Source organism: Caldimonas tepidiphila (genome assembly GCF_003569765.1).
GTDB classification, from domain to species: Bacteria; Pseudomonadota; Gammaproteobacteria; order Burkholderiales; family Burkholderiaceae_C; genus Caldimonas; species Caldimonas tepidiphila.
In genome coordinates this window covers 1-93,026 of record NZ_QXMG01000018.1, presented here as the reverse complement: position 1 = coordinate 93,026, position 93,026 = coordinate 1, and the positions used below count along the sequence as shown (strand labels likewise).

The window sequence follows — 93,026 nt, the reverse complement described above, 5'->3', positions numbered from 1 at the left end:
GCCGCTGGCCGCCGCCGCGGCGGCCGGCGCGCCGCTCGCCGCGCTGCTGAACGCGCGGGCCGCCCAGGCCGGCGCCGCCTGGCCGCGGCTCGCCGCCGGCCCGCTGCGCTTCGTCGCGCAGGCCGCGCTGCCCGAAGGCGAGGCCTACGAGGCCTTCGTCGCGCGCACCGCGCAGGTGCCGACGCGCGACAACCTGCACGACTTCTTCAATGCGCTGGTGTGGCTGCAGCAGCCCGGGCTGAAGCGGCGGCTGCACGAGCTGCAGGCGAGGGAGATCGCGCGCGACGGCGTCGGTGCGCGGCGCGGCCCGCTGCGCGACGCGGTGACGCTGTTCGACGAGAACGGCGCGCTGCTGCAGGCGCCCCTGCCGCTGCTCGACGCGCTGCGCGGGCGGCGCTGGCGCGAGCTGTTCGTGACGCACCGCGCGCTGTGGCGCGAGGCGCGGCTCGCGCTCGTCGGCCACGCGCTGATGGAGAAGCTGGTGCAGCCCTACAAGGCGATCACTGCCCATGTGCTGGTCGTGGATGAGGGCGGGGATGTGCTGGCGCCGCTCGACGCGGTGGCGCCGGGGCCGCACCGGAAGCCCTTCCTGCCGCTGCCGCTGCTCGGCGTGCCGGGCTGGTGGGCGGAGAACGAGGCGAGCGGCTTCTACGACGACGCGGAGGTGTTCCGGCCGCCGCGCGCGCCGGCGCCGGCCTCGCCGAGCGCATGCATCAGCGCCGGCACCTCGGCGGCGAGCTCGCGCGGCAGGTAGCCGATCGGGCCCATCCGATCGGCGAGCCGCTCGCCGGCCCTCGCGTGCAGCGCGACGCCCCAGGCCAGCGCCTGCACCGGGTCCGCGCCGCGCGCGAGCAGCCCGGCGACCAGCCCGGCGAGCGTGTCGCCGGAACCGGAGATCGCGAGGCCCACGTTGCCGCGCTCGTGACGCCACAGCGTGCCGTCGGGCGTTGCGATGTGCGTCACCGCGCCCTTGAGCGCCACCACCGCCTGCCATTGCCGGGCCGCCTCGAGGACGGTGTCGACGGGCGAGGCGGCCACCGCCTCCTTGTCGCGGCCGAGCAGCCGCGCCATCTCGCCGGCATGCGGCGTCAGCAGCGCGCCGGCCGCGCGCAGCACCCCGGGCGCGGTGCGCGCAATGCCCATCGCCGCCGCGTCGAGCAGCACCGGCGTGCCGCGGCCGAGCCGCGGCAGCAGCGCCGCGACGAAGGCGCAGACCGAGGGCTCGTCCTGCATGCCGGGGCCGACCAGCAGCGCGTCGGCGCGCTGCGCCATCTCGGCGATCGCGTCGAGCTCCGACGGCCACAGGCCGTTCTCGTCGGTCTCGGGCAGGCCGATCACGCGCGCCTCCGGGAGCACGGTGGCGACCAGCGGCGCGATGCTGGCGCCGGTCGCCACCGTCACCTTGCCGGCGCCGGCGCGGAACGCCGCGGTGGCGGCTAGGCTCGCCGCGCCGGGCATCTCGCGCGAGCCGCCGATCACCAGCACGCGTCCGCGCGCCTCCTTGTCGCCGCCGTGCTCGGGTGAGGGCAGCGGCCAGCCGCGCAGCGCCTCGTCGTCAAGCAGCCGGGCGTCGCCCGCGGCCCCGTTCACGGCTCGGCCCCGGCCTGCATGTGCGGCTCGCGCGTCACCGGCGTGCCGGCCTCGCGCAGCGGCGCCACGTGGTTGACGTGGCGCAGCACCAGCTTGCCGTGGCGGCCCAGCGAGGGGTCGAAGGCGTAGGAAGTGATGCTGCAGTTGGGCACGTCGGCGCGGCGGTCGATCTCGAGGATCTGCTGCTCGTCGAGGCGCTCGAGCAGGTAGCGGAAGCAGTTGACGATCACCTGGTGGCCCACCACCAGCACGCGCTCGCGGCGGTACTCGCGCGAGATCGTCTCCAGCAGCAGCCGCAGCCGCAGGATCACGTCGCACCAGCTCTCGCCGCCGGGCGGGCGGAAGTAGAACTTGCCGACATGCGCGCGGTACTCGCTCAGCTCGGGGTATTTCTCGCGGATGCCGGCCTTGGTCAGCCGGTCGAGGACGCCGAACTCCTTCTCGCGCAGCCGCTCGTCGGTCGCGAAGGTGATCTCGTCGGGGTCAAGGCCCGCCGCCTCGCACACCAGCCGCGCGGTCTCGCGCGTGCGCACGTAGGGCGAGCACAGCACCACGTTGGGCCGCTCCTCGGGCGGCTGCTCGGCGAACCAGTGGCCGAGCGACTGCGCCTGCCGCTCGCCCAGCGGCGACAGCGGCACGTCCATGTCGCGCACGTCGATGTCGATCAGCGGCAGCCCGGCCGCCTCGGCGGCCTCGCGGGCGACGTTGCCGGCGCTCTGTCCGTGCCGGACCAGCCACAGGCGCTGCGGCCATTTCTGTTCCACTTGTCGGGTCCTCCTGCGGGGGTGGATCCCGCAGGTCGGCAAGCGGTGTACCCAGGGGAAGGCTTCTCCCCCGGGCGGGGGACGAGGGCTCAGCCCTCGGCGGGCAGGAAGCCCTCGATCGACAGGTAGCGCTCGCCGGTGTCGTAGTTGAAGCCGAGCACGCGGCTGCCCGCGGGCAGCTCGGGCAGCTTCTGCGCGATCGCCGCGAGCGTCGCGCCCGAGGAGATGCCCACCAGCAGCCCCTCCTCGCGCGCGCTGCGCCGCGCCATCTCCTTGGCCGCCTCGGCCTCGACCTGGATCACGCCGTCGAGCAGCCGGGTGTGCAGGTTCTTCGGCACGAAGCCCGCGCCGATGCCCTGGATCGGGTGGGGCGAGGGCTTGCCGCCGCTGATGACGGGCGAGGCCGACGGCTCGACCGCGAACACCTTGAGCTGCGGCCACTTCTCCTTAAGCACCTGCGCGCAGGCGGTGATGTGCCCGCCGGTGCCCACGCCCGTGATCAGCACGTCCAGGCCCTCGGGGAAGTCAGCGGCGATCTCCTGCGCGGTGGTGCGCGCGTGCACCTCGATGTTGGCCGGGTTCTCGAACTGCTGCGGCATCCAGGCGCCGGGCGTGGCCGCGACGATCTCCTGCGCGCGCTCGATCGCGCCCTTCATCCCCTTCTCGCGCGGCGTCAGGTCGAAGCTCGCGCCGTAGGCGAGCATCAGCCGGCGGCGCTCGATCGACATGCTCTCGGGCATCACGAGCACGAGCTTGTAGCCCTTGACCGCCGCGACCATCGCCAGCCCGATGCCGGTGTTGCCCGAGGTCGGCTCGACGATCGTGCCGCCGGGTGCGAGCGCGCCGCTCTTCTCCGCGTCCTCGATCATCGACAGCGCGATGCGGTCCTTGATCGAGCCGCCGGGGTTGGCGCGCTCGCACTTGATCCACACCTCGTGGCCGCTGCCGAACAGGCGCTGCACGCGCACGTGCGGCGTGTTGCCGATCGTCTCGAGAACTGATTGGGCCTTCATGTCGTTCCTCCTGGGGTCGATGGGGATGGCGGGTGGGCGGTCATTTTGGCGCGCGGGACTGCGCAGCGCGCTTCGCCGCGATAATGGCGGGGTGAAGCGGGCCAGACCGCCGCTGGCGCGAGACCCGAAAGGGTGCGCTGGAGGAAGGTCCGGACTGCACAGGGCAGCGTAGCAGGTAACACCTGTCCGCCGTGAGGCGAGGATCAGAGCAACAGAGACGAGTCCCCGGGGGCCGCGAGGCCGCCGGGGGGTGAAACGGGCAATCTCTACGCGCAGCAACACCAAGTAGGCCGGCGATGACGTGGCTCCGCGGAGCCGGCGGGTAGGTGGCACCGAGCCGCACCAGCGATGGGCGGCCCAGAGGAATGGCGGTCACGGCGGGGAAACCCGCCGCACAGAATCCGGCCTATCGGCCCGCTTCACGCAACCGATGCTCCCGGCAGGCGCGACTTCGCGCCTGCCGTTTTTTCTTTCAGGCCGCATGAACTCCGAACAAGCGCATTCCGTCTGGCGCGCGCCGCGCTGGGCCCTGGCGGTGCTGCTGGCCGCGCTCAGCATGCTCGGGCCGTTCTCGATCGACACCTACCTGCCGGCCTTCGGCGGCATCGCCGCCGCGCTCGGCGCGACGCCGGTGCAGATGCAGCAGACGCTGTCGGCCTACCTGTTCGGCTTCGCGTTCATGAACCTGTTCCACGGCGCGCTGGCCGACAGCTTCGGGCGCCGGCCGGTGCTGCTCGCGGGCAGCGCGGTGTTCACGCTCGCGAGCATCGGCTGCGCGCTGTCGGACAGCATCGGCGCGCTGGTGGCCTTCCGCGCGCTGCAGGGCCTGTCGGCCGGCGCCGGCATGGTCGTCTCGCGCGCGGTGGTGCGCGACCTGTTCGCGCCCGCCGATGCGCAGCGGATGCTGTCGCAGGTGACGATCTTCTTCGGCGTCGCGCCGGCGATCGCGCCGGTGATCGGCGCGCAGCTGCTCACGCATGCCGGCTGGGAGGCGATCTTCTGGTGCCTGGCGCTGATCGGCGCGGCGTTGTGGCTGGCCGGCTGGCGGCTGCTGCCCGAGACGCTGCCGCCCGCTCGCCGCCAGTCCTTCCGCGCCCGCCACCTGCTGCGCGGCTACCGCCAGCTCGGCTCCGACCCGCGCTTCCTGCTGCTCGCGCTCGCCTCGGGCGTGCCCTTCAACGGCATGTTCCTCTACGTGCTGGCGGCGCCCGTCTTCCTCGGCGAGCACCTCGGGCTCGCGCCGACGCAGTTCTTCTGGTTCTTCGTCAGCACGATCGCCGGCGTGATGGGCGGCGCATGGGTCAGCGGCCGCTCGGCCGGGCGGCTGTCGCCGCAGGCGCAGATCCGCCGCGGCTTCCTGATCATGGCGGCCGTCTCGCTCGCCAACCTCGCCGGCAACCTGCTGTGGGCGCCTGCGCTGCCCTGGGCGCTGCTGCCGATCGCGCTCTACGCCTTCGGCTGGGCGCAGATGGTGCCGGTGGTGACGCTGATGGTGCTCGACCTCTTTCCCGAGCGGCGCGGCATGGCCTCGTCGCTGCAGGCGGGCATCGGCAGCGCGGCCAACGGCCTCGTCGCCGGCGTGCTCGTGCCGCTGGTGATGCATTCGAGCGTCGCGCTCGCCGGGGCCTCGCTGGCGCTGATGGGGGTGGGGCTGGGCGCCTGGCTGTACGTGCGCCCGCGGCTCGGGTCGCCGCACTGAGCCTTCCCTTACCTTTCGTCACCCTCGATCCGGGGGGTGGCGGGGACCGGCTTTGAAAAGGTTACACGGCACTTTCATTGCCGGATGTAAGTCCTTTTCGCAACAGCGAAAAATCCCGCTGCGTCACATTTCGAAGCTTGTATAAGTGCTTGATTTTATTGGCGTTTCCGCTTTTTTCTTCCTTGACGCGATGCGGGGTGGAGGCTACAGTGGGAGAAGGTGCAATTTAGTGGGTGCGTGTGTGCGCTTTTGTCTTTCAGGGGGCCTCGGCCCTGGCGTTGGATGCGAAGGGACGTCTGACCGTCCCGGCGCGGCATCGCGACGTGCTGAAGGAGATGTGCGCCGGGCAGCTCACCCTGACCAAGCACCCCGAGGGCTGCCTGATCGTCTTCCCGCGCCCGGTGTGGGAGGGTTTTCGCGACAAGGTCGCCGCGCTGCCGATGTCGGCCGCCGGCTGGAAACGCATCTTTCTCGGCAATGCGATGGACGTCGAGATTGACGGCGCCTCGCGCGTGCTGGTGTCTCCGGAGCTGCGTGCGGCGGCCGGGCTGAGCCGCGACGTGATGCTGCTCGGCATGGGCAGCCATCTCGAGCTCTGGGACGCCGCGCGCTATGCCGCCCACGAGGCCGAGGTGATGCAGCAGCAGATGCCCGAGGCGCTGAAGGATTTCTCGTTCTGATGTCGACTCCCGGCACCCCCCCCGTCTTCATGCACCGCACCGTCCTGCTCGACGAGGCGGTCGATGCGCTCGTCGGCGATCCGGCCGGCACCTACATCGACGGCACCTTCGGCCGCGGCGGCCACAGCCGCCTGCTGCTGTCGCGCCTGGCGCCCGGAGGTCGCCTGCTCGCCTTCGACAAGGACCCCGAGGCGGTGGCCGAAGGGGCGCGGGTCGAGGACCCGCGTTTTTCCTTGGTGCACGACAGCTTCGCGACGATGGCCGAGGCCTGCCGCGAGCGCGGCGTCGGCGCGCTCGCCGGCGTGCTGCTCGACCTCGGCGTCTCGTCGCCCCAGATCGACAACCCCGAGCGCGGCTTCAGCTTCCGCTTCGACGGACCGCTGGACATGCGCATGGACCCGACCCGCGGCTTCAGCGCCGCCGAATTTCTCGCCGAAGCCGACGAGAAACGCATCGCGGAGGTGATTCGCAACTATGGCGAAGAACGGTTTTCTGGCCCGATTGCAAAGGCGCTTGTGGCTCGCCGCGCAAGCGGAAGTCCCGTGCGAACCACCGCCGAGCTTTCCCAGGTCGTGGCTCGTGCGGTCAAGACCCGCGAGCCGGGGCAGGACCCCGCAACCCGCACCTTTCAGGCTCTTCGGATTCTCGTCAATGCCGAGCTCGAGGAGCTTGAGCAGGGGCTGAGCGCGGCGCTGCGGCTGCTCGCCCCGGGCGGGCGGCTGGTCGTCATCAGCTTCCACTCGCTCGAGGACCGCATCGTCAAGCAGTTCATCGTGCGCCACAGCCGCGCCGAGGTGGACCGCCGCGCGCCGTTCGCCCAGCCGCCCGAGCCGCTGCTGTCGGCCGTCGCCCGCCGCCGCCCCGGCGAGGCCGAGGTGGCGGGCAACCCGCGCGCGCGTTCGGCGATCATGCGCATCGCCGAGCGCACCGCCGCGCCGCTGCCCGGGAGGGGCGCATGAGCCGCTTCAACCTGCTGCTGTTCGCGATCCTCGTGCTCAGCGGGCTGGGGCTGGTGCAGGTGTCCTACGAGGCCCGGCGCCTGTTCGTCGCCGTCGAGCGCGCGCAGAACGAGGAGCGCCGGCTCGAGACCGAGTACGGGCGGCTGCAGGTGGAGATGCGCGCCGAGGCCACGCCACTGCGCGTCGAGCGCCTGGCGCGCGAGAAGCTCGAGATGCGGGTGACGACGCCCGGCGTGACGCACTACGTCACGCTTCCCGGCGCGGCCGGCATCGCCGCGATGGCCGAGCTGCCGCAGGCGCCCGGCGAGGAGGCGGCCACGGCGTCGGCGCCCGGGGCGGTCCCGCAGGAGGGCGCGCGATGAAGCTGCTGTCCCGCTTCCCCCGCGGCCCCTTCGGCTCGCGCGACGCGGCCAAGGGCGGGGTGCGCAGCGTCAGCTACGCCAGCAGCCCGCTGCTGGCCTCGCGCACGCCGCCGGGCCGCTCCAAGTTCATGGTCGCCTGCATCGGCGCGATGTTCTGCGTGCTGCTCGGCCGCGCGTTCTACGTGCAGGTCTTCGGCAACGATTTCTTCCAGCGCCAGGGCGAGAACCGCTACGCGCGCACGCTCGAGCTGCAGGCCAACCGCGGCCGCATCGTCGACCGCAACGGCCTGCTGCTCGCCTCCAGCGTGCCGGCGACCTCGATCTGGGCGATCCCGAAGGAGATGGGCGAGGTCGAGGCCGCGGATCTCGCGCGGCTCGCCGCCGCGCTCGGCATGACGCCCGACGAGCTGCGGCGCCGTCTCGGCGACAACGCGAACTTCGTCTGGCTGCGCCGCCAGGTCGAGGACGAGCTCTGGCAGCAGGTCAAGGCGCTGGGCATCCAGGGCGTGCACCGCTCCACCGAGTACAAGCGCGTCTATCCCGAGGGCGAGGCGGCCGCGCACATCGTGGGCTTCACCAACGTCGAGAACCAGGGGCAGGAGGGGGTGGAGCTCGCCTTCCAGGCCGAGCTCTCCGGCCGCAACGGCAGCCGCCGCGTCATCAAGGACCGGCTCGGCCGCGTCGTGGACGACCTCGGCGAGAGCATCAACCCGCACGACGGCCACGACATCGAGCTGACGATCGACTCGAAGGTCCAGTACTTCGCCTACCAGCGCATCCGCGACGCGGTGCTGGCGCAGAAGGCCAAGGCCGGCTCGGTGGTGGTGCTCGACGTGCAGAGCGGCGAGGTGCTCGCGCTCGCCAACTACCCGAGCTACGTGCCGGGCGAGCGCCAGCGTCTCACCGGCGAGCAGCTGCGCAACCGCGCGCTCACCGACACCTTCGAGCCCGGCTCGACCATCAAGCCGCTGATCGCCGCCTGGGCGCTCGAGACCGGGCGGGTCAAGCCCGACACCCCGTTCCAGACCGCCCCCGGGCGCCTGACGATCGGCCGCTCGACCATCACCGACGCGCACCCGCACGGCGTGCTGACGGTGGCCGAGATCATCCAGAAGTCGAGCAACGTCGGCACCGTGAAGATGGCGATGGCGATGGAGCCGCGCGAGATGCACGAGCTCTTCACCTCGGTCGGCCTGGGCCAGAAGCCGCAGATCGACTTCCCCGGCGCGGTCTCCGGACGGCTGCGCCCCTACAAGACCTGGAAGCCGATCGAGCAGGCGACGATGAGCTACGGCTACGGCCTGTCGGCGAGCCTGTTCCAGCTCGCGCGCGCCTACACCGTGTTCGCCACCGACGGCCAGGTGCTGCCGGTGTCGCTCGCGCGCCGCGCCGCGCCCGGCCCGGGCCTGCCGGTGCTGTCGCCGCAGACGGCGCGCGAGGTGCGCGAGATGCTGCGCATGGCGGCCGCCCCCGGCGGCACCGCGCCGAAGGCGCAGACGATGGGCTACTCGGTCGGCGGCAAGAGCGGCACCGCGCACAAGCAGGAAGGCCGCGGCTACACCAACAAGTACCGCTCCTGGTTCGTCGGGCTCGCGCCCCTGGACAAGCCGCGCATCGTCGTCGCGGTGATGGTCGACGAGCCGAGCAACGGCATCTACTACGGCGGTGCGGTCGCGGCGCCGGTGTTCAGCGAGGTGGTGCAGCAGACGCTGCGCATGCTCGGCGTGCCGCCCGACCTGGAGGTCAAGCCGCAGATCTTCGCGAAGCGCCAGCAGGCGCCGGCCGTGGAAGAGAGCTTCTGATGGCGGCGACCCGACTGCTGCTCGCCGCCGATGCGGTGGACTGGCTGCGCCGCCAGGGCGCGCGCGGCCTCGCGACCGACAGCCGCCGCGTCGCGCCCGGCGACGCCTTCATCGCCTGGCCCGGCCACGCGAGCGACGGCCGCCGCCACGTCGCGGCCGCGCTGGAGGCCGGTGCCGTCGCCTGCCTCGTGGAGGCCGAGGGCGTCGAGGCCTACGGCTTCGACGACGCGCGCATCGCCGCGGTCGCGGGCCTCAAGGCCGCCACCGGCGCAATCGCCGACCGTTTCTACGGCGAGCCGAGCCGCGCGCTCGAGCTCGTCGCGACCACCGGCACCAACGGCAAGACCTCCACCGCCTGGTGGATGGCGCAGGCGCTGAGCCGGCTCGGGCGGCGCTGCGGCCTGGTCGGCACGCTCGGCATCGGCGAGCCGCCGCCCGCGGCCGGCTCGCGGGAGGATTCCACGCACGAGCCGATCCGCGCCACCGGCCTGACGACGCCCGACCCCGTCACGCTGCACGCCGCCTTCCGCCGCTTCGCCGACGCCGGCTTCGCCGCCTGCGCCATCGAGGCCTCGTCGATCGGCATCGTCGAGCACCGGCTCGACGCCGCCCGCATCGGGGTGGCGCTGTTCACGAACTTCACCCGCGACCACCTGGACTTCCACGGCACAATGGCCGCCTACTGGGAAGCCAAGCGGGCGCTGTTCCGCTGGCCCGGGCTGCGCGCCGCGGTGCTCAACCTCGACGACGAGAAGGGGGCCGAGCTCGCCTCAGAGCTCGCCGCCTCGCCGCTGCGGCTCATCGGCTACTCGCTGCACCAGCCGGCCTTCCTGCGGGGGGGCGCGCTGCGCTACGAGGACGGCGGCCTGGCGTTCACGGTGCACGAGGGCGAGGAGCGCGCCGAGCTGCGCACCCGCCTGATCGGCGACTACAACGCCTCCAACCTGCTGGCGGTGATCGGGGGGCTGCGCGCGCTCGGCGTGCCGCTGGCCGACGCGGCCGCGGTGTGCGGCGAGCTGTCGCCGGTGCCGGGGCGCATGCAGCAGGTCGGGTCCGGCGAGGCCGGGCCGGTCGCGGTGGTCGACTACGCCCACACGCCCGATGCGCTCGAGAAGGCGCTGCTCGCGCTGCGGCCGCTCGCGCAGCAGCGCGGCGGGCGGCTGTGGTGCGTGTTCGGCTGCGGTGGCAACCGCGATGCGAGCAAGCGGCCGATGATGGGCGCGCTCGCCGCGCGCTTCGCCGACCGCGTGGTGCTGACCAGCGACAACCCGCGCCACGAGGCGCCGGGCTTCATCCTGTCGCAGATCCTGGCCGGCGTGATCGGTCACGACGAGGTGGACGTGATGGAGGACCGGCGCGAGGCGATCCGCCATGCCCTCGCGAGCAGCGATGCCCGCGACGTGGTGCTGATCGCCGGCAAGGGCCATGAGGACTACCAGGAGATCGCGGGCGTGAAGCTGCCCTTCTCTGACGTGCTGGAAGCCGAAGCCGCGCTGCGGCAGCGGGAGCCGCGCGCATGACGACGAAGACGATGATGATGACGCTCGCCGAGGCGCAGGCGCTGCTGCCCGGCTCGACCCTCGTCGGCGACGGCGCGCTGCCGCTGGCGCGCGTGCACACCGACACGCGCAGCCTGCAGCCGGGCGACCTGTTCGTCGCGCTGCGCGGCGAGCGCTTCGACGCGCACGATTTTCTTTCGCAGGCGCGCGCGGCCGGCGCGGTCGCGGCTCTCGCCGAGCGGGGCCTGGCCGAGGCGGGGTTGCCCGGACTGCTGGTGCCCGACACCCGTGCCGCGCTCGGCGCGCTGGCCGCCGGCTGGCGCGCGCGCTGCACGCTGCCGCTGGTCGCGGTGACCGGCAGCAACGGCAAGACCACCGTGACGCAGATGATCGCGTCCATCCTGCGCGCGCAGTTCGGCGACGCCGCCTTCGCGACGCAGGGCAACCTGAACAACGACATCGGCGTGCCGCTGACGCTGCTGCGGCTGCGCCAGCAGTCGCACGGCACCTGGCACCGCGCCGGCGTGGTCGAGCTCGGCATGAACCACCCGGGCGAGATCGCCGGCTTGGCCCGCATGGCGGCGCCGACGGTCGCGCTCGTCAACAACGCGCAGCGCGAGCACCAGGAGTTCATGGCGAGCGTCGAGGCGGTCGCGCGCGAGAACGGCGCGGTGATCGAGGCGCTGCCCGCCGACGGCATCGCGGTCTTCCCCGCCGACGACGACTACGCGCCGCTGTGGCGCGAACTCGCGGGCCGCCGCGCGGTGCTGCGCTTCGCGCTCGACGGCGCGGCCGACGTGACGGGCGAGGGCCGCTGGACGGTGGACGCCGCGGGCGGCCACTGGGCCGTCACGCTGCGCACGCCGCAGGGCGTCGCCGAGACCGTGCTGCGCATCGCCGGCCGCCACAACGTGAAGAACGCGCTCGCGGCCACCGCCTGCGCGCTCGCCGCCGGCGTGCCGCTCGACGCCGTCGCGCGCGGCCTCGCCGCCTTCGAGCCGGTCAAGGGCCGCTCGCAGGTGCGCGCCTGGCGGCGCGGCGGCGAGGCGCTGACGCTGGTCGACGACAGCTACAACGCCAACCCCGACTCGGTGCGTGCGGCGATCGACGTGCTCGCCGCGCTCGACGCGCCGCGCTGGCTGGTGCTCGGCGACATGGGCGAGGTCGGCGACCAGGGCCCGGCCTTCCACGCCGAGGTCGGCGCCTACGCGCGCGAGCGCGGCGTGCAGCAACTGTGGACCGCGGGCGCGCTGTGCGCCCACGCGGCGCAGGCCTTCGGCCCCGCGGCACGCCATTTCGCCGGCACCGACGCGCTGATCGCGGCGCTGCCCGAGGCGCCGGCCGCACGCTGCGCGCTGGTCAAGGGCTCGCGCTTCATGAAGATGGACCGGGTGGTCGAGGCGCTGGTCGCGCCGGCCGCCGGGAACGAAGACGACAAGGTAGTACCCCGATGCTGATCAGCCTGGCCCAATGGCTGCAAACCCTCTCGCCCGAAGCCTGGAGTTTCCTGCGCGTCTTCCAGTACCTGACCTTCCGGGCGGTGATGGCGGCGATGACGGCGCTGCTGATCGGCATGATCGCGGGCCCCTACGTGATCCGCCGGCTCACCGAGCTCAAGATCGGCCAGCCGATCCGCGAGTACGGCGTGCAGGAGCACCTCGCCAAGCGCGGCACGCCGACGATGGGCGGCGCGCTGATCCTGCTGTCGATCGCGCTGTCCACGCTGCTGTGGTTCGACTGGAACAACCGCTTCGTCTGGGTGGTGCTGATCGTCACGCTCGGCTTCGGCGCGATCGGCTGGGTCGACGACTGGCGCAAGGTCGTCGACAAGAACCCCGAGGGCATGCCCTCGCGCGAGAAGTACTTCTGGCAGTCGCTGATCGGCCTGCTCGCCGCGATCTACCTCGCCTTCAACGTCTCGGGCACCAGCTCGCTCGGCGCCTTCGGCCTGTTCTACGACTGGGTGGCCTCCGGCTTCACGCAGGCCCTGCCGCCGCAGGCCGACCTGATCGTGCCCTTCTTCAAGAGCGTGAGCTACCCGCTCGGCGTGCTCGGCTTCATCTTCTTCACCTACGTCGTGATCGTCGGCGCGAGCAACGCGGTCAACCTCACCGACGGCCTCGACGGCCTGGCGATCATGCCGGTGGTGATGGTGGCCTCGGCGCTCGGCGTGTTCGCCTACGTGACCGGCAACGCGGTGTTCTCGCGCTACCTGCTGCTGCCCTACATCCCGGGCGCGGGCGAGCTGCTGATCTTCTGCGCCGCGATGGCCGGCGCGGGCCTCGCCTTCCTGTGGTTCAACGCCTACCCGGCGCAGGTCTTCATGGGCGACGTCGGCGCGCTCGCGCTCGGCGGCGCGCTCGGCACCATCGCCGTCATCACGCGCCAGGAGATCGTGCTCGCGATCATGGGCGGCGTGTTCGTGCTGGAGGCCCTGTCGGTGATGGCGCAGGTGAGCTGGTTCAAGTACACCAAGCACCGCTACGGCCAGGGCCGGCGCATCCTGCTGATGGCGCCGCTGCACCACCACTTCGAGAAGTCGGGCTGGAAGGAGACGCAGGTCGTGGTGCGCTTCTGGATCATCACGATGCTGCTGTGCCTGGCGGGGCTGTCCTCGCTGAAGCTGCGTTGAGGCGGAGATGAAGGACCTGAACCACACCACCGTCCTCGTGCTCGGGCTCGGCGACTCCGGCCTCGCAATGGCGCGCTGGAGCGCGCGTTGCGGCGCCACGGTGCGCGTCTGGGACTCGCGCGAGGCGCCGCCGCAGGCCGCCACGCTGCGCGGCGAGCTGCCGGACGTCGCGATCGCGAGCGGCGCGCTCGACGCCGGTGCGCTCGACGGCGTGCAGCGCGTGCTCAAGAGCCCGGGGCTGTCGCCGGCCGATGCGCGCCTCGCGCCGCTGCTGGCCGCGGCCGCCGCGCGCGGCATCCCGGTGCAGGGCGAGCTCGACCTGTTCGCCCGCGCGCTCGCCGACCTGAAGGCCGAGCGCGGCTACGCACCCAAGGTGCTCGCGATCACCGGCACCAACGGCAAGACCACCACCACGTCGCTGACTGCGCTGCTGGTCGAGCGCGCCGGGCGCCGCGTCGCGGTCGCCGGCAACATCGGCCCGACGCTGCTTGACACGCTCGCCGCCGCGCTCGACCTGGAGCCGTTCTCGGACGCGCAGGCGCCGCAGGACGGCGCGGACGAGGAGGACGCGCCCCCGCTGAGCGAGGAGCGCGGCGTCGCCGAGCAGGCCCTGGCCGCGGGCGCCGAGCCGCTCAACGCCGACGAGGCGCCGGCGCGGGACGCCGGAGTCGAGGAGGCCGCGGAGGGGAACGGCGTGACGGCAGGCGACGAGCAGGCCGCCCCGGCCGAGCATCCCGCACCGGCCGAGCCGGACGCCGCGCTCGAGATCGGTGGCGGCGGCCCGCCCCCGCACCTGATCCCGCCGCCGCCGCCCGGCCCGGTGTTCGCGCACCTGCCCGAGGTCTGGGTGCTCGAGCTCTCGAGCTTCCAGCTCGACGGCGTGCAGGGCTTCGAGCCGACCGCCGCGGCGGTGCTCAACCTGTCGCAGGACCACCTCGACTGGCACGGCTCGATGCCGGCCTACGCTGCGGCGAAGGCGCGCATCTTCGGCCGCGACGCGGTGATGGTGCTCAACCGCGACGATGCGGCGGTGATGGCGATGGCGCCCGAGCCGGCGGCGACCCAGCCGGCGCGGGGCCGCGCGCCGAAGCCGCAGCCGCAGCCGCGCCGCGTCGTGCGCTTCGGCCTGGACGCGCCGCGCCAGCCGGGCGACTTTGGCCTGCTGGTCGAGCACGGCATGGCCTGGCTCGTGCGCGCGCGCGAGTCCGAGGACGGGCCGCGCCGCCGCAAGGACGAGGGCGAGGAGCTCGTCGTGCAGCGGCTGATGCCGGCCGACGCGCTGCGCATCCGCGGCCGCCACAACGCAGCCAACGCGATGGCGGCGCTCGCCCTCGCGGGCGCCGCGGGCTGCCCGATGGCGCCGATGCTGCACGGCCTGCGCGAGTACCGCGGCGAGCCGCACCGCGTCGAGTACCTCGCGACGCTCGGCGGCGTGGACTTCTTCGACGACAGCAAGGGCACCAACGTCGGTGCGACGGTGGCGGCGCTGCTCGGCCTCGGCGCCGACCGCGCGCCGGCGCGCCTCGCGCTGATCCTCGGCGGCGACGGCAAGGGCCAGGACTTCGCGCCGCTGGCCGAGCCGCTGGCGCGCCACGGCCGCTTCGCGGCGCTGATCGGCCGCGACGCGCCGGCGCTCGAGGCGGCACTGGCCGCCACCGGCGTGCCGCTGGCGCGCTTCGACACGCTCGAGGCCGCCACGCGCGCGTGCGCCGAGGCCGCGCGGCCCGGCGACGCGGTGCTGCTGAGCCCGGCCTGCGCGAGCCTCGACATGTTCCGCAACTACGCGCACCGCGCCGAGGTCTTCGCCGCGACCGTGCAGGCGCTGCAGCAGGAGCACGGGGAGATCGCGCCGTGAGCCTGCTGGGGCGCTTCAACCCGTTCGCGCGGCTGGCCGCCGCCCGCGGTGCCCGCGACATGCCGGTGCGCGACTGGGTCAGCGTCTCCGGCTCGCAGCCGGTGCGGCTGCAGGGCTTCGATCAGCCGCTGCTGTGGGTGGTGGTGGCGCTGCTCGCGCTGAGCATGGTGATGGTCTATTCGGCCTCGATCGCGCTGCCCGACAGCCCCAAGTTCGCGCGCTACGCGCCGACCCACTTCCTGGTGCGCCACGTCGTGTCGATCGGGCTGGCCTTCTTCGCCGCGCTGCTGGCGGTGCAGGTGCCGATGCGGGTCTGGGAGAAGTGGGCCCCGCTGCTCTTCGTGGCGGCGCTCGTGCTGCTCGTGCTGGTGCTCGTGCCCTTCATCGGCAAGGGCGTCAACGGGGCGCGCCGCTGGATCCCGGTGCCCTTCTTCAACTTCCAGCCCTCGGAGTTCGCCAAGCTCGCGATGGCGCTCTACGCCGCCAACTACATGGTGCGCAAGATGGAGGTCAAGGAGCACTTCCTGAAGGCCGTGCTGCCGATGGTGATGGCGGTGGCCGTCGTCGGCGCGCTGCTGCTGGCCGAGCCCGACATGGGCGCCTTCATCGTGATCGCGCTGATCGCGATGGGCGTGCTGTTCATCGGCGGCGTCAACGGCCGCATGTTCCTGCTCATCACGCTGGTGCTGGTCGCGGCCTTCGCGCTGATGATCACGCTCAGCGAGTGGCGCCGCGAGCGCATCTTCGCCTACCTCGATCCCTGGGACGAGCGCTACGCGCTCGGCAAGGGCTACCAGCTCTCGCACTCGCTGATCGCCTTCGGCCGCGGCGAGCTGTTCGGCCAGGGCCTCGGCCAGAGCCTCGAGAAGCTGCACTACCTGCCCGAGGCGCACACCGACTTCCTGCTCGCGGTGATCGGCGAGGAGTTCGGCTTCCTCGGCGTCGCCGCGGTGATCGTTGCCTTCTTCTGGCTCACGCGCCGCATCGTGCACATCGGCCGCCAGGCGATCGCGCTCGACCGCGTGTTCTCGGGCCTGTTCGCGCAGGGCATCGGGCTGTGGATGGGCGGGCAGGCCTTCATCAACATGGGCGTGAATCTCGGCGTGCTGCCGACCAAGGGCCTGACGCTGCCGCTGATGAGCTACGGCGGCTCGGGCATCCTGATGAACTGCATCGCGCTCGCGATCGTGCTGAGAGTGGACATGGAAAACAGACAGCTCATGCGCGGAGGCCGCGCATGAGGGCCGCGTGGAGGCAAGGCCGCCGCGCGGCGGGAGCGCGCGAAGCGCGATCCCTGGGGCTGCTTGGGCGCAGCCAGAACAGACAGCTCATGCGCGGAGGCCGAGCATGAGCCGCCACCTCGTCGTCATGGCCGCCGGTACCGGCGGCCACATCATGCCGGGGCTGGCGGTGGCGCGCGAGATGCAGCGCCGCGGCTGGAGCGTGAGCTGGCTCGGCACCACGCAGGGCATGGAGAACCGGCTCGTGCCGCCGTCGGGCATCCCGCTCGACACCATCTCCTTCAGCGGCCTGCGCGGCAAGGGCCTCGTGCACACGCTCACCGGCGGCATGCGCATGCTCGGCGCCTTCGCCTCGTGCCTGTCGATCCTGCGCCGCCGCCGCGCCGACGCGGTGCTCGGCATGGGCGGCTACGTGTGCTTCCCCGGCGGCGTGATGGCCGCGGCGCTCGGCCGCCCGCTGGTGCTGGTCAACGCCGACGCGTCGCTGCTGATGAGCAACCGTGCGCTGCTGCCGGTGGCCGACCGCGTCGCCTTCGGCTTCGCCGGCGACGCGGCGCGCGCGACGCGCCAGGGCGTCGTCACGGGCAACCCGGTGCGCGCCGAGATCGAGGCGCTGCCCGTGCCCGACGAGCGCTTCGCCGGCCGCGAGGGCCCGCTGCGCGTGCTGGTGGTCGGCGGCAGCCTCGGCGCGAAGGTGCTCAACGAGACGCTGCCGCAGGCGCTGACGCTGCTGGCGCCGCACGAGCGCCCGCGCCTGGTGCACCAGACCGGCGAGGCGCATCTCGCCGCGGTGCGCGAGGCCTATCGCGCCTGCGGGCTCGACGCGGCGCGCGACGTCGAGCTGCTGCCCTTCATCGACGACATGCCGCGGCGGCTCGCCGACTGCGACCTGGTCGTCTGCCGCGCCGGCGCGATCACGGTGAGCGAGCTGTGCGCGGCGGGAATCCCGAGCGTGCTGGTGCCGCTGGTCGTGTCCACGACCTCGCATCAGCGCGACAATGCCGAGTTCATGGCGCGCGAGGGCGCGGCCGTCCATCTGCCGCAGCCGGAGCTGAGCCCGCAGCGGCTGGCCGGGCTGCTGCGCTCGCTTGCGCGGCCGCAGTTGCTGCAGATGGCGAACAAGGCCCGCGCGCTGGCGCGGGCGCATTCCGCGGCGCGCGTTGCCGACGAGATCGAGCACCTGGTCCACAAGAACAGCGAGAAGAGAAGAGGGAGGGCGGCCGCATCATGAAGCACGCCGTCAAGCACATCCATTTCGTCGGCATCGGTGGTGCCGGCATGAGCGGCATCGCCGAGATCCTGCACAACCTGGGCTACACCGTCTCCGGCTCCGACCAGAGCGACAGCGCGGTCACGCGCCGCCTCGCCACGCTCGGCATCCGCGTCGCGCTCGGCCACGATGCCGCGCACGTGGCGGGGGCCGACGCGATCGTCACGTCCACCGCGGTGCGGCACGACAACCCCGAGGTGATCGCCGCGCGCGCGCGCCGCGTGCCTGTGGTGCCGCGCGCGGTGATGCTCGCCGAGCTGATGCGGCTCAAGCAGGGCATCGCGATCGCCGGCACGCACGGCAAGACCACGACCACGAGCCTGGTGGCGAGCGCGCTCGGCGAGGCCGGGGTCGACCCCACCTTCGTGATCGGCGGCAAGCTCAACAGCGCCGGCGCGAACTCCTGGCTCGGCTCGGGCGACTACATCGTCGTCGAGGCCGACGAGTCGGACGCGTCCTTCCTGAACCTGATGCCGGTCATGGCGGTGGTCACGAACATCGACGCCGACCACATGGAGACCTACGGCCACGACTACGCGCGGCTCAAGCACGCCTTCATCGAGTTCCTGCACCGCATGCCCTTCTACGGCGCGGCGATCCTGTGCACCGACGACCCCGGCGTGCGCTCGATCCTGCCGATGATCTCGCGCCCGATCATCACCTACGGCTTCGACGAGGAGGCGCAGGTGAGGGCGGTGAACATGCGCGCGGAAGGGCCGCAGATGCAGTTCACCTGCGAGCGGCGCAACGGCGTGCGCATGCCCGACATCGACGTGGTGCTGAACCTGCCCGGGCGCCACAACGTGCTCAACGCGCTGGCCGCCATCGCGGTCGCCACCGAGCTCGAGCTGCCCGACGCGCCGGTGCTCAAGGCGCTGGCGAGCTTCGGCGGCGTCGGCCGGCGCTTCCAGCGCTACGGCGACCTCGCGGTGCCGGCGGCCAACGGCGGCGGGCGCTTCGCGCTGATCGACGACTACGGCCACCACCCGGTCGAGATGGCCGCGACGCTCGCCGCCGCGCGCGGTGCCTTCCCCGGCCGCCGCCTCGTGCTCGCCTTCCAGCCGCACCGCTACACCCGCACGCGCGACTGCTTCGAGGACTTCGTCAAGGTGCTCGGCAGCGCCGACTCGGTGCTACTGGCCGAGGTCTACTCGGCGGGCGAGGCGCCGATCGTCGCCGCCGACGGCCGCGCGATGGCGCGCGCGCTGCGCGTGGCCGGCAAGGTCGACCCGATCTTCGTCGACGCGATCGACGCGCTGCCGCAGGCGATCGCCGAGCACGTGCGCGACGGCGACGTCGTCATCACGATGGGCGCGGGCTCGATCGGCCAGGTGCCGGCGCGCGTGGCCGAACAGATGAAGGGGGGACTGGCATGAAACCGATCGATCCGAACGCGCTCGGCAAGGTGGCGGTGCTGATGGGCGGCAGCTCCGCCGAGCGCGAGGTCTCGCTGATGTCGGGCTCGGGCGTGCTCGCCGCGCTGCGCGCGCAAGGCGTCGACGCACACGCCTTCGACCCGGCCGAGCGGCCGCTCGACGCGCTCAAGCGCGAGGGCTTCGACCGCGCCTTCGTCGCGCTGCACGGGCGCTTCGGCGAGGACGGCACGGTGCAGGGCGCGCTCGAGCTGCTGCGCATCCCCTACACCGGCTCGGGCGTGATGGCCTGCTCGATCGCGCTCGACAAGATCATGACCAAGCGCATCTGGCGCTTCGAGGGCCTGCCGACCGCGGACTGGCGCACCGTGCACGGCGCGGGCGAGCTGCGCCAGGCGCTGGCCGAGCTCGGCGCGCCGGTGATGGTCAAGCCCGCGCACGAGGGCTCCTCGATCGGCATCACCAAGCTCAGCGACCCGGAGCAGTGCGAGGCCGCCTACGCGCTCGCGGCGAAGTACGACCCGAGCGTGCTGGTCGAGCAGTTCATCGACGGCGACGAGGTCACCTGCACGGTGCTCGGCAGCGGCGCGGACGCGCACGCGCTGCCGCTGGTGCGCATCGTCGCGCCCGGCGGCAACTACGACTACGAGCACAAGTACTTCAGCGACGACACGCAGTACTTCTGCCCGAGCGGGCTGCCCGCCGACGAGGAGGCGCTGATCCAGCGCCTCGTGGTGCAGGCCTACCGGGTGCTGAACTGCCAGGGCTGGGGCCGCGCCGAGGTGATGATCCGCCGCAGCGACCGCATGCCCTTCCTGCTCGAGATGAACACCAGCCCCGGCATGACCTCGCACTCGCTGGTGCCGATGTCCGCGCGCGCCGCCGGCATCAGCTACGAGCAGCTGTGCCTGCGGCTGCTCGCCGACGCGGCGCTGCACTCCTGACGACGGGACCATGGAAACCGCCACGCCGCTCGACGTCCGCCTGATGAACGCGACCTCCGCGCTGCTGTACGCGGTCGCCGCGCTCGCCTGCGCGGCGCTGCTGCTGGCGTGGCTGGTGCGCCTGCCGATGTTCTCGCTGCGCAGCATCACGGTCGAGGGCGAGGTGTCGCGCAACAGCGTCACCACCATCCGCGCCAACGCGCTGCCGCGCCTGGTGGGCAACTTCTTCACGCTCGACCTGCAGGACGCGCGCGTCGCCTTCGAGGCGGTGCCGTGGGTGCGCCGCGCGACGGTGCAGCGCGTGTGGCCCGACGGGCTGGAGGTGCGCCTGGAGGAGCACGAGCCGGTCGCGCAGTGGGGCGAGGACCGGCTCGTCAACGCGCAGGGCGAGGTCTTCACCGTCAACCTCGGCGACGTCGAGGACGAGGACCTGCCGATGCTGTCGGGCCCGACGGGCAGCGCGCCGCGCGTGCTCGAGGCGGCGCGTCGCATCAACGCCGCGCTCGATCCGATCGGGCGCGAGGTGAAGATGCTCGGGCTCACCGACCGAGGCTCCTGGCATCTCGAGCTCGACGACGGCGCGGTGATCGAGCTCGGCCGCGGCAGCTCCGACGCGGTGGTGGCCCGCATCGAGCGCTTCGCGAAGACGATCCAGGGCGTTACCTCCCGTTACCAGTCGCCCCTGATCTACGCCGACCTGCGGCACAACAGCGGCTACGCTGTACGGCTGAAGGGTGTGACGACCACCATCGCCCCAGTGGCCAAAGCGAAGAAGAACTGAGGAAACCATGGCCAAGGAATACAAGGACATCGTCGTCGGCCTCGACATCGGCACCGCCAAGGTGATGGCGGTGGTGGCCGAGGTGCTGCCGGGCGGCGACTTGCGCATCGCCGGCCTCGGCTTCGCGCCGTCGAGCGGCCTCAAGCGCGGCGTGGTGGTCAACATCGACGCCACCGTGCAGTCGATCCAGCAGGCCTTGAAGGAGGCCGAGATGATGGCCGACTGCAAGATCACGCGCGTCTACACCGGCATCACCGGCAGCCACATCCGCGGCCACAACTCCACCGGCATGGTGATCGTGCGCGACAAGGAGGTCACGCCGCTGGACGTCTCGCGCGTGGTCGACACCGCCAAGGCGATCAACATCCCCAACGACCAGAAGCTGCTGCTCGTCGAGCCGCAGGAGTTCGTCATCGACGGCCACGAGGTGCGCGAGCCGATCGGCATGAGCGGCGGGCGGCTGGAGGTCAAGGTGCACATCGTCACCGGCGCGCAGAGCGCCGCGGAGAACATCGTCAAGTGCGTGCGCCGCTGCGGGCTGGAGGTCGAGCAGCTGCTGCTGAACCCGTCGGCGTCGAGCCTCGCGGTGCTGACCGAGGACGAGAAGGACCTCGGGGTGGCGCTGGTGGACATCGGCGCGGGCACCACCGACGTCGCGATCTTCACCGACGGCGCGATCCGCCACACCGCGGTGATCCCGATCGCCGGCGACCTGATCACGAGCGACATCGCGATGGCGCTGCGCACCCCGACCAAGGACGCCGAGGAGATCAAGGTCGAGCACGGCGTGGCCAAGCAGCTGCTGGCCGCCCCCGACGAGCAGGTCGAGGTGCCGGGCCTCGGCGACCGGCCGCCGCGCATGCTCAGCCGCCAGGCGCTCGCCGGCGTGATCGAGCCGCGCGTCGAGGAGATCTTCTCGCTGGTGCACCAGGTGATCCGGGAGTCGGGCTACGAGGAGCTGCTGTCCTCGGGCATCGTGCTCACCGGCGGCGCGGCGGTGATGCCGGGCATGGTCGAGCTCGGCGAGGACATCTTCCTGAAACCCGTTCGCAAGGGCCTGCCGACGTACTCGGGCGCCTTGCACGACATGGTGGCGAATCCACGATCGGCCACCGTGATGGGACTGCTCGAGGAGGCGCGCCTGTCGCGCCTGCGCGGGCACAAGGCGTCGCAGCAGGCGGGGTCCGTGCAGGGCCTGTTCGGGCGCGTGAAGGACTGGTTCGTGGGTAACTTCTAAGTGCTAGGCGGGCGGTCCGGAGGGAGGGCCGTTGGCTGACTTTTCAACTGGCGAATGCTGACGACGAAGGAGAGCAACATGCCTATCGAAATGATCGAGGAATTCAATCAGGGCACGCAGATCAAGGTGATCGGCGTTGGCGGCGGCGGCAACAACGCCGTGCAGCACATGATGAGCAACGGGGTGCAGGGCGTCGAGTTCATCTCCGCGAACACCGACGCGCAGGCGCTGAACCGCTCCGCGGCTCACAAGCTGATCCAGCTCGGCAACACCGGCCTGGGCGCCGGCGCCAAGCCCGAGGCGGGCCGCGCCGCCGCCGAGGAGGCGGTCGACCGCATCCGCGCCGCGATCGACGGCGCGCACATGCTCTTCATCACCGCCGGCATGGGCGGCGGCACCGGCACCGGCGCCGCACCGGTGATCGCGCGTGTCGCCAAGGAGATGGGCATCCTGACGGTGGGCGTCGTCACCAAGCCCTTCGAGTTCGAGGGCAACCGCCGCATGAAGATCGCCGACGCGGGCTTGGCCGAGCTCGAGACCAACGTCGACTCGCTGATCGTCGTGCTCAACGAGAAGCTGCTGGAGGTGCTGGGCGAGGACGTGACGCAGGACGAGGCCTTCGCGCAGGCCAACGACGTGCTGCGCAACGCCGTCGGCGGCATCTCCGACATCATCCACGTGCCCGGCCTCGTCAACGTCGACTTCGAGGACGTCCGCACGGTGATGAGCGAGCCCGGCAAGGCGATGATGGGCACCGCGATCGCCTCCGGCCCGGACCGCGCCAACAAGGCCGCCGACGCGGCCGTGGCCTCGCCGCTGCTCGAGGGCGTGGACCTGTCGGGCGCCAAGGGCGTGCTGGTGCTGATCGCCGCGGCGCGCAGCACCTTCAAGCTCGCCGAGAGCAAGAACGCGATGAACACCATCCGCCGCTACGCCGCCGACGACGCGCACGTGATCTTCGGCACCGCCTACGACGAGAGCCTGGGCGACCAGCTGCGCGTGACGGTGATCGCCACCGGCCTGTCGGCGCAGAACAAGCAGCGCCAGCAGGCCTCGATCAGCATGGTGCACAACGCGGCGCAGCATGGCGCGGGCCTGCGCACCGGCACCGACAACATCCCGGTGCTCGGCACCCCGGTGTCCGGAGGGGGCGGCCACGACTACAACAACCTGAACACGCCGAGCGTCTGGCGCTCCGGCCGCATGCAGGCCGCGGCCAAGGTCGACGCGCTGGCGAGCAACGGGATGGACGAGATCGAGATCCCGGCCTTCCTGCGCAAGCAGGCCGACTGAGCCGTCGCCGGCTTGCCGCGCCCCCCGATCCGCGCGCCGCGGTCCTCCCCGTGCCCCGGTACGGCCGGGGACCTCGCGCGCGGCCCGGGCACCCGCGGCATCCATCGACCGGGCCGAGGTGATGGCCTCGCTCTATCGAGGCGATAGCCGGCGGCGTACCGCGCCGGCGAGGACTCCTTCCTACAATCCGGCCATGCTTCAACAACGCACCCTGAAATCGCTGACGCGAGCCGTCGGTGTCGGCCTGCACAGCGGGCAGCGCGTGGAACTCACGCTGCGCCCGGCCGCGCCCGACACCGGCATCGTGTTCCGGCGGGTCGACCTGGCGGTGCCGGTGGACATCCCGGTCAACAGCACCGCGGTCACCGACACGCGGCTGGCGACCACGATCTCCCCCGGCGGCGATCCGGGCGCGGCGCGGGTGCACACGATCGAGCACCTGATGTCGGCCTGCGCCGGCCTCGGCGTGGACAACCTGTACGTCGACATCAACGCCGAGGAGGTCCCGATCCTCGACGGCTCCGCAGCCTCCTTCGTCTTCCTGCTGCAGAGCGCCGGGATCGAGCTCCAGCGGGCTCCGAAGCGCTTCGTGCGCATCCTCAAGCCGGTCGAGGTGCGCGAAGGGGAGGGCCGCGGCCTGAAGTGGGCGCGGCTCGAGCCCTATCACGGCTACAAGCTCGGCTTCGAGATCGACTTCGGCCACCCGGCCGTGGACCAGACCGGCCAGCGCGTCGAGTTCGACTTCTCCACCGGCCGCTACAGCCGCGACATCGCGCGCGCGCGCACCTTCGGCTTCACGAAGGACGTCGAGATGATGCGCTCGCGCGGCCTCGGCCTCGGCGCGAGCATGGAGAACGCGATCGTCGTCGACGACTACCGCGTGCTCAATGCCGAGGGCCTGCGCTACGACGACGAGTTCGTCAAGCACAAGATCCTCGACGCGATCGGCGACCTGTACGTGATCGGCCACCCGCTGCTCGCCGCCTACAGCGCCTACAAGTCCGGCCACGGCCTCAACAACAAGCTGCTGCGCGCGGTGCTCGCCGACGAGAGCGCCTACGAGATCGTCAGCTTCGAGGATGCCGAGCGCGCGCCGCGCGGCTTCGCGCAACTCGTGCCGGCCTGGTAGGCCCGCGCGCATCCGGCCCCCCGCTTTCGCCATGTTCTCCGTCGTCCGCGTGCTCGTGATGCTGCTGCTGGTGGCCTCGGCCGCCTGCTTCGGGCTCTACCTCTTCACGCGCGAGCCGCGCTGGCTGCGCCTCGGCCTCGTCATCACGAAGTGGACCGTCATCGCCGGCCTGGTCTTCTTCGGCGTGCTGATCGTCGAGCAGTCGTTCTCCGGCGCCTGAGCGCCCCGGCCGGCCCCCCGCTCCCGGGGCCCGTCCCCCTTCTCCCTGCGCTCCCGTCTCCCTCGTATCGGCGAGGGGCAGGCGATATGGAGGCACGTCCCGTGCTACTTGGTTCACATTGGTGGCCAATTGCAATGCGGGGGTGTGCGCATGAAGAAGGTGGCGCTCTACAGCAGTTCCGGAAGGGCTGCGGCAGCCGGCGGGAAGGCCGGGCAGGCAAGGGGAAGCGGCGCCGCTGCGCCGCCGGGCTCCCCGGACCCGGCGGCCGGCGGCCGCGCGACGGCCGCCGCGACCGGCCGCGGTGACGGCGGGGGCGGCGGCGGTGGCGGTCCCGGTCGCCGGCCGCCGTCCTCCCCGCCCCCGGCCGGCGCGTCCGGGCGGCGCGAGCGGCTGTCGCTGGTGCTCGGCGGCGCGCTGCTGGGGCTGGTGCTGGGCGGCGGCTGGTTCCTCTCGCGGCCCGCGCCGGGCCTGACGCAGCAGGACATCGACGCCGCGGTGCTGCACACGCTGAGCACGCAGTCGCTGCCGTCCCCGGCCATCAAGGCCTACGAACGCATCCGTCCCTCGCTCGTGCGCGTGCGCGGCTTCGCGTCGCCCGACGCCCGCGGCCAGCAGGAGCAGCTCGGCGAGGGCAGCGGCGTGGTGATCGTCGAGGGCGGCCTGATCCTGACCAACCTGCACGTCGCGGCCGGCGCGCCGCGGCTGAAGGTGGTGTTCGCCGACGGCACCGAATCCGACGCCGACCTGGTGAGCTCGCAGCCCGAGAACGACCTTGCGGTGCTGAAGGCGCGCGTGGTGCCGGACGACCTGAAGCCCGCGACGATGGCCTCGACCGCCAAGCTCGCCGTAGGCACCGAGGTGGTGGCGGTGGGCTTTCCCTTCGGCATCGGCCCGACCGCGACCTCGGGCATCGTCTCCGGCCTCAAGCGCGAGTTCCGCTCGCCCGACGACCAGCAGGTGCTGAGCAACCTGATCCAGTTCGACGCGGCGGCGAACCCCGGCAGCTCGGGCGGCCCGCTCGTGACCAAGGAGGGCGAGGTGGTGGGCATCGTTACCGCGATCCTTAGCCCGGGCAACCACGGGGGGTTCGTGGGCATCGGGTTTGCCGTCCCGATCGAGAACGCGGCGTCCGGCGTCGGCATGTCGCCGTTCTAGCCCCCTCCCGATCACTGCCAACGCAAAGGACTGCCGGCATGATGGATTCCTCCCCCTTCTCCCATCCGACGGCGGTCGCCGAGCGGATGCAGCGCGTGCTCTACGAGGTCAAGCGCGTGGTGGTCGGCCAGGACCACTTCCTCGAGCGCGTGCTGGTGGCGATGCTCGCCCAGGGTCACCTGCTCGTCGAGGGCGTGCCGGGGCTCGCCAAGACGCTCACCGTGAAGACGCTCGCGCGCGTGATGCGCGGCAGCTTCAAGCGCGTGCAGTTCACGCCCGACCTGGTGCCGGCCGACCTCGTCGGCACCCGCATCTACAACCAGAAGAGCGGCGAGTTCTCGACCTCGCTCGGCCCGGTCTTCACCAACCTGCTGCTCGCCGACGAGATCAACCGCGCCCCGGCCAAGGTGCAGAGCGCGCTGCTCGAGGTGATGCAGGAGTACCAGGTCACGATCGCCGGCGACACGCACAAAGTGCCGACACCTTTTCTGGTCATGGCGACACAGAACCCGATCGAGACCGAGGGCACCTACCCGCTGCCCGAGGCGCAGGTCGACCGCTTCATGATGAAGGTGCTGGTCGGCTACCCGAACGAGGAAGAGGAGTTCGTGATCGTCGAGCGCGTCACCGGAGCGGCCCAGGAGGTCGCCCCGGTCGTCACGACCGAGGAGCTCGGCGCGCTGCAGCGCGAATGCCGCAAGGTCTACGTCGACCCGGCGCTGATGCAGTACGCGGTGCGGCTCGTCGCCGCGACGCGCTCGCCCGAGCGCTACGGCCTCGCCGACATCGGCCGCTACATCAGCTTCGGCGCGAGCCCGCGCGCGACGATCCACCTGATCGAGGGCGCGCGCGCGCTTGCGCTGCTGCGCGGCCGCTCCTACGTGCTGCCCGAGGACGTCACCGACCTCGTCCCCGACGTGATGCGCCACCGCCTGGTGCTGTCCTACGAGGCGCTGGCCGAGTCGCTGTCGGCCGACCACCTGGTGCGCCGCGTGATGGAGAAGGTGCCGGTGCCCGACAAGCCGCTGCAGACCCATGTCGGCACCGAAGCCACCGCGGGCTGAGGCCCCGCCCCCCGAAGGCGCCGCCGGCAGGACGCCCGCCGGCGATGCCGAGCGGCTGCTGCACCGGCTCGAGTGGACCGTGCTGCGCCGCCTCGACGGCCTCATCGGCGGCGACTACCGCACGCTGTTCCGCGGCGCCGGCATGGACCTCGCCGAGCTGCGCGAGTACCAGCTGCACGACGACGTGCGCCACATCGACTGGAACGTCACCGCGCGGCTCGAGGTCCCGCACGTGCGCGAGTTCCAGACCGAGCGCGAGGCCACCGCCTGGTTCCTGCTCGACATGAGCGGCTCGCTCGACTTCGGCGCGCACCGCGTCAGCAAGCGCGAGCTGCTGCTGTCCTTCGTCGCGGTGATGGCGCGGCTGCTGACGCGCCACGGCAACCGCCTCGGCGTGCTGGTCCACGACGGTCGCCAGATCAGCGCGGTCGTGCCGGCGCGCGGCGGGCGCGAGCAGGCCTTGCAAGTCTTGCACCGTTTGCAAAGCCTGCCTGCAGGACCGCCGGCGGGCTCCCGCCCGCAGCCCGGCGGCGCCGGCACCGACCTGACGGAGCTGTTCGCCCGCGCCGGCGCGCTGCTGCGCCGCCGCAGCATGGTGTTCCTCGTCTCGGACTTCCTGTGCGCGCCGGGCTGGAGCGCCTCGCTCGGCCAGCTCGCGCTGCGCCACGACGTGCTGGCGGTGCGGCTGTTCGACCCGCTGGAGCGCGAATTGCCCGACCTGGGCGTGCTGATGATGCAGGACGCCGAGACCGGGGAGCAGCTGCTCGTGGACACCCATTCCCCCGGCTTCAGGCGCCGCTTCGCCGAGGCGGCGCAGCGGCACGAGGCGCAGCTGCGCATCGCCTTCGGCGATGCCGGGGTCGACGTGCTGGAGCTGGCGACCGACGGCGACCTCGTCGACGCGCTCGTGCGCTTCATCGGACTGCGCAAGCTGCGCGCGCGCATGGCCGCCGGGGGTGGGGCGATCCAGGGTGCGCACGGCGTGCGCGAGCGAAATCAAGGAGCCGGCCATGTCCTTCCTCTGGCCTGAGATGCTGTGGTTGCTGTTGGCGCTGCCGCTGCTGGTGGTGCTCTACCTGGGCTTGCAGCGCCGGCGCAAACGGGCGGCGCTGCAGTACCCGGGCCTGGCGATCGTGCGCGACGCGATGGGGCGGGGGCCGGGGCTCAGGCGCCACCTGCCGCCCGTGCTGCTGCTGCTCGCGCTGGGGGCGCTGATCGTCGCGATGGCGCGCCCGCAGACGCAGATGATGCTGCCGCTGGACCAGCGCATGGTGGTGCTGGCGATGGACGTCTCGGGCAGCATGCGCGCCGCCGACGTCGAGCCGACCCGCATGGCCGCCGCGCAGGCCGCGGCGCGCGACTTCGTCACCGGGCTGCCCGACTCGACGCGCGTCGCGGTGGTGACCTTCGCCGGCGCGGCCGCGCTGGTGCAGCCGCCGACGCACTCGAAGCAGGACGTCTACGCCTCGATCGACCGCTTCACCTACCAGCGCGGCACCGCGGTGGGCGCGGGCATCGTCGCCTCGCTGCAGACCATCTTCCCGGACGTCGACTTCGAGTCGCGCCTGGCCGACCCGCGCCAGGGCGGCATGCCCGGCGCCGCGCCGCTGGGGATGCGCGACCGCGACGCGGCCGGCGGCGGCGCGCCGTCGCCGGTGCCGCCCGGCTCCTACAACTCCGCGGCGATCATCCTGCTGACCGACGGCCAGACCACCACCGGCCCCCCGCCGGCGGAGGCCGCGCGGCTGGCAGCCGAGCGCGGCGTGAAGGTGTTCACCGTCGGCGTCGGCACCGACCAGGGCGAGATCATGGTCGGCGACGGCTGGTCGATGCGCGTGAGCCTCGACGAGGAGGCGCTGCGCGACATCGCCAAGCAGACCGGCGGCGAGTACTTCTACGCCGGCAACGCGCCCGACTTGCGCCAGATCTACCAGAACCTGACCTCCAAGCTCGCGCTGGAGATGCGCGAGACCGAGGTGACGGCGCTGGTGGCCGCAGTGGGCGCGCTGCTGGTGGTGCTCGCCGGCGGCCTGTCGATGCTCTGGTTCAACCGCGTGCTGTAGCCGCGCGCGGCGAAGCGGGGCGAACGCGCCCCGGCTAGTAGGTGCGGCCGCCCTTGTACTGGGCGTGCGCGCGGCGCGACAGCGTGCCCGAGCGCGCGATCGCCTCGAACGAGGTGCTGGCGTGCGCATGGCAGATCGCGAGGCCGAGCGCGTCGGCCGCGTCGCGCCCGGGCGGCGAGGGCAGCTTCAGCAGCCGCGCCACCATCTCCTGGATCTGCTCCTTGTGCGCCAGGCCGTGGCCGGCGATCGCCTTCTTCATCTGCACCGCGGTGTACTCGCTGACCGGCAGCCCGCCGCTGACCAGCGCCGCGAGCAGCGCGCCGCGCGCCTGCCCGAGCAGCAGCGTCGACTGCGGGTTGACGTTGACGAACACGATCTCGACCGAGGCCACCGTCGGCTGGTAGCGCTCGGCGACCTCGCGCACCCCCTCGAACAGGATCTTCAGCCGCGCAGGCAGGTCGCCGCGCGCGGCCGCCGCGGTGCGGATCGTGCCGCTGGCGACGTAGTGCAGCTGCGGGCCCTCGACGTCGACGACGCCGAAGCCGGTGATCTGCAGGCCGGGGTCGATGCCGAGGACGCGCATGAGGGGCGGGGAGCTGGGTCGGGAGAGGGTGCAGAAGATGCGGCAGGAAGCGCGCCGGCCCGCAGGCCGGCGTCGTCCCACAGCAGTCTTCAGTGGCGGAAGTGCCGCACGCCGGTGAAGACCATCGCGATGCCGCGCTCGTTCGCCGCGGCGATCACCTCGTCGTCGCGCACGCTGCCGCCCGGCTGGATCACGCAGGAGGCGCCCGCGTCCACCACCACGTCGAGGCCGTCGCGGAACGGGAAGAAGGCGTCGCTCGCCACCGCCGATCCCTTGAGCGTCAGGCCCGCGTTCTCGGCCTTGATCGACGCGATGCGCGCGCTGTCGATGCGGCTCATCTGGCCGGCGCCGACGCCGAGCGTCATGCCGCCGGCGCAGAACACGATCGCGTTGCTCTTGACGTACTGCGCCACGGTCCACGCGAACATCAGGTCCTGCAGCTGCTCGGGGCTGGGCTGCAGCGTCGTCACGACCTTCAGGTCCGAGGCCTTGATCTGGTGGTTGTCGGCGGTCTGCAGCAGGATGCCGGAGCCCACGCGCTTCATGTCGACCGCGTTGCGGCCCTGCTCCCAGTCGGTCGCGCCGCCCGGCGGCAGCGCGATCTCGAGCAGGCGCACGTTGGCCTTGGCGGCGAACACCGCGCGCGCCTCGTCCGTGAAGGCGGGCGCCATCAGCACCTCGACGAACTGCTTCGACACGAGCTGCGCCGCCGCGCCGTCGAGCGGGCGGTTGAAGGCGATGATGCCGCCGAAGGCCGAGGTGGGGTCGGTCTTGAAGGCCTTGGAATACGCCTCGGCCGCGTCGGCGCCGAGCGCCACGCCGCAGGGGTTGGCGTGCTTGACGATCACGCAGGCCGGCGCCTGGAAGCTCTTGACCGCCTCCCAGGCCGCGTCGGCGTCGGCGATGTTGTTGTAGGACAGCTCCTTGCCCTGCAGCTGCTTCGCGGTCACGAGCGAGCCGGGCGCGGGGTAGAGGTCGCGGTAGAAGGCGGCCTGCTGGTGCGGGTTCTCGCCGTAGCGCAGGTCCTGCACCTTCACGAAGCGGCCGTTGCTCTGCGCCGGGAAGAGCGAGCGGCTGCCGTCCTCCTGCAGCGAGGACAGGTAGTCGCTGATCGCGGCGTCGTAGTTCGAGATGCGGTTGAAGGCCGCCACCGACAGCGCGAAGCGCGTCCTGTCGCTCGTCCTGCCGTCGCGCTTGAGCTCCTCGATCACGCCCGCGTACTGGCCCGCGTCGGTCAGCACCGCCACGTCCTTCCAGTTCTTCGCCGCCGAGCGCACCATGGCCGGGCCGCCGATGTCGATGTTCTCGATCGCGTCCTCGAGCGTGCAGCCGGGCCTGGCCACCGTCGCCTCGAAGGGATAGAGGTTGACCACCAGCAGGTCGATCGTGCCGATGCCGTGCTCCTTGAGCGCGGCCATGTGCTCCGGCAGGTCGCGGCGCGCGAGCAGCCCGCCGTGCACCTTCGGGTGCAGGGTCTTGACGCGGCCGTCGAGCATCTCGGGGAAGCCCGTCACCTCGGCGACCTCGGTCACCAGCAGGCCCTGGTCGGCCAGCAGCTTGGCGGTGCCGCCGGTGGACAGCAGCTTGACGCCGAGGCCGTGCAGGGCCTGGGCGAACTCGACGATGCCGGTCTTGTCGGACACGGACAGCAGGGCGGTCAGGGACATGGGACTTCTTTCTTCAGTTCAATGGATCCGGGGGCGACGGGGGCGCGACGTCTCACTTCGTGACCAGCTTGTGCTCGACCAGCTTGCGCCGCAGCGTGTTGCGGTTGATGCCGAGCCATTCCGCGGCGCGCGACTGGTTGCCGTCGGCGTGCTGCATCACGGTGTCGAGCAGCGGTTTCTCGACGATGCCGATGATCATGTCGTACATCGAATGCGGCTCCTCCCCTTCGAGGTCCTTGAAGTAGGCCTCGAGGCTGGAGCGGATGCACTCCTCGATCTGTTTCTTGCTCATGCTGCTTCTTGGTCCAGGGACCCTGCGGGCAGGGTCGGGTCGTTCGCGCCGGGCGTCTGGGCGGGCAGCCGCTCGCAGGTCGCGCCGAGGCGATCGAAATAGTCGGCGACGGCCGCGAGCTGCGCGCGCGGATCGTCGATGCCGTTGATGTGCTGGCGAAAGCGCTCGCCGCCGGGCAGCGTGCGCAGGTACCAGCCGATGTGCTTGCGCGCGGTGCGCACGCCGCTGAACTCGCCGTAGAGGCCGTGGTGCTCCTCGAGGTGCTCGAGCAGCAGCTGCCGCGCCTCGGCCACCGTCGGCGGGGCGTGCACCTCGCCGGTGGCGAGGAAGCGGCCGATCTCGCGGAAGATCCAGGGCCGGCCCTGCGCGGCGCGGCCGATCATCAGCGCGTCGGCGCCGGTTGCCCGCAGCACCTCGGCGGCCTTCCTCGGCGAGTCGATGTCGCCGTTGGCGACCACCGGCACGGCGACCGCGGCCTTGACCGCGGCGATCGTGTCGTACTCGGCAAAGCCCCGGTAGCCCTGCTCGCGCGTGCGGCCGTGCACCGTCAGCATCGCGACGCCGGCGGACTCCGCGGCGCGGGCGATGGAGACGGCATTGCGCTCCGCCTCGCACCAGCCGGTGCGCATCTTCAGCGTCACCGGCACGCCGTGGGGCGCGCAGGCCTGCACCACCGCCTCGACGATCGACAGCGCCAGCGCCTCGTCCTGCATCAGCGCCGAGCCCGCCCACTTGTTGCAGACCTTCTTGGCCGGGCAGCCCATGTTGATGTCGATGATCTGCGCGCCGCGGTCGATGTTGTAGGCCGCAGCCTCGGCCATCATCGAGGCGTCGGTGCCGGCGATCTGCACCGCGATCGGCGCCGTCTCGCCCTGGTGGTCGGCGCGGCGCGAGGTCTTGAGGCTGTTCCACAGTTCGCGCCGCGAGGTCACCATCTCGCTGACCGCGTAGCCCGCCCCGAGCCGCTTGCACAGGCGCCGGAACGGCCGGTCCGTCACCCCCGCCATCGGGGCGACGAACAGGTTGTTCGGCAGGACGAAGGGGCCGATGCGCATGGTCGGAGGGGGGCGGGAGGCGGGGGAGGGTGCTGAAAAAGGAGGCAGAGTATAGCCGCGCGGCCGGGCACGGGCCGCCGGCGGGGCGGCGCGGCGGCGGCGGCCGGCGGGTCGTGCAGGCCCCGGGCGCCGGAGCGGGGCCGCCCTCCATAATGCCCGCCCATGGAAGCCTGGCTCGAGCACCTGTTGTCGCTGTTGTCGCTGCCGCAATTCGGCCTGAGCACCGTGTTCGTGGTCTCCTTCGTGTCGGCCACGCTGCTGCCGATGGGCTCGGAGCCGGCGGTGTTCGGGCTCATCAAGCTCAATCCCGAGATGTTCTGGCCGGCGATCCTCGTCGCCACGGTCGGCAACACGCTCGGCGGTGGCCTGACCTGGTGGATGGGCTTCGGCGCCGAGAAGGCCTACGAGCGCGTGACGCACCATGCGCCCGAGGGCCGGGCGCTCGGCTGGCTCCGGCGCTTCGGCCCGAAGGCCTGCCTGCTGTCGTGGCTGCCGGTGGTGGGCGACCCGCTGTGCGGCGTGGCCGGCTGGCTGCGGCTGCCGTTCTGGCCCTGCCTGGCCTACATGGCGATCGGCAAGTTCCTGCGCTACCTGACGATGACCGCGGCGCTGCTGTGGGTGTGGCCGGCCTGAGCCGCCGCGCCCCTCAGCCGCGCGGCGGCGCCTTGGCCGCCTGCGCCAGCCCGCCGATCAGGTCGATCGGCAGCGGGAAGACGATGGTGTGGCTCTTCTCGCTCGCGAGCGTGCCGAGCGTCTGCAGGTAGCGCAGCTGCATCGCGCCGGGCTCCCTCGCGAGCATCTGCGCCGCCTGCATCAGTTTTTCCGACGCCTGCAACTCGCCCTCGGCGTGGATCACCTTGGCGCGCCGCTCGCGCTCGGCCTCGGCCTGGCGCGCGATCGCGCGCACCATCGACTCGTCGAGGTCCACGTGCTTGATCTCGACGTTGGCGACCTTGATGCCCCAGGCGTCGGTCTGAGAATCCAGCACCTGCTGGATGTCGACGTTGAGCTTCTCGCGCTCGGCCAGCATCTCGTCGAGCTCGTGCTTGCCGAGCACCGCGCGCAGCGTGGTCTGCGCCAGCTGGCTGGTGGCGACCATGAAGTTCTCGACCTGGATGATCGCCTTCTGCGGGTCGACCACGCGGAAGTAGACCACCGCGTTGACCTGCACCGAGACGTTGTCGCGGCTGATGACGTCCTGCTTGGGCACGTCGAGCACCAGCGTGCGCAGGTCCACCCGCACCACCTGCTGGATGCCCGGGACGATCAGCACCAGGCCCGGGCCCTTGACCTTCCAGAAGCGCCCGAGCTGGAACACCACGCCGCGCTCGTACTCGCGCAGGATGCGGACCGACGCGACGAGCAGCGCGAGCAGCAGCAACAGCAGCATGCCGCCGATACCGAACGGGAACATGGTTCATCCTCCATCGCTTGTTGGTGGGGAGTCGAGCGGGGCCACGTCGAGCACCAGCCCGCGGCGCGCGAGCACGCGCACCTTCTGGCCCGGGCGCAGCGGGCTCTCGCTGGCCGCCTGCCAGTGCTCGCCCTCGAAGCGTACCCACAGGCCCGGCGCGCCGCTGTCCAGCACCTCGGCGACGTGGCCGGCCAGGGCCTCGTCGCCGGTGAGGATGGCGCGGCGCCGCGAGCGCAGCGCCATCGCCGTCACCGCGCCGATCAGGAGCGCGCTCGTCAGCGCGAGCGCGACGACCAGGCCGAGCGGGATGCCGAAGCCCGGCACCTCGGTGTCGATCAGCATCAGCGCGCCGGCGCCGAAGGCCACCACGCCGCCGATGCCGAGGATGCCGAAGCTCGGCGCGAAGGCTTCGGCCGCCATGAAGGCCACGCCGAGGCCGATCAGCGCCAGGCCCGCGTAGTTCACCGGCAGCATCTGCAGCGCGTAGAGCCCGATCAGCAGGCAGATCGCGCCGAGCACGCCCGGCACGCCGACGCCCGGGTTCATGAACTCGAAGAACAGGCCGTAGACGCCGATCATCATCAGGATCAGCGCGACGCTCGGGTCGGTGAGGACCGCGAGCAGCCGCGCGCGCCAGTCCGGCTCCTCGGTGACGCGCGGCGCCGCGGCAGTGGCGAGCGTGCGCGGCAGGCCGGCGGCCTGCACGGTGCGGCCGTCGAGCTGCTTGAGCAGCGCGTCGAGGTCGCTCGCCACCAGGTCGATCACGCCGGCCTTGAGCGCCTCGTTCGCCGGCAGGCTGACCGCCTCGCGCACCGCCTGCTCCGCCCACTGGGCGTTGCGGCCGCGCAGCTGCGCGAGACCGCGGATGTAGGCGACGGCGTCGTTGAGCTGCTTCTTCTCGCTGGCGGAAGGGGAGGGCGGCGCGTCGCGCGAGCCGCCGGCATCGCCCGGCTTGCCGGTGGGGGCGTCGGCGGGCGGCCGCGGCGCGGGCGCGCCGCCCCCGCCGATCTGCACCGGCGTCGCGGCGCCGAGGTTGGTGCCCGGCGCCATCGCGGCGATGTGGCTGGCGTAGAGGATGTAGGTGCCGGCGCTGGCCGCGCGCGCGCCGCCGGGCGCGACGTAGCTCGCCACCGGCACCGGGGATGCGAGGATGGCCTTGATGATCTGGCGCATCGAGGTGTCGAGGCCGCCGGGCGTGTCCAGGCGCAGCACGACGAGCTGGCTGCCGCGGCGCTCGGCGCGCGCCAGCCCGCGCACCACGTGGTCGGCGCTGCCCGGGCTGACCGCGCCCTCCAGCCCGATCAGGGTGACCGGCGCGGCGGCGGCCCGGTCCGGCGCCGCGCCCTGCGCCGCGACGATGGCCGCGGCGAGCAGGCCGGCCAGCAGCAGGGCGAGCGCGGCGCGGCCCGGCCTCGCGATCCCCTGGAGAAAAAGCCCTCGCATGCGCATGGTCCTCGCCGCCCCTTGCCGCGCCCCCTCACCGCACCCGGGCGCTCGCCCGCCGCGGCCCATTAGGACACGCGCAGCCGCCCGCGTCCAGACCGCGACCCTTCAGGACGCAGGTCCCGCTGCCGCGTCCGGCCTGTCCGCGAAGCGCTCCACCTCGTCGGTGATCAGCCCGTCGAGGCCGAGCGCCGTCAGCCGCTGCACCTCGCGCGGGCCGTTGACGGTGTAGGCCAGCGCGCGCAGCCCGGCGGCGCGCGCCGCCGCGAGCGTCGCGCCGTTCCAGGCACGGTGCTGCAGCACCAGCGCCACCGCGCCCACCGAGCGGGCCTCGGGCAGCGTGTCCGCCCGCCACAGCGGGCTCAGCAGCGCGCGCGGCAGCTCGGGCGCCGCGTCGCGCGCCGCGCGCAGCGCCTCGGGCGAGAAGGAGCTCAGCAAGGGCGGGGGCAGGGCCGTGCCCTGCCACAGCGCGCGCACCGCCTGCGCGACCAGCGCGCCGGTGAGCGTGTCGCGGCCCGGGCAGGGCTTGATCTCGATGTTGAGCGCGAGGCCGCGCCCGGTCACGAAGCGCGCCACCGCCCCGAGCGTCGGCAGCGGCTCGCCGGCGAAGGCGGGACCGTGCCAGCGGCCCGCGTCGAGCTGGGCCAGCTCGTCCCAGGACCGCTCGGCCGCACGCCCGTGGCCGTCGGTGGTGCGCCCGAGCGTGTCGTCGTGCAGCAGGAAGGGGACGTGGTCGGCGCTGAGCTTCACGTCGCACTCGAACATGCGCCAGCCGAGCGCAGCGCCGGTGCGCAGGGCCGCCAGCGTGTTCTCCGGCGCGAGCCGGCCGGCGCCGCGGTGCGCGATCCAGAACGGATAGGGCCAGGGGGGCAGGGCGGTGTCCATCGTGAGATCCTGCGCGGATCGTGCATCAAAATGGGCTTCGGCGCCATGCGGGCTCGTCGCCGCCGGGGACGGCCGCGGGCCTCGCTGCTGTAGCATCGCCGCCTCAGCAAGCCACCCGTCAGCCTGCGCGGCCCTCCGTCGCGGGCTGCAGCCCATGAACGCACCGCTTTCCCTCGAGAACCTCGCCGCCGTGGCGGATTCGTCCCATGCGCCCGCCCGGCTGCGCGAGATTCCCTACAACTACACCTCCTTCTCGGACCGCGAGATCGTCTCGCGACTGCTGGGCTCGCGCGCCTGGGAGCTGCTCGGGCTGCTGCGCGAGGAGCGCCAGACCGGCCGCTCGGCGCGCATGCTCTACGAGGTGCTGGGCGACATCTGGGTGGTGCAGCGCAACCCCTACCTGCAGGACGACCTGCTCGACAACCCGAAGCGCCGCGCGGCCCTGATCGAGGCGCTGCACCACCGCCTCGGCGAGGTCGAGCGCCGCCGCACCCCCGAGGTCGAGCCGCAGCGCGACGCGCTGGTCGGCGAGCTGCAGAAGGCCGCGCGCGACGCGGTGCAGCGCTTCGCGGCGCAGTTCAACACCATGGCCGAGCTGCGCCACCGCACCGTCAAGACGCTCGGCCGCCAGACCGCGCGCGACAACATCAAGTTCGATGGCCTCTCCCGCGTCTCGCACGTGACGGACGCGACCGACTGGCGCGTCGAGTACCCCTTCGTCGTGCTGACGCCCGACAGCGAGGCCGAGATGGCGGCGCTGGTGAAGGGCTGCATCGAGCTGGGTCTGACCATCATCCCGCGCGGCGGCGGCACCGGCTACACCGGCGGCGCGGTGCCGCTGACCTGGAAGAGCGCGGTGATCAACACCGAGAAGCTCGAGACGATGACCGAGGTCGAGATGGTGCGGCTGCCGGGGCTCGACAAGCCGGTGGCGACGATCTGGACCGAGGCAGGCGTGGTCACGCAGCGCGTCGCCGACGCCGCCGAGCGCGGCGGCCACGTGTTCGCGGTCGATCCGACCTCCGCCGAGGCGAGCTGCATCGGCGGCAACATCGCGATGAACGCCGGCGGCAAGAAGGCGGTGCTGTGGGGCACCGCGCTCGACAACCTCGCCTCCTGGCGCATGGTGACGCCCGAGGCCAAGTGGCTGGAGGTGGTGCGCCTGAACCACAACCTCGGCAAGATCCACGACGTCGAGGTCGCGAGCTTCGAGCTGCGCCACTTCGAGGCGGACGGCAAGACCCCGGTGCGCACCGAGCGCCTGGACATCCCGGGCCGCGTCTTCCGCAAGGAGGGCCTCGGCAAGGACGTCACCGACAAGTTCCTCGCGGGCCTGCCCGGCATCCAGAAGGAGGGCTGCGACGGCCTGATCACCAGCGCGCGCTGGGTGGTGCACCGCATGCCGGCGCACACCCGCACCGTCTGCCTGGAGTTCTTCGGCAACCCGAAGGAGTGCGTGCCCTCGATCGTCGAGATCAAGGACTTCATGTTCGCCGAGGCGAAGCGGCCGAACGGCGCGATCCTCGCGGGCCTCGAGCACCTTGACGACCGCTACCTGAAGGCGGTGGGCTACGCGACCAAGAGCAAGCGCGGCGGCTTCCCGAAGATGGTGCTGATCGGCGACATCGTCGGCGACGACGAGGCGGCCGTGGCGCGCGCCACCAGCGAGGTCGTGCGCCTGGCCAACGGCCGCTCGGGCGAGGGCTTCGTCGCGGTGTCGGCGGATGCGCGCAAGAAGTTCTGGCTCGACCGCAAGCGCACCGCCGCGATCTCCAAGCACACCAACGCGTTCAAGGTGAACGAGGACGTGGTGATCCCGCTGGAGCGCATGGGCGAGTACACGCTCGGCATCGAGCGCATCAACATCGAGCTCTCGCTGCGCAACAAGCTCGCGCTCGTCGACCGGCTGGAGGACTTTTTCAGCTCCTCGCCGCTGCCGCTGGGCAAGACCGACGACGCCAACGAGATCCCGAGCGCCGAGCTGCTCGAGGACCGCGTGCAGCAGGCGCTGGCGCTGCTGCGCGAGGTGCGGGCGCTGTGGCAGGGCTGGATGGAGGGCCTCGACGTACCGCAGCAGGGCGCGCGCAGCTTCTTCGAGCAGCTGCAGGACGGCAGCCTGCGCGCCTCGTGGAAGACGCAGATCCTGAAGCCCCTGCAGCAGGTGTTCGCGGGCGCCGCCTTCGCGCCGATCGTCGAAACGGCCAAGAAGATTCACAAGGAGGTCCTGAAGGGCCGCGTGTGGGTCGCGCTGCACATGCACGCCGGCGACGGCAACGTGCACACCAACATCCCGGTGAACTCGGACAACTACGAGATGCTGCAGACCGCGCACGAGGCGGTGGCGCGCATCATGGTGCTGGCGAGAAGCCTCAACGGCGTGATCTCCGGCGAGCACGGCATCGGCATCACGAAGCTGGAGTTCCTCACCGACGAGGAGCTGAAGAACTTCGCCGACTACAAGGCGCGCATCGACCCCGAGGGCCGCTTCAACAAGGGGAAGCTGCTGCGGGCGCAGGACCGCGCCACGCTGCCGGGCGACGACACGCGCGCCGCCGACCTCAGCGAGGCCTACACGCCGAGCTTCGGCCTGATGGGGCACGAGTCGCTGATCATGCAGCAGAGCGACATCGGCGACATCGCGGCGTCGATCAAGGACTGCCTGCGCTGCGGCAAGTGCAAGCCGGTGTGCTCGACGCACGTGCCGCGCGCCAACCTGCTCTACAGCCCTCGCAACAAGATCCTCGCGACCTCGTTGCTGGTCGAGGCCTTCCTGTATGAAGAGCAGACCCGCCGCGGCGTGTCGATCAAGCACTGGGAGGAGTTCGAGGACGTCGGCGATCACTGCACCGTCTGCCACAAGTGCGCCACGCCCTGCCCGGTGAAGATCGACTTCGGCGACGTGTCGATGAACATGCGCAACCTGCTGCGCAAGATGGGCAAGAAGAGCTTCCGGCCGGGCAACAAGATGGCGATGATGATGCTCAACGCCACCAACCCGCAGACGATCAAGGTGCTGCGCAGCGCAATGGTGGACGTGGGCTTCAAGGCGCAGCGCATGGCGAGCGACGTGCTTGCGGCGGTGGCCAAGCGCCAGACCGCCAAGCCGCCGGCGACGGTGGGTTCCGCCCCGATCAAGGAGCAGGTGATCCACTTCGTCAACAAGAAGCTGCCGGGCGGCCTGCCCAAGCGCACCGCGCGCGCGCTGCTCGACATCGAGGACAAGAACTACGTCCCGATCATCCGCGACCCGAGGAAGACCAGCGCCGACAGCGAGGCCGTGTTCTATTTCCCCGGCTGCGGCTCGGAGCGGCTGTTCTCGCAGGTGGGTCTCGCGACGCAGGCGATGCTGTGGCATGCCGGCGTGCAGACGGTGCTGCCGCCCGGGTACCTGTGCTGCGGCTACCCGCAGCGCGGCTCGGGCCAGTTCGATGCGGCCGAGAAGATCATCACCGACAACCGGGTGCTGTTCCACCGCGTCGCCAACACGCTGAACTACCTCGACATCAAGACGGTGGTGGTGTCCTGCGGCACCTGCTACGACCAGCTGCAGGGGTATGAATTCGACAAGATCTTCCCCGGCTGCCGCATCGTCGACATCCACGAGTACCTGCTCGAGAAGGGCATCCGGCTCGAGGGCAAGGGCGCCTACCTCTACCACGAGCCCTGCCACAGCCCGATGAAGCAGCAGGAGTCGATGAAGACGGTCAAGGCGCTGGTCGGCGAGCAGGTGCTCAAGAGCGATCGCTGCTGCGGCGAGAGCGGCACCTTCGGCGTGACGCGTCCCGACATCGCGACGCAGGTGCGCTTCCGCAAGCAGGAGGAGATCCGCAAGGGCGAGGCGGCACTGCGCAAGAGCGGCGCGGTCGGCGAGGGCGACAACGTCAAGGTGCTGACCTCCTGCCCGAGCTGCCTGCAGGGCTTGAACCGCTACCAGGGCGACCTGAACAACGGGCTGCTGGAGGCGGACTACATCGTCGTCGAGATGGCGAAGCACATCCTCGGCGAGGACTGGATGCCGGCCTACGTCAAGCAGGCCAACGACGGCGGCATCGAGCGCGTGCTGGTCTGACACGCGGCGCGAGCGGGGCGGCCCGGCCGCCTCGCCCCCCGGGCGACTGGCGATCCGCTCAGGAAGCGGCGGGCTCGTTCAGGGGCGGCGTCTGCAGCGGGGGCGTCGAGCCGCCGGACGGCGGCTCGGGCCGCAGCACGTGCGCGACCGAGTCGCGACCGGCGCGGCACAGCCGGTTCTTGCCGGCGCGCTTGGCGCTGTAGAGCGCCTCGTCGGCGGCAGCGAGCAAGCCCTCGAGGCGCTCGCTGTCGGCGGGGAAGCAGGCCAGGCCGATCGACGCGCTGACCGTCGCCTGCGCGCCGCCGGGCAGCGCCACCGGCCGGCCGACCGCCTCCACCAGCCGCTGGCCGACGCGCAGCACCTCCGCGGCGCTCGCGCTGCCGTCGAGCAGCACGACGAACTCGTCGCCGCCGAGGCGCACCAGCAGGTCGCCCTCGCGCAGCGTCTCGCGCATCCGCGCCCCCACGTCGCGCAGCAGCGCGTCGCCGGCGGCATGGCCGTACGCGTCGTTGACCTGCTTGAAGCCGTCGAGGTCCACCAGCATCAGCGCCACCGCCTGCTGCTGGCGTCGCGCGCGGTGCAGCAGCAGCGCACCGCTCTCGGCGAGCATGCGGCGGTTCGGCAGCCCGGTCAGCGGGTCCTCCAGCGCCAGCGCCAGCACCGCCTGCTCGGCGTGCAGCCCCTCCTGCGCGATGCGCCGGCCCTGGCGGTGCAGCCACGCCGCCGTGGCGGCGGTGCCCAGCGTCATCAGGAACAGCGCCGCGAGCAGTCGCAGCGTCGTGTGCGAGGACTGCATCTGGCGTGCCGCGAGGGTCTGCACCTCGGACAAGGCGATCTCGTCGATCTTTCGGCGCAGTTGCGGCAATTCGACCTCGCGCGCGTGCGCGACGAGTGCCGCCACCTCCTCGGAGGCCACGCCGCGGTCCGCCGCCAGCAGCGCCTCGCGCAGCGAGGCGGCCAGCCGCGCGTCCCAGACCATCGCGCGCCGCACCGTCTCGTGCATCTCCGGCCGGTCGTCGACGTGACGCGCGAGCCGTGGCAGGTGCTCGCACAGCGCGCCGCAGGCGATGCGGGGCGCGAACAGCTCCGGGTTCTGCAGGTGCTCGAACATGATGACGGCCGCGAGCAGGTCGGACATGCGCATGCGCAGTTGCGTGATGTCGCCGAAGGCCTCGCGCGACTGCGCGATCCGCTCGGCCGCCTGCTGCTGCACCCGGAACTGGTGCGCCACCAGCACGCCGAGCAGCGCGGCGAACAGCCAGAACAGCGCCATGCCGCGGCGCATCAGCCGGCTGATGCGGGCGAAGGGGCTGTCGGCTGGGCCGCCGCCGGGCAGGCCGGCGGCGGAAATCGGGGACACGGGGTCGGGCATCGGGCCGGAGTCGATGGGGCGGCGCGCGCCGTCAGGGCTCGCGCTGCAAGCTTCGGGAAAGGTCGAGCCGGATTGTCGGATTCATGCCGGCCGCACGCCACGGGCCGGATGCCCGCGGCCGCGGCAGAGCGGCATTTTTTGGCGGCTTCAGTCGATGTTCAGCTGGCGCTCGCGGATCAGCCGCTGCCAGAAGGCGCTCTCGCGCTCGACGAAGCGCGCCAGCGCCTCGGGGCCGGACGGCGCGACCTGCAGGCCGAATTCCTCGAGCTTCGCGCGCACCTCCGGCACCGCGACCGCCTTCTGCATCTCGGCGCTCAGGCGGCCGACAATGTCGGGGGGCGTGCCGCGCGGCACGTAGAGGCCGAGCCAGGCGAACACCTCCAGGTCCTTCACGCCGGCCTCCTCCAGCGTCGGCACCTCGGGCAGCTGCGGCAGGCGCTGCCGGGACAGCACCGCCAGCGGCCGCACGCGCCCGGCGCGGATCTGCGCCAGGCCGCCGGCGGTGTCGACCACCATCATCGGCACCTGGCCGCCGATCACGTCCTGGATCGCCATCGCGGTGCCGCGGTAGGGCACGTGCACGATGAAGCTGCGGGTGCGGTCCTTCAGCAACTCCATCGCCAGGTGGTGCGGGCTGCCGGCGCCGGGCGAGGCGTAGCTGTACCTGCCGGGATTGCGCTTGACCTCGGCCAGCAGCTGCCGCGCCGACTCGAAGCCGCTGCCCGGATGGGCGACCAGGATCAGCGGGAAGCGCGCGATGAAGCCGACCGGCGCGAAGTCCTGCGGGCTGTAGGGCAGCTTGCGGTAGAGCGCCGGGTTGAAGACCATCGCGCCGTTGTCGCCGAGCACCCAGGTGTGGCCGTCGGCCGGCGCGCGGGCCGCGAGCTCGGTGCCGATGATGCCGGCGGCGCCCGGGCGGTTCTCGATCACCACCGTCTGGCCGAGCTGGCGGCCGAGCTGCGGCGCGAGCTGGCGCGCGAGGAAGTCCGAGCCGCCGCCGGCCGGGTAGGCGACGATCCAGCGGATCGGCCGCGCCGGGAAGCTCTCGGCGCGGGCGGCCGTCAGGCCGAGCGGTGCGAGGGGGAGGGCGGCGGCGCTGCCGAGCAGCGCGCGGCGCAGGCGGGAAGGGGGCATCGGGGGCGTCCTTGTCACGGCAGGTGGGGCGGGGCCGGCCAAGCAGGATCCGGGCCGCGCGGCCGCCGGCGGGCAATGATAGGCCCGCAGCGCCCGGGCGGCGGCAGATAATCGGCTCCCCCCACGCGACACCGAGAGGCCCCTCATGCCCGATCCCGCCGCCCCGTCGTCCCGCGCCGCTGCGGCCGCGGACTGCGAGCTCTGCCGCCAGCCGGGCGGGCTGCTCGTCGCCGAGACGCCGCTCTGGCGCGTGGTGCGCGTCGACGACGCCGACTTCCCGGCCTTCTACCGGCTGATCTGGCAGGCGCACGTCGCCGAGTTCTCGGACCTCGACGCCGAGGCGCGCGCCGCCTGCATGACGGCGGTGGCGGCGATCGAGCGCGCGCTGCGCGACGCGCTCGCGCCGACCAAGATCAACCTCGCGACGCTCGGCAACATGGTGCCGCACCTGCACTGGCACGTGATCGCGCGCTGGGACTGGGACAGCCACTTCCCGCAGCCGATCTGGGGCGTACGCCAGCGCGAGGTGCCCGGCGGCGCGCGCGCGCGCCTGGCGCTGGCGCCCGAGCAGCTCGACGCGCGGGTACGCGAGGCGCTGGCCGCGCTGCAGCCGCCCGCGTCCGCAGCCCCTCGGCCATAGGCCCTCGCGCGGCCGGGGCCGGCGGGTGCGCCGCTACACTGCCAGCCGGCTTCAATCTCCCTGCAAGGCAGCGCCATGGCGTCCAAGAACATCCCCGCACCGACCGCGATCACGGTCCACCAGCAGTCCCGCCAGTTCGAGATCGGCTTCGCCGACGGCGCCAGCTTCCGCATCCCCTTCGAGCTGATGCGGGTGTACTCGCCCTCGGCCGAGGTGCAGGGCCACGGCCCGGGCCAGGAGGTGCTGCAGACCGGCAAGCGCAACGTCGAGATCGTCGGCATCGAGCCGGTGGGCAACTACGGCGTGCAGCCCACCTTCAGCGACGGCCACGACTCCGGCATCTTCACCTGGGAATACCTGTACTTCCTCGGCGACCAGCAGCAGAAGCTGTGGGCCGAGTACGAGCAGCGGCTGGCCGAGGCGGGGGTCGACCGCGACGCGCCGATGCCCGAGAAGAGCGGCCATGCCTGCGGCCACTGAGGAGGATCCCCCGATGAGCACCACCCACTTCGGCTTCCAGACCGTCGACGAGCAGGAGAAGGCGCAGCGCGTGCGCGGCGTGTTCGACTCGGTCGCGGCCAAGTACGACGTGATGAACGACGTGATGTCGATGGGCCTGCACCGCGTCTGGAAGGCCTACACGATCGCGGTGGCGGGCGTGCGCGAGGGCCACCAGGTGCTCGACATCGCCGGCGGCACCGGCGACCTCGCGCGCGCCTTCGCCAAGAAGGTGGGTGCTTCCGGCTGCGTCGTGCACACCGACATCAACGAGTCGATGCTGCGCGTCGGCCGCGACCGCCTGCTCGACGAGGGGCTGGTGCTGCCGACCACGATCTGCGACGCCGAGACGCTGCCCTTCCCGTCGGGGCGCTTCGACCTCGTCAGCGTCGCCTTCGGGCTGCGCAACATGACGCACAAGGACCGGGCGCTGGCCGAGATGTGCCGCGTGCTCAAGCCCGGCGGCAAGCTGCTGGTGCTGGAGTTCTCGAAGGTCGCCAGGCCGCTGGAGAAGCTCTACGACTTCTATTCCTTCCAGGTCCTGCCGCGCATGGGCCAGCTGATCGCGCGCGACGCCGACAGCTACCGCTACCTCGCCGAGTCGATCCGCATGCACCCGGACCAGCAGACGCTCAAGGGCATGATGAAGACGGCCGGCTTCGGCCACGTGGACGTGCACAACCTCACCGGCGGCATCGTCGCGCTGCACGTCGGCATCAAGTGCTGAGCAGGCGGCGCGCGCCGCGCAGGCCGCCCGCGGGCGGCCCAAGGACAGCAGGGCCCGGGATTCCGGGCCCTTTTCGTTTCCGGCCGTAACTGCGGTCAATCCGTGTCTTTTCGTGTTCTTTTTCGCGCTTTATCCCCCCTCGTTTGAGGGTTAGTGGTGCGTTGACAAATCCCTAGACTGGCCTGCAGACCGGTCGGACAGCGAAGTCCTGCCCCGGGTCGCGCCTTCGCGCAACACCCCGACCCGGGGTTGCCGGACCCGCATCTTGATGCCCCGCCGGGGCGTAGGGAGCACTACAGAGATGAAGCCATCGCGTCGCGCGGGCGGTGCTGCCGCCCGCCTCGTCTCCGCCTGCAGCCTGCTCGCCGCGGCCGCGCTGCTTGCCGCCTGCGGCGAAGGGGACAAGCCCGCCTCCCAGGTGGCCGCCAAAGTCAACGATGAGGAGATCTCGGTCCACCAGATCAACTACGTGATGCAGCGCCAGCCCGGGCTCAAGCCCGAGCAGGCCGAGGTGCGCAGCCGCGAGATCCTCGAGCGCCTGATCGACCAGGAGCTCGCGGTGCAGAAGGCGCAGGAGCTCAAGCTCGACCGCGACCCGCGCGCGGTGCAGGCGATCGAGGCGGCGCGCCGCGAGATCCTCTCGCGCCTGTACTTCGAGCGCGCCTCCGAGGGCAGCGGCAAGCCGAGCCCCGAGGAGGTGCGCCGCTACTACGAGAGCAAGCCGGCGCTCTTTGCGCAGCGCCGCATCTACAACCTGCAGGAGGTCGCGGTCGACGTGCCGGCCGACGGCGTGCCCGCGCTGCGCGAGCGGCTCGAGAAGGCGCCGTCCTTCGACGCCTTCGTCGCGCAGCTCAAGGCCGAGAACGTGCGCCACACGGTGAACCAGGTCTCGCGCGCGGCCGAGCAGCTGCCGATGGAGCTGCTCGAGTCGATCCACGGCATGAAGCCCGGGCAGGCGATGCTGGTGCCGCTGCCCGGCGGCGGCGCGCAGGCGGTGATGCTCGCCGGCTTCCGCGACTCGCCGGTGGGCGAGGCGCAGGCGCGTCCCGCGATCGAGCAGTTCCTCGCCAACGACCGCCGCCGCCAGGTGGTCGAGCAGGACCTGAAGGCGATGCGCGAGCAGGCGAGCATCGAGTACGTCGGCAAGTTCGCGCAGGCCGGCGCCACGGCGGACGCCGCCGGGCAGCCCGCGCCCGCCGCATCGGCCGAGGCGCCGAAGAAGCCGGCCACGGACGACGCCGCGGTCATCCAGAAGGGCATCCAGGGGTTGAAGTGATGAGAGAAAGACATTCCGGGCTCCTCCACGGCCTTGCCGCGCTGCTGCTGCTCGCGTACACCACCCTCGCCGGCGCGCAGCAGGGCGCGGGCGGGGGCGGCGGCACGACGGGGGCCGCGCCGCAGGGCGCGGCGGCGGCGCAGCCGGGCCGCACGGTGCGCAACGAGTACGTGCTCGGCTCCGGCGACCTGATCCGCGTCAACGTGTTCCAGAGCCCGGAGCTGACGCTCGAGGCGCGCGTCTCCGAGGCCGGCGTCATCACCTACCCGCTGCTCGGCCAGGTGCGGCTCGGCGGCCTGACGGTCAACGCCGCCGAGAAGCGCATCGCCGAAGGGCTGCGCCAAGGCGGCTACGTGAAGTCGCCGCAGGTCTCGATCCTCGTGCTGCAGGTGCGCGGCAACCAGGTCTCGGTGCTCGGCCAGGTCAACCGTCCCGGGCGCTTCCCGCTCGAGATGGGCGGCTCGCGCGTGAGCGACCTGCTGGCGCAGGCCGGCGGCGTCGCGGCCAACGGCTCGGAGGTCATCACCGTCTCGGGCCACCGCAACGGCAAGCCCTTCCGCAGCGAGCTCGACCTCGTGACGCTGTTCACCACCGGCAGCCCCAACGAGGACATGGTGCTGCAGGACGGCGACGTGATCTACGTCGACCGCATGCCGATGATCTACATCTACGGCGAGGTGCAGCGCCCCGGCGCGCTGCGGCTCGAGCGCGGCATGACGGTGATGCAGGCGCTCGCCGCCGGCGGCGGCCTCAACCAGCGCGGCACCGAGCGCGGGCTGCGCGTGCACCGCCGGGGGCCCGACGGCAGCATCCAGGTGGTGCAGCCGACGATGGAGGACACGCTGCGTCCCGGCGACGTGGTCTACGTGCGCCAGAGCATCTTCTGAAGGGGAGGCCCGGATGTCGATCGGTCATTTCCTGTCGGTGATCCTCGCGCGCTGGAAGGCCGCGCTGCTGGTCTTCCTGCTGGTGGTCGGCGCGGCCGCCGCCTACCTCGCGATGCAGCCGCGCACCTACACCGCCCGCGCGGCGCTGGTGCTGGAGTCGAAGGCCGATCCGGTCTCCAACATCGTCTACCAGACCGCGACGCCGGCCTACATCGCCACGCAGATGGAGATCGTGCGCAGCGACCGCGTGGCGCTGCGCGTGGTGCGCGACCTGCGGCTCGCCGAGAACCCGGACACGCGCCAGCAGTGGGTCGAGGCCACCGGCGCGCAGGGCAACTTCGAGCACTGGCTCGCGCGCGCGCTGCTGGGCAACGTCGAGGTCTCGCCGGCGCGCCAGTCCAACGTGCTGCAGGTGTCCTACCAGTCGGTCGACCCGCGCTTCTCGGCGCTGATGGCCAACGCCTTCGCGAAGGCCTACATCGACACCACGCTCGACCTGCGCACCGACCCGGCGCGACAGTACTCGTCCTTCTTCGACGCGCATGCGCGCCAGCTGCGCGACGCGGTGCAGGCGGCGCAGAACAAGCTCTCGGCCTTCCAGCGCGAGTCGGGCATCACCGCCACCGCCGAGCACCTCGACATCGAGAACGCGCGGCTGGCCGAGCTGTCCTCGCAGCTCGTCGCGGTGCAGGCGCTCGCCGCCGAGTCGGGCAGCCGCCAGGCCGCGGCGCGCCGTTCGGCCGAGCAGATGCAGGACGTGCAGATGAGCCCGCTCGTGGCCGGGCTGCGCGGGGACATGCTGCGCCAGGAGGCGCAACTGCAGCAGCTCAACGAGCGCTACGGCCCGAACCACCCGCAGGTGCAGGAGGCCAAGGCCACCATCGCCGCGCTGCGCGAGCGCATCGCCGCCGAGACGCGGCGCGTGACCGGCGGCGTCGCGGTGAACGACAACATCAACCGCATGCGCGAGGCCGAGATCCGCGCCTCGCTCGAGGCGCAGCGCGCCAAGGTGCTGAAGCTCAAGGGCGAGCGCGACCAGATCGCGGTGCTGCAGCGCGACGTCGAGAACGCGCAGCGCGCCTACGACGCGGTGCTCACGCGCCTGAGCCAGACCAGCCTGGAGAGCAACAACACCATGACGAACGTCTCGATCCTCGACCCCGCCACCGAGCCCAGCTCGCCCTCGGGACCGCGGGTGCCGCTGGTGACGGCGCTCGCCGTGCTGATCGGCGGCTTCCTCGCGCTCGTGACGGCCTTCCTGCTCGAGCTGTTCGACCGCCGCGTGCGCTCGGCCGACGACGTGCTGCTGACCGTCGGGCTGCCGGTGCTCGGCGAGATGCCGCGGCCGATGCAGCGCCGCCTGTTCCGCCGCCGCGGCGAGCTGATGCCGCGCCGCGTGCTCGGCCAGCTGCCCTCGGCCCAGAACGGGGGGCTGTGATGTCGGTCTACCGCGACTCCTCCGCCGCCAGCTCCGCCGCGCCCTACCTGCACCCGGTCCCCGATCCCGCCGACGAGGAGCTCGCCGGCAGCGGCGGCGCGCCGGCCGCCGCGACGCTGCACGACCGCTCGATCGGCGAGATCATCCGCCGCACCAACGGACTGTCGCCCGAGCAGGTCGAGCAGATCGTGCGCCACCAGCGCCAGCACGGCATCCGCTTCGGCGAGGCCGCCATCGCGCTCGGCCTCGCCAGCGACGAGGACGTGCTGTTCGCGCTGTCGCAGCAGTTCCACTACCACTACGCCTCGGTCGAGCGGCGCCAGTTCAACGCCGAGCTGGTGATGGCCAACCAGCCCTTCTCGTTCCAGTCCGAGGCCTTCCGCGCGATGCGCAGCCAGCTGCTGATGCGCGTGTTCACCGGCGAGGAGCCGCGGCGCGCGCTCGCGGTGGTCAGTCCCGACACCGGCGACGGCAAGACCTTCTTCTCGGCCAACATGGCGGTGGCGCTGTCGCAGCTCGGCGGGCGCACGCTGCTGGTGGACGCCGACCTGCGCGGGCCGCGCCAGCACGAGGTCTTCGGGCTGGAGAACAGCGCCGGGCTGTCGGGGATCCTGTCCGGCCGTGCCGAGGCCAACGTGATCCTGCCGGTGCCGGACCTGCCGAGCCTGTTCCTGCTGCCGGTCGGCGTCACGCCGCCCAACCCGGTGGAGCTGGTCGAGCGCCCCGCCTTCGCGCTGCTGATGCGCGAGCTCGTCAACAAGTTCGACCATGTCGTGGTCGACACGCCGGCACTGGTCTACGGCGCCGACGCGAGCGTGATCGCCGCCAAGTGCGGCGCGGCCCTGGTCGTGGCGCGGCGCGGGCGCTCGCGCGTGCACCGGCTGCAGGACCTGGTGGCGCACCTCTCGGAGAGCCCGGCCAAGCTTGCCGGGGTGGTGATGAACGAGTTCTGAAGTTCCCCGCATGACGACCTCCGCACCGATGGCCGACCGCTCCCCGCCGCGTTCGTGGTCGATGCTGCTGGCGCCGCCCGCGCTCGGGCTCGCGGTGCTGTTCCTGCCCACGCTGTGGGAGCTGTCGCAGACGGTCTGGCAGAGCGAGGAGCAGGGCCACGGGCCGATCGTGCTCGCGGTGACGGCCTGGCTGCTGTGGCAGCAGCGTGCCGACCTCGTCGCCGCGGTGGGGCCGCGCGCCGGCGCGCTCGGCTGGGCGGTGCTCGGCTTCGGGCTGCTGCTGTACGTGCTCGGCCGCTCGCAGGACATCCTGCTGTTCGAGGTCGGCGCGATGATCCCGCTGCTGGCCGGCTCGCTGGCGCTGCTGTTCGGCTGGGCGCTGGTGCGGCGCGCCGCCTTCCCGCTGCTCTTCCTCGTCTTCATGGTGCCGCTGCCCGCGGCGATCATCGACGCGCTGACCGGCCCGCTCAAGCAGGTGGTGTCCTCGATCGCCGAGGAGATCCTCTACCGGGCCGGCTACCCGGTCGCGCGCACCGGTGTGATCCTCAGCGTCGGCCAGTACCAGCTGCTCGTGGCCGACGCCTGCTCGGGCCTCAACAGCATGTTCAGCCTGTCGGCGCTCGGGCTGCTCTACCTCTACCTCGTGCGCCACCGTCAGGTCTGGCGCAACGCGGTGCTGCTGCTGTCGATCCTGCCGATCGCCTTCTTCGCCAACGTCGTGCGCGTGATGATCCTGGTGCTCGTGACCTACCACTACGGCGACGAGGCCGGCCAGGGCTTCATCCACGGCGCCGCCGGCATGGTGCTCTTCATCGTCGCGCTCGCGCTGCTGACAGGGCTCGACTCGCTGCTCGGGCTCGGCGCCCGGCTCACCGGGAGGACGCGCGCATGAACGCCGCGATGCTGCGCTCGCTGCTGCTGATGGCGCTGATGCTGGCCGCCGCCGGCATGGCGGTGCTTGCCAAGCCCACGCAGCGGCTCGCCGAGTCCGGCCCGCGCGTCGAGCTCGAGACGCTGTTCCCCAAGCAGTTCGGCAGCTGGCGCATCGACGAGAGCGTGCCGGTGGTGCTGCCGCCGCCCGACCAGCAGGCGGTGCTCGACAAGATCTACAACCAGGTGCTCGCGCGCACCTACGTCGACGGCGAGGGCCAGCGCGTGATGCTGTCGGTCGCCTACGGCGGCGACCAGTCCGACAGCATGCAGGTGCACCGGCCCGAGGTCTGCTACCCGGCGCAGGGCTTCCAGGTGATGAGCACGCGCGCCGACGCGCTCGAGATCGCGGGACGCAACGTCGCGGTGACGCGCCTCGTCACCCGCATGGGCGGGCGCGTCGAGCCGCTGACCTACTGGATGGTGGTGGGCGACAAGGTGCCTGCGACGCGCACGCAGCAGAAGCTCGCGCAGCTTGCCTACGGCCTGACCGGCCGCATCCCGGACGGCATGCTGGTGCGCGCGTCGACCATCGACACGGACTCGCGGCGCGCCTGGGAGGTGCAGGACCGCTTCCTGCGCGAACTGGCTGCCCACGTCGACCCGGCGCGCCAGACACGCATCCTCGGCGCCGCCGCGTCCGCGCTCTGAGGCCGGTCCGCTCCTCCTCATGTCTTACCCAAGGCAGTCCCGCATGAGTTCCAGAATCGCACTGATCACCGGCGTCACCGGCCAGGACGGCGCCTACCTCGCCGAGTTCCTGCTGAAGAAGGGCTACGAGGTGCACGGCATCAAGCGCCGCAGCAGCCTGTTCAACACCGACCGCATCGACCACCTCTACCAGGACCCGCACGTCGAGCACCGCAACTTCGTGCTGCACTACGGCGACCTGACCGACTCGACCAGCCTGATCCGCGTCGTGCAGAAGGTGCAGCCCGACGAGATCTACAACCTCGCGGCCCAGAGCCACGTCGCGGTCAGCTTCGAGGAGCCGGAGTACACCGCCAACGCCGACGGCATCGGCGCGCTGCGGCTGCTGGAAGCCATCCGCATCCTCGGGCTGGAGAAGAAGACGCGCTTCTACCAGGCCAGCACCTCCGAGCTCTACGGCCTGGTGCAGCAGACGCCGCAGAAGGAGACCACGCCCTTCTACCCGAGGAGCCCCTACGCGGTGGCCAAGCTCTACGCCTACTGGATCACGGTGAACTACCGCGAGGCCTACGGCATGTACGCCTGCAACGGCATCCTGTTCAACCACGAGAGCCCGCTGCGCGGCGAGACCTTCGTGACGCGCAAGATCACGCGCGCCGTCGCGCGCATCGCGCTCGGGCTGCAGGACTGCCTCTACCTCGGCAACCTGTCGGCCCTGCGCGACTGGGGCCATGCGCGGGACTACATCGAGATGCAGTGGCTGATGCTGCAGCAGCAGCAGGCCGAGGACTTCGTGATCGCCACCGGGCGCCAGCACAGCGTGCGCCATTTCGTCGAGCGCGCCGCGGCCGAGCTCGGCATCACGGTGGCCTTCGAGGGCGAGGGCGAGCGCGAGGTCGGCATCGTCGCGAAGGTCGAGGGCCCGCGCGCCAAGTGCAAGGTCGGCGACGTGATCGTGCGCGTGGACCCGCGCTACTTCCGCCCGGCCGAGGTCGAGACGCTGCTCGGCGACCCGGCCAAGGCCAAGGAGAAGCTGGGCTGGACGCCGCGCACGAGCTTCGAGGAGCTGGTGCGCGAGATGGTCGAGTGCGACTACGCCACCGCACGGCGCGACTCGATCGTGCGGCTCGCCGGCTTCACCGCCTACGACCACCACGAATGAGGCCGGCCATGGACCGCAACGCGCGCATCTACGTCGCCGGCCACCGCGGCATGGTCGGCTCCGCGCTCGTGCGCCGGCTGCAGGCCGGCGGCTACACGAACCTGATCACGCGCAGCCGCGCCGAGCTCGACCTGCTCGAGCAGCGCGGGGTGCACGACTTCCTGCAGCAGGAAAAGCCCGACTACGTCTTCATCGCCGCGGCGAAGGTCGGCGGCATCCAGGCCAACAACCTCCGCCGCGCCGACTTCATCTACGAGAACCTCGTCATCGAGGCCAACCTGATCCACGGCGCGCACCTCGCCGGCGTGCAGCGGCTGATGTTCCTCGGCTCCTCGTGCATCTACCCGCGCGACTGCCCGCAGCCGATCCGCGAGGAGTACCTGCTCACCGGCCCGCTCGAGCCCACCAACGAGCCCTACGCGATCGCCAAGATCGCCGGCATCAAGCTCTGCGAGAGCTACAGGCGCCAGCACGGGCGGCAGTACGTGAGCGTGATGCCGACCAACCTCTACGGGCCCAACGACAACTACGACCTCGAGAGCAGCCACGTGCTGCCGGCGCTGATCCGCAAGGCGCACGAGGCGAAGCTGCGCGGCGACACCGAGTACGTGGTCTGGGGCACCGGCAGCCCGCGGCGCGAGTTCCTCTACGTGGACGACCTCGCCGACGCCTGCGTGCACCTGATGGAGCGCGGCTACGACGGGGATCTGGTGAATATCGGCACCGGGCAGGACGTGACGATCCGCGAGCTGGCCGAGACGGTGATGCGCGTGGTGGGCTTCGAGGGGCGCATCGTGTTCGATGCGACGAAGCCCGACGGCACGCCGCGCAAGCTGCTCGACGTCAGCCGCCTGAAGGCCCTGGGCTGGCAGGCCCGCACCGGACTGGAAGAGGGCGTGCGCGCCGCCTACCGGGCCTTCCTGTCCTGAGGCGAAGGGAAGGCCCCGCGCTGCCTGCCATGGACGCCGCGAGCCGCCCGAACATTTTCGACATGCACGACTTGCAGTTTCCGCCGCCCCGTGCGCTCGCCTTCCGGCGGGCGAGCGGGTGGCGGCGTGTCGCGGGGCGCGGTCGGGGCGGCATGGTCTCCCGTTTGCTGCTCGTGCTGCGACCGGGCGCGCGGCGCCGCAGCGCGCGTCCCGGCCTTGCCGAAACAGCGCCGGCCGCCCTGCGGCGGGCGCCCGCTGGGATGGACACACCATGAGCCTTGAGCTTCCCGTCATCGGCGTGCCGCCGAGCCGCACCGCGCCGGCCGGCGCCGCGCTGCTCGAGCGCCGCTCCGCCGAGCATCCCTCGCCGCCGCCGGCGCGGCCCGGGCGCGAGCCGCTGCGCGCCGACGCGGCCGGCCCGGTGGTGCTGGTCTCGCACGGCTTCCAGGCCCACTACGAGCTCGGCTTCGCCAACGGGCTGGCCTACAACCGGGTGCCGGTGACGCTGCTGGGCTCGTCCACCACGCTGGCCTCCCGGCTCAGCCCCGGCGTGACGCTGCTGAACATCCGCGGCTCGCAGGACCCGGGGCGCAGCCGCTGGCGCAAGCTCGCCGACATGGGCCGCTACCACCTGCGGCTGCTGCTGCAGGCCTGGCGGCTGCGGCGCTGCACCTTCATGGTCATCGGCATGCTGCGCCCCGAGTGGCTGCTCGGCATCGTCGAGGGCCTGCTGCTGCGCCTGACGGTGAGGCGGCTCACGCTCACCGTGCACAACATCCTGCCGCACGACCGCCACACCGTGCTGATGCGCGCCACCTACTGGCTGATCTACCGCATCCCGCACCGGCTCGTCGTGCACACCGAGGCGACGCGCCGCGCGCTCGTCGAGCGCTTCGGCATCCCGCCCGGCCGCATCGTGCTGATGGAGCACGGCCTCAACGACGCGGTCGACCGGCTCGCGATCGGCCGCGAGCAGGCGCGCCAGCAACTCGGCATCCCGCCGCAGCGCTGCACCGGGCTCTTCTTCGGCCATGTCTCGCAGTTCAAGGGGCTGGACCTGCTGCTCGACGCGCTGCCGCAGGTGCCGCACTTCACGCTGCTCGTCGCCGGCCGCTGCTCGGGTGACGACTACGGGCGGGCGATGCGCGCGCGGCTCGAGGCGCTGGTGCGCGAGGGGCGCGTGATCTGGCTCGACGGCTTCGTCGACGAGGACACCGTCGCGCGGGTGTTCGCCGCCGCCGACTGCACGGTGCTGCCCTACCGGCACATCGACCAGAGCGGCGTGCTGATGCTGTCGCTCGCGCAGGGCGTGCCGGTGCTCGCGACGCGCGTCGGCGGCTTCACCGAGGTGGTGCACTCGGGCAACGGGGCCTTCATCGACGAGCCGAGCGCGGACGCGATCGCGCGCGCGCTGCAGCGCTTCACCGGCGAGCGCGACCGCTACCGGCGCAGCGAGGTGATGCGCACCGTGGAGCGGCTGCAGTGGCGGCGCACCGTCGAGCCGCTGGTCGAATGGCTGCGCGAGGAGGGCGGCCGGCCCGCCTCGCCCGGCACCCCGGCGTCCTGAGCGCGGCGCAGAGCCCACCGGATGAGGATGAAACTGCCCCGCCTGCCCGCGCTGCGTCTTCCCGCACTGCGGCTTCCCGCGCCGCGACCGGTCCCGGTCCCCGGCGTCGTGCCGCTGCGGCGACCGGCCTCGGAGGCCCTCACGATCGAGTCGGCCTATGTCTGGTACTGCATGGCGATGATCTGGCTCGGCCTGATCGTCAACCCCTTCAAGCTCTTCTACTACGCGATCCCCGCGATCGGCGTGGTGGTCTGCCTCGCGCTGCGGCGCTTCGCGCTGCCGGAGATCACCTGGCCCTTCCTGGTGCTGATGGCGGTCGGCGTCGCGACCGCGCCGCTGGCGACGCTCGCCGGCTGGCAGGACCTCTACCTGATGCTGATCGGCGTGATGCCCTTCGCGCTCGGCAGCCGCTACCCGGTCACCTGGTGGCGCGTCTTCGTGTTCGCGCTGCTCGGCACCGGGCTGATGATCGCGATCGGGCGCAGCAGCCTCGGCGAGGTGCGCATCGACTTCATGAACTCCGAGTCGACCTTCGAGTCCCCGTTCTGCTTCGTCTTCGGCATGCTCGCAATCTGGGCGGGCCTGACGCGGCGCTGGAAGGAGCTGCTGCTCGCGATCGTGATAACGGTGTTCACGCTCAAGCGCATCGCGCTGATCGGGGTGGTGCTGACGCTGGTGCTGATAATGATGCCGCGCCGCCTCGCCGACCTGCTGCTGCGGCCGCTGCCGATGGTGCTGTTCAACGCGGCGGCGGTGTGGCTGGCGGTGCTGTACACGCGCGGCGAGTTCGACTTCCTGATCCACCAGTATCTCGGCCAGAGTGCGAACCAGGCCGGCATGGGCCGGCAGGCGCTCTACGGCTTCGTCGTGGACGAGCTCACCGCGCACCTCGGCCGCTACGCGGTGCTCGGCGGCGGCGCGGGCTGGGCCTACGAGCTGATGAAGGGCGGCTACGACTGGCAGGGCAAGGCCAACCTGCACGCGGACGTGATGAAGATCCTCGTCGAGTACGGCGGCATCGCCTTCGTCGCCTTCTTCTGGATGGCCTACCGCAGCCGCTCGCTGACGCTGCGCTTCTTCTGGTTCTACGCCAACGTCACGCTGCTGACCGACAACACGCTGATCTATCCCTTCTTCATCTTCGCGCTGTGCCTGTCGGCGCAGGCGGCGCGGCGCGAGCTCGATGCCGCGTCGGCCGGCGCCCCGCCGGCACGGCTCCCGCCGCGGACCAGGCCGCCGCTGGCGGCGCGGCCCTGGACGCCGCCGGCCTGAATGAAGGAGGGCCGCGGCGGGCGCGGCCGCGAGGAACCGGGCCGCTTGCGCAAAGGGGCCGAATTCAGGCCGAGGCGCTGCCGGCGAAGCGCTGCACCGCGGCGATCAGCGCCGAGGTCTGCAGCGGCTTGCTCAGGTGCGCCTGGAAGCCGGCGGCCAGCGCGCGCTCGCGGTCCTCGGGGCGCGTGAAGGCGGTGAGCGCGATCGCCGGCAGGGCCGCGGCGTCCAGCCCGAGCGGGCCGCGCACCTGCCGCACCAGCTCGTAGCCGTCCATGCCGGGCATGCCGATGTCGCTGAGCAGCACGTGCGGCCGCGCCTGCCTCAGCCGCTCGAGCGCGGCGCTGCCGCTCGCCGCGGTGTCCACGACGGCTCCGCACTCGCCGAGCAGGCGGCGCCCGAGCTCGAGCGCGTCGGGCTGGTCGTCCACCAGCAGCACGCGCACGCCCTGCAGGTCGACGTAGGGCTCCGCCTCGGGCCGCGGCACGGTACGCCGGGCGGCCGCTGCCGCGAGGCGCGCGCCGGGCTCGATGCCGGCCGACGCCGCAGCCGGGGCCACGGCCGCCGCCACCGGCAGCAGGATCTCGAAGCGCGAGCCGCGGCCGCTGCCTTCGCTGTGGGCAGTGATGCGCCCGCCGTGCAGCTCGACGAGCTGCCGCGCGATCGACAGCCCCAGGCCCAGCCCGCCGTGGCGGCGCGCGATCGAGCCGTCGGCCTGGCGGAAGCGCTCGAACAGGTGGGGCAGGAAGGCCGGATCGATCCCCTCGCCGCTGTCCTCGACGCACACGCGCACGCCCTCGGGCACCGCCTCGGCCGTCAGCGTCACGCTGCCGCCGGAGGGCGTGAACTTGATCGCGTTGCTCAGCAGGTTCCACAGCACCTGCTGCAGCCGCGCGGCGTCGCCGCGCAGCGTCGGCAGCGTCTCGTCGAGCCGCAGCGCGAGCCCCACGCCCTTGCTGTCGGCGGTGGGCCGCAGCGTGTCCGCGGCCGCCGCGGCGACGCGCGCGATGTCCACCGGGGCGGGCTCCATCTTCAGCTTGCCCGCGACGATGCGGTTCATGTCGAGCAGGTCGGCGATCAGCTGCGCCTGCGCCTGCGCGTTGCGCGCGATCACCTCCAGGCCCTGGCGGATCAGCGGGTTGTCGCTGCCCGCGCGCTGCAGCACGTGGGCCCAGCCGACGATCGCGTTGAGCGGCGTGCGCAGCTCGTGGCTGAGCGTGGCGAGGAACTCGTCCTTCAGGCGCGCGGCGCGCTCGACCTCGGCGCGCGCGGCCCGCTCGGCGCCGAGCAGCTGCTCGCGCTCCTGCTCGATGCGCCAGCGCTCGGTGACGTCGTGCGCGATGCCGAGCACATGCTCGACCTCGCCGCCGGCGCCGCGCTCGGCCACGAGCCGCGCGCTGAAGCGGCGGCGGGGCGCGTCGGGATCGGTGGAGGTGGCGATGAACTCGAGCGTCTCGGGCGCGCCGGTCTCGAACACCTGCCGGATCGCCTCCTCCCACATCGCGCAGGACGCCTCCGGCAGGCCGAGCTCGCGGTGGGTGCGGCCGATGAACCGCTCGCGCGGGCGGCCCGTCACGTGCACGATGGCGGCATTGACGAAGACGTGGCGCAGCGCACGGTCGAAGCGCAGCAGCACGTCCGGGGAGTTGTCGGCGAGGCTGCGCAGCTCGCGCTCGCGGCGGTCGAGCGCCGACTCGGCCTGCTTGCGGTGGCGGATGTCCTCGACCACCGAGATGAAGTAATCCGGCGTGCCGTCGCCGCGACGCACCAGCGAGACGGTCAGGTTCGCCGGCAGGGTCGAGCCGTCGGGGAGCAGGTAGCGCTTCTCCATCGCATAGCGGGGGATCTCGCCGGCGAGCAGCCCCCGCGCCTGCGCCCAGTCGGGCTCGATGTCCTCGGGGTGGGTGAGATCGGCGAAGGAGTTGTGCAGCAGTTCCTCGCGGGTGCGGCGCAGGATCGCGCAGAGCCGGTCGTTGACGCGCAGCCAGCGCCCGTCGGGCGCGACATGGGCGATGCCGACCGCCGCGTTGTCGAAGGTGGCGCGGAAGCGCTCCTCGCTGTCGCGCAGCGCGCGCTCGGCGCGCAGGCGCTGGTGGGCGAGCGCGACGTGGTGGCTGAGCGCGGCAATGAAGGCCAGCTCGTCGGGCGCGAAGCGGTCCTTGAGGCGCGACGCGAAGCTCAGCGTGCCGAGCAGCTCCCCGCCGGCGAGCAGCGGATGGCAGGCATAGGCGCGCACGCCGAAGCCGCGCACGAGGGCGGCGCGCGGATCCGCGCTGTGCTGCACGTCGTCCAGGCAGACCGGCACGCGCAGCAGCGCGCAGCTTCCGCACAGCGCCTCGCCGAGCGCAAGCCGCGTGCAGGCCTCGCGCAGCGCCTCGTCGAGACCGCCCGCGGCCTCGAGCACCAGCACGGGCATGCCGGCGCTGTCGTCGAGGCGGTAGTTGAAGAACAGGTCGGCGCCCAGTGCCGGGCCGACGCGCTCGAACAGTTCGGCGGCGAGCGGCTGCGCCTCGCGTGCCTGCAGCATCGCCGCGGCCGACTCGGCCAGCAGCGCCTGCCAGGTCTCGCGGCGCCGCAGTTCCCGCACCAGCACCTCGCGCTCCAGCGCGGTCGAGCAGCTGCCGACATGGCACTCCAGCGCCTCGAGCGGCGGCCATGGAACCGGCCGCCACGGCGCGTCGGTCACCGGGGGTCGCGGACCCTGCTCCACGTCTTCTCGCATGCCTGCCACTCCTCCTGCTCCTGCCCGGCGCTCCTCGTGAGCGTGCTCAAGGCCACACACTACCACCGTGCAACCCCTCATGCGACGAGGACGGCACGGCTTGCCGTGAGGCCGTCCTCGTGGCAGGGCGGTGGGGGCGCTACTTCAGCAGCACCGGCTCCAGCCCGATCGAGATCTGGCGGCTGGCCGGCAGCGCCGTCTCGCTGCCGTCGAGCGCGCGCAGCCGGCTCGCGCCCCAGGCGGCGGGCAGGTTCACGAGCGTGGCGCCCCGCGCGGCCCACAGCACCGTGTAGGTCTCGCTGCCGCGGTTCATGCGGAACACATGCACGTTGTCGTCGACGCGGAAGGCATCGGTGACGCGGGCGCCCTTCATCCAGCGGATCGCCTCGGCGTAGGCCTCGGCCGCCGGCGTCGGCGTGAGCCAGTCCGACTGCACCAGCCGCTTGATCGCGACGGTGTCCTCCCAGAAGTAGAAGTTGAAGTTCGCCACGCCCTTGGCCGCCATTGTCAGCAGCGCGCGCGCGTTGACCGAGCGCTGCTCCTCGAGCGTTGGCACCCAGGTGCTGCAGGTCTGCCACTCCGCGTTGCACAGCGGCGCGCCCTCGGTGTTCCACAGCGGGCGCTCGCCCACGCCGTGGTTGCGCATGATCTGGCGCACGTTCTCGATCTTCGTCGCGAGCGCCTCCGGTCGCACGTCGTAGTACCAGTGGAAGCCGATCGCGTCCACGTGCCGGCCGCCGCCGCCGCTCAGGAAGTTGTCGAGGAAGGCCGCGCCCTGGCTGGCGGTGAGGCCCGGCGAGACCAGCACGTTGGCGGGATCGGCGGCCTTGAGCTCCTCGTGCGCGATGCGCGTCATCGTCAGCATCTGGTCGATCGAGCCGGTCCAGTGGCCCTTGTAGTCGGGCTCGTTCCACAGCTCCCAGTGGCGGATGTGGCCGGCGTAGCGGCGCGCGATCGTGCGCACGTAGTCGCGCCAGTCCTCCATGTTCGCCGGGGCGGCTGCGGCGCCCGCGCCGTACATCGAGCCCTGGGTCGGGTTGCTCGAGGCCCATTGCGGCGTCATGCCCATCGTGTAGAGGATGGTGCCGTTCGGGTCGTTGCGGCGCGCGTAGTCCACCAGCAGGTCCAGGCGCCGCCAGTCCCAGGCGTTGTTGGCGGGCTCGACGTTCCTCCAGTGCGTGCCGGTGTTGTGCAGGCGCAGCACGCGCTGGCCGAGCCCGGGCCAGTTCTGGTGCGAGCCGAACTTGTTGACGTGCATGCCGAACAGCGTGTCGGGCAGCGTCTCGGTGCTGAAGGGCGCGAGGTCGTTGTGGTCGACCTGCGCGAGCGTCACGTCGTCCATCCAGACATTGGCGCCCGGCGTATGCGACTGCAGGCGCAGCGAGCCGCCGACGTCGGCCATGTAGGCGCCCTGGATCTCGACTTTCTGCCAGCCGGGGCCGAGCTCGAGCGTGCGCGTGGCGAAGGCGTCCCAGGGATGCGCGTCGCGGCGCATGAAGAAGGTGACGCGCGCCGGGACGTCCGAGCGCAGCCAGGCGGTGGCGCGGTAGGTGCGGCCCTTCACGAAGGCGTAGGAGTGGTAGAGGTGCACGTCGCCGCCGCCCTTCGTCACCATGCGGAAGCGCTGCGAGGAGCTGCCTTCCTGCACGTAGCCGGCGCGGCTCTCGCGCGAGAGCTCGAAGGTGGGGGTGGGGGTGCCCCAGTAGTTGGCGCGCCAGCCGGGCGCGGTGCTGGCGTAGCTGCCCTCCATCGTCGAGCGCAGCAGCGTCGTCACCGACACCGCGGGGTTGCCGGCGGCCGGCAGCGTCAGGCCGCCGCTGACGACCGGCTCCGTCGGCGCCGGCTCGGTGGCCGTGCCCGGGCTCGTCGGCTCGGTGGTCGGCGTGGTGGATGGCGTGGGGCTGGTGGTGGTGGTGGTGGTCGTCGCCGGCACGACCTCGGCGAGCGACATGTCGTCGATGTAGAAGGCGGCGCCCGGCGTGCGCGAGACGATGCGGATCGAGCCGGGATCGCTCCAGCGGAACGTGCCACCGAGCTCGACGCGGGTCCAGCCGCTGCCGAGCTTCACGACCTGGCGCGCGAAGACGTCCCAGGGATGGGCGTCGCGGCGCAGCTGCACCTCGACCTCGGCCGCGGTGTCGGTGCGCAGGTAGAGCGCGACGCGGTAGCTGCGGCCGTTGACGAAGCCGTAGGGATAGATCAGGTGGGCGTCGGCGCCCGAGGCGCGCTCGACGACGCGGAAGCGCTGCGCGGAGGCGCCGCTGTGGACGTGGGTGGCGCGCGTCTCGCGCGCGGTCTCGAACCTCACGCTGCCCCAGTAGTTCACGCGCCAGCCCGGCGCGGTGCTGGTGTAGCTGCCCTCGAAGTCGGAGCGGGTCAGCAACGTGCCCTCGGCGACGACGACGGTGTTCTTGATCTGTTCGGAGGGCGGGGGGTAGACCGCCTCGGCGCCGGGCAGGTCGGCCGCATCGACGAGCGGTTCGTCGCTCGCTTCGGCCGGCAGGTCGGCGCCCATGCCGCCGCTCGGATCGCCGGCGACGGGAGGGTTCGGCTCGCGTAGCGGGGCGAGGGGATCGCTGCCGCCGCCGCAGGCCGACAGCAGCACGAGGGACAGGCACAAAGCCCAGTTCGGAAGGGACTTGCTCATGAAACGTCCTGATCGGGGTGTTCTTCGACGGCCCGCGCCGGTCCTGGCCGCGCGCAAGGGCGGGCTCGACGGATCGGGGCGGGCTGCAAAAGGGGATCGCTTCATCGCGGCCGCGCACGGCCGTGGATTCCCCGCAGGCGTTGTCAGGCAGGCAGCCTGAGCGCTGGGCGCCTTGGCGATGCCGGGCTATCGGATGGGGCGGCGTCCCACTGAAGCCGCTTCAGGCACTTGCCGGGCGTTTCCGTGAGAAATTGAAAGTTTTCGGCCGTTCAGGCGTCCCGCTGCTTCGGCGAGAGGGGTGGCGGCCAGAAGAAAAGCCCGGTGCGCCTTGCGGCGACCGGGCCGGGCAGGCCGCGGCGGGGGCGCTACTGAAGCAGCATCGGTGCCTCGGTCACGACGACGCGGCCTCCCTCCAGCCGCGCCGCGCGGCCGTCGAGGCGGCGCAGCCGGGTGCTGCCCCATTCCCTCGGCAGCCGCACCTCGGTGGGCTCGGTGGCCCAGACGATCGAGAAACGCCGCTCGCCGCGCTGCATGCGCAGCACCCAGACCCGCTCGCCGACGTGGAAGGCGTCGAGCACGCGCGCGCCTCGCATCCAGCGCACCGCCTCGGCGCGGCCGCGGCCGGCGAGCGTGGGCGTGCGGAAGTCCCCCTCCAGCAGTGCCTCGCCGGGCCAGCGCCCTTCCCAGAAGTAGTAGTCGAACCGGGCGACGCCCGCGGACCACATCAGCAGCATCGCGCGCGCGTGCAGGCCGAGCTGCTCGTCCTCGCCCAGCCGCATCGGCGAGCAGTCGCGCAGCCGCTTGTTGCACACCAGACCGCCCTCGGTGTTCCACAGCGGCTTGTCCGCGACGCCGTGCTGCCGCATCAGCTGCCGCACGTTCGCGATCGCCGGCAGCAGCGACTCCGGCGCGCTGTCGTAGTACCAGTGGAAGGCGATCACGTCGACGTGGCGCCCGCCCCCGGCGGCGAGGAAGCGGTGCAGCCAGCGCAGCCCCTGGCCCATCGTCAGCCCCGGCGAGACGAGCACGTTGGCCGGGTCCGCCGCCTTCAGCTCCTCGCGCGCGACGCGGGCGAGCTCGACCATGCGCTCCACCGAGCCGCGGTAGAAGATCGAGTGGTCGGGCTCGTTCCACAGCTCCCAGTGGCGGATGCGGCCGGCGTAGCGCCGCGCGAGCGTGCGCACGTAGCGGCGCCAGTCCTCGGTGTCGCGCGGCGGCGCCGCGTGGCCGCGGCCGTAGGGGCTGTGCGAATCCGGCTCGGTCGAGGCCCAGCGCGGCGTCTGGCCGAGCACGAGGAGCGGCTGCGCGGCGCGGCCCACGCGCCGCACGTGGTTCACGTACAGGTCGAGCCGCCGCCACGCGGCGTTGCCGAAGTTCCAGCCGCCGGGCTCGGGCTGCAGGTCCTTCCAGGTGGTGCGCGTGTCCCACAGCCGCACGAAGCCGGGATCGAAGTCCGGCCAGTTCAGGTGCTGGCCGAGCCGCATCAGGTGCACGCCGAAGAAGGCATCGGGCACCGGCTGCGTCAGCGCCGGGCCGAAGGCGCCGCCCGGCGTCTCGCGCACCGCGGGCCGCCCGGCGAACACGTCCACGCCCTCGCCGAGCACGGCGACGCGCAGCGAGGCCGGCGCGTCCGACAGCGCCCAGCCCTCGAGCCGCACCGTCTGCGGCGTGCGCCCGAGGCGCAGCGTGCGGATCGCGTACGGGTCCCAGGGCGGCTCGTCGCGCCGCAGCATCACCTCCACGTCCACCGGCGCGGCGGCGCTCAGCGTCAGCTCGGCCTGGTAGGCCCGGCCCTTGCGGAAGGGCAGCGGCCAGAACAGGTGCGCGTCGCTGCCGCGGGCGCGTTCGACGATGCGCAACCGGTGGCGCGGCGTCGAGCCGCCTTCAGCGCGCAGCGTCTCGAACTCGTGGCGCGGCGCGGGCTGCCCCCAGGCGTTGATGCGCGGCCCGGGCAGCTCGAGCGGGCGGGCCGCCGCCATCGCGCGCTCGCGCCCGCCGCCGGCCGCCGCGCCCGAGCTCGCCGGCAGCTCGACCAGCGCGGCGGCCGGCCGCGCGATGCCGGCCAGCAGCGCCAGGCCCAGCAGCAGCGCGCGGCCGCACCGCAGCGCACTCCATCGACTCACGCTCCGCGCCTCCTTCGCCGGCCGGGGAACGGACTGCACGCGCAGGGCGGGCGCGGCCGGGAGGCGCCCGCCGTCGAGGGCGCGGATACCGCCGCAGATCATGTCGCGCCGCACGCGCACGCAGGGTTTGCAAATGTGAACGGGGGGTGACCGCCCCCCGGCTAGAGGGGGACCGGCAAGGAAAGCGCTCCCTAGACTGCCCCGCAGGAGAAACCCATGAGTGACTTGCCTGGGAACACGCCCTCGGCACGGCAGGGCGTTCATGTCGTGCGGCCCGTCGGTGCCGAAGCCTTGCCCCAGACCGGTGGCGGCCCGTCCGTGCGCGCGTCGTCGCGGGCGGTGCAGCGGCTCGCCGCGCGGTGGCGATGCAGGAACCGGTGAGTCTGGAGTTGCCCCGCAGCGCCGCGCGCCCGGCAGCCGCCTGGGAGGCCTCGTCCGCGGCCTCGGTGGTCTGCCTGGTGCTGGCGCTGCTGGCCTTCGCCACCGCCTTCGCGCTCGGCGAGCAGGCGCCGACGCGCCTGTTCGCGCCCGAGACGCTGCGTCCCGGCACCGAGGCCGGGGGCGGCTGGTTCGGCACCGAGCCGCTGCGCGCGCTCCTCGAGCTGAGCGACCCGGACGTGGCCCCGCGTCAACTGCAGCCGGCGCTGCCGCTGCTGGTGCAGCCGCTGGTCGGGCTGCTGCAGGCGCTGCTGTCGATCGACGCGCGCACCGCCGTCGCGCTGGGCTCGGGCGCGACTGCCGCCGGCACCGTGGCGCTGATGTTCCTGACGCTGCGGCGGCTCGGCCGCGACGTCGCCGAGGCGGCGCTCGCCTGCCTGCTGATGCCGGCCTCGGCCGCCTGGCTGTTCTTCCACACCGTGCCGTCGGCGGCGCCGCTCGGCGCCTTCACCGTCCTGCTGGTGCTGTTCGTCGCGGCCGGGCCGCCCCTGGCCTCGCCGCGCAGTGAGGCGCTGCGCCAGGGCCTGCTCGGCGCCGCGGTGCTGTCGGTCGAGGCGGCCAACGCGCTGCTCGCGGCACTGCTCGGCTTCGCGCGGCTGCGCCTGCCGCTGGCGCTGGCCGCGCTGGCCGGCGCGCTCGCGCTGGTGCTGGCGCTGGCGCTGGGGGGTCTGCAGTTGCAGCGCGCTGGCTCTCCCGCCGAGCCGGACGTGGCGCAAGCGGGGCGCGGCACGCCCTTCGTCGAGGGCGCGGGGCCGCTCTCGGTCGCCAAGGGCCTGGTGCTCGACCCGCTGCTCGCGCCGCAGCCGCGGCCGGCGGGTGCCAATCCCTACTGGCAGGGCCTGAGCATGCAGCATGCGCTGCCGGGCAGCGGCTCGCCGCTCGGCGCGCCGGCGCTGCTGCTGTGGGCCGTGCTGCTGGCGCTCGGGGCGATCGCGCTGCGCCGCAGCCCGGTGCCGCGCGCCGTCAAGCTCGTGCTCGTCGGCGGCCTCGCCGGCCAGGGCCTGCTGCAGCTGCTGCGCGGCGAGGAGACCTTCCTGCACGCGCCGCAGGTGCTGCCGCTGCTGGTGCTGCTCGCCTCCTTCGCCTTCGAGTGGGCGGCGATGCGCCGCGGCCTGCTGCTCGCCGCGCTCGCGCTCGTGGTGCTCGCCGGCCTGCACAACAGCCGCGTGCTCGCCGCGAGCCTCGAGCATGCCGCGGCGCAGGGCTCGACGCGCACCGCTCTGCTGGAGGAGATCGCGCGCCGCCCGCTCGGGCCCTGGCCGCGCGGGCAGGCGCACCTGCTGCTCGGCGCGCCGGGCGCCCCCCTGGCGAGCAAGGCCTACCTCGAGCCGGCCGGCGCCTTCTCGCCCTGGGTGGGCTCCTTCGGGCTGTCCTTCTGGCTCACCGACGAGGACGGCACGCTGCTGCAGCCGGCCGAGGCCATCCCGCTCGGCCGCACCCTGCAGCGCCTGCGGCTCGAGGCGGGACGCTGGCCGGGCGCGGACTTCGAGACGCCGCTGTACGCCGGGCGCTGGCAGCAGCAGCCCGGCGGCGACTGGCTGCTCGAGCTGCGCCCCGCGCCGCTGCAGCCGGGCCAGCGGCTGGAGCTGGTGCTGCGCTCGGTGGGGCCCGCCGGCGGCCCGGTGCACCGGCTGGAGGCGAGCGGCCGCACGCTGCGCGTCAACGGCCGCTGGGCGCTCGATCTGCCGGCCGGCGCCGCGTGGGGGCTCGGCGACGAGCAGCAGGGCTTGCGCGCCGGCTCGGACGGGCCCGGGATCGAGAGCGCCGCAGGCTGGGGCCATGCGCGCGCGGTGCTGCCGCCCAACGCGGGGACGGTGCGCGTGCGGGTGCGGCGGCTGCTGCCGCCGGTGCCGGCGGAGGACCTGGCGGCCCGCGTGCCGGTGTTGCGCCTGCCCGACCAGGACTTCGCCGCGAGCGTCGCCGCGCAGGTGCAGCACCTGGCGATGTCGCTCGAGGGCCGCGAGACCCGGCCCGGCGACCCGCTGCACCACGCCGGCGCCTCGCTGCGCGAGGGCGCCTTCGTCGTCGCGGCGCTGGCGCGCGCGGGCAACCTCGCGCTCGCGCGGCGCCTCGCCGCCGACCTTGCCGAGCGCGACTTCTTCGGCGCGCAGGGCAGCGAGGCCGACGCGCCGGGCCTGGCGCTGTGGGCGCTGGAGGAGGTGGCGACCCGGGTGGCGGATGCGGACTTCGACCGCGAGCTGTGGCCGCATGTGCGGCGCAAGGCCGGGTGGCTGCTCGACTGCGTCGGGGCGGGCTCGGCGCTGCTGGCCGAGCCGCAGGGCCCGATCGCCGCGCGCCGCGTGCGCGCCGCCGAGGCGCGGCTGCTGTGCCTGCCCGCGCAGCAGGGCCTCGTCGCCGGCCGCGTCGAGGGCGGGGTGCCGCGGCTCTACCTCGGCGCGCTGGCCTTCCGCGGGCTCGCCGACGCCGCCGCGCTCGCGCGCCGGCTCGGCCACGAGGCCGAGGCCGCGCGCTGGAGCGAGGCCGCCGGGCGGCTGCGCGCCGACTGGAACGAGCGGATGAAGGCCCCCGGCGCCGGCCAGCCCGGCCTCGCCGAGCTGGGCCGCTGGCTGCGCGCCGGCGCGGTGGCCCAGGGGCTCGACGGCGCGCGCCACGCCGCGGCCCTGTGGTCCGCCAGCCGCGCCGCCGGCGGCGACCTGCGCGACGTGCGCACGCAGGCGAGCGCGCTGTGGCCGGCGCGCGTCGTCGCGGACGAGGCCCGGGCGGAGTTCGCCGAGCGCCTGAAGGCACGCGGCTTGCCCGATGCGGGCGGCGACGGGCCGCCGCCGCGCCAACCGCATCTCGACATCGCGCTCGCGCACCAGTGGCTGCTGCTCGGCGAGCCGGCGCCGGCGCTCGCGACGCTGCGGCGGCTGTGGGCGCTGCAGGTCGCGCCCGGCGCCTACAGCTGGTGGGACGGCGAGGGCGAACCGCAGGGCGCCAACGGCTGGCAGGCGGTGCGCGGCTGGGTCGAGCCGCCGCACGTCACGCCGCACTACCGCACCGCGGCCGAGCTGCTGGCGCTGCAGCTCGACATGCTGACCCGCGAGGACGACGAGGAGGGCGTGCTGATCGGCGCCGGCGTGCCGCGCTCCTGGCTGGACCAGCCGCTCGCCGCAGGTGGCATCCACGTGCGCGGCGCGCGCGTCGACTGGCGCTGGCAGGACGGGCGCATGGAGGTCGAGGTGCGCGGGCGGCCGCTGCGCGTGCGGCTGGCCGCCGTCTTCCCCCCCGACACGCCGCTGGCGGTGCGCCACGTGGACGCGCCGCGCGGCTCCTGAAACCGAGAGAAAGACCCGGGAGGTCCCGACGATGAATGGCAAGGCCCTGATGTTGATCTGTGCGAGCGTGATGCTCTCGTCGCTGGCGCAGGTGGTGCTCAAGCTCGGCATGTCCCGCCCCGGCATGCGCGGCCCCTTCGAGAGCTTCGCCGCCACGCTGTGGGCCTTCGGCAGCAACCCGGTGCTGCTCGGCGGCATGGCGATGTACGGGCTCGGCGCGCTGGCCTGGCTCGGCGTGCTCGCGCGCATGGAGGTCAGCGCCGCCTATCCCTTCGCCGGGCTCGGCTTCGTCGTGACGATGGCGCTGGGCTTCCTGGTCTTCGGCGAGGCGCTGACCGCGCCGCGGGTGCTCGGCACCGCGATGATCGTCGCCGGCGTCGTGCTGGTGGCGCGCTCGGCATGAAGCCCCTGAGCCCCCCCACCGCCCCCCGCGCCGCGGCGGCCGTGCCGCAGGGCCCGCGCGTCGCGGTGTTCGACCAGGCGGTGAGCGCGCGCAGCCCGGCGGGCAGCTGCGTGATGGCGCAGGTCGCGGGCCTGGCCGCCCGGCACCGCGTCACGGTGTTCTCCGACCGCTGCGAGCTCGCGGGCGAGCCCGGCGTGGAATGGGTGCGCGTGCCGCTGCCGCGCGGCCCGGTCCTGCTGCGCTACCTGCTGTTCCAGGCGGCCGCCCCCTTCCTCTACGGCTTCTGGCGGCTGCGCGGCCACCGCGCCGACTGGGTGCAGACCACGCAGGGCCAGTTCGCGCGCGCCGACGTCGTCTACGCCCACTTCTGCCACCGCGCCTACCTAAAGGGGCCGTGGAAGAGCTCGCCGGTGCGCGGCCTGCGCCGCGCGGCGCGCTGGTGCAACCACGCCTTCAACGCCTTCTTCGAGCGCCGGGCGCTGGCGCGCGCGTCGCGCATCGTCGTGCCGTCGCTGGGGCTGGCGCGCGAGCTGGCGCGCGAGTACCCGGGCACCTCGGCGCGGCTCGTGACGATCCCGAACCCGGTCGACGCCGATCACTTCGCGATGCCGGCCGGATTCGACCGCGCCGCGCAGCGCCTCGATGCCGGCCTGCGCGAGGACGCGCTGGTGTTCGCCTTCATGGCGCTCGGCGACTTCGCGAGGAAGGGCCTGCCGCTGGTGCTCGAGGGCCTCGCCGGCCTGCCCGAGGCGCTGCGCGCGCAGGCGCAGGTGCTGGTGATCGGCGGCGGGCCGGACGAGATCGAGGAGTTCTCGCGCCGTGCCGAGGCGCTCGGCCTGGACGGCGCGGTGCGCTTCGCCGGGCTGCAGCAGGACGTGCGGCCGTGGCTGTGGTGCGCGGACGTGTTCGCCTTCCCGTCGGCCTACGAGGTCTTCTCGCTCGCGATCCTGCAGGCGGCGGCAGCCGGCCTGCCGGTGCTCACGAGCCAGGGCCTCTACGGCGCCGAGGAGTTCGTGCGCCCGGGCGTCAACGGCTGGCTGGTCGAGCGCAACGCGGGCGCCGTCGGCAGCGCGCTCGCCGAGGCCATCCTCGGCCGCGAGCGGCTGCCGGCGCTCGCGCAGGGCGCATGCGAGTCGGTGCGGCGCTATTCGCGCGAGGCCTTCGTCGCGCGCTGGTCGCGCGTCTACGCCGATCTCGGGCGCTGGTCGGTGCGCTGGGGGGAGGGCTGATGGCCGAGGTCGCGATCGTGCAGCGGCGCATGACGGGCTACCGGCTGCCGCTGTTCGAGCAGATGCGCGAGCGCCTGGCGCGCCGCGGCATCCGGCTGCGCGTGCTGCACGGCGACCCGACTCCCGAGGAGGCGCGCAAGCGCGACGGCGGCGAGCTGCCCTGGGCCGAGCGCTGCGCGACGCGCTACCTCGCCGGCGGGCGGCTGTGCTGGCAGGACTTCGGCGCGCTCACCCGGGCGTGCGAGCTGGTGATCGTCACGCAGGAGAACAAGCTCGCCTACAACCTGGTGTCGATGACGCTCGAGCGCCCGCGCCGGCTCGCCTTCTGGGGCCACGGGCGCAACCTGCAGAGCGACTCCCCCGAGGGCCTCAGGGAGCGCTTCAAGCGCTGGACCACGACGCGGGTGGACTGGTGGTTCGCCTACACCGGCCTGAGTCGCGAGCTGGTGCGCGCCGAGGGCTTCCCCGAGGAGCGCATCACGGTGCTCGACAACGCGGTCGACACCGCGGAGCTGCGCCGGCTGCATGCGGCGATCACCGCGGCCGACCGCGAGCGCGTGCGCCGCGAGCTCGCGCCCGGCGCGGGGCCGGTGGGCGTCTTCGTCGGCTCGCTCTACGCCGACAAGCGCCTGGGCTTCCTCGTCGAGGCCGCGCTGCGGCTGCGCGCGCGCTTTCCCGGCTTCACGCTGCTCGTGGCCGGCGACGGCCCGGACCGCGGCCTCGTCGAGGCGGCGGCGCGCGCCCACCCGTGGATCCGCGTGCTCGGGCCCCGCCACGCCCGGGACAAGATGGAACTGCTCGCGGTCTCGGACGTGATGCTCAACCCCGGCCTCGTCGGCCTCGGGCTGCTCGACGCCTTCGTCGCCGGGCTGCCGCTCGTGACCACCGACTGCCGGCTGCACTCGCCCGAGATCGCCTACCTCGAGTCGGGCCGCAACGGGCTGATGACGCCCGACCGCCTCGACGCCTACGTCGACGGCGTCGCCGCGCTGCTCGCGCAGCCGCAGCGGGCCGAGGCGCTGCGCGCCGGCGCGCGCGCGAGCGCGGCGCGCTACACGATCGAGAACATGAGCCAGCGCTTCTGCGAGGGCATCGAGCGCTGCCTGAAGGAGCTGCGCCGATGAGGATCGTCGTCGCTCACAACGCCTACCAGAAGCGTGGCGGCGAGGATGCGGTCGCGGAGGCCGAGATCGAGCTGCTGCGCGCGGGCGGCCACGAGGTGCGCGTGTTCGGCCGCCACAACGACGAGGTCGCGGGGCAGGGGCGCGTGACGCTGGCGGTGCAGACGCTGTGGTCGCGCCGCACCAGCGAGGAGCTGCGCCGTCTGCTCGAGGAGTTCCGCCCCGACGTCGTGCACGCGCACAACACCTTCCCGCTGATCTCGCCCTCGCTCTACTGGGCCGCCGACGCGGCGCGCGTGCCGGTGGTGCAGACGCTGCACAACTTCCGGCTGCTGTGCCCGCAGGCGATGTTCCTGCGCGAGGGGCGCGTCTGCGAGGACTGCCTCGGCAACGTGCCGTGGCGCGGCGTGCTGCGCGGCTGCTACCGCGGCTCGGTGGCGCAGAGCGCGGTGCTCGGCAGCAGCGTCGTGCTGCACCGCGCCGCCGGCACCTGGGCGCACAAGGTGGCGCGCTACATCGCGCTGAACAACTTCTGCCGCGACAAGTTCGTGCAGGGCGGGCTGCCCCCCGGGCGCATCCGCGTCAAGCCCAACTTCGTCGCGCTCGACGCGCGGCCGCAGTGGGAGCACCGCGAGGGCGGGCTGTTCGTCGGGCGGCTGTCGCCGGAGAAGGGCCTGGGCGTGCTCGCCGACGCGGCGGCCGAGCTGCCGCGGGTGGCGCTGACCGTGGTCGGCGACGGCAAGCTCGCGCCGCAGGCGAGGGCCGCCTTCGGTCCGCACTGGCTGGGCTTTCGCCCGCCCGCCGAGGTCATGGAGCGCATGCAGCGCGCGCTCTACCTGGTCGTGCCGAGCCTCTGGTACGAGAACTTCCCGCGCACGATCGTCGAGGCCTTCGCCTGCGGCCTGCCGGTGATCGCGAGCCGCATCGGCGCGCTCGCCGAGATCGTGCGGGACGGGCGCACCGGGCTGCTGTTCGACCCGGGGCAGCCGAGCGACCTCGCGAGCAAGCTCGCCTGGGCCGACGAGCACCCCGAGGCGATGAAGCGGATGGGGCGCGCCGCGCGCGCCGAGTACGAGGCGCGCTACACGCCGGCGCGCAACCTGGAGCAACTGCTGGAGATCTACCGTGATGCGATCGCAGACCTTCCGCTCGCAGCCTGAGCGGCGGCGCGAGTCGCGGCCCTGGGGCGGCCCGGAGCGCAGGCAGCGCGAGCGCCGCGACGGCCGCCGCCGCGGCGCGCCGGTGCTCGGCGCCTTCATCGACGCGCTGCCCTGGGACGGCGCGGTCGCGCGCCTGATCGAGTGGGGCGCGCGGCGCGAGTCGCGCTATGTCTGCATCTGCAACGTGCACTCGGTCGTCACCGCGACGCAGGACCCGGAGTTCGGCCGCGTCGTCAACGAGGCCGACCTCGCCACCGCCGACGGCGCGCCGGTGGCCTGGGCGCTGCGGCGCTTCGGCCACGCGACGCAGGAGCGCATCAACGGCCCGGACCTGATGTGGCGCTACCTGCGCGAGGCCGAGCGGCTCGGCCAGGGGGTCGCCTTCTACGGCGGCACGCCCGAGACGCTCGCGCGGCTGCGAGAATCGCTGCTGCGGGTCTTTCCGCGGCTGCGGATCGGCGCGCTGATCTCGCCGCCCTTCCGCGCGCTCACCGAGGCCGAGGACCGCGCCGACACCGAGCAGCTCAACGCCTCGGGCGCCGCGGTGGTGTTCGTCGGCATCGGCTGCCCGAAGCAGGAGAAGTGGATGGCGGCGCACCGCGGCCGCGTGCGGGCCGTGATGGTCGGCGTCGGCGCCGCCTTCGACTACCACGCCGGCACCGTGCGCCGCGCGCCGCCCTGGATGCAGCGCCACGGCCTGGAGTGGTTCTACCGCCTGCTGAGCGAGCCGCGCCGGCTGTGGAAGCGCTACCTCGTCACCAACAGCCTGTTCGTCGCGCGCATGCTGCCGAGCCTGCTGCGCGGCCGCCGCACGCCGCCGCGTGCCTGACCCCTTGCAAGACCCCGAAGGAAACCAACCATGAAAGTCACCGTCGTCGGCACCGGCTATGTCGGCCTCGTCACCGGCGCCTGTCTCTCCGAGATGGGCAACCACGTGATGTGCCTGGACCTCGACCCCGAGAAGATCCGCGTGCTCAAGGAGGGCAGCCTGCCGATCCACGAGCCCGGGCTGCTCGAGGTGGTGCAGCGCAACGTCGCGGGCGGCCGGCTCGAGTTCACCACCAGCGTCGAGGCTGCGGTCGCGCACGGCACGATCCAGTTCATCGCGGTCGGCACGCCGCCGGACGAGGACGGCTCGGCCGACCTGAAGTACGTGCTGGCGGCGGCGCGCAACATCGGCCGGCTGATGACCGACTTCAAGGTGATCGTCGACAAGAGCACGGTGCCGGTGGGCACCGGCGACCGCGTGCAGGCGGCGGTGCGCGAGGAGCTCGACAAGCGCGGCGTGAAGCTCGACTTCGCGGTCGCCTCCAATCCAGAGTTCCTGAAGGAGGGCGCCGCGGTGGCCGACTTCATGCGCCCCGACCGCGTCGTGGTCGGCGCCGACGACGAGCGCGCGGTGCTGCTGCTGCGCGCGCTCTACGCGCCCTTCATCCGCAACCGCGAGCGCATGATGGTGATGGACATGCGCAGCGCCGAGTTCACGAAGTACGCCGCCAACGCGATGCTCGCCACGCGCATCAGCTTCATGAACGAGCTCTCGCGCGTGGCCGAGAAGCTCGGCGCCGACATCGAGCTGGTGCGCCAGGGCATCGGCAGCGACCCGCGCATCGGCACGAGCTTCCTCTACGCCGGCTGCGGCTACGGCGGCTCCTGTTTCCCGAAGGACGTCAAGGCGCTGATCCGCACCGCGGCCGAGGCCGGCGAGCCGCTCGCGCTGCTGCAGGCGGTGGAGGAGGTCAACGAGCAGCAGAAGCAGGTGCTGGTGAGGAAGATCGTCGCGCGCTACGGCGAGGACCTCGCGGGCAGGACCTTCGCGCTGTGGGGCCTGGCCTTCAAGCCCAACACCGACGACATGCGCGATGCGCCCAGCCGCGTGCTGATCTCCGAGCTCGTCGCGCGCGGCGCCAAGGTGCAGGCCTACGACCCGGTGGCCGCCGACGAGGCGCGGCGCGTGCTCGCCGGCGTGCCCGGCGTGGCCCTCGCGGAATCGGCGCGCGAGGCGCTCGAGGGCGCCTGCGCGCTGGTGATCGTCACCGAGTGGAAGGAGTTCCGCACGCCGGACTTCGACGCGATCCGCGACGCGCTCGCCGACCACGCGGTGTTCGACGGCCGCAACCTCTACGAGCCGGAGCTGATGCGCACGCTCGGCATCGAGTACCACGGCATCGGCCGCGGCTGAGGAGCGGGGCAGGGCGGGGCGGCCGCCCCTTCAGTAGGCCGCCTCCGCCGACAGCAGCCGCATCATCTCGGCGTGGCGCAGCCGCCCGCCGAGGCGCTCGATCAGGTCCGACAGCACCATGTCCTCGTAGAGGCCGGTGCGGAAGTGCTCGCGGAAGTAGGTGTAGCCCCAGCCGGCGAGGCGCAGCGCCGGGCGGTTCAGGAAGTAGCCGGTGTGGCCGGTGGCCCACTGGCGCGCGCCGGGATAGCCGTAGGGCGCGCCGTTGACCGCCGGGTCGCTGCTCTTGCCGATGTGCCAGGCGCGGTTGTGCGCGCCGAGGTAGTCCGAGAAGTACAGGTGGCCGAGCTGCTCGGCCCGCGAGCCGCGGTCGAGCGAGCGGAAGCCGCGCATCAGCGCCGCGCCGTCGCGCAGCCGGTGGTCGTCGTCCACCTTCAGCACCGCCTCGACGCCCTCGACCAGCGACAGCGCGAACCAGGCCGCCGCCACCTTGCTCGGCAGGTGCTCGTAGGCGTCGCTCGCCGGCACCGTCAGCAGCTGCCGCGCGGCATCGAACTCGAAGAACTCGCCGAAGCCGCTGCCGACCACCGACAGCTGGCTCAGCTCGGCCCCGGCCAGCGGCGCGAAGCTCGCGCAGGAGGCGGCGGCGCGGTCGAGCCGCGGCGCGCAGCTGATGTGCGCGACCACGTAGCGGCGCAGGTGGCCGCGCAGCGCGGCGAGCATCCCGGCGTGCGCGACGCAGAACAGCGCGAGGTGGACGCGGTGCGCGGTGCGGTCGCTCGTGTCGAGCGCGGCGAGCTCGCGCGCCGTCGCGAGCGCCGTCGCGCTGACGCGCCCCGGCTGCGCCTGCAGCTCGGCGACGATGCGCCGCGCGCGCTCGCGCTTGAGCCCCGCCATGTCGGGCTGGCCCTTGGAGCCGATGCGCGTCGGCGGCGCATCGACGAGCGCCTGCAGGTCGGCGCGCACGGTGGGCAGCGGGTCCGCGCTCATCGCCTCCTGGAAATGCCGCCAGTGGCGCTCCATGCGGAGCCGGAAGCGCAGGTGCCGGGTGTAGCGGTAGACGAGTTTCTTCATGGCGACGCGACGGATGGAGGGCCCGAGGGGGCGCTGCGTTGGCTCGTTCCGCGTGGACGCGCGCGCCCGTCGAGCGGCGGGGTGGGGGGCGGGGCGCGCATCACGTGCGCAGCCGGTGGATCAGCAGTCTCAGCAGCGAGGCCAGGCTGCCCGGCGCGATGCCGAGGCGCAGGTAGGCGGAGATGTCGCCCGCGGTGATCGGGAAGCGGTAGTAGGCGCTGAGCGTCTGCAGGTAGAGGTTCTGCCGCGCGCGCGCCGGCAGCTGCGGCCACTTGGCGGCGATGCGCCGGTAGGCCTCCATGATGCGGTCCTTCTTCTTGCGCGAGATCCGGTCCGGGCGCTCGTCGTCGTGGAAGACGTAGTAGGGCGCGTCGAGCAGCAGCGCCGGGCCGAAGCGCCCGACGATGCGCAGGTTCAGGTCCAGGTCCTGCCACGCGGGCATCCCTTCGTCGTAGAGCCCGGCCTCGAGGAAGACCTCGCGCCGCGCGAAGACCTGGTTGCCGATGCAGTTGCGCAGCAGCAGGTCCTCGAACGCCGCGCGGCTCTGCTTGCGCGTGCAGCGCCGCCCCTGCGCACCGACCACCTCGTCCTGGCTGTAGAGCGCGGAGAACGCGAGGCCGTGGCGCTGCATCAGCCCCGCGAAGGCGACGAAGGCCTCGAGCCGGCCGGGGTGGAACTGGTCGTCGTCGTCGAGCCCGGTGACCCAGGTGCCGCGCGCCAGGCGCAGCGCCTCGTTGCGCGAGGCCGGCGCGCCGAGCGGCGCCTCGTGGTGGAGCGCGCGCACCCGGGCGTCCTGCGCGGCGAGCGCGTCGAGGTAGGCGGCGGTGCCGTCGCGCGAGCCGTCGTTCACGACGATCAGCTCGAAGTCCGCGAGGCTCTGCGCCAGCACCGAGTCGACCGCGGCCCGCAGCCGCGGCAGCCGGTCCTTGGTCGGCAGGTAGACCGAGACCAGCGGCGCGCAGTCCCCGGCCGCGCCCGTGCGCGCGTGCGGCGGACTCAGCGGCATGGAGCCCTCCCGGCGGGAGTCGGCGGTGGCGGCAGCGTGGCGGTGGAGGGCATGCGCGGGTCGGGCCTGCCGGCGCGGGCGCGACGGCGGCCCGCGCAGGGAAGTCGGGACACGGCTTCCGGGAGCAATCGAAGTGCCGCGCGGCGGCGGCGGCGCGCGCGGGCGGCCGCCGCCGCGGGCTGCCGGGACGGCCGTAAATCTTGCGGCAGCGCGCGCCGGCGCATTCAGCGCGCGCCCTTGCGCCGCCCTGGCATCAGCGACAGCACGATGCGCCCCTTGTCGGGCGCGAGCAGGAAGAACAGCGTGCCGTAGACGATGGCGCCCGCCACCGTGCAGAACACCAGCTCCGCCAGCGGCCCGGCGGTGGCGACGGCCGGAATGCCGCGCAGCAGCGCCAGGAAGGCCGCCATCAGGCCCGAGCACAGCAGCGGCGCCTGCAGCACGTCGAGCAGCGCCGAAGGCCGGGTGTCGAGCTGGCGCAGCGCCAGCGCCAGCACCGGCACCGCGTTGATCAGGTTGGCCGCGAAGTAGCACACCGCGACGCCGGCGATGCCCCAGTGCACGCCGAGCAGGAAGGCGCCCACCTGCAGCCCGGCGCCGAGCGCGCCCAGGCGCAGCAGCAGCCCGGTGCGGTCGCGCACCATGAACACCGGCCCGGTGGTGCTCGCGATCGACTGCACGAAGCCCACCGGCGCGAGCCACTTCAGCACGTCTGCCACCGCCAGCCACTTCTCGCCCATCATCACCAGCACGAAGGGCTCGCGCAGCACGAACACGCCGGTCATCAGCGGCGCGCTCACCGCGGCGATCACCGACAGCGAGCGCAGGTAGAGCGACGCGAGCGCGGGCAGGTCGTCCTGGCGGCGGCTCATCACCGGGTAGAGCGCGCGGTTGGCCGCCCAGGCCATGTTCTGCACCGGGAACAGCATGATCTTGTAGGCCGACGAGTAGATGCCGAGCGGCTCGGCGCCGAGCTGGCGGCCGACGATGAAGCCGTCGGCGTTGCGCGAGAAGTAGTTGATGAAGTTGAAGCCGGTGATGTTGCCGCTGAACCGCATGATGTGGCGCATGCCGGCGAGGTGCGGGCGGCCCGGCACCCAGCGCGAGGCGCGCCAGAACTGCAGCGTCGCGAGCAGCGCGGCCGCGAGCATGCCGATCACCCAGCTGTAGGCGCCGGCGCCCATCCACGCCGCGGCGACCGTGACGACCAGCGAGAAGACGCCGTTGCCGATCTCGATGCCCACCACGCTGCGGAAGGCCGACACGCGCTCGAGCAGCGCGCGGTGCACCGCGCCGAGGCTCGTGAGCAGGAAGACCGGCGCCAGCAGCTGCAGCAGCGGCTCCACCTCGGGCGTGCGGAAGGCCGCCGCGATCGGGCCGGCGAGCAGCAGCAGCGCCAGCATCAGCACCGTGCCGACGAGCACGTTGAACCAGAACACCGAGTCGGTGATCTCGTCGCTGAGCTCGGCCTTCTGCACCACCGCGGCGGAGGTGCCCATGTCGCGCAGCAGGTTGGCGAAGTTGGTCACCACCGAGATCATCGCCAGCAGCCCGTAGTCGGCGTGCGTCAGCAGCCGGGCGAGCACGACGACGCTGGCGAGCTGCAGCCCGATGCGCGTGGCCTGCGAAAGCGCGATCCAGCGCGCGTTACTGGCGGCGCTGTCCATCGGCGGGCAGGACGGGGGCCGCGGCGGCGCGGCGGTCGAAGGCGGGGCGCAAGGAATCTCCTTTCAGAACGGCTTCCGATCGGTTCCTCGCGCAGCCTTCGTGCCCGGGGCCCGCGCCCCGGGGAGGGCAGGGCGGCCGGGCGTGGGACGGTCCTCAGCCTGCGCGGCCGTAGGTGTCCTGGAAGCGCACGATGTCGTCCTCGCCGAGGTAGCTGCCCGACTGCACCTCGATGATCTCGAGCGGGATCGTGCCGGGGTTGGCGAGGCGGTGCACCTCGCCGAGCGGGATGTAGGTGCTCTGGTTCTCGGTCAGCAGCAGGGTCTTGTCGCCGCAGGTCACCTCGGCGGTGCCGGAGACGACGATCCAGTGCTCGGCGCGGTGGTGGTGCATCTGCAGGCTCAGCGTCGCCTTGGGCTTGACCATGATGCGCTTGACCTGGAAGCGCGGGCCCGCGTCGATGCTGTCGTACCAGCCCCAGGGACGGTGGACGAGGCGGTGCACGGTGCCCTCGTCGCGCGAGCGCTTCTCGAGCTGCTGCACGATCTTCTTGACGTCCTGGCTGCGCGAGCGGTCGGCCACCAGCACCGCGTCCGGCGTCTCGACGACGACGACGTCGTCGAGGCCGACCGTGCTGACCAAGCGGCTCGTCGCGTAGACCAGCGTGTTGCGGCTGTCCTCGATCACCGCGTCGCCGTGCGCGACGTTGCCCTGCGCGTCCTTGCCCGCGACCTGCCAGACCGCCTCCCAGGCGCCGAGGTCGGACCAGCCGGCGTCGAGCGCGACCATCCTGACCGCGAAGCCGGCCTTCGGGTTCGCCGGGCACTTCTCCATCACTGCGTAGTCGATCGACTCGGACGGAATCGCGGCGAAGGCCTCCTTGCCGGGACGCGTGAAGCCGTTGTCGGTGCTGCGCGCGGCCCAGGCGGCGCGCGTCGCGCCGGCGATGTCGGGGCGGAATTGCGCGAGCGCCTTCAGCCACACCGAGGCGCGCACGACGAACATGCCGCCGTTCCAGTAGTAGCCGCCCTGCGCGAGGTAGGCCTCGGCGGTGGCCGCGTCGGGCTTCTCGACGAAGGCCGCGACGGTGTGCACCGGCCCGGCGCCCTCGGTGCGGACGTAGCCGAAGCCGGTCTCGGGACGGTCCGGGGTGATGCCGAGGATCACGATGCTGCCGTCGGCCGCGGCGTGCACCGCCCGGCGCAGCGCGGCGGTGAAGGCGGCGGCGTCGGTGACGGTCTGGTCGGCGGGCGTGACGACGAGGATCGGGTCGGCCTCTGCCGGCTCGCTGACGTGCAGCGCGGCGAGCGTGAGCGCCGGCGCGGTGTTGCGCCCGACCGGCTCGAGCAGCACGGTGGAGGCCTTCTGCCCGATCTCGCGCAGCTGGTCGAGCACCAGGAAGCGGTGCTCCTCGTTGCCGACGATGCAGGGCGGCTGCACCTCGATCGTGTCGTCGGCCAGGTCCGCCAGGCGCAGCAGCGCCTGCTGGAACAGGGTCTGCGGCCCCGACAGCGCCAGGAACTGCTTGGGGTAGAGCTGGCGGCTGAGCGGCCAGAGGCGGGTGCCGCTGCCACCGGCCATCACGACGGGGACGATGCTGTGCTTCATGGGGAAAATCCGGAGAGACGGTCGAACGAAGGTCGGCAGCTTACTCGTTCCCGTAGCCCTGCGGATTCATCTGCTGCCAGCGCCAGGAGTCGGCGCACATCGCGTCGAGGCCGCGCCGGGCCTCCCATCCGAGCAGCTCGCGCGCGCTCGTGGGGTCGGCGTAGCAGGCGTCGATGTCGCCGGGGCGGCGCGGCGCGATGGTGTAGGGCACCGGGCGGCCACTGGCGCGCTCGTAGGCGCGCACCACGTCGAGCACGCTGTAGCCCTGGCCGGTGCCGAGGTTGACGGTGACCGACGCGTCCTTTTCGAACAGGTAGCGCAGCGCCGCCACGTGGCCCTCGGCGAGGTCGACGACGTGGATGTAGTCGCGCACGCCGGTGCCGTCGGGCGTGTCGTAGTCGTCGCCGAAGACCTGCAGCTTCTCGCGCTTGCCGACCGCGACCTGCGCCACGTAGGGCATCAGGTTGTTCGGGATGCCGCGCGGGTCCTCGCCGATGCGCCCGCTCGGGTGCGCGCCGACCGGGTTGAAGTAGCGCAGGCAGGCGATCCGCCACGCCGCGTCCGAGGCCTGCAGGTCGCGCAGGATCTGCTCGCTCATCAGCTTGGTCTGGCCGTAGGGGTTGGTGGCCGACAGCGCCGCGTCCTCGCGCAGCGGCAGGCTCTCGGGCTTGCCGTAGACGGTGGCCGAGGAGCTGAAGACGATGCGGCGCACGCCGTGCTCGCGCATCGTGCGGCAGACGTTGAGCAGGCTGCCGAGGTTGTTGGCGTAGTACTCCAGCGGCTTCTGGGTCGATTCGCCCACCGCCTTGAAGGCGGCGAAGTGCACCACCGCGTCGATCGCGTGCTTCCTGAACACGGCGTCGAGCGCCTGCGGGTCGCAGACGTCGAGGCGCTCGAAGACCGGCTCGCGGCCGCCGAGCTCGGCCAGGCGCTCGAGCACCTTCGGCGAGCTGTTGGAGAAGTCGTCGGCGCCGACGACCTCGAAGCCGGCCTCCTGCAGGCTCAGCCAGGTGTGGGAGGCGATGTAGCCGGTGGCTCCGGTCAGCAGGATCTTGGGCATGTCGTGGATGTGAAGAGGCTTATTGCAGGGTGAGCTGCGCCTGGCAGCTCGCGGTGGTGGCCCGGAAGGGCGCCGTGAGCGCGTTGGCCGTGTCGGCGGTGCGGCGCTCGCGGGCGATGCCGCAGCCAAGCTGCAGCGAACGGTTCACAGCGTAACTCGCGCCGAGGCTCGCCGCCGTGGTGCGGTCGCTGCCGGCGAGCAGCAGCGGGCCGCCGGCGCCGGGCGCGACCGCGTCCTCGAGCCGGCGGCGGCTCCAGCGCAGGCCGGCGTCAAGCATGATCTTGCCGGTGAGCGCGTAGCTGCCGTTGAGCCGCAGCGTGTTGCTCAGGCGCGAGTCGACCAGCGGAGTCTCCACCAGCGCGAGCTGCTGCGGCGCGTCCGGGTCGGGGCCGAGCGTGGTGACGACGATGCTCTCGTCGCTGGTCTCGCGGCTGAGCTGCAGCCCGAGGCGGCTGCGCCCGCTCGGGCGCCAGTCGACGCCGAGCCCGCCGGTGAGGCCGCTGAAGTCGCGTCCGCCCGCGAACTCGTGGTCGGTGGTGGTGCGGCTCAGCCGTCCGCTGAGCGCCGTGATGCCGCTCGGGCGCCAGTTGGCGGTAAGGCTCAGGTCCTGGCGCTCGTAGTCGTTGCTCTGCCCGGTGGCGGTGAAGTTCGGGTTGCGCCCGTCGGTGTGGCGCAGCGCGAGGCCGAGGTTCAGCAAATCGCTCGGGCGGTAGCGCACGCCGGCGCCGACGCTGGTCTGCTCGAGCTCGCGGCTGCGGTACTGCGGCGCCGAGAAGGACTGCTCGCGCCGCGCGACGTCGGCCTCGAGGCTCAGCAGCGACGCGCCGCCGAAACGCGCGCGCGCCGACAGGTCCTGCGCGGTGACGATGTTGCGCAGCCGCAGCGCGCCGAGCGCGCGGGTGTCGGCGTAGCTCGCGAGCTGGCGGCTGCGGCCGAAGCGCACGTCGCCCGACAGCCGCGCGATCGTCTCCCAGTCGAGCCGCAGGTCGAGCCGGTGCCCGTTGTTGTCGAGCTCGGAGAAGTTGCGGAAGCGGTTGAGCGCCACCGAGGCCTGCGCGCTGAGCCGCTGGCGGCCGAGCGGCTGCTCGAGGCCGGCCGCGAGGCCCGTCGAGGAGACGGTGTCGGAGGCGACGCCGGCGCCCTCGGGCGCGCGGAACAGGTTGCTGTCGTGCGTGAAGCTCTGCGTCCCCCTCAGGTAGTAGGGGCCGAGCTGGGCCTGCGCGGGCGCGGCGGCGCCGAGCAGCAGCGCGCCGGCCGCAGCGAGCGGCAGCAGTGCCGCTGTGCCGCGCGCGAGCGGGCGCGGACGGCGCAAGCACGGGAAAGAACTGTGACGAGGCATGCGGGATTCCCTCCGGTCAGTGCGGCCCGTCGTTGCGGGCGGTCGGTGCGGCGCGAGGCGCCGGCGGGGGGCGGCGGCCGTCGCGCCGCCGCGGAGCTGCTCAGTAGGCATGGCGGTCGAACAGCATCAGCCGGATGGTGCGCGCGATGATCAGCAGGTCCAGGCCCAGCGACCAGTTTCTCAGGTACTCGAGGTCGTACTCGATGCGTGCCTGCATCTTCTCCAGCGTATCGGTCTCGCCGCGGTGGCCGTTGACCTGCGCCCAGCCGGTGATGCCGGGGCGCACCTTGTGGCGCACCATATAGGCCTTGATGAGGCGCCGGTACTGCTCGTTGTGCGCCACCGCGTGGGGCCGGGGGCCGACGATGCTCATGCGGCCCTGCAGCACGTTGACGAGCTGCGGCAGCTCGTCGAGCGAGGTGCGGCGGATGAAGGCGCCGAAGGGCGTGACGCGCGGGTCGTTCTTCGTCGCCTGCGGCACCACCGGGCCGTTGTCGAGCGTGCGCATCGAGCGGAACTTGTAGACCACGATCTCCTCGCCGTCGAGCCCGTTGCGGCGCTGGCGGAACACCACCGGGCCCGGCGAGCTGAGCTTGACGCCGATCGCCACGAGCAGCAGCAGCGGCGAGACCAGCACCAGCAGCAGGCTCGCGAGCACGATGTCGCTCAGGCGCTTGACCATCTCGTTGACGCCGGTGAAGGGCGTCTCCAGCAGCCCGACCACCGGCACGCCGTTCACGTCCTGCAGCCGGCCCTGGATGATGCTGATGCCGAACACGTCGGGCGCGAAGAACAGCGACGCGGTCGTGCCCTGCAGCGACTCCATCAGCGCGGTGATGCGCGGCTGCGAGGTGAGCGGCAGCGTGATGTAGACCTCGTCGATGCCGTGCGCGGCGACGTAGGCGGGCGCGTCCTCGAGCCGGCCGAGCAGCTGGCCCGCGGCGTCGTCGTGCAGCCGGTCGGCGGTGCGGTCGTCGAAGTAGCCGAGGAAGTCGACGCCGAAGTCGCCGTGCTCGTCGAGCGCGCGCGCGAGCTTGGTGCCGAGCGCGTCGCCGCCGATGACGATCGCCGAGCGCCGCGCGGCGGGCGAGAGGGCGCGGATCTTGAGCACCGCGCGGCCGAGCATCACGCCGGACCACTGCACGAAGGGCGTCGCGACCGCCCAGGCGATCAGCACCTGGGCGGAGAACAGCTCCAGGCTGCGCGTGGCGTAGCCGCACAGCGCCAGGATCCCGAGCAGCGCCGCCCAGGAGCTGAAGAGGTCGACCAGCGTCGTCAGGTGCGGGTCCTTGAAGCGGTTGCGGCCCGGGAAGGTCAGCGCCAGCACCAGCAGGCACAGCGTGAGCTCGGGGCGGTCGATGCCCTCGCCGGCCATCACGCTGATGACGAAGAAGGTCAGCACCGTGAGCGCCGGCTCCATGAAGGCGGCGACGAAGGACGCCACCGACTGCGGCGCGTTGTAGAAGGTGCGCTTCAACCCCCTGTCCTGGAACATGGACGGCCCGCTCCCCTGGGGACGGCCGGCCTCGCTGCCGGGGCCGGCATGGTCTCTTGATGTGGCGATCGGCCGTCGGCGCGTCGCCTGGGGACGTCGCCCGCCTCGCTGTGCGAGCGCGGAAAAGGGCACTTCGGTACAGTGGATGGCGGGAGGAAAGCCCCCGGGTGTGAATGATTCTTACCGAACGGCAGAGTGCCTTTTCACCCTGAACGAGGGGGGCTCGCGCTGTCCCTACAATGCCCGCCATGCTTCTCCAAACCGCCAGCAGCCTGCTGTGGCCGGCGCTCGCCGAGCGCCTCACCCTCGCCTTCAACCACGTCCTCGCCGCCGAGCCGGCCGCCACCGACCGGCTGCGCCCGCACGCCGGTCGCGTGATCGGCGTGGTGGTCTCGGGCGGCCCGTCCTGGGCGCCGCGGCCCGGGCCGCTGGCGCTGCGCGTCACGCCCGCGGGGCTGCTGGAGTGGCAGCCGGTCGCCGAGGGCGTCGACACCGGGTTCGACCTGCGCATCGGCGTCGATGCCTCGCGCCCCGGCCAGTGGGCCGAGGCGCTGCTCGGCGGCGCGCGCCCGGCCGTCACGATCCAGGGCGACGCCGGGCTCGCGGCCGACGCCGCCTGGCTGATCGACAACGTGCGCTGGGACGTCGAGGAGGACCTCGCCCGCCTCGTCGGCGACGCGCCGGCGCGCCAGGCGGCCGAGCTGCTGCGGCGCATCGCCGGCGGCGCGCGCGACGCGCTGCACGCGCTGCGCGCGCGCATGCCGCAGCGCCCCGCCGACCCGGACCTGCGCCATCCCGCATGAGACGGCTGCTGCGGCTGTCCTTCATCGTCCTGATCGTCCTGCGCTACGGGCTGGACGAGCTGCTGCTGAGCAGCTTCCGCCCGCGCCCGATGCGGCTGCTGGCGCGCCTGGCGCGCGCCGGTCGCCGCCTCGACGCGCCGCCGGGCGTGCGGCTGCGCGAGGCGCTCGAACGGCTCGGGCCGATCTTCGTCAAGTTCGGCCAGGTGCTGTCGACGCGGCGCGACCTGCTGCCGCCCGACATCGCCGACGAGCTCACACGGCTGCAGGACCGCGTGCCGCCCTTCCCGGCGGAGCAGGCGCTGCGCCTGGTCGAGCGCGCCTACGGCCGCCCGGTGGACCGGGTGTTCGCGCGCTTCGAGCGCGAGCCGGTGGCCAGCGCCTCGATCGCGCAGGTGCACTTCGCGACGCTCTACGACGGCCGCGAGGTCGCGGTGAAGGTGCTGCGCCCGGGCATGCTCAAGGTCATCGACGAGGACCTGGGCCTGCTGCGCACGCTGGCGCGCTGGGTCGAGCGCCTCTCGGCCGACGCGCGCCGGCTCAAGCCGCGCGAGGTGGTGGCCGAGTTCGACAAGTACCTGCACGACGAGCTCGACCTGCTGCGCGAGGCGGCCAACGCCGCGCAGCTGCGCCGCAACATGGAGGACCTGAAGCTCGTGATGGTGCCGGAGATGGTCTGGGACCTGTGCACCGAGCAGGTGATCGTGATGGAGCGCATGTACGGCGTGCCGATCGGCCAGGTGCAGCGGCTCGCCGACGCGGGGGTGGACATCCCCAAGCTCGCGCGCGACGGCGTGACGATCTTCTTCACGCAGGTCTTCCGCGACGGCTTCTTCCACGCCGACATGCACCCGGGCAACATCCAGGTGAGCCTCGCGCCGGACACCTTCGGGCGCTACATCGCGCTCGACTTCGGCATCATCGGCACCCTCACCGAGGTCGACAAGGACTACCTGGCGCAGAACTTCGTCGCCTTCTTCCGCCGCGACTACAAGCGCGTCGCCGAGCTGCACGTCGAGAGCGGCTGGGTGCCGCGGCACACCCGCATCGACGAGCTCGAGAGCGCGATCCGCGCCTGCTGCGAGCCGCACTTCGACCGCCCGCTGAAGGACATCTCGCTGGGCCAGGTGCTGATGCGACTGTTCCAGGCCTCGCGGCGCTTCAACGTCGAGATCCAGCCGCAGCTCGTGCTGCTGCAGAAGACGCTGCTCAACATCGAGGGGCTCGGGCGCCAGCTCGACCCCGAGCTCGACCTGTGGAGCACTGCGCGGCCCTTCCTCGAGCGCTGGATGGACGAGCAGGTCGGCTGGCGCGCGCTGATCAACGAGCTGCGCGACGAGGCGCCGCGCTACGCCAAGCTGCTGCCCGAGATGCCGCGCCTGCTGCACCAGGCGCTGCTGCATCGCGCGGAGCGGCCGCTCGAGGGCGAGATGCAGGTGCTGGTGCACGAGCTGCGCCGCACCAACCGCATGCTGCAGGCGCTGATCTACGGCGGCCTCGGCTTCGTGCTCGGCATCGTCGCCGCCAAGTTCGCCGCCTACCTGCCGATCTTCTAGGCGCCGCGCGCGGGTACACTCGCGCCCGCGCCGCCCGATGCGGGCGGCGCGCTCCTCTGCCATCCCCAGCTTCCCCGCGCGCATGGACTCGACCCTGTTCATCTTCGTCGCCCTCTACCTGCTCGGCACGCTGGCCGTCGGCGCCTGGGCCGGCACGCGCGTGAAGAACACCACCGACTTCGCCGTCGCCGGCCGCAGCCTGCCGCTGATCATGGTGGTGACCACCACCTTCGCGACCTGGTTCGGCGCCGAGACGGTGATGGGCATCCCGGCGCGCTTCGTCGAGGGGGGGCTGGGCGCGGTGGTCGAGGACCCCTTCGGCGCCTCGATGTGCCTGGTGCTGGTCGGCGTCTTCTTCGCCGCCAGGCTCTACCGGATGAACCTGATCACGATCGGCGACTTCTACCGCCAGCGCTTCGGCAAGGGGGTCGAGATCTTCTGCTCGGTCGCGATCATCCTGAGCTACCTCGGCTGGGTGGCGGCGCAGATCACCGCGCTCGGCCTGGTGTTCTCGATCCTGTCGGGCGGCGCGATGTCGCCGGTGACGGGCATGGTGGTCGGCACCGTCGCGGTGCTGACCTACGTGATGCTCGGTGGCATGCTGGCGGTGGCGTGGACCGACTTCATCCAGATGATCGTGCTGGTGGTGGGCCTGAGCGTGATCGCGGTGATGGCGGCCGACCTCGCCGGCGGCGCCGACAAGGTGCTCGCCTACGCGCAGGCCAACGACTGGACGCACTTCTTCCCGGCGCCCGACCTGAACGCCTGGCTGTTCTTCGTCGCCGCCGCGATCACGATGATGTTCGGCTCGATCCCGCAGCAGGACGTGTTCCAGCGCGTGATGTCCGCCAAGGACGAGAAGTCGGCGTCGCGCGGCGCGGTGATCGGCGGCCTCGCCTACCTGGCGTTCGCCTTCATCCCGATGTTCATCATCGTCGCGGCACTGATCGTGATGCCCGAGGCCAAGGGAATGCTCGCCGACGATCCGCAGCACATCCTGCCGAACCTGATCCTGCAGCACATGCCGCTCGTGGCGCAGATCTTCTTCTTCGGCGCGCTGCTGTCGGCGATCATGTCCACCTCCTCGGCGACGCTGCTGGCGCCCTCGACCAGCTTCGTCGAGAACATCCTGCGCAACATCCGCCCCGGCATGAGCGACCGCCAGGTGCTGCTGGCGCTGCGCGTGTCGCTGCTCGTCTTCACCGCGTCGGTGCTCGTCTACGCGATCGTGATGCAGGGCACCTCGATCTACGAGCTGGTCTCCGCCGCCTACCAGGTGCCGCTGTGCGGTGCCTTCGTGCCGCTGGTCGCGGGCGTCTACTGGAAGCGGGCGACGACGCAGGGCGCAGTGCTGTCGATCGTGCTCGGCCTCGGCACCTGGCTGAGCTCGCTGCTGCTCGGCTGGGGCGAGGTCTTCCCCGGCCAACTCGCCGGCGTGCTGATGGCGGTGGCGGGCATGGCGATCGGCTCGCTCGCGCCACAGCTGCTGGCCAACCGCACCGAGATGCAGCATCACCTCGCATGACGCTCGGGGAGCCGCGCGGGGCCGGCTGACCCGCTGCGGGCCCACCTATAATTGAGGGTTTTGAACGATTCGAGGGCTCAAGAGCCATGCCGATCTACTCGTACCGCTGCGAGTCCTGCGGACATGCGCAGGACGTGCTCCAGAAGATTTCCGACCCGCTGCTGACCGACTGTCCGCAGTGCGGGCAGGCCAGCTTCAAGAAGCAACTCACCGCCGCCGGCTTCCAGCTCAAGGGCTCGGGCTGGTACGTGACCGACTTCCGCGGCGGCTCCTCCGGCGCGTCCGCCACGAGCACCGCGCCGGCGGTCAAGGCCGCCGGCGATGCGCCGTCCGCCAGCAGCAGTTCCACGGGCTCGTCCGACTCCGCGCCCGCGGCAGCAGGCTGCGGCGGTTCGTGTGCCTGCCACTGAGCCGCCGACCGACTCCGAACCCGCCGTCGCCGGACTCGCCGTGAAAAAGTACTTCATCACGGGCCTGCTCGTCTGGCTGCCGGCGGCGATCACCGTCTGGGTGCTGCTGTGGATCGTCGGCCTGCTCGACGGCGTCTACCACGCGCTGCTCGCCACCTTCGAGGCGGTGCTGCCGGCCACCGCGGTCGAGCCGCTGGCGCGCCTGGGCAAGGTGCGCGGCCTCGGCTTCGTCTTCGTCGGCCTCGCGATCTTCCTGACCGGGGTGTTCGTCGCGAACATCTTCGGCCAGTGGTGGGTGCGGCAGTGGGATCGGCTGATGTTCAACATCCCGATCGTCAAGAGCATCTACTCGAGCGTCAAGCAGGTCTCGGACACGCTGTTCTCGAGCAGCGGCAACGCCTTCCGCGAGGCGGTGCTGGTGCAGTACCCGCGCCAGGGCTCCTGGACGGTGGCCTTCGTCACCGGCCGCCCCGGCGGCGAGGTGGGCCACCACCTGGCGCCCGAGGACTTCCTGAGCCTGTACGTGCCGACCACGCCGAACCCGACCTCGGGCTTCTTCCTGATGGTGCCCAGGTCCGACGTGATCAAGCTGAACATGAGCGTCGACGAGGCGCTCAAGTACATCATCTCGATGGGCGTCGTCGCCCCGCCGGTCGAGGCCGCCGTGCTGCCCGTGCCGCTGCGAAACCGCACGGGTTGAGCGCATGACGGCCCGCGCTCAACCCTGAGGGCTGGAGACACAGCCCCTCCCGGCCTCCGCGGCGGCACCGCGCCGTTCCCGGCGATCGCCGGCGCCGCCCGCCTCCCGAACACCCGAATCTGCTGGAGCAATTCCGATGAGAACCACCTATGCCGGCCTGGTCAGCGAAGCGCTGATGGGCCAGACCGTGACCCTGATGGGCTGGGCCCACCGCCGCCGCGACCATGGCGGCGTGATCTTCATCGACCTGCGCGACCGCGAGGGCCTGGTGCAGATCGTCTGCGACCCGGACCGCCCGGAGATGTTCAAGGTCGCCGAGGGCGTGCGCAACGAGTTCTGCCTGAAGATCGTCGGCAAGGTGCGCCCGCGCCCGGCCGGCACCGAGAACGCCAACCTCACCAGCGGCAAGGTCGAAGTCCTCTGCCACGAGCTCGTGGTGCTGAACCCGAGCGTCACGCCGCCGTTCCAGCTAGACGACGACAACCTGTCGGAGACGACGCGCCTCACGCACCGCGTGCTGGACCTGCGCCGCCCCTACATGCAGAAGAACCTGATGTTGCGCTACCGCGTGGCGATGGAGGCGCGCAAGTTCCTCGACGAGAACGGCTTCGTCGACATCGAGACGCCGATGCTCACCAAGAGCACGCCCGAGGGCGCGCGCGACTACCTGGTGCCGAGCCGCGTGCACGACGGCCAGTTCTTCGCGCTGCCGCAGTCGCCCCAGCTCTTCAAGCAGCTCCTGATGGTCGCGGGCTTCGACCGCTACTACCAGATCACGAAGTGCTTCCGCGACGAGGACCTGCGCGCCGACCGCCAGCCCGAGTTCACGCAGATCGACATCGAGACCTCCTTCCTGACCGAGGAGGAGATCCGCTCGATGTTCGAGGGCATGATCCGCCATGTCTTCAGGAAGGCGCTGGACGTCGAGCTGGGCAACTACCCGGTGATGAGCTACGCCGACGCGATGCGCCTCTACGGCTCGGACAAGCCCGACCTGCGCGTGAAGCTCGAGTTCACCGAGCTCACCGACGTGATGGCCGACGTGGACTTCAAGGTCTTCAGCACGCCCGCGACGATGAAGGGCGGGCGCGTGGTCGCGCTGCGCATCCCCGGCGGCGCCGAGATGAGCCGCGGCGAGATCGACGGCTACACCGAGTTCGTGAAGATCTACGGCGCCAAGGGCCTGGCCTGGATCAAGGTCAACGACGTGAGCAAGGGCCGCGACGGCCTGCAGTCGCCGATCGTCAAGAACCTGCACGACGCGGCGCTGAACGCGGTGCTCGAGCGCACCGGCGCGCAGAACGGCGACCTGCTGTTCTTCGGCGCCGACAAGGCCAAGGTGGTCAACGACGCGATCGGCGCTTTACGCGTGAAGATCGGCCACAGCGACTTCGCGAAGAAGACCGGCATCTTCGAGGACCGCTGGGCGCCGCTGTGGGTGGTGGATTTCCCGATGTTCGAGTTCGACGAGGACGAGCAGCGCTGGAACGCGGTGCACCACCCGTTCACGGCGCCGAAGGACGGCCACGAGGACTACATGGACACCGATCCGGGCCGCTGCATCGCCAAGGCCTACGACATGGTGCTCAACGGCTGGGAGCTCGGCGGCGGCTCGGTGCGCATCCACCGCGCCGACATCCAGAGCAAGGTGTTCTCGGCGCTGAAGATCAGCCCGGAGGACGCGCAGCTGAAGTTCGGCTTCCTGCTCGACGCGCTGCAGTACGGCGCGCCGCCGCACGGGGGCCTGGCCTTCGGCCTCGACCGCCTGGTGACGCTGATGACCAAGGCCGACTCGATCCGCGACGTGATCGCCTTCCCGAAGACGCAGCGCGCCCAGTGCCTGCTGACGCACGCGCCCAGCCCCGTCGACGAGAAGCAGCTGCGCGAGCTGCACATCCGGCTGCGCAACACGCAGGCCGCCGAGAAGGCCTGAGCCCGGCGAGGACAGCGCCGCGGCCTTGCCGCAGAATCAGGGGCACCCGCGGGTGCCCCTTTTTTCTTCCGCCGCGCCCGCGCGTGCTTGCCGCAACTCCTGCCGCCGCCTCCCTGCCGAACCGATGACCGAGCCCGTCCGTCCCCCGAAGATCCCCGAATCCGTGCTGGTCGTGATCCACACGCGCGAGCTCGAGGTGCTGCTGCTCGAGCGCGCCGACCAGCCCGGCTTCTGGCAGAGCGTCACCGGCTCGAAGGACACGGCCGGGGAGTCGGCGCGCGAGACTGCGATCCGCGAGGTGGCCGAGGAGACCGGCATCCGCGTCGCGCGCACCGCACCGCCGGCACAGGGCTTGCAGGCAGCCGGGGAGCTGCCCGCGCAGGCCCTGAAGGACTGGGGCCTGCGCAACATCTACGAGATCTACCCGGTGTGGCGCCACCGCTACGCGCCGGGCGTGACGCACAACACCGAGCACGTGTTCGGGCTGCTGGTGCCGCGCGGCATCGAGGTGCGACTCGCGCCGCGCGAGCACCTCGCGCATGCCTGGCTGCCGTGGCGCGAGGCGGCCGATCGCTGCTTCTCGCCATCGAACGCCGAGGCGATCCTGCAGCTGCCGCGCCGCCTCGAGGCCTGCTGAAGCGATGTCCGGCCGCACCGCCATTCCCGAAGCCCGAAGGAGCGACCCCTCAGTGACGCCCCCCCTGAACCCGCTGCAATCGACTTCCCTGCCCCCGGCCGACCCCGCGCACGAACACCGCCGGCTGCGCGTGGCGACCTACAACATCCACAAGGGCGTGCGCGGCGTGGGCCCGGCCAAGCGCCTCGAGATCCACAACCTGCAGCTCGGCATCGAGGCGCTCGACGCCGACGTCGTGTGCCTGCAGGAGGTGCGCAACTTCTGCCACCGCGACTCCCGGCGCTTCGCGCGCACCCACTTCGGCTGGCCCGACTCACCGCAGGCCGAGTACCTGGCGCCCGACGGCTACGGCGTCGCCTACCGCACCAACTGCATCACCCGCACCGGCGAGCACGGCAACGCGCTGCTGTCGCGCTGGCCGATCGGCGACATCGGCCACCGCGACGTGTCCGACCACCGCTTCGAGCAGCGCGGGCTGCTGCACGTGCCGGTGAGCTGGCGCGACACCACGGTCCACGTCGTCGTGGCGCACTTCGGGCTGATCCACGCCAGCCGCGTGCGCCAGGTCGAGAAGCTCAGCGCCTTCCTGCGCGACCACGTGCCGGCGGGCGTGCCGCTGGTGGTCGCCGGCGACTTCAACGACTGGAGCGAGAAGCTCGACGGGCCGATGGGCGCGATCGGACTCGCGCGCGGCGGACCGCGCGTGCTGACCTTCCCGTCGCGCGTGCCGGTGTTCGGCCTCGACCGGGTCTACCTGCGCGGCCTGCGCTGCGTCTCGAGCTTCGTGCCGCGGGGGCCGGCCTGGACGCGCATGTCCGACCACCTGCCGCTGGTGACGGAGCTGGAGCTCGCGGGCTGACGCGATGGAGCGGCTGCCGCGGACCGAGGACCCCGCCGGCGATCGCCCGGCGCGGCGGCTCGCGCGGCTGGTGCGCGGCCCGGTGCGCCATCCCGGCAGCCACGCCGTCTACACCGGCAACAACCGCGTGCGGCTGCTGCGCGGCGGCGACGAGCTGTTCCCGGCGCTGTGCAACGCGCTCGAGCGCGCGCGCCGCGAGGTCTGGCTCGCGACCTACATCTTCCACGACGACGCGGCTGCGTCGACGGTGGCGCAGGCGCTGTGCCGCGCGGCGCGCCGCGGCGTGCGCGTGCGCGTCGTGATCGACGGCTTCGGCTCCTTCGCGACGATCGCCGCGCTGCTGCCGCTGCTGCGCCAGGCCGGCGCGCAGGCGGTGGTCTACCGGCCGCTGCACCGCTGGTGGAGCCTGCTGCAGCCGGGGCAGTTCCGCCGCCTGCACCAGAAGCTGTGCGTGGTCGACGAGCGCCTCGCCTTCGTCGGCGGCATCAACTTCCTCGACGACCGGCTCGACGTGCGCCATGGCTGGTGCGAGGCGCCGCGGCTGGACTACGCGGTGGAGCTGTCCGGGCCGGTGGTGCTGCCGATCGAGCAGACGGTGCGCGCGCTGTGGACGCGCGCCTCCTTCGGACGCGACTGGCGCGACGAGCTCGCCGCGTTCGCGCAGAGCGAGCACCCGGTGGCGATGGCGCGCCGCTTCCTGCGCCGCGCGCAGACCCAGCGCTGGAAGGGCATGGCGCAGGCGGCGGCGGACATGCGCCCGGTGCGCGTCGCCTTCGTCTCGCGCGACAACCTGCGCCGCCGCCGCACCATCGAGCACAGCTACATCGAGGCGATCTCGCGCGCGCGCGAACGCATCGACCTCGTCACGCCCTACTTCTATCCCGGCCAGTCCTTCCGCCGCGCGCTGTGCGACGCGGCCGAGCGCGGCGTGCGCGTGCGGCTGCTGCTGCAGGGTAAGGTGGACTACCGCATCGCGGCGCTCGCCGCGCGCGCGCTCTACGACGAGCTGCTGTCGCACGGCGTGCGCATCTACGAGTACACGCCCGCCTTCCTGCACGCGAAGGTCGCGGTGGTCGACGACGACTGGGCCACCGTCGGCAGCTCCAACATCGACCCGCTGTCGCTGCTGCTGAACCTGGAGGCCAACGTCGTGGTGCGCGACCACCGCTTCACCACCGAGCTCGCGCAGGAGCTCGACGCGGCCTTCGCGGTGTCGCACGAGGTGCGTCCGGAGGCGACCGGCGCCTCATGGTGGCGACCGCTGCGGCGCGGCATCGTCGCCTGGGGCGCCTACGTCTACCTGCGCGTGGCCGGCGTGACGGGGCGCTACTGAGCGGGCGGCAAGCGCGCCGATCGCGGCGGCGGCACCGGGCAGCGCGAGCGCCGCGGTACCCGGAAAAACAACGCTTTCATTCGTGCGGTCGTGCCGTCAATCGGGGTTCCGCCCGATTCCAGGGGCGGCCCGTGACGAATTGGGCAGCGCCCCGGAAATAGCCCCGTTTTCCACCCCATTTCCTCCGATCCGATACCGTTCGCCGCCGCCCGGAATTGAATGTGCGGTCGGCGGAGAGACGAAAATCCGTTCCGGAAAGGAGAATCGTCGGTCTTTCGGGTTTTTCTGGAAATGATGCGGCGTGAAGGGTGAGTGCCCCGCGGGGAAAAGCGGCGGCCATGCTGGCGTGATATTTTTCACTTGCGCCCCGTGCCGCACTGTCCATGGGAGAGTGGGGCAGAAGTTCGAAAGCGAACGAGCGTTCTGCGTGAATATTTCACGATATATGCGATGGTGCCCAGAATTGCGCCGCGCACGAGCCCGGAAATAATCCTCGGCTTTCCCGGCTTCATTGCGCCACTTGTGACAGGATGTTTTGCGTGCCTGCATGGGAAGCGGTTCCAGCATGTTTCATCTGTTTACGTTCGCTGCGGGTGAATTCCCAGAATTCAAATCCGCCGCAAGCCTTTTCATTCCAGGAAACGGGTTCCGGCCGGCGCCGAATCGAGGCGTCGAATACCAATAACCTCAATTCGCTGGATCTCCGATGTCTTCCAATCTTCCGCCTTTCCGGCGCGCGCATCTTCCCTTTGCCCTGTCGGCCCTCGCCCTGTCGGCGGTGCTGGCAGCCTGCGGCGGCGGCGAGGGCTCGCCTGCCGCCGCCGAGAACACGGCCCGGGTCGGCCCGGAGGCCGGCCAGCAGGGCAGCCCGTCTCCGTCGGAGACCCAGGCCTCCACCACGACGGGCTCGGCAGATTACGACCCGGCCCTGGCAGGCGCCGTGTCCCCGGCCACGGCGGACGGGGCGGCGATGGAGGGGACGGCGGTCGGCGCAAACCGCGACGCCGCGGCCTCGGTGGCCCTCGACCCCAACGCCACGCTGCCGGGCAGCGTCAGCGTGCCGTACCCGACGATCCACAACCTGAGCGTGCAGTGGGCGATCGACGGCGACGCCGACCTCGACGGCGTCGTCACGGTGCGCTACCGCGAGGTCGGCAGCGCCACCTGGCGCACCGGCATGGCGCTGCGCCGCGTGCCGGCGGGCAGCAACAGCGTCGGCTTCTCGTGGACCAACCGCCACTCGGGCAGCATCCTCGACCT

77 protein-coding genes, 1 other RNA gene and 1 pseudogene are annotated in these 93,026 nt (G+C 72.4%); 56 read left to right on the top strand and 23 right to left on the bottom strand.

Going from position 1 to position 93,026, the window contains the following annotated elements; translation table 11 throughout:
- Positions 1 to 4 precede the first annotated feature (4 nt).
- A complete protein-coding gene (locus D3A59_RS13550; protein WP_240636053.1) occupies positions 5 to 754 on the top strand; it encodes a DUF3025 domain-containing protein in 750 nt (249 codons plus the stop codon).
- Here D3A59_RS13550 and D3A59_RS13545 read toward each other — a convergent pair.
- The 3 genes from D3A59_RS13545 to cysK all read right to left on the bottom strand — a co-directional run bounded on the left by D3A59_RS13545 (position 649) and on the right by cysK (position 3,367).
- Positions 649 to 1,590 (bottom strand): NAD(P)H-hydrate dehydratase, encoded by a 942-nt coding sequence (locus tag D3A59_RS13545; protein ID WP_119155469.1) that lies wholly within the window; start codon positions 1,588 to 1,590, stop codon positions 649 to 651. The genes D3A59_RS13550 and D3A59_RS13545 overlap by 106 nt on opposite strands.
- Positions 1,587 to 2,354, bottom strand: a complete 768-nt coding sequence (locus D3A59_RS13540) for a histidine phosphatase family protein (RefSeq protein WP_119155468.1) — start codon at positions 2,352 to 2,354, stop codon at positions 1,587 to 1,589. Before D3A59_RS13540 ends, D3A59_RS13545 begins: the two co-directional genes overlap by 4 nt.
- Before the next feature lie 89 nt (positions 2,355 to 2,443).
- Complete coding sequence (gene cysK, locus D3A59_RS13535) at positions 2,444 to 3,367, bottom strand: cysteine synthase A (protein ID WP_119155467.1); 924 nt, start codon at positions 3,365 to 3,367, stop codon at positions 2,444 to 2,446.
- A gap of 93 nt (positions 3,368 to 3,460) precedes the next feature.
- On the opposite strand from cysK, the gene rnpB reads away from it, so the two are divergent.
- The 23 genes from rnpB (at position 3,461) to D3A59_RS13420 (ending at position 28,625) form a co-directional block, all read left to right on the top strand.
- An RNA gene (gene rnpB, locus D3A59_RS13530) (RNase P RNA component class A) lies at positions 3,461 to 3,792 on the top strand.
- Between the two features lie 56 nt (positions 3,793 to 3,848).
- Positions 3,849 to 5,066 carry a multidrug effflux MFS transporter gene (locus D3A59_RS13525; protein WP_119155466.1) on the top strand — a complete coding sequence of 406 codons (1,218 nt, stop codon included), beginning with the start codon at positions 3,849 to 3,851 and terminating at the stop codon, positions 5,064 to 5,066.
- Between the two features lie 239 nt (positions 5,067 to 5,305).
- Positions 5,306 to 5,746 (top strand): division/cell wall cluster transcriptional repressor MraZ, encoded by a 441-nt coding sequence (mraZ, locus tag D3A59_RS13520; RefSeq protein WP_119155465.1) that lies wholly within the window; start codon positions 5,306 to 5,308, stop codon positions 5,744 to 5,746.
- Positions 5,746 to 6,705 (top strand): 16S rRNA (cytosine(1402)-N(4))-methyltransferase RsmH, encoded by a 960-nt coding sequence (gene rsmH, locus D3A59_RS13515; RefSeq protein WP_205665194.1) that lies wholly within the window; start codon positions 5,746 to 5,748, stop codon positions 6,703 to 6,705. Before mraZ ends, rsmH begins: the two co-directional genes overlap by 1 nt.
- Positions 6,702 to 7,067, top strand: a complete 366-nt coding sequence (gene ftsL, locus D3A59_RS13510) for a cell division protein FtsL (RefSeq protein WP_119155464.1) — start codon at positions 6,702 to 6,704, stop codon at positions 7,065 to 7,067. Before rsmH ends, ftsL begins: the two co-directional genes overlap by 4 nt.
- Positions 7,064 to 8,869: a peptidoglycan D,D-transpeptidase FtsI family protein gene (locus D3A59_RS13505; protein ID WP_119155463.1), complete on the top strand. Its 1,806-nt coding sequence runs from the start codon at positions 7,064 to 7,066 to the stop codon at positions 8,867 to 8,869. The genes ftsL and D3A59_RS13505 overlap by 4 nt, the downstream gene beginning before the upstream one ends.
- A complete protein-coding gene (locus D3A59_RS13500; protein ID WP_119155462.1) occupies positions 8,869 to 10,389 on the top strand; it encodes a UDP-N-acetylmuramoyl-L-alanyl-D-glutamate--2,6-diaminopimelate ligase in 1,521 nt (506 codons plus the stop codon). The genes D3A59_RS13505 and D3A59_RS13500 overlap by 1 nt, the downstream gene beginning before the upstream one ends.
- The gene (locus D3A59_RS13495) at positions 10,386 to 11,825 is read left to right on the top strand and encodes a UDP-N-acetylmuramoyl-tripeptide--D-alanyl-D-alanine ligase (protein WP_240636050.1); all 1,440 of its coding nucleotides are present in this window, start codon (positions 10,386 to 10,388) and stop codon (positions 11,823 to 11,825) included. The genes D3A59_RS13500 and D3A59_RS13495 overlap by 4 nt, the downstream gene beginning before the upstream one ends.
- Positions 11,819 to 13,000, top strand: a complete 1,182-nt coding sequence (mraY, locus tag D3A59_RS13490; protein ID WP_119155461.1) for a phospho-N-acetylmuramoyl-pentapeptide-transferase — start codon at positions 11,819 to 11,821, stop codon at positions 12,998 to 13,000. Before D3A59_RS13495 ends, mraY begins: the two co-directional genes overlap by 7 nt.
- Positions 13,001 to 13,007: 7 nt before the next feature.
- A complete protein-coding gene (gene murD, locus D3A59_RS13485) occupies positions 13,008 to 14,855 on the top strand; it encodes a UDP-N-acetylmuramoyl-L-alanine--D-glutamate ligase (RefSeq protein WP_119155460.1) in 1,848 nt (615 codons plus the stop codon).
- A 2-nt stretch (positions 14,856 to 14,857) separates the two neighbouring features.
- Positions 14,858 to 16,096: a putative lipid II flippase FtsW gene (ftsW, locus tag D3A59_RS13480; protein ID WP_419187257.1), complete on the top strand. Its 1,239-nt coding sequence runs from the start codon at positions 14,858 to 14,860 to the stop codon at positions 16,094 to 16,096.
- Positions 16,097 to 16,202: 106 nt separating this feature from the next.
- Positions 16,203 to 17,327, top strand: a complete 1,125-nt coding sequence (gene murG / locus D3A59_RS13475) for an undecaprenyldiphospho-muramoylpentapeptide beta-N-acetylglucosaminyltransferase (RefSeq protein ID WP_119155459.1) — start codon at positions 16,203 to 16,205, stop codon at positions 17,325 to 17,327.
- A complete protein-coding gene (gene murC / locus D3A59_RS13470; RefSeq protein ID WP_119155458.1) occupies positions 17,324 to 18,742 on the top strand; it encodes a UDP-N-acetylmuramate--L-alanine ligase in 1,419 nt (472 codons plus the stop codon). Before murG ends, murC begins: the two co-directional genes overlap by 4 nt.
- Entirely contained in the window at positions 18,739 to 19,683 is a 945-nt protein-coding gene (locus tag D3A59_RS13465; RefSeq protein ID WP_119155457.1) for a D-alanine--D-alanine ligase, read from the top strand. Before murC ends, D3A59_RS13465 begins: the two co-directional genes overlap by 4 nt.
- 10 nt (positions 19,684 to 19,693) lie before the next feature.
- The gene (locus D3A59_RS13460; protein WP_119155456.1) at positions 19,694 to 20,464 is read left to right on the top strand and encodes a cell division protein FtsQ/DivIB; all 771 of its coding nucleotides are present in this window, start codon (positions 19,694 to 19,696) and stop codon (positions 20,462 to 20,464) included.
- Between the two features lie 7 nt (positions 20,465 to 20,471).
- Positions 20,472 to 21,701: a cell division protein FtsA gene (gene ftsA / locus D3A59_RS13455; RefSeq protein WP_119155455.1), complete on the top strand. Its 1,230-nt coding sequence runs from the start codon at positions 20,472 to 20,474 to the stop codon at positions 21,699 to 21,701.
- 78 nt (positions 21,702 to 21,779) lie between these two features.
- Positions 21,780 to 22,994: a cell division protein FtsZ gene (ftsZ, locus tag D3A59_RS13450; RefSeq protein WP_119155473.1), complete on the top strand. Its 1,215-nt coding sequence runs from the start codon at positions 21,780 to 21,782 to the stop codon at positions 22,992 to 22,994.
- Positions 22,995 to 23,187: 193 nt separating this feature from the next.
- Positions 23,188 to 24,123 (top strand): UDP-3-O-acyl-N-acetylglucosamine deacetylase, encoded by a 936-nt coding sequence (gene lpxC / locus D3A59_RS13445; protein ID WP_119155454.1) that lies wholly within the window; start codon positions 23,188 to 23,190, stop codon positions 24,121 to 24,123.
- Between the two features lie 31 nt (positions 24,124 to 24,154).
- The gene (locus D3A59_RS13440) at positions 24,155 to 24,343 is read left to right on the top strand and encodes a hypothetical protein (protein WP_119155453.1); all 189 of its coding nucleotides are present in this window, start codon (positions 24,155 to 24,157) and stop codon (positions 24,341 to 24,343) included.
- A 150-nt stretch (positions 24,344 to 24,493) separates the two neighbouring features.
- Positions 24,494 to 25,498: a S1C family serine protease gene (locus D3A59_RS13435; RefSeq protein WP_119155452.1), complete on the top strand. Its 1,005-nt coding sequence runs from the start codon at positions 24,494 to 24,496 to the stop codon at positions 25,496 to 25,498.
- 38 nt (positions 25,499 to 25,536) lie between these two features.
- A complete protein-coding gene (locus D3A59_RS13430) occupies positions 25,537 to 26,562 on the top strand; it encodes an AAA family ATPase (RefSeq protein WP_119155451.1) in 1,026 nt (341 codons plus the stop codon).
- Entirely contained in the window at positions 26,534 to 27,592 is a 1,059-nt protein-coding gene (locus D3A59_RS13425; protein ID WP_119155450.1) for a DUF58 domain-containing protein, read from the top strand. Before D3A59_RS13430 ends, D3A59_RS13425 begins: the two co-directional genes overlap by 29 nt.
- Positions 27,573 to 28,625, top strand: a complete 1,053-nt coding sequence (locus D3A59_RS13420) for a VWA domain-containing protein (RefSeq protein WP_119155449.1) — start codon at positions 27,573 to 27,575, stop codon at positions 28,623 to 28,625. Before D3A59_RS13425 ends, D3A59_RS13420 begins: the two co-directional genes overlap by 20 nt.
- A 34-nt stretch (positions 28,626 to 28,659) precedes the next feature.
- Here the strand turns inward: D3A59_RS13420 and ruvC are convergent, their stop codons facing one another.
- From ruvC to dusB, 4 genes are all read right to left on the bottom strand, one after another.
- A complete protein-coding gene (gene ruvC / locus D3A59_RS13415) occupies positions 28,660 to 29,208 on the bottom strand; it encodes a crossover junction endodeoxyribonuclease RuvC (RefSeq protein ID WP_119155448.1) in 549 nt (182 codons plus the stop codon).
- Positions 29,209 to 29,297: 89 nt separating this feature from the next.
- Positions 29,298 to 30,875, bottom strand: coding sequence for a bifunctional phosphoribosylaminoimidazolecarboxamide formyltransferase/IMP cyclohydrolase (gene purH, locus D3A59_RS13410; RefSeq protein WP_119155447.1), 1,578 nt, complete (start codon positions 30,873 to 30,875; stop codon positions 29,298 to 29,300).
- Positions 30,876 to 30,927: 52 nt separating this feature from the next.
- Complete coding sequence (locus tag D3A59_RS13405) at positions 30,928 to 31,167, bottom strand: Fis family transcriptional regulator (RefSeq protein ID WP_119155446.1); 240 nt, start codon at positions 31,165 to 31,167, stop codon at positions 30,928 to 30,930.
- Positions 31,164 to 32,222, bottom strand: coding sequence for a tRNA dihydrouridine synthase DusB (gene dusB / locus D3A59_RS13400; protein ID WP_119155445.1), 1,059 nt, complete (start codon positions 32,220 to 32,222; stop codon positions 31,164 to 31,166). The genes D3A59_RS13405 and dusB overlap by 4 nt, the downstream gene beginning before the upstream one ends.
- A 162-nt stretch (positions 32,223 to 32,384) precedes the next feature.
- On the opposite strand from dusB, the gene D3A59_RS13395 reads away from it, so the two are divergent.
- Entirely contained in the window at positions 32,385 to 32,855 is a 471-nt protein-coding gene (locus D3A59_RS13395; RefSeq protein WP_119155444.1) for a YqaA family protein, read from the top strand.
- Positions 32,856 to 32,868: 13 nt separating this feature from the next.
- Here D3A59_RS13395 and D3A59_RS13390 read toward each other — a convergent pair whose 3' ends face one another.
- The 3 genes from D3A59_RS13390 to ugpQ form a co-directional block, all read right to left on the bottom strand.
- Positions 32,869 to 33,636: a slipin family protein gene (locus D3A59_RS13390; RefSeq protein WP_119155443.1), complete on the bottom strand. Its 768-nt coding sequence runs from the start codon at positions 33,634 to 33,636 to the stop codon at positions 32,869 to 32,871.
- Positions 33,637 to 33,639: 3 nt separating this feature from the next.
- A complete protein-coding gene (locus tag D3A59_RS13385) occupies positions 33,640 to 35,079 on the bottom strand; it encodes an NfeD family protein (RefSeq protein WP_119155472.1) in 1,440 nt (479 codons plus the stop codon).
- A 108-nt stretch (positions 35,080 to 35,187) separates the two neighbouring features.
- On the bottom strand, positions 35,188 to 35,964 hold the full coding sequence (ugpQ, locus tag D3A59_RS13380) for a glycerophosphodiester phosphodiesterase (RefSeq protein ID WP_119155442.1): 777 nt from the start codon (positions 35,962 to 35,964) through the stop codon (positions 35,188 to 35,190).
- 154 nt (positions 35,965 to 36,118) lie between these two features.
- Between ugpQ and D3A59_RS13375 the strand changes: the two genes are divergently transcribed.
- Positions 36,119 to 40,033: a DUF3683 domain-containing protein gene (locus tag D3A59_RS13375; protein ID WP_119155441.1), complete on the top strand. Its 3,915-nt coding sequence runs from the start codon at positions 36,119 to 36,121 to the stop codon at positions 40,031 to 40,033.
- A 58-nt stretch (positions 40,034 to 40,091) separates the two neighbouring features.
- Here D3A59_RS13375 and D3A59_RS13370 read toward each other — a convergent pair whose 3' ends face one another.
- Positions 40,092 to 41,393 carry a GGDEF domain-containing protein gene (locus D3A59_RS13370; RefSeq protein ID WP_157991529.1) on the bottom strand — a complete coding sequence of 434 codons (1,302 nt, stop codon included), beginning with the start codon at positions 41,391 to 41,393 and terminating at the stop codon, positions 40,092 to 40,094.
- A 159-nt stretch (positions 41,394 to 41,552) separates the two neighbouring features.
- Complete coding sequence (locus D3A59_RS13365; RefSeq protein WP_119155439.1) at positions 41,553 to 42,539, bottom strand: Bug family tripartite tricarboxylate transporter substrate binding protein; 987 nt, start codon at positions 42,537 to 42,539, stop codon at positions 41,553 to 41,555.
- Between the two features lie 145 nt (positions 42,540 to 42,684).
- Between D3A59_RS13365 and D3A59_RS13360 the strand changes: the two genes are divergently transcribed.
- The 13 genes from D3A59_RS13360 (at position 42,685) to D3A59_RS13300 (ending at position 55,469) form a co-directional block, all read left to right on the top strand.
- Positions 42,685 to 43,179 (top strand): HIT family protein, encoded by a 495-nt coding sequence (locus D3A59_RS13360; RefSeq protein ID WP_119155438.1) that lies wholly within the window; start codon positions 42,685 to 42,687, stop codon positions 43,177 to 43,179.
- Between the two features lie 75 nt (positions 43,180 to 43,254).
- Positions 43,255 to 43,659, top strand: a complete 405-nt coding sequence (locus D3A59_RS13355; RefSeq protein ID WP_119155437.1) for a gamma-butyrobetaine hydroxylase family protein — start codon at positions 43,255 to 43,257, stop codon at positions 43,657 to 43,659.
- 13 nt (positions 43,660 to 43,672) lie between these two features.
- The gene (ubiE, locus tag D3A59_RS13350) at positions 43,673 to 44,404 is read left to right on the top strand and encodes a bifunctional demethylmenaquinone methyltransferase/2-methoxy-6-polyprenyl-1,4-benzoquinol methylase UbiE (protein ID WP_119155436.1); all 732 of its coding nucleotides are present in this window, start codon (positions 43,673 to 43,675) and stop codon (positions 44,402 to 44,404) included.
- Positions 44,405 to 44,705: 301 nt separating this feature from the next.
- The gene (locus tag D3A59_RS13345; protein ID WP_119155435.1) at positions 44,706 to 45,680 is read left to right on the top strand and encodes an EpsD family peptidyl-prolyl cis-trans isomerase; all 975 of its coding nucleotides are present in this window, start codon (positions 44,706 to 44,708) and stop codon (positions 45,678 to 45,680) included.
- On the top strand, positions 45,680 to 46,567 hold the full coding sequence (gene epsE, locus D3A59_RS13340) for a polysaccharide export protein EpsE (protein ID WP_119155434.1): 888 nt from the start codon (positions 45,680 to 45,682) through the stop codon (positions 46,565 to 46,567). The genes D3A59_RS13345 and epsE overlap by 1 nt, the downstream gene beginning before the upstream one ends.
- Positions 46,568 to 46,580: 13 nt before the next feature.
- Positions 46,581 to 48,005 (top strand): chain length determinant protein EpsF, encoded by a 1,425-nt coding sequence (gene epsF, locus D3A59_RS13335; protein WP_119155433.1) that lies wholly within the window; start codon positions 46,581 to 46,583, stop codon positions 48,003 to 48,005.
- Positions 48,005 to 48,958, top strand: a complete 954-nt coding sequence (locus D3A59_RS13330) for a polysaccharide biosynthesis tyrosine autokinase (protein WP_119155432.1) — start codon at positions 48,005 to 48,007, stop codon at positions 48,956 to 48,958. Before epsF ends, D3A59_RS13330 begins: the two co-directional genes overlap by 1 nt.
- A 10-nt stretch (positions 48,959 to 48,968) precedes the next feature.
- Positions 48,969 to 49,850, top strand: a complete 882-nt coding sequence (gene xrtB / locus D3A59_RS13325; RefSeq protein ID WP_119155431.1) for an exosortase B — start codon at positions 48,969 to 48,971, stop codon at positions 49,848 to 49,850.
- Positions 49,847 to 50,539, top strand: coding sequence for an exosortase-associated protein EpsI, B-type (gene epsI, locus D3A59_RS13320; protein WP_119155430.1), 693 nt, complete (start codon positions 49,847 to 49,849; stop codon positions 50,537 to 50,539). Before xrtB ends, epsI begins: the two co-directional genes overlap by 4 nt.
- 43 nt (positions 50,540 to 50,582) lie before the next feature.
- The gene (gmd, locus tag D3A59_RS13315; protein ID WP_119155429.1) at positions 50,583 to 51,701 is read left to right on the top strand and encodes a GDP-mannose 4,6-dehydratase; all 1,119 of its coding nucleotides are present in this window, start codon (positions 50,583 to 50,585) and stop codon (positions 51,699 to 51,701) included.
- 8 nt (positions 51,702 to 51,709) lie between these two features.
- Positions 51,710 to 52,630 (top strand): GDP-L-fucose synthase, encoded by a 921-nt coding sequence (gene fcl, locus D3A59_RS13310; protein ID WP_119155428.1) that lies wholly within the window; start codon positions 51,710 to 51,712, stop codon positions 52,628 to 52,630.
- Between the two features lie 271 nt (positions 52,631 to 52,901).
- A complete protein-coding gene (locus D3A59_RS13305) occupies positions 52,902 to 54,197 on the top strand; it encodes a glycosyltransferase (RefSeq protein WP_119155427.1) in 1,296 nt (431 codons plus the stop codon).
- A 27-nt stretch (positions 54,198 to 54,224) separates the two neighbouring features.
- Positions 54,225 to 55,469, top strand: a complete 1,245-nt coding sequence (locus D3A59_RS13300) for a hypothetical protein (protein ID WP_119155426.1) — start codon at positions 54,225 to 54,227, stop codon at positions 55,467 to 55,469.
- A gap of 64 nt (positions 55,470 to 55,533) precedes the next feature.
- Here the strand turns inward: D3A59_RS13300 and D3A59_RS13295 are convergent, their stop codons facing one another.
- From D3A59_RS13295 to D3A59_RS13285, 3 genes are all read right to left on the bottom strand, one after another.
- The gene (locus D3A59_RS13295; RefSeq protein WP_170162346.1) at positions 55,534 to 58,188 is read right to left on the bottom strand and encodes a PAS domain S-box protein; all 2,655 of its coding nucleotides are present in this window, start codon (positions 58,186 to 58,188) and stop codon (positions 55,534 to 55,536) included.
- Positions 58,189 to 58,327: 139 nt separating this feature from the next.
- Positions 58,328 to 60,835, bottom strand: a complete 2,508-nt coding sequence (locus tag D3A59_RS13290) for a GH39 family glycosyl hydrolase (protein WP_157991528.1) — start codon at positions 60,833 to 60,835, stop codon at positions 58,328 to 58,330.
- 365 nt (positions 60,836 to 61,200) lie between these two features.
- A complete protein-coding gene (locus tag D3A59_RS13285; protein ID WP_157991527.1) occupies positions 61,201 to 62,958 on the bottom strand; it encodes a GH39 family glycosyl hydrolase in 1,758 nt (585 codons plus the stop codon).
- A 377-nt stretch (positions 62,959 to 63,335) separates the two neighbouring features.
- On the opposite strand from D3A59_RS13285, the gene D3A59_RS13280 reads away from it, so the two are divergent.
- The 7 genes from D3A59_RS13280 to D3A59_RS13250 are packed head-to-tail and all read left to right on the top strand — an operon-like array spanning position 63,336 to position 72,769.
- On the top strand, positions 63,336 to 66,674 hold the full coding sequence (locus D3A59_RS13280) for a hypothetical protein (RefSeq protein WP_157991526.1): 3,339 nt from the start codon (positions 63,336 to 63,338) through the stop codon (positions 66,672 to 66,674).
- Positions 66,675 to 66,705: 31 nt separating this feature from the next.
- The gene (locus D3A59_RS13275) at positions 66,706 to 67,077 is read left to right on the top strand and encodes a DMT family transporter (RefSeq protein WP_119155421.1); all 372 of its coding nucleotides are present in this window, start codon (positions 66,706 to 66,708) and stop codon (positions 67,075 to 67,077) included.
- Positions 67,074 to 68,306: a glycosyltransferase family 4 protein gene (locus D3A59_RS13270; protein WP_119155420.1), complete on the top strand. Its 1,233-nt coding sequence runs from the start codon at positions 67,074 to 67,076 to the stop codon at positions 68,304 to 68,306. The genes D3A59_RS13275 and D3A59_RS13270 overlap by 4 nt, the downstream gene beginning before the upstream one ends.
- Complete coding sequence (locus D3A59_RS13265; protein WP_119155419.1) at positions 68,306 to 69,430, top strand: glycosyltransferase family 4 protein; 1,125 nt, start codon at positions 68,306 to 68,308, stop codon at positions 69,428 to 69,430. The genes D3A59_RS13270 and D3A59_RS13265 overlap by 1 nt, the downstream gene beginning before the upstream one ends.
- On the top strand, positions 69,427 to 70,587 hold the full coding sequence (locus D3A59_RS13260) for a glycosyltransferase (protein ID WP_119155418.1): 1,161 nt from the start codon (positions 69,427 to 69,429) through the stop codon (positions 70,585 to 70,587). Before D3A59_RS13265 ends, D3A59_RS13260 begins: the two co-directional genes overlap by 4 nt.
- Entirely contained in the window at positions 70,556 to 71,416 is an 861-nt protein-coding gene (locus D3A59_RS13255) for a WecB/TagA/CpsF family glycosyltransferase (protein ID WP_119155417.1), read from the top strand. The genes D3A59_RS13260 and D3A59_RS13255 overlap by 32 nt, the downstream gene beginning before the upstream one ends.
- Positions 71,417 to 71,446: 30 nt before the next feature.
- Positions 71,447 to 72,769 carry a UDP-glucose dehydrogenase family protein gene (locus D3A59_RS13250; RefSeq protein WP_119155416.1) on the top strand — a complete coding sequence of 441 codons (1,323 nt, stop codon included), beginning with the start codon at positions 71,447 to 71,449 and terminating at the stop codon, positions 72,767 to 72,769.
- 30 nt (positions 72,770 to 72,799) lie between these two features.
- Here D3A59_RS13250 and D3A59_RS13245 read toward each other — a convergent pair whose 3' ends face one another.
- The 7 genes from D3A59_RS13245 to D3A59_RS13215 form a co-directional block, all read right to left on the bottom strand.
- Positions 72,800 to 73,840, bottom strand: a complete 1,041-nt coding sequence (locus D3A59_RS13245; protein WP_119155415.1) for a hypothetical protein — start codon at positions 73,838 to 73,840, stop codon at positions 72,800 to 72,802.
- Positions 73,841 to 73,940: 100 nt separating this feature from the next.
- Positions 73,941 to 74,846, bottom strand: coding sequence for a glycosyltransferase family 2 protein (locus D3A59_RS13240; RefSeq protein ID WP_119155414.1), 906 nt, complete (start codon positions 74,844 to 74,846; stop codon positions 73,941 to 73,943).
- A gap of 224 nt (positions 74,847 to 75,070) precedes the next feature.
- Entirely contained in the window at positions 75,071 to 76,513 is a 1,443-nt protein-coding gene (locus D3A59_RS13235; RefSeq protein ID WP_119155413.1) for a lipopolysaccharide biosynthesis protein, read from the bottom strand.
- A 154-nt stretch (positions 76,514 to 76,667) separates the two neighbouring features.
- Positions 76,668 to 78,119: a mannose-1-phosphate guanylyltransferase/mannose-6-phosphate isomerase gene (locus D3A59_RS13230; protein ID WP_119155412.1), complete on the bottom strand. Its 1,452-nt coding sequence runs from the start codon at positions 78,117 to 78,119 to the stop codon at positions 76,668 to 76,670.
- A gap of 40 nt (positions 78,120 to 78,159) precedes the next feature.
- Positions 78,160 to 79,179, bottom strand: coding sequence for a UDP-glucose 4-epimerase GalE (galE, locus tag D3A59_RS13225; protein WP_119155411.1), 1,020 nt, complete (start codon positions 79,177 to 79,179; stop codon positions 78,160 to 78,162).
- Positions 79,180 to 79,198: 19 nt separating this feature from the next.
- The gene (locus D3A59_RS13220; protein WP_119155410.1) at positions 79,199 to 80,491 is read right to left on the bottom strand and encodes a porin family protein; all 1,293 of its coding nucleotides are present in this window, start codon (positions 80,489 to 80,491) and stop codon (positions 79,199 to 79,201) included.
- A gap of 127 nt (positions 80,492 to 80,618) precedes the next feature.
- A complete protein-coding gene (locus tag D3A59_RS13215) occupies positions 80,619 to 82,013 on the bottom strand; it encodes an undecaprenyl-phosphate glucose phosphotransferase (RefSeq protein ID WP_119155409.1) in 1,395 nt (464 codons plus the stop codon).
- 248 nt (positions 82,014 to 82,261) lie between these two features.
- On the opposite strand from D3A59_RS13215, the gene D3A59_RS13210 reads away from it, so the two are divergent.
- The 9 genes from D3A59_RS13210 (at position 82,262) to clsB (ending at position 91,766) form a co-directional block, all read left to right on the top strand.
- The gene (locus D3A59_RS13210) at positions 82,262 to 82,816 is read left to right on the top strand and encodes a hypothetical protein (protein WP_157991525.1); all 555 of its coding nucleotides are present in this window, start codon (positions 82,262 to 82,264) and stop codon (positions 82,814 to 82,816) included.
- On the top strand, positions 82,813 to 84,369 hold the full coding sequence (ubiB, locus tag D3A59_RS13205; protein ID WP_119155407.1) for a ubiquinone biosynthesis regulatory protein kinase UbiB: 1,557 nt from the start codon (positions 82,813 to 82,815) through the stop codon (positions 84,367 to 84,369). Before D3A59_RS13210 ends, ubiB begins: the two co-directional genes overlap by 4 nt.
- Positions 84,370 to 84,451: 82 nt before the next feature.
- Positions 84,452 to 85,894: a high affinity choline transporter 1 gene (locus D3A59_RS13200; protein ID WP_119155471.1), complete on the top strand. Its 1,443-nt coding sequence runs from the start codon at positions 84,452 to 84,454 to the stop codon at positions 85,892 to 85,894.
- Positions 85,895 to 85,980: 86 nt separating this feature from the next.
- Positions 85,981 to 86,304: an FmdB family zinc ribbon protein gene (locus tag D3A59_RS13195; protein WP_119155406.1), complete on the top strand. Its 324-nt coding sequence runs from the start codon at positions 85,981 to 85,983 to the stop codon at positions 86,302 to 86,304.
- Between the two features lie 40 nt (positions 86,305 to 86,344).
- Complete coding sequence (locus tag D3A59_RS13190) at positions 86,345 to 87,004, top strand: DUF502 domain-containing protein (protein WP_119155405.1); 660 nt, start codon at positions 86,345 to 86,347, stop codon at positions 87,002 to 87,004.
- A 136-nt stretch (positions 87,005 to 87,140) separates the two neighbouring features.
- The gene (aspS, locus tag D3A59_RS13185) at positions 87,141 to 88,937 is read left to right on the top strand and encodes an aspartate--tRNA ligase (protein WP_119155404.1); all 1,797 of its coding nucleotides are present in this window, start codon (positions 87,141 to 87,143) and stop codon (positions 88,935 to 88,937) included.
- Positions 88,938 to 89,061: 124 nt separating this feature from the next.
- On the top strand, positions 89,062 to 89,574 hold the full coding sequence (gene nudB, locus D3A59_RS13180; protein WP_119155403.1) for a dihydroneopterin triphosphate diphosphatase: 513 nt from the start codon (positions 89,062 to 89,064) through the stop codon (positions 89,572 to 89,574).
- 64 nt (positions 89,575 to 89,638) lie between these two features.
- On the top strand, positions 89,639 to 90,433 hold the full coding sequence (locus D3A59_RS13175; protein ID WP_240636051.1) for an endonuclease/exonuclease/phosphatase family protein: 795 nt from the start codon (positions 89,639 to 89,641) through the stop codon (positions 90,431 to 90,433).
- A gap of 4 nt (positions 90,434 to 90,437) precedes the next feature.
- On the top strand, positions 90,438 to 91,766 hold the full coding sequence (clsB, locus tag D3A59_RS13170) for a cardiolipin synthase ClsB (protein ID WP_119155401.1): 1,329 nt from the start codon (positions 90,438 to 90,440) through the stop codon (positions 91,764 to 91,766).
- Positions 91,767 to 92,274: 508 nt separating this feature from the next.
- Here the strand turns inward: clsB and D3A59_RS25410 are convergent.
- A complete protein-coding gene (locus tag D3A59_RS25410) occupies positions 92,275 to 92,448 on the bottom strand; it encodes a hypothetical protein (protein ID WP_157991524.1) in 174 nt (57 codons plus the stop codon).
- Positions 92,449 to 92,472: 24 nt separating this feature from the next.
- On the opposite strand from D3A59_RS25410, the pseudogene D3A59_RS13165 reads away from it, so the two are divergent.
- Positions 92,473 to 93,026, top strand: a pseudogene (locus tag D3A59_RS13165) (hypothetical protein); the annotation flags it as partial.

What these genes read in the sequence shown, in the direction of transcription:
- D3A59_RS13420 (WP_119155449.1), top strand. Translation starts at nt 27,573, where the DNA reads ATGTCCTTCCTCTGGCCTGAGATGCTGTGGTTGCTGTTGGCGCTGCCG.
- D3A59_RS13375 (WP_119155441.1), top strand. Translation starts at nt 36,119, where the DNA reads ATGAACGCACCGCTTTCCCTCGAGAACCTCGCCGCCGTGGCGGATTCG.
- D3A59_RS13200 (WP_119155471.1), top strand. Translation starts at nt 84,452, where the DNA reads ATGGACTCGACCCTGTTCATCTTCGTCGCCCTCTACCTGCTCGGCACG.
- D3A59_RS13300 (WP_119155426.1), top strand. Translation starts at nt 54,225, where the DNA reads ATGAAACTGCCCCGCCTGCCCGCGCTGCGTCTTCCCGCACTGCGGCTT.
- D3A59_RS13390 (WP_119155443.1), bottom strand. Translation starts at nt 33,636, where the DNA reads ATGTTCCCGTTCGGTATCGGCGGCATGCTGCTGTTGCTGCTGCTCGCG.
- lpxC (WP_119155454.1), top strand. Translation starts at nt 23,188, where the DNA reads ATGCTTCAACAACGCACCCTGAAATCGCTGACGCGAGCCGTCGGTGTC.
- D3A59_RS13385 (WP_119155472.1), bottom strand. Translation starts at nt 35,079, where the DNA reads ATGCGAGGGCTTTTTCTCCAGGGGATCGCGAGGCCGGGCCGCGCCGCG.
- D3A59_RS13255 (WP_119155417.1), top strand. Translation starts at nt 70,556, where the DNA reads ATGCGATCGCAGACCTTCCGCTCGCAGCCTGAGCGGCGGCGCGAGTCG.
- D3A59_RS13210 (WP_157991525.1), top strand. Translation starts at nt 82,262, where the DNA reads ATGCTTCTCCAAACCGCCAGCAGCCTGCTGTGGCCGGCGCTCGCCGAG.
- D3A59_RS13525 (WP_119155466.1), top strand. Translation starts at nt 3,849, where the DNA reads ATGAACTCCGAACAAGCGCATTCCGTCTGGCGCGCGCCGCGCTGGGCC.
- D3A59_RS13305 (WP_119155427.1), top strand. Translation starts at nt 52,902, where the DNA reads ATGAGCCTTGAGCTTCCCGTCATCGGCGTGCCGCCGAGCCGCACCGCG.
- xrtB (WP_119155431.1), top strand. Translation starts at nt 48,969, where the DNA reads ATGACGACCTCCGCACCGATGGCCGACCGCTCCCCGCCGCGTTCGTGG.
- dusB (WP_119155445.1), bottom strand. Translation starts at nt 32,222, where the DNA reads ATGCGCATCGGCCCCTTCGTCCTGCCGAACAACCTGTTCGTCGCCCCG.
- D3A59_RS13345 (WP_119155435.1), top strand. Translation starts at nt 44,706, where the DNA reads ATGAAGCCATCGCGTCGCGCGGGCGGTGCTGCCGCCCGCCTCGTCTCC.
- D3A59_RS13215 (WP_119155409.1), bottom strand. Translation starts at nt 82,013, where the DNA reads ATGTTCCAGGACAGGGGGTTGAAGCGCACCTTCTACAACGCGCCGCAG.
- D3A59_RS13235 (WP_119155413.1), bottom strand. Translation starts at nt 76,513, where the DNA reads ATGGACAGCGCCGCCAGTAACGCGCGCTGGATCGCGCTTTCGCAGGCC.
- epsF (WP_119155433.1), top strand. Translation starts at nt 46,581, where the DNA reads ATGTCGATCGGTCATTTCCTGTCGGTGATCCTCGCGCGCTGGAAGGCC.
- D3A59_RS13505 (WP_119155463.1), top strand. Translation starts at nt 7,064, where the DNA reads ATGAAGCTGCTGTCCCGCTTCCCCCGCGGCCCCTTCGGCTCGCGCGAC.
- ftsZ (WP_119155473.1), top strand. Translation starts at nt 21,780, where the DNA reads ATGCCTATCGAAATGATCGAGGAATTCAATCAGGGCACGCAGATCAAG.
- gmd (WP_119155429.1), top strand. Translation starts at nt 50,583, where the DNA reads ATGAGTTCCAGAATCGCACTGATCACCGGCGTCACCGGCCAGGACGGC.
- D3A59_RS13435 (WP_119155452.1), top strand. Translation starts at nt 24,494, where the DNA reads ATGAAGAAGGTGGCGCTCTACAGCAGTTCCGGAAGGGCTGCGGCAGCC.
- ubiB (WP_119155407.1), top strand. Translation starts at nt 82,813, where the DNA reads ATGAGACGGCTGCTGCGGCTGTCCTTCATCGTCCTGATCGTCCTGCGC.
- D3A59_RS13275 (WP_119155421.1), top strand. Translation starts at nt 66,706, where the DNA reads ATGAATGGCAAGGCCCTGATGTTGATCTGTGCGAGCGTGATGCTCTCG.
- D3A59_RS13240 (WP_119155414.1), bottom strand. Translation starts at nt 74,846, where the DNA reads ATGCCGCTGAGTCCGCCGCACGCGCGCACGGGCGCGGCCGGGGACTGC.
- D3A59_RS13395 (WP_119155444.1), top strand. Translation starts at nt 32,385, where the DNA reads ATGGAAGCCTGGCTCGAGCACCTGTTGTCGCTGTTGTCGCTGCCGCAA.
- D3A59_RS13260 (WP_119155418.1), top strand. Translation starts at nt 69,427, where the DNA reads ATGAGGATCGTCGTCGCTCACAACGCCTACCAGAAGCGTGGCGGCGAG.
- murG (WP_119155459.1), top strand. Translation starts at nt 16,203, where the DNA reads ATGAGCCGCCACCTCGTCGTCATGGCCGCCGGTACCGGCGGCCACATC.
- murD (WP_119155460.1), top strand. Translation starts at nt 13,008, where the DNA reads ATGAAGGACCTGAACCACACCACCGTCCTCGTGCTCGGGCTCGGCGAC.
- D3A59_RS13250 (WP_119155416.1), top strand. Translation starts at nt 71,447, where the DNA reads ATGAAAGTCACCGTCGTCGGCACCGGCTATGTCGGCCTCGTCACCGGC.
- ugpQ (WP_119155442.1), bottom strand. Translation starts at nt 35,964, where the DNA reads ATGGACACCGCCCTGCCCCCCTGGCCCTATCCGTTCTGGATCGCGCAC.
- clsB (WP_119155401.1), top strand. Translation starts at nt 90,438, where the DNA reads ATGGAGCGGCTGCCGCGGACCGAGGACCCCGCCGGCGATCGCCCGGCG.
- D3A59_RS13360 (WP_119155438.1), top strand. Translation starts at nt 42,685, where the DNA reads ATGCCCGATCCCGCCGCCCCGTCGTCCCGCGCCGCTGCGGCCGCGGAC.
- ftsL (WP_119155464.1), top strand. Translation starts at nt 6,702, where the DNA reads ATGAGCCGCTTCAACCTGCTGCTGTTCGCGATCCTCGTGCTCAGCGGG.
- D3A59_RS13355 (WP_119155437.1), top strand. Translation starts at nt 43,255, where the DNA reads ATGGCGTCCAAGAACATCCCCGCACCGACCGCGATCACGGTCCACCAG.
- epsE (WP_119155434.1), top strand. Translation starts at nt 45,680, where the DNA reads ATGAGAGAAAGACATTCCGGGCTCCTCCACGGCCTTGCCGCGCTGCTG.
- nudB (WP_119155403.1), top strand. Translation starts at nt 89,062, where the DNA reads ATGACCGAGCCCGTCCGTCCCCCGAAGATCCCCGAATCCGTGCTGGTC.
- D3A59_RS13295 (WP_170162346.1), bottom strand. Translation starts at nt 58,188, where the DNA reads ATGCGAGAAGACGTGGAGCAGGGTCCGCGACCCCCGGTGACCGACGCG.
- aspS (WP_119155404.1), top strand. Translation starts at nt 87,141, where the DNA reads ATGAGAACCACCTATGCCGGCCTGGTCAGCGAAGCGCTGATGGGCCAG.
- ubiE (WP_119155436.1), top strand. Translation starts at nt 43,673, where the DNA reads ATGAGCACCACCCACTTCGGCTTCCAGACCGTCGACGAGCAGGAGAAG.
- D3A59_RS13405 (WP_119155446.1), bottom strand. Translation starts at nt 31,167, where the DNA reads ATGAGCAAGAAACAGATCGAGGAGTGCATCCGCTCCAGCCTCGAGGCC.
- cysK (WP_119155467.1), bottom strand. Translation starts at nt 3,367, where the DNA reads ATGAAGGCCCAATCAGTTCTCGAGACGATCGGCAACACGCCGCACGTG.
- D3A59_RS13265 (WP_119155419.1), top strand. Translation starts at nt 68,306, where the DNA reads ATGGCCGAGGTCGCGATCGTGCAGCGGCGCATGACGGGCTACCGGCTG.
- D3A59_RS13330 (WP_119155432.1), top strand. Translation starts at nt 48,005, where the DNA reads ATGTCGGTCTACCGCGACTCCTCCGCCGCCAGCTCCGCCGCGCCCTAC.
- D3A59_RS13290 (WP_157991528.1), bottom strand. Translation starts at nt 60,835, where the DNA reads ATGAGCAAGTCCCTTCCGAACTGGGCTTTGTGCCTGTCCCTCGTGCTG.
- D3A59_RS13430 (WP_119155451.1), top strand. Translation starts at nt 25,537, where the DNA reads ATGATGGATTCCTCCCCCTTCTCCCATCCGACGGCGGTCGCCGAGCGG.
- D3A59_RS13425 (WP_119155450.1), top strand. Translation starts at nt 26,534, where the DNA reads ATGTCGGCACCGAAGCCACCGCGGGCTGAGGCCCCGCCCCCCGAAGGC.
- fcl (WP_119155428.1), top strand. Translation starts at nt 51,710, where the DNA reads ATGGACCGCAACGCGCGCATCTACGTCGCCGGCCACCGCGGCATGGTC.
- D3A59_RS13365 (WP_119155439.1), bottom strand. Translation starts at nt 42,539, where the DNA reads ATGCCCCCTTCCCGCCTGCGCCGCGCGCTGCTCGGCAGCGCCGCCGCC.
- D3A59_RS13495 (WP_240636050.1), top strand. Translation starts at nt 10,386, where the DNA reads ATGACGACGAAGACGATGATGATGACGCTCGCCGAGGCGCAGGCGCTG.
- D3A59_RS13245 (WP_119155415.1), bottom strand. Translation starts at nt 73,840, where the DNA reads ATGAAGAAACTCGTCTACCGCTACACCCGGCACCTGCGCTTCCGGCTC.
- epsI (WP_119155430.1), top strand. Translation starts at nt 49,847, where the DNA reads ATGAACGCCGCGATGCTGCGCTCGCTGCTGCTGATGGCGCTGATGCTG.
- D3A59_RS13440 (WP_119155453.1), top strand. Translation starts at nt 24,155, where the DNA reads ATGTTCTCCGTCGTCCGCGTGCTCGTGATGCTGCTGCTGGTGGCCTCG.
- D3A59_RS13465 (WP_119155457.1), top strand. Translation starts at nt 18,739, where the DNA reads ATGAAACCGATCGATCCGAACGCGCTCGGCAAGGTGGCGGTGCTGATG.
- galE (WP_119155411.1), bottom strand. Translation starts at nt 79,179, where the DNA reads ATGCCCAAGATCCTGCTGACCGGAGCCACCGGCTACATCGCCTCCCAC.
- ruvC (WP_119155448.1), bottom strand. Translation starts at nt 29,208, where the DNA reads ATGCGCGTCCTCGGCATCGACCCCGGCCTGCAGATCACCGGCTTCGGC.
- mraY (WP_119155461.1), top strand. Translation starts at nt 11,819, where the DNA reads ATGCTGATCAGCCTGGCCCAATGGCTGCAAACCCTCTCGCCCGAAGCC.
- D3A59_RS13230 (WP_119155412.1), bottom strand. Translation starts at nt 78,119, where the DNA reads ATGAAGCACAGCATCGTCCCCGTCGTGATGGCCGGTGGCAGCGGCACC.
- ftsA (WP_119155455.1), top strand. Translation starts at nt 20,472, where the DNA reads ATGGCCAAGGAATACAAGGACATCGTCGTCGGCCTCGACATCGGCACC.
- murC (WP_119155458.1), top strand. Translation starts at nt 17,324, where the DNA reads ATGAAGCACGCCGTCAAGCACATCCATTTCGTCGGCATCGGTGGTGCC.
- D3A59_RS13500 (WP_119155462.1), top strand. Translation starts at nt 8,869, where the DNA reads ATGGCGGCGACCCGACTGCTGCTCGCCGCCGATGCGGTGGACTGGCTG.
- D3A59_RS13460 (WP_119155456.1), top strand. Translation starts at nt 19,694, where the DNA reads ATGGAAACCGCCACGCCGCTCGACGTCCGCCTGATGAACGCGACCTCC.
- D3A59_RS13270 (WP_119155420.1), top strand. Translation starts at nt 67,074, where the DNA reads ATGAAGCCCCTGAGCCCCCCCACCGCCCCCCGCGCCGCGGCGGCCGTG.
- rsmH (WP_205665194.1), top strand. Translation starts at nt 5,746, where the DNA reads ATGTCGACTCCCGGCACCCCCCCCGTCTTCATGCACCGCACCGTCCTG.
- D3A59_RS13195 (WP_119155406.1), top strand. Translation starts at nt 85,981, where the DNA reads ATGCCGATCTACTCGTACCGCTGCGAGTCCTGCGGACATGCGCAGGAC.
- purH (WP_119155447.1), bottom strand. Translation starts at nt 30,875, where the DNA reads ATGTCCCTGACCGCCCTGCTGTCCGTGTCCGACAAGACCGGCATCGTC.